Below are 91,746 nucleotides of genomic sequence, written 5' to 3' on the forward strand. Positions count from 1 at the left end.
CTGCCCGGTTGGCAGACCTTATGGCGAGGCTGGTTGCGATTACAGGATATGTGTTGGGCTGCTGATTTGATTACCCAATCACTTTAAAAGATGTTGGTAATGACAAGCCCTATAAGGGTGGGGCTAGAAATACGAAGCCTGCCTTCGCAGCCTATCAAACTTTTAGCCTGCGAAGGCAGGCTTTGTTGGTATAGCAATACCCTTCTAGGGTATTGCGTCAAAATTGGGATGCTCCCGAAAATTGAGCTAGTGCGTTTGACGGTTTCCTAATTTTATTGCAAACTTTCTCAGACGAATTTTGAATTTTCAATTGATATCGGACTCATATTTGATTTCTCAAAAAACTCAGTACACTTTTATTCCTTCTTACCTGTTCCCTGTTCCCTGTTCCCTGTTCCCTTCCTACGCAAATGATTTCACCGAATCAAAGCTGATTACTATATAAATCCTAATTATCAGTGCAATTACCATGAATTCTGAAGATGAAATCAGGCAGTTAGAACCTCAAAAACCTGTTTATTTAGAACTAAATTTTCAAATAGTTTGCGCCATTAGTTTAATTGCAGTACTGGGAGTAAGTAGTGTCACTCCAGCTTTTCCCAGTTTAGCTAAAGCCTTAAAGATTCAACCGCAAAATTTAGGTTTATTAGTCACAGCATTTACATTACCTGCTCTAGTTTTAGGGCCAGTTATTGGTGTACTTGCTGATAGAATTGGCAGAAAAAAAATTATTGTCCCAGCTTTGATTTTATTTGGTATCGCAGGTACAGCTTGCGGTTTAGTGCGTGACTTTAATTTATTGCTATTTTTGCGATTATTACAAGGAATTGGTGCTGCGCCATTGCTGTCTTTGAGTACCACCTTAATCGGTGATTTATACACAGGGGCAAGACGTATGACGGCAATGGGTTACAATGCCAGTGTGAGCAGTATAGGTACAGCTAGTTATCCCACAATTGGCGGAGCATTAGCAACATTAGGTTGGTTTTATCCGTTTCTGTTGCCAATTGTAGCCATTCCTATTGGATTAATTGTATTTTTGGGGCTAAAGAATCCAGAACCAAAAGGCGATCGCAATCTCCAAGAATATTTAACAAATGCTGCTAAAATTCTCAAAAATCGCCGATTATTTGGATTATTTATCGCTAGTGCAGCAAACTTCGTTCTGCTTTACGGAGCCTACGTTACTTACTTTCCCCAATTAATTAACGATACTTTTAAAGCTCCAGCATCTGTCATTGGCATTCTACTTTCTAGTGTTTCTGTCGCTATTATCATCTCATCTTCTCAATTAGGCAGATTAGCGAGAATATATCCCGCAACAAATTTAATTCAAATATCGTTTATTTTATATGCCCTAGCTCTTGCTATTGTTCCCTTCATGCCCAGTATTTGGTTTTTATTAATTCCCACCACAATTTTTGGTATCGGTTTAGGGCTAGGTTTTCCTAGTATCCAAACACTATTAGCAGATTTAGCCCCAAAAGAATATCTCGCGACAATACTATCAGTAAATGGCACATTTTTTGGCTTAGGGCAAACATTAGGGCCTGTTTTAATGGGTATTGCTTTTAGTATTGGTGGGATAAATAGCGTATTTTATACAGGCGTTGGATTTGCAATTTTGATATTTTTTGTCTTTAGATATCTCACATGTACTAGAGGTTAAAAGATATTGGTCATTTGTCATTAGTCATTTGTCATTTGTCTAAGGGAACTCCAAAAAATAAATTATGCCAAATTGTAGGGGCGGGGTTACCCCGCCCCTATGAGTTGCGGATTTGGTAAGTAATGATTGGAATATTTTTTATTTGGAAGTCCCTAGCCCCTAGCCCCTAACCCCCACTCCGCTTATGATGGTGTGAGTTTTTGGGCACCTGATGTGACAGACAATCACCACCAGCAACACAAGATAATTACTGTATTCGCGATCGCTCTTTCCGTAACAGCTTGTAGTTTGACTGCGGGTATTACCCCACAATTAAAAACTCACCAGCTACCAACTAAAGTTAATTCCGTTCCAGTTTCCCAAGAAAACTTAACTAGTCAAATTAATAGCCAATCCCAAGCACCAAATAAAGTAAAAAACCTAAATTTTACAGTTCCGCCAACCTTTCAGGGAAAAACTGTTTATCATGTCCAACCTCAAAATAATGAGAAAGTTATTGCTTTGAGCATTGATGATGGCCCCTGGCCAAAGACAACAATCCAAATGCTAGATATTCTCAAACAAAATGATGTGAAAGCCACATTTTTTTGGGTAGGACAAGCTATACAAGCTAATCCTGAAATTGCTAAACGAGTCGTAGCTGAAGGACACGCTATTGGTAATCATACTTGGCATCATTGGTATCGCCGTATGGATTTAGCCACAGCTAAAAGTGAAATTGAACGCACCAATGAATTGATATATAAAACTACAGGAGTCAAAACAAGTTTGTTTCGTCCTCCTGGAGGCGTTTTAAATAATGGATTAGCAGCTTATGCCAAAAGCCAAAATTATGCAGTAATTATGTGGTCGCAAACTTCTGCTGATACCGATCCGCGCGCTAAATCTCAAGTATTCGTCAAGAATGTCTTAAGAGATGCCAAACCAGGATCTATAGTATTGATGCACGATGGCGGAGGCGATCGCACAAGAACTGTGCAAGCCTTACCAGAAATCATTACCAGACTCAAACAGCAAGGCTATAGATTTGTCACAGTTCCCGAACTCTTACAAATTCAACAGTCAATAGTCAACAGTCAATAGTCAACCGTCAACTGTCAACTATCCCTTATTCACTCATTGCTGAGGCGCAAGCTTGCGCTTCTTGCCAAATTTTCTGCAAGAAGAACTCGGTGCGATCGCTCATGGTGGTAACGAATACGCCTACAGCCTCCTCCGAACCATTGGATAGCCAAGAACCCTGTAAGGTGACTTCTAAATATTCGCTATCACAGGTAGACAGTGCCATAATCTCACTGTCATTGCGTTTTACCTCAGATTTGAGCCTTTCTACTCCTGGTAAATCAACAGGAAGCAAAAAGGAAGCTGTACTGGGTTCAACACAAAGAGATTGACCGACTCGTAAGGCTAAAATCACTCGCTGTGTTACCCATTCTTCCAGCGAGAGACTCAAGCACTCTAAATAAAAGCTCCTTTCGGTGTAAGTTAATTTCAGCATTCCTTCTGCTCTCCTGTTATTCCAGGTTTGCTTGCAAATTGATCCAGAACTGTTTGTAGACAAAAATCGTTGGCGGGATAATCGGCTGGAGTTGGCTACGCAGTCGCATACCAGCCTCTGTTATCCGGCGATTTCTGTTGCGGTAGTTATTCCCTATATAAGAAGCACCAGGCGATCGCAAACTTACATGCTCTAGTGTTAGATTTTGGTTACTATCGCCATATTGGCAACTGTTATTGTCTGGCCGCAACATTTCTCGCCTATTGGGAGAAACTTTACCCTTACGTCCACCAGCTGCAATTTTTAAACCAATGTGTTTTAGCGCGTCTAATATCAATCCGCCTGCTACCGCCAAATTCAATTGTTTTGATGGCTTGATATTGACCGGAAACAGTGGTAAGTAATTTTCACGAATTACCACTACATATTGCTCTAACACTTGCATTGCGATCGTCACAGCTTGACTCCTTATGAAAAAACCCCCGCTTCTTGTTTCTTGGAAGCGGGGGTAGGAAATTGACCTTAAAGTTTTCTGGTCTATATCGGTACAGTATGACTCTTGCGCCTGTACCTCCCGCTTCTTATGTCTAGTTGTGGTTTTGCACTCAGCCCATCAATGCTGATATCTCTCAAATCATAATTACCGTCTGTGAATTGCTCATACTTGTAGCCACCATTACCCATAAAAAAATACTCCACTCCCAACAGTGCTGATTCCCGACTGGATCGGCAGTTGGTAGCACCTAAAGAAGTAGAGATGGGGAAAATGGATTTCACAGAAAATTTCACCTATTGAACATTCCTTTAAACATACTACACTTGTATTACTATCCTGTCCATACCTTAAAGGAGAAAAAGTCATGCATACAATCGCTCGCACCCCAACCACCGATATGGAAGTTACCAGCATCCGTCTAGAACGCGAACTCAAAGAGAAACTCAAAGATATTGCTGGAAATCAGGGATATCAAGCCTTAATTCGAGATATTCTCTGGAATTATGTGCAGCAAAAATCCGGTGAGTGGAAACCGCGATTTTCCCGTACTGATATCCGAGCGAGCATAGCAGCCACGGCGCAACAAGAAGAACGTTGTGTACTCACAGGTCAAGTCATTCAACCACAACAGCCGATGCTTTTAGGACTAACAAGAAATGGCGATATGGTTCCTCTAAGCATCGACAGTTTGGCTGGCTAGTTTTTCTACATCTGAATGCAGCCTAGTTATTACTGATTCGGAAAACTAAGCTGCATTCAGCATTGAATTTTATCTAAACTATAAATAAATCTTATATCAAACTTGTGAGACATCTATTAAGTAATCAGGAAATTGATCGGAAAAAGTTAGGTTTAAAAGCTCGCCCTTAGTGGGCGAAAAAATCCTTGTTTCGCAAGGTAGGTAGAAACTCCAACGCCAGTTCTCTCAAGTCGCGGTCGCGACGGAGACTGTTTCCCCCATGTGGGTGGCTGTCTTTAATTTTGAATTTTGAATTTTGAATTTTGAATTGATTTATCGAGGGCGATCGCGATCGTTAAGCGATGAGAAAAATAGTTATTTTACCCCCTGGGGGTTTGACATCACTTGACATATCGAAATCATCAGCATATTAAGTAAATGATTATTCAGCATAGGAGTGAAGCAACAATACCCATCTATACTTGGCTTTTAAAATCAAGTAGGTATCTACATTGTTTGTCAAGCTCTGCCTAAATCGGATTTTAGCCTTAAACAGACCCATAGAGGGTTAGTTTACTGAGAACAGGAATTGTGAAAAAAATATAATGATTCCCCCGCCAGTTCTCCGTGTTAACACGGGGGACACTGCCAGACTTTTGGCTTCAATTCCAGAGAAATTACGGTTTATGTATAGTTACAGACAGGATATTCTATGTCCAAGTTAGTAAATTAACCGAACCTGAGCGAGTTAAACACAATCTGGCAAAGGTGTTCTAGTATATCCTTAGATATCTGATTACTTGTGTAAAAAATCGTTTAATATACCAAATACTTAGTCATCTGCCATAGAAAGGGGCTATAACAGGTGAGAGAAGTCTTCATTAAAGATTTGCAATTCATCAGGGTGCACCAAACATAAAAAAAGGTGAATAACTAAGTAAGCCAACGAGGTTGGGTGCAAAAAAATGGGGTCGTTATCCAAGAGCGTACCAGGAATGAAAAAGCGTTTATCATCGCCACCACAGTGCCCAGATGACGTAGATCGACTACAATCATACCCAGTCAAGCTGATGCAGCATCCGGAAGAAACAGCCCACCAGTTGTTAAAACAGATTAATCAACTCATCGCTACCAAACCAGCGACGATGTTAATGCTGCAAGAACTGGCGAAACTCCTGGGAACTACCTTTGGGGTAGATTGCTGCTTAGTGACAGTGATGAGCGAGCCATCTACTGAATCTACTAGTGCTTATTGGTGTCATGAAGAATATCTAGGGTTACCGCAGTCAGAGGAAATATTCTCTACAGAACAGTTGCTCATGGAACTGAATGTAGTTCAATGTGCGCCTGAACCTTTAAATATTGAGGACATTTCCACTATCCAAAAAAGCCTGGAAAATGGTTGTCAATCTTTACCATTGCCAATTAAAGCAGTTTTGGCAATTCCTACCCGCTTTCGCGGTAAAAATAATGGGGTAATTAGCTTAATTAAATTTCATCCCCATAATTGGACTCAATCAGAACAAGAACTGCTCAAAAGCATTGAGTCATCTTGCGCGATCGCCGTGGCGCAAGTCGCACAATCACAGTTGATCGCCGATCAACAGCAGTATTTGCAAAAAAACGATCAATATCAAAACCTGATCAAGCAATTAACTGTACTTAGCCGCAGCAATTTAGAGTTAAATCAAATGCTGCAATTAGCGATCGCTTCAGCAGCAGAATCGCTACAGGCAGATCGGGCCCTGTTTATTATGTTGAAGTATACAGATCCCCTGTTCCGCAATCGCACGAAAAAACAAATTCCTAACGCTAAAGCCACCATAGTCAGACAGTGGACTAAGGATATTCAAAATCTTTCTAGCAGTACATCAGATATTTTAAATGACCAATCATTTGTGATTGCTGAGTGTGGCTTATGCCAACACATCTTCGCTGACTCCGTAAAACCGATAGTCATAAATGACTATGCACAACAAAAAGATATTGTAGCAGCCGCGCCACAGTTTGCATTTGAGCAATATCCAGCAATGCTGTTAATGCCATTAGAAAGTCAAGGTAGAATCTTAGGATTTCTGGTATTACAGCAAGCAGCAGCGCGTACTTGGCAAGCAGCAGAATTAAATCTGGTAGAAATGGTTTGTGCTCAAGTCAGCAATGCGATTATTCAGTCACAGACATTGCGACAAGTCCAAAATTTAGTCGATGAGCGCACAGCCAAACTCCAAAGCAGCCTGGAACTACAAGCGAAATTGCACGAACGCACAAGGCAATATGTAGAGCAATTGCGAGAACTCAACGAACTCAAAGATGAATTTTTGAGCAATATGAGCGATCGCTTGCGCTATCCATTGACAAACATGATGATGTCAATTAAAAATCTACGCTTGCCAGGAATCACCGCCGATCGACAAAATCGCTATCTCGATATTTTAGAGCAGGAATGTAGCAAAGAAATCAACTTAATTAATGACTTGCTCACACTCCAAAAACTAGAGTCAAAACAAGCAACTCCACTATTTAAAAATATTGATTTAAATACGAGAGTTCAAGATTTAGCAGCTTCCTTCGAGACAAAACTAGCAGAGAAATCACTCAACATTACTCTCGATTTACCAAAAGATTCCTTAAAACTGCAAACGGAAATCGAAAGTTTTGACCGCATTCTCCAAGAGTTGTTGACTAATGCTTGTAAATACTCAGAGCATGACACCATTGTCGAATTACAAGCCAATCACCAAGTTAACCAACTGGTAGATCAAGTTATTATTAAAGTGACTAATACAGGACGGGGAATTTCGTCTGAAGAAGCGACTTATATATTTGACAAATTCCGTCGTGGTAAAGGACGCTGGACTCCTGGGACTGGTTTAGGTTTAGCTTTAGCCAAATCCCTTGTGCAGCATTTAAATGGGACAATTGCCGTTGAGAGTACACAAATTGCAGATTCCGATCTGAGCAAAATTTGTTTTACCTTGACCCTACCCCAGTTCGCTGACGAAAGTAAACTATATTCTGAAAGTGATTGAACAACCTAAAACTCAAGCGGACATGAATTTAGACACCGCTAGTGACGAAACCAGCCTAGAACCCAATTTGACCCTTGATACAGGTGTTGCGCCATCTGTAGATATCCAAATTGAAAAAATCGCCGATAGACAACGACAAATCACCGCCAAAATCCACATACCCCATCCAGTAGAGCAAATCTGGAAAGTGTTGACCGATTACGAAGCTTTAGCCGATTTCATTCCTAATTTGGCTAAAAGTTGTCTGTTAAATCATCCTGATGGTGGTATTCGTCTCGAACAAGTAGGTTCCCAACGCTTACTCAACTTTAACTTTTGTGCCCGTGTAGTGCTTGATTTGCAAGAATCATTCCTGCAAGAAATCAAATTCTGCATGGTAGAAGGAGATTTTAAAGGCTTTTCTGGTAGTTGGTGCTTAGAGCCTTATACCAACGGTGAGATTACAGGTACAAATCTCTGCTACACAATTCAAGTTTGGCCTAAGCTCACTATGCCTATCGCAATTATCGAAAATCGCCTCAGCAAAGATCTGCGGTTAAATCTTGTAGCTATTTACCAACGTGTCCAGCAAATAGCTAGTCAGTAGCCGATCGGGACTTACAAAAAATAAATTACCCATATGTCGTAGTGTGAGCATCTTGCTCACTGGTGTTCAAAAGCGAGCAAGATGCTCGCACTACAAATTTATTGGGTATTTAAAAAATTGGATGTCCCCTCAATCAAGGTGAATGCTAAAAACCTATCCTAAGTACACATCAAAAACTTAGGATAGGTTTCAAATTTTAGATATTAGACCACAAGTAAAACTACTTATTGCAGTTCACTTTTATTTTTAATACCCCCAGGGGAATTCGAATCCCCGTTACCTCCGTGAAAGGGAGGTGTCCTAGGCCTCTAGACGATGGGGGCGCGTCGGACTCAAGCCTTTTATAAATTAACTAATTTTCCAGAGGTTGTCAACAGTCTCTACAAAAAAAATTTTTAGTCATTGGTCATTAGTCATTAGTCATTGGTCATTAGTCATTGGTCATTAGTCCCCTTTGTCCTCCTTGTCCTCCTTGTCCCCCTTGCCCCCTGCCCCCTGCCCCATGCACTATGCCCCATGCCCTACCGTCCTTTTTGCCAACCAAATGAAAATATAGTATTATAAGAAACTAAGTATGGAAAAAAATTTGATTTTAATCACGAAAAAGGGTGTGATGTTGTACCCTTTAGAGGTAATATTTACTCTTCTTTACAAAAGATTTTGATATTTATCGCTCAAAATCTACAACATGGAAGCATCTTTTGAAATCACCTTACAGATGGTGACTGCTGTTTTTGCAGGTATTAGCGCCCAAGTCCTGGCGGCCTATCTCCGGGTACCCAGCATTGTATTATTGCTGTTGTTGGGCATTTTGCTGGGGTCTGATGGTGTAGGTCTATTGCACCCGCATTTGCTGGGTACGGGTTTGGAAGTGATTGTCGCTCTCGCAACGGCAATAATTTTGTTTGAGGGTGGGCTAAACCTAGATTTGCGTGAGTTGGGTAGGGTTTCTGTCAGTTTACAATTGCTCGTTACTTTAGGAACTCTGGTGACGCTGCTAGGTGGAAGTATGGCGGCTCACTGGTTGGGAGAGTTTCCCTGGAATATTGCGTTTCTCTACGCCTCGATAATTGTGGTTACAGGCCCCACAGTCATTAATCCCCTGCTGAAACAAATCAATGTCGATCGCCAAGTAGCTACCCTATTAGAAGGCGAAGGGGTATTAATTGACCCAGTGGGGGCAATTTTGGCTTTCGTGGTCTTGGATACGATTTTAAACGGCGATGCAGACCCGTTAAATGCCATCATCGGTTTGCTGATGCGTCTGGCTGTAGGTGGAACTATTGGCGCAGCTGGTGGTTATTTAATGAGTTTGATTTTCAAACGAGCTAATTTTCTGTCGTTTGAACTGAAAAATTTGGTGGTACTGGCTATACTTTGGGGTCTGTTTACCTTAGCGCAGACTATTCGCAGTGAGTCGGGCGTAATGACAACGGTTGTGGCTGGGGCTGTATTTGCTAACTCTTCGGTACCAGAGGAACGACTTTTACGCCATTTTAAAGGTCAATTAACGATTCTTAGCGTTTCTGTACTGTTTATCTTACTTGCAGCCGATTTATCTATCGCCAGCGTGTTTGCTTTAGGTTGGGGTAGTTTACTCACGGTTTTGGTGCTGATGTTTGTCGTTAGACCGATTAACATCCTGTTATGTACCTGGAATAGTGACTTAAATTGGCGACAGAAATTATTTTTAAGCTGGGTTGCGCCTAGAGGAATTGTGGCGGCTTCTGTGGCGTCTTTGTTTGCCATTTCCTTGACGCAACGCGGTATTAATGGGGGTGATGCGATTAAAGCCCTGGTTTTCTTGACAATTATCATGACTGTTGTTTGCCAAGGACTGACAGCCGGACAGATTGCTAAGTGGCTGCAAATTACCTCAAAACAGGCGACTGGGGCGGTAATTGTCGGTTGCAATCCTTTGAGTCTGTTAATTGCCCGATTCTTTCAAGAACGGGGCGAAAATGTAGTGATGATTGATACAGATCCAGATTGCTTTGCTCAAGCTGAAGCCCAGAATTTGCGCGTAATTGCTAGTAGTGCCTTAGATACCGATGTGTTAGAAGAGGCGGGATTAGCATCGATGGGCACTTTTTTGGCGATGACTAGTAATGGTGAGGTAAATTTTGTTTTGGCGCAACGGGCGGCTGAGGAATTTAATCCGCCGCGCGTATTAGCGGTTTATCCGCGCGATCCACAAGCTAATAATTCGGCAACGAGTAAAGTTAATCAAGCTTTTGTCTCAGACTTGGCGATTAAAACTTGGAATGAGTATTTGAATGATGGGCGGGTAAAGTTGGGAACAACGACGCTGAGTGAGTTGGAATTTACAAGTCAGCAGGATCATATCCAAGAAAAGATTCGGACTGGGATTTTAGTACCTTTGTTGTTGGAAAGGGAACAACGTTTACAGGTAATGCCTGTTAATCAAGAATGGGAAGTAGGCGATCGCATTATCTACCTATTACATGACCCCAGACCAAATCTTCTTAAACGTTTATCTGGTGGAAGTAAGTCTACTCGTCTACCACTGGAAACTTTACCTGAGGTAGAAGAGGTTCCTTTAGCAAAGCTGGCTCAACTTTCCACTAGTGAAGCTGCTGGAAGTTGATTGAAGTTGCCGTACATTTCTTTCTCTTGCCACAGTAAAGCAGATAAATGCACGATCGCCAGCAATAAAGCAATGGGGGAAATAATATAGCTGTTTAAAGCGTAAAGGTGCTGGACTGTGATGGTATTAATTGCGTCGCCGCCTACCAGGATATTCCGTAATTGTCCGCCGATGACAGGGATGGCTTCGATGCTTCCTAACTCAATCATGAACCGCCAGTATCCTTCTTGAGTCCAGTCGAGAAGCATGGCTGTCCAATCAAGAGCGATCGCGCTGAGGGTAAAGAAAATTCCGCTAATCCAAGCAGTTAACCAACTATTGCGGAATTGCCTACCTAAAAACATGACTACAAGTTGAATTAAGGCGATCGCAATTACACTATTACCAGCAAATTCATGTGCTTTATGAAATAACCATCCATAAGCTACGGTAGTATCGATTGTTTTCAATGACCGATAAGCACCACCTGCTGTTGGTTCGTAATAAAAAGACAGTAAAACTTCCGTAGTGAGGTCAATCAAGCACAAGGTCAAAATTACGACTGATAATATGGTCGCTAGTCGCCGCAAAATCCTATCGAACTGGGTACTTTGCATGGCTGACACCTCTTTACATGATGTAAATATGTATTAATATTACGATTTTAACTAAGAAATATTAAAAAATCTAATTGAATTAGAATCTATGATACCTATGCTTGTGATAGATAAAGTCCTATATTGGCAAAAATCATGAGCCAAAAATCATGAATTATTAATTAGGGAACTCCAGAAAATAAATTATCCCAAATTGTAGGGGTGGGGTAACCCCCATAGGTGTCAACTTAACGCGAAACCCTCTTGGTGAAAAGGTTTCGCCCTCACCCCCAGCCCCTCTCCCCTGGGGAGAGGGGAGCTAGAGATCCAATTCCCCCTCTCCTTGGGGAGAAGGGGTTAGGGGATGAGGGCGAGAGGGTTTTGCACAACGCCTGCCCTATATAGCTTTCACCTTAAGTTGACACCAATGGGTAACCCCGCCCCTACGAGTTGCGGGCTTGGTAAGTTAATGATTGGGATATTTTTTTATTTGGAAGTCCCTTAAGCCAAATATTGTGACCAAATTTTTAAGGGCTCTGGCGAACCGTACCAAATACCAGGGCTTCTAGGCGAATGGTTAACGCCTTCAATCACAAGATTTTCTGCACCCTCAAGATGCGCAGCTACAATAGGTGTGATGCCATCTCCCCAAGTGTTGCCTTGACCGCAGGTCAATTGATAACTACTGTAAGCTAACCAACTACCGCGTCGTCTTTGACCAAAAATGGTTTTACCTGCGACACATACGTAACGAATATTTTGATAAAACGCTCCGGGGTAATTGTTGGTAACAAAGTCTAAATTCCAGCGCGTCCAGCGTTCTTGGCTAATATGGGGTGTACCCAAGGTAATTAAAGTGGCGACTAAAGGGTAAGCTTGCCAAACAGAAGATGAAAGTGGATTACGTCCGTAAGGTTGCTCGCCTAAATAAATTCGCGATATCCAACCACCTGCAGAATGACCAATTAAGTTGATTTGCGAACAGTTGTATTGCTGTAATATCTGTTTAACGGTGAAATCAAGTTGCTGGACAATAGGCGTTACAGGCCTACCGCCAATTAAGGCAAACCAGTCACGACGACGCAAGGGAACTGTGACTGCGGGAAAACCCAACTGTTGTAAAGATTGTTCCAGTTGGCGATAAGCGATGTCTAACGACAAGCCGCTTTGCGTCTACGCGCTTTCTAAATATCCAGGTAAAATAACTGTGGGTAGAGGCATTTGCTTGATTTAAAGATTTGACAAGAATCTAGAGAATTTATGAGAATTTGACGCGATCGCTTTTTAGTTGCTCAGTCAGCAATGCCCACTTTGAATTACAATATTACTTTATTACAAAAATAAAACTTAAAAAAATGGCAATTTAGCCGTTTTGTGCTCAACAGACAAAGCTATGATTTTTAGAGGAAAGCATCCGTAACCGAATAGAGTACAACCGGATAAATAATTTAGAGCCTGAAAAATAATTTATTGATAGTCAACTGCAATTGAGCTGAGTGAACGGTAACTGCTATGTCTTACGTCTCCCTACTGAGAAATCTACCAGAAGTATTATCCCAACCAACTGGGATAGCCGCGATCGCATCTGTGGGAATTCACGGTGCTATTGCCTTGATTGTGCCTTTAGTACCTGTAGACTCCAATAAAACCAAAGAAGTCGCATCATCCAAACCCATTGGCATGATGGAATTAAGCCAAGCCGATCAAAAACGGCTACCAGAAATTCCGGGAACATCGACAACTCTTCCTCCATCTCCAGTTCAGCTACAACAATCGCAAATTCCCCAGCTGAATTTTGGCGGACAAACTAATTTATCGGCTTTACCACCAGCACCACCTGCGCCGAATCCGAGTCAGATGATGTTGGAACCTATCCCCTCATCACCTACTAATTACCCTATTTCCCCCCTGCCGAAACAGCAGTCTTTACGCACATACTCGAAAAAAGATTTGGGATTGGATACCTCAGATCTGAATACTAGAAACAAATTCTCTTCTTCAATTGCGCGTTATAGCAGCAAGGATATAGCCCTGGGACAATCCCAGCCTTTAGTAAGAAGTGGCTTGCCAGTTTTCCCCGCAGGAAAATTACCTGCTGGTTTACCAACTTCTCCTGCACCATTACCGATTAATTCCATGCCTGGTACACCAGGAGATACAATTAATACGGCACAAAATACACCAACAGGCGATAATACAGCTTCAGGTTCTCAAAACGGACAGCTATTAGCTGGAATTAATACCACTACACCAAGTGGAAATAATTTAGCTACAGCGACAACAGGTGTAGGATCTAATACATCTACATCAGGAACAGAAAAGGCGATCGCCCAGATAAAATCTTACGAAGACCTGAGAAAAACAGTTCAACAACAGTACCCCACTGCTGTAGAAAAAAGTGTGATTCGTGACAGCATTACTACAGATAAACCTGATGTACAAGGTTTGGTTTTAGGGCGATTAGTAGTAGGGCCGGAAGGCGTATTAGATATTAAATTTGAAGACTCTTCCAATCGTGCATTGCAAGTCAAAGCACAAGAGTATTTTAAGGCGAATCCACCACAGCGCGATCGCCAAATCGCTCATTACCCATTTAGTTTAGAGTTCAAAAATAGTAATAATACCGCCAGTGGAAATACTCAACAGCCAGCATCGGCGGACACTATTAAACCCTTATCAACTCCCGCACTCAACAATAATCAGCCTGTACCTGCAACAGGAATCAGCCCCAAACCAGTATTAAATCTGCCTGTCAACAATAATCAGCCTGCACCGGCAACGGGAAGTAGCCCCAAACCAGTATTAAATCTGCCAGTCAATAACAATCAACCTGCACCGGCAACGGGAACAAGCCCCAAACCAGTGTTAAATCTGCCAGTCAATAATAATCAGCCTGCACCTGCACCAGAAACAACTGGCAAACCTCAATCCAATTCATTAATTAATAGAATTAAGCCTGTAGCTGCACCAACAGTAACAGCTTCGCCATTCCCCAATTTAGTAAATACAATTAAGCCTGTAGCTACACCAGCCGCTACAGTTAAACCATCACCTGCACCTGAGAACAACACCAGCCAGCCAGCTCCCACTGTGGAACCTGGTAAAAAACTCATCCAGCAGTTGCGCCAACTCAGAGAAGAACGAGAAACTTCTAGTAAATAGGGGCTAGGGACTGTTTTCAAACTCCTTGTATCCTCAAAAAAATGCGATCGCTAACGATCGCCTCGATTTTGTTGTAGTTATAGTTTGAAAACACGCCCTAGTCGAGGGGAGCCGTATTGTAGCAAGTGGCGTGGACAAGGAGGACAAGGGAAAGACGCAACTAACACATGACCAATAACTATTGACCATTGACCATTGACCATTGACTTTTGACCATTGACTTTTGACGAAGTTGACAACATAGCCGTTAATATAGTAAACAGTCTGGTTGCTAATGTGATTGAGTGAATTATCCCGCATCATCCCCAGAACTTGACCTTGGGTCAATTTTTCCGTTTAATCTGGATCAATTTCAATTAGACGCGATCGCCTCTCTCAATGACGGTCGGTCTGTAGTTGTTTGTGCGCCCACAGGTTCGGGCAAAACTTTAGTAGGTGAATACGCGATTTATCGTGCTTTGGCGCGAGGAAAGCGGGTATTTTACACTACGCCTTTAAAAGCGCTGTCAAATCAAAAATTACGCGACTTTCGCGAAAAATTTGGTTTTGAACAGGTAGGACTCCTCACCGGAGATGCTTCCATTAACAGGGATGCGCCAATTCTGGTGATGACCACAGAAATTTTTCGCAATATGCTCTATGGCACGCCCATAGGGCAAGTTGGCATTTCTTTGGTAAATGTAGAAGCTGTGGTACTAGATGAGTGCCACTACATGAACGATCGCCAACGGGGTACAGTTTGGGAAGAATCGATCATCTATTGTCCCCGGGAAGTGCAATTAGTCGCCCTTTCCGCTACCGTTGCTAACAGCGATCAACTCACCGATTGGCTAAATCGCGTCCACGGCCCCACTGACCTGATTTACTCCGATTTTCGTCCCGTACCCCTAGAATTTCATTTTTGTAACCCGAAAGGACTGTTTCCCCTCCTCAACGAGACTAAAACTAAAATTAGTCCCCGCCTTGCTAATCGGGGAAAAAGAAAACAGGGAGACAGAGGGAAAGGCGGTAGGCCAGAGGCTCCCAGTCTTACTTATACTTTGAACCACCTACAGCAACGGGATATGTTACCCGCCATTTACTTTATTTTCAGCCGCCGGGGTTGTGATAAAGCTGTGGCTGAAGTAGGCGATATCTGGCTGGTGAATAATGATGAATCTCAAATATTGCGCCGCCAAATCGATGAATTTTTAACCCGCAATCCCGAAGCCGGGCGTTCTGGACAAATTGCGCCCCTATATCGGGGAATAGCAGCTCACCACGCCGGCATATTACCAGCTTGGAAAGTCCTAGTAGAAGAATTATTTCAGCAGGGGCTAATTAAAGTAGTATTTGCCACCGAGACTCTAGCGGCGGGAATTAATATGCCCGCCCGCACTACTGTGATCTCTACCCTTTCCAAACGTACCGACACCGGACACCGCCTACTCAACGCTTCCGAATTCCTGCAAATGGCTGGACGGGCTGGGCGGCGAGGTATGGATTTGCAAGGTCATGTGGTCACTGTCCAAACTCCTTTTGAAGGGGCGAAAGAAGCGGCATATTTAGCCACATCTAAACCAGACCCCTTAGTAAGCCAGTTTACTCCTAGTTACGGGATGGTACTTAACCTCCTGCAAACTCATACCTTAGAGGAAACTAGAGAGCTAATAGAACGCAGTTTTGGCCAGTATATGGCGACGCTGCATTTAAAACCCAATTATGAAGAAATTGATGAACTACAAGCCGAATTAGCCCAACTTGAGGAGCAAATCGCCGCCGTTGATGAAAATGAACTAGCGGTGTATGAAAAATTACGCCAACGCCTGAAAGTAGAAAAGCAAATTTTAAAAACTCTGCAACAACAAGCCCAGGAAGACCGCCAAGAGCAATTAGGAATGATGCTAGGGTTTGCGGTTTCCGGGACATTGCTGAGTTTAAAAGGCAAAAATATTACAGTTTCTTCGCCAATTGCCGCCGTATTGGTGGGTAAAAGTTCGGGTTCTGAGCAATCTACCTGCTTAGTATGCTTAGGCAAGGATAATCGCTGGTATGTTGCGGCGACAGAGGATATTGTTGATTTATATGCAGAATTGCCAAGAATTGAGATTCCAGGCGAGATTTTGCCACCACCAGAGCTAATTTTTAAACCAGGACAAATTCAGGTAGGCGATCGCCAAACAGCAATTATTGCCCAACAAATCCCCGAACCAGGTGAGTCTTTATATTTACCGCCAGAGGTAGCAGAACAACTGAGTCGGGTAACGGCTGTTCAAGAACAATTAGAAGCCCATCCGATTTATAAATCGGGCAATGTCGGCGCTCTGTTCAAACGTAAGGCGCGTTATGTAGAACTAGAAGCCGAATTACAATTGTTACAAGAACATGTAGAGCAACAATCCCAACATCACTGGGAAGAATTTCTCAATTTAATTGAAATTTTGCAGCACTTTGGCTGTTTAGATAACTTAGTCCCCACAGCTTTAGGGCAAGTTGCTGCGGCTATTCGCGGAGAAAATGAATTATGGCTGGGTTTGGTACTCGCTAGCGGTGAATTTAACCAATTAGATCCGCACCATTTAGCTGCTGCTGTAGCGGCTTTGGTAACAGAAACTCCTCGTCCAGATAGTAAAGTTCGTTTTGATTTGAGCAATCAAGTTGTGGATGCTTTGGCAAAACTGCGGGGAATTCGTCGCCAGATGTTCCAAATGCAACGGCGGTATAATGTGGCACTGCCTATTTGGTTAGAATTTGAGTTAATTGCTTTGGTAGAACAATGGGCGTTAGGCATTGAGTGGACGGAACTATGTGAAAATACCACATTAGATGAGGGTGATGTGGTAAGAATTTTACGCCGGACTTTGGATTTATTATCTCAAATTCCTCACGTGCCTAATTTACCAGAGTCACTGCTACGTAATGCTTACCGTGCCATCCAGTTAATCGATCGCTTCCCTGTAAATGAAGTTGTAGAATGAAAAACTCCACCCACAAGGGGATGGAGTTTTTGGGCATGGGGCATGGGGGATGGGGCATAGGGAAGAAATTACCGTATCCCGCCACAAGCCCAAAGCGGCGGCGCAGCTGTCCCTCTCTACCGACGGATAGGAGTTTCCCGACGCTTTCAAGAAATGGGCTAAACGTTTGTCTTTCTCTGTTGTTGGGGAATAACAATTGCAAATTCTGTATGTCCGGGAGTGGAATAACATTCAATTTGTCCTTGGTGTCTATCCACAATAATTTGATAGCTAATAGACAAGCCTAAACCTGTACCTTTACCAATCTCTTTAGTGGTAAAGAAAGGGTCAAATAAACGATTGGCAACTGTTTCACTCATTCCCGGGCCATTGTCGATAATCCGAATCACAATTGAAGATTGAGAATTGGAGATATCAGCTTGTTCTCCAGTCTCAATACTTGTATCTCCTTGTCTAAATTCAGTGCAGATAGTAATCTGGTTAGGATTGACTAAGATTTCCTCAGGCGATCGCTTTTGACTGTACTCTTCCAAAGCATCTATAGCATTCACAATAATATTCATAAATACTTGGTTGAGTTGTCCTGCATAGCATTCTACTAAAGGTAACTGACCGTATTCTTTGATAACTTCAATTGCTGGGGAACCTGTTTTCGGTTTCAGGCGATGTTGCAAAATCATCAAAGTACTATCTAAACCATCATGAATATTTACTTCTTTGACTTCCGCTTCATCTAAGCGTGAAAAAGTCCGCAGAGACAAAACAATTTCTCGAATCCGGTTAGCACCTACTTTCATAGAAGCTAACAGCTTCGGTAAATCATCAAAAATAAAATCTATATCTACTGCTTCAATTTCTGCTTGCAATGTCGAGTTGGGATGAGGGTAATGTTGCTGATAACATTGCAGTAAATAAAGTAAATCTTCTACATATTCAGTAGCGGGGTTGATATTACCGTAAATGAAGTTAACCGGATTATTAATTTCATGCGCAACACCAGCTACAAGCTGACCCAAACTAGACATTTTCTCGCTTTGAATTAGCTGTCTTTGGGTTTGCTGCAATTTTTTTAAAGTTTGTTCTAGTTTTTCCTTTTCTTGAAGTAAAGCAATAGTACGTTGCTGTACTCGTGTTTCTAAATACTGATTTGCTTGCGCTAATCGACTTAAAGCTTCTTGTAGAGATATTTCTGTTTGTTTGCGCTCGCTAATATCAATAATGAATCCAAGTAATTGAATTACTTTACCTTGAGAACGGACAACATTAACAATATCTTTAACCCAAATCCAGTTACCATCAGCAGTTAATAATCGATACTCAATTATGTAATCATCTTCGGTTTTTGATTTGAGTTGATGGTATTCAAGCACTAAAGACCTATCTTCTGGATGAATGTGGAAATACCAGAATTCTGGTTGATACCAATCTTCTAATTTATAACCAAATAAATCTATTGCTTGTGGCCCGACATAAGTAAACTGGTGATTATTTGGCTCGGCTTCCCAAGGTACTAATTTTACACCTTCTACCAGTCGCTTTAATCGTTGCTGGGTTTGCTCTAAATCTTTTTCTGTATGCTTGTGTAAGGTAATATCATTGGCAATTACAGCATATTGGCTAGTAATACCTTCTGAATTATGAATAGGTAGACCATCTACTAATAAGCAATACTCTTTTTGCTGCTTTGATAAATAGGAAATTTCAAATTTAAAGTTTTCTCCTTTTAATAATTGTTCGCGAATATAAGCTGGTTGAATATTAAGTTGGGAATTATTAGTCAGGACGGTAAAAAGTTTTTTTCCGATTAATAAATCAGTGCTAATAGCTGCAAAGTTAGCAAATGCTTCATTTACCCATTGAATGCGTCCAGATCTATCAGTTAATGCCATTAATAAATCAGCGCGATTTGCTAAAGCATTAAACATGGTGAAAGGTAAATCAACCGAGTTAACTACCATGCTCATAACTCCTGTAGCCAGAATTAAAGAGCATCGCATCTCTCCGCTACATAAGCTAAAACTGCCATTTGACTAGGACAGGAATTACCATTACAAAGAATTAAGAGCGTAGGTAGTCCCATATTATTTATTTAGTAATAAATATTACTAAAAATCTTAGCTTTACAAACTACAGTTGCCGTCAGGGAAAATACACAAACCTCTAATTTTAATCGATGGTAGCTGAAATTGAATCTAGTGGTCTGTCCCATTAATTTATCTGATTTCCTAGATCCCCAACTTTTTCAAAAAGTCGGGGATCTGATCGCGAGTAGATTTGATATTTGCGAGGGAACATCCCAGCAAAAACCGCCCTCACCCTATAAGGGTGGGGCTAGAAATACGAAGCCTGCCTTCGCAGGCTAAAAGTTTGATAGCCTGCGAAGGCAGGCTTTGTTGGTATAGCAATACCCTTGAGGGTATTGCGTCAAAATTGGGATGCTCCCATTAGCGATCGCGTTAAATTTTAAGTTAGCTGTCCATCTGTTGGTTCGGCTTCTACTGTTACCTTTTGCCCAATTTTTGGTTCAGTTCCTGCCAGTAGGCGTTCAATATTACTGCGGTGACGAAAAATTACATACAATCCGCCAAAAAAGGCATAGAGGATGCAAGGTAAAGGTTGATGGAAAATTAGCATGAAAATTGTCACCGCGATCGCAGCTGTAATTGAACTTAGGGAGACAATCCGCGATATCGCCACAACAACAGCAAATACACCTGCTGATGCTAAACCTACCTGCCAACTTATCGCCAATACAGTCCCTAAGCCAGTAGCGACAGATTTACCACCACTAAAACCTAAAAAAATTGATTTGCTGTGTCCGAGAACTGCTGCTAACCCCGCTAAAGTTGCTAAACACGGTTGCCATAAATTAGCATCTACCGTAGGGGGGATAAAATTGTAAAGTGGAGCCAATTTAAATAACTGGTAAGCTAGAGCGATCGCAGTTACGCCCTTCAAGCAATCTATTAATAACACAACAGCCCCAGGCCCTTTACCCAAAGTCCTTAAGACATTAGTTGCGCCAGTTGAACCAGAACCAACTTCGCGAATATCAATACCCTTTAACTGCTTCACCGCAATGTAGCCAGTAGGGAAAGAACCCAATAGATAGGCTACAACCAAAACAACAGCGCACAAACTTAACCAAACAGCCATAACAATTCAAAATTCAAAATTCAAAATTCAAAAAATTTCCAAGTCAGTAGGGGCGGGTTCTGTAAAATTCTCACTGGGAAAACAGATATGTCGATTAAACTCGCCCCTACAACAGTCTCAAATTTCTGAACCAATGACAAATGACAATTGTACAGACGCGATTTATCGCGTCTCCCCGATTTATCGCGTCTCTGACAATTAACTAATTAAAAATCATCATCATAATTTCTCATTGTTTTGGGGTCTGGGGCAAAGGCTAACCATAAAGGAAATTGCAGTAATGCTAGGCTGATTTGGTCTTCGGAATCATCGATGACGATTAACGGGAGTTGATTGGCTTTGACTAATCGGTCGGCTTTTTGCGCTAAAGCTTCTGGTGCTTCAAATAACACTACTCCTCTATCGGGGCCGAAGTCTGGACGACCTATACCCAGGCAATCTTGCAAACCGCGCCGCCATTCACCTAAGCGTTCTGGTGTATTAGCTAATACCAAAGCGCGGACGCGATCGCCATACAATTTGTAGAGGATGGAAATTACCGCCGAAGAAATCAAAATATTCTGTAAGCGGCTACCCATTGTCCGTAAAGCACCTCTTCCCCCTTGGCTGAAGAACCAGTTAGAAACTCGTTCTGCATGGACTGGTTCAAAAGTCCGGCGTAATTGCCAAGCAGGGCCATAATAATCTGGTTTGTTGCGATATTGATCGATCAGGCGGCGAATTTGCTTAGTAGTGTCTTGAAACTGCTGCTGCGCGAATTGGGGGGTACCAGATTGTACTGGTTCTGGGGGTTTTTCTTCTTTAATTGATACTACAGGTTTTTCTCGTGCAATTGCCGACGGTACGAGTTGCAACTGTTCGGCGGCGGCGGCTAAATCTTGTAAACTGCCTGTGAGATAATCTTTAAAACCCTGTACCCGAATCGCCAAATCTTGAGATGTTCCCGCAAAAGTCGTGCGCATTTCATTGCGGATGCGTTCTTGACGCCGTTCTAACTGTTCTACAGCAATTTGCAGGGTTTGTTTGCGTTGTTCTAATTGTGCTAGGGAATCTTGCACCAGCTTTCCTAACGCCAATTGAGTTTCGCCCACCTGCGTCTGAAGAGTTTTGTAACTAACTTGCAGATTGGCTATTTCGGCTTCTAGGGCTTCTTTGGTACTTTGTAACTCTGCAACCTGTTGTGCTGCTTGTGCGTATAGGGAATTAACTTCTGATTCTGATTTTATTTCTGACTCCAGCGCTACAGTTTCGGCTTCTAACTGGGTTACCAAATCAGCAGTTGCATCGGCTGCGGGTTCAACTGTAGAAACATCTTCAGCATCAGCTATCGGCGATGCAATAGTTGCGTCATTTGGCTGTGTCTCGACTAATAAAGCCTGTGCAGGTGTTTCTTCCTCTGATTCAACAGATGAGTTATCTGCCGCTGCTTCTGTTGGCTTATCTTCTTGTATTTGTGCCAACCACTCATCAATTGATTCTGGGGTTTGAGATTCCTCTGGGTTCATAACCAATACTGTAATTCCTATGACGCGAATAAATAGCTTTGTTGAAATATACAATTGACCTGTACAAAAAGTCCTGAGTAGTTGGTGCTGGTGACGGATATTACACCAAAAACAAGACTAAATTCGGGGACAACGTTGTTCTAAGCAGGATTTTAGGGTATTAGGGTCAAATAAAATTGGTAAAAAGTGAATACTTTTGATTTCTTTAAAATAAAACAATATCGGTATGGGATTCCAAAATATCCGCCAGTTTTGCCATTCCTGATAGGGAAACCGCCGAAGTAATTCTTCGCCCCTGTAAAGATCTAAATCAGTAGCGGTAAATCTTAACCGCAATGTCGCCGCCTGAAACATCAAAAACAAACCAAACAAGCCAATAATACCGCCTAGCAGAGGTTGAACTAACAGTAGGGGAATTGACCCAATTACCAAAACTACGGGGATATTGTAGCTAGGTTTGAGTTCTACTGTAGATGTGGTGTTAGGTGCAAATGAACTAGTCATAGTGCCAAATTCTATAGTCAAACATAATTTCCTATTTTAGGATTTTGCGGGTTACCAAATGCGCGATCGCCAAACTGTTGACCGTTGTACAGACGCGATTAATCGCGTCTCTAACAATTAATCGCGTCTCTAACAATTAACCTACATCCCTTTAATGAATGCACTACCCATACCCTGAAACATTAACCAGGAAAGGAAGAAGTTACTCACAAATATAATTAGTAAAGCTGTAACCACAGCCGTTGTGGTAGATTGTCCCACGCCTTTGGCTCCTCCGGTTGTCGTTAAGCCCCAGCTGCAACCAATCACCGCAATTAAAATCCCAAAGCAAAACGCCTTAATCAGGGCGCTGCAAATATCCCAGAGTCCCAATAAATTCCGGGCTGAATCGAGAAATGTTGTATCAGCAATGTTGTACAAGTTTCCAGCAATTACCAATCCTCCCAACATCCCCGTGACTAGAGATAGCAGCGTTAAAATGGGCAGCATCAAGCAGCAAGCCAAAACGCGGGGAATTACTAGGTAATCAATTGGGTCAGTTTTTAAAATCAACAGCGCGTCAATTTGCTCTGTGACTCGCATCGTACCAATTTCTGCTGCAAAGGCTGAACCTACTCGCCCTGCCAAAATTACGGCTGTTAATACAGGCGAGAGTTCTCTGGTTAAGGCTACCGCCAGCACCCCGCCAACCAAATTACCCGCCCCAAAGTTAACAAATTCTCGCGCTACCTGGATGGTAAACACTGCACCGACAAAAATAGCGGTTAATAAGGCAATAAACAGAGAATCTGGCCCTACTGCTGCCATTTGCTCTTTCGTATTGCGCCAATGAATTTTGACTCTTAGGAGGTGAACTATTACTTGTCCACCCAAAAAAATCGCCGCCAGTAGTCTCTGACTCCACGCGCCTAAACTGGATTTGGATGTAGTCTCACTCAATGTTTTGTAGCTAACTCGGTAACTGCCTTAAGAATAGCGAAAGTCAATGGGCAATAGTCAATAGTCAATAGTCAATAGTCAATAGTCATTGGGCATTAGGCATTGGGCATTGGGCATTGGGCATTGAGTTTTGATTAATTATCTCTTTTGCTCCCCCTTGTCCCCCTTGTCCCCCTGCTCCCTGCCCCCTTGCCCTATAATTTGGGTGAAACATTAACTTACTTTAAACGGAGTCTCAGAAAGTTAAGACTGACGATCGCAGGCTTTATATTACTTCATGGGGAATGCTGTTAGCTGAAAACCTGATTTAGCAAGGATTTTTTGGATCATACTGCTGAGTTTTACAGGCTGGATTTGCGATCGCAGGTAACAGACTTATTTAATGAAAACTTAAGATTTTTGACATCTTCACTCCGATGGAGCGATCGCAATTATTGTAGAGAATGACAATATTGCTTTTTGCTTGTTGTAACCTGTTACTGCGGAGTGTCGTTTATATGACTACTTTTACTAACTTTCTCCGTTCTTTACTGCTAACTGCGATTTTTAGCTTTCTCGTGCCGATGTTTTTAGTTGGTGGTTTCTTGCTCCTCCTTCCTGTTATCGGTTACGTTCCTGGGTTCGATGCCCTCACAGATGCGATCGCTAGCCAAATTTTATATTTTCTGGGTATTTTTGGTACCGATAGTCCTTTACGCGGCTTAATTGTCATTAGTTTGACATTTAGCTTTGTTGGTGCTTTGTTTGATGTTTACGCTTATTATCGGTGTCAAATTTTACGGATTGATTCCTAAGTTAGGGTTAAGCGATTTTTTTAAGTATTATTGGCTACTAAGTTCTCAAAAACTATTATTCTCTTCTATATACCCAGATTCAGAGGATTTTGCTGTCTCTCACAGCTAACTAATGGCTGCATCTTAACCATGCCTCAAAGCTAGATTTGCTAGGCAATTATTGTTGTATCTATGTATCTACTATTCACTTCTTCTCTAGAGAATTACTTAATACTTAGCCCTTCAGGCAGACATTGATCCAACCAAAACGCACAATCTAGTATTGCTTTTAACAATTGGTTGACTTAATAATTTACACTTTTTCCTAACAAAAAATAGAATATCAAAAAAGCATCTGTGTAAATATAAAAACTTTCTTAAATTTTTTATTGAAAGCGGCGGGAAACTTCATCCCCATGCCCGATGCCCCATTCCCCATGCCCAAAAACTCCATCCCCTTGTGGGTGGAGTTTTTTATATTGGTTTTATCTAAGCTAAACAAGTCGTCAGACCGCTCAAGATCTTAAGATTGAGTTGATTACGAGATTTGATGACAGCTTATGATTTGGCCCTTTAAGCCCAAGTTTAGTAAACAAATTGCGCGGATTGAAATTACTGGTGCAATCTCTGGGGGAACGCGCAAACGTGTTCTAGAAGCATTAAAAACAGTAGAGGAAAAAAAGTTTCCGGCTTTACTGCTACGAATTGACAGTCCTGGCGGGACAGTGGGAGATTCTCAAGAAATTTACAGCGCCTTGAAACGCCTGCGGGAGAAAATGAAAATTGTTGCCAGTTTTGGCAATATTTCGGCTTCTGGCGGCGTTTATATTGGTATGGGAGCCGAACATATCATAGCTAACCCCGGTACCATTACGGGGAGTATTGGTGTAATACTGCGCGGCAATAACCTAGAGCGCCTGCTAGATAAAATTGGTGTTTCCTTTAAGGTAATTAAATCCGGCCCTTACAAAGATATTTTGGCATTTGACCGCGAATTAACACCAGAAGAACAAACTATTCTGCAAGAATTAATTGATGTCAGTTATCAACAGTTTGTGCAAACCGTCGCGGAAGCCCGTTCTTTAGCGGTAGAAACTGTGAAAAGTTTCGCTGATGGGCGAATTTTCACCGGACAGCAAGCTTTAGAGTTAGGTGTGGTAGATCGCTTGGGAACAGAAGAAGATGCGCGACGCTGGACAGCAGAACTAGTCGGACTCGATCCCGAAAAAACCCAATGCTTTACTTTGGAGGAACGTAAACCTTTGTTAAGTCGATTGCTACCAGGAAGTCGTCAAGCTTCCGCAGGAATTGGCGCTGGTATTGACTGGCTAGAGTTTGAGATGTCTACAAGTGGTTTACCCCTGTGGTTATATCGACCGTAAATAGTTATTAGTCACAGTTAAATCAACAGTGATAAAAACTATAAAGTGAGAAAAGATAGCTGTTGATAATTTAAGGAGGATTGGGCGTGGATTGGCAAATGCGGGCTATTCGTGGAGCAACAACCGTTTCGGAAAACACAATTGAGGCGATGAGAGAAGCGGTTACAGAGTTACTAGATGAATTAGAAAGCCGGAATAATCTCCAGCCAAAGGATATTATTAGCGTGACATTCTCAGTCACCAAAGATTTGGATGCGATTTTTCCAGCTGCGATCGCCAGAACTCGTCCAGATTGGGATGGGGTGGCGATGCTAGATGTGCAGCAAATGCATGTCGAAGGTAGCTTACAGCGCTGTATCCGCTTTTTAATCCACGTTTACCTGCCAATCTCCGCACCAATTTACCATATTTATTTGCGTCATGCGGCTAACCTGCGTCCTGACTGGAGTTTACCCCAGTCATTAGCAGGATCGCCCCAAGTAGTAGTAACCACAAGTGGCGATCGCGAATAACTTCCCACTTAGTTAGCGCAGTTAAGCATGGCGTTACACAGGTTTACCAGCTTGTAGACGCCAAAGGCGTCTTCTCGCCAGGTGAAATAACAAGGAGGACAAGGGAGACAAGCAGGACAAATGACTACTGACAATTGTACAGACGCGATTTATCGCGTCTCTGACAAATGACTAATTCCAATTGCCAACTACAGTAAAGGCAGACCAATAATAAGGATGGGATAGTGACAAATTGTCAGGTGCATTGATTTCTGCTGGTAGGGAGACAAGATTATTTTCTCCCAAACGTAACTTACCATCCTCTATGCGCACTTCGCCTTTAAGCATGGCTAATTGGGCTTCTCTGAGTGCCAAAGACCTTAAAGATTTAGCCTTTAACTGATCATAAAATTTAGTCATCAGCGCTAGAGAACCTTCATCGCTGACGTACCACAGACTACCTAGTGCAGTTTTGACTCCAGCTTGGACTGCTAACCCTGCAAATCCTAATTCGGCTTCATCGTTTCCTAAAGCAGTTGTACAAGCACTCAATACCAACATTTCTACTTTCGGTTCAGCACTCCATTTTAATTCCTGAGATAAGCCTCGGAGTTGATTTAAGCGAATTTTCTCATTCCACAACTGAATATAAGACTTACTCAGTTCTCCTGCATTAAATTGTCCGTGGGTTGCTAGGTGAATAATGCCAAAACGCTGTTTGCTACTGACAGACTTGAGGTTTTCAATGGTAGAAGCTGTGTTTAATAATGACTGAGACTGTCCTTGCCAAATTTTATTAGTTAATGTGCTAATTTCTACCCCTGCAAATGGCAATGGTACTTGCTCTTCTGTACTTTCTGATACTCCTACTGCTAAAACTTGGGATTGGGCGATCGGTGCAAACCGGGTATCTGTGAGGCTGAAGCTAGGTATTAGGGCTACACTGTATTTTTCAATGATGAACTGTTTACCATCATGTAAAGCTGCAATGGGAAGCGATCGCAAACCGCTATCCATTGAGAAAATTACAGTATTGATTTTGTTAGCTTGTAAAGTAGTTTCAAAAGGTGCAACTATCCATTGATAAAGTTGTTGGGAACTTTTGAGATAATTATTCTTTTCATTTCTAAAGTTAGTAATTTTTTGACGAAAATCTTGAGCAGTTTTTTGCACAAGATTATGTTTCGCTTCGGGGATATTCTTACGGATTGGTTCTAGATTGGCGCTGGCACTATTTAAACATTTAGAATTACTAGCAGAACTTTGCGGTGCGCCACTAGGCAGGATAAGAATTAAATCCAGTTTGTCTTGTAAAGAAGTTACATACAATATAGCCGCATTTTGTCCAGTTTGCTGACATAAATTTCTTAAAGTATCTGCAATCTCTTTAGTTGAAGCAATATCTCCATAGAAAGATGTACCAAATCTTTCACCAATTTCTACTGCTTGTAATTCTTCAAATTGTTCAACAGCTTGCTCGACTGGTGCGGATTCAAAACTTTTATCAAATACATCGCGGTCAACTTCAATTCCATCCCCATCTGTATTATTTGGTATTTCTTGAGGATCGGGGCCAGTGACATCTGAATTATTGATAATTTCCTGATTGTCAGGTAGGGTAGTATCTGATTGATTCAAGGATTGGGCATTAACCGATTTAAAGATAATTAATACTAAAACCACTGATAAGAAAATGCCCAAGAATGAACGAGGTATTTTCATCATAATATTTTCCTATTGTGTCAGAGATTTAATTTAAAAAGAAATGCCATAACCAATACCAAAAATAAAGCGAGCGCCATCACCTGCATTTCCTGTAATATCGCTCACTGCTGGTGTTATGACTAAAGGAGTGTTTTTAAATGGTGTAATCGATAATCCTAGAGTTAAATCTTGTCCAGTCCATTCGGCGATCGCGTTTACAGGTTGCGCTACTCTTAAGGCTACACTACCAAACACGCCGATAGAATCAACTTTATTATTAATATCAGATTCCGAGCGAAATTGACCGCCACCAATACCAACAGATACATAAAGACGACTCAAAGGTTTAGTATCGCTATCTTGGAGGCGAAACATTTTAGTAACTACACCATAAGCGCTTGTACCGCCGTCAGTTTCACCAAAAGTCAACACATTTTTCACGCCAAAAGCTACAGCAAAATCCTCTGGAAGCCGACGATGTAATTTAAAACTGATAGTACCATCTTGAAGATTATCGAGGTCAACAATACCTAAACTGACATCTAAACCTACAGACTTTTGCGCATCACCGAAACCTATACCAAATCCAATCACACCATCAGCTGTATCAGTAAAGCGAGTTCGCGATTGTAACCCCAAGCCTACAGCCGCACTTCCCCAAGATTTACCATAAGCTGATGGCGTTTGAATCGTGACCCCAGGAGATGTTACTGCACCAGTTCTTTTTTTTCTAAATGCGGCGGGGATTCTTTGCGGTTGAAATGGTTTTTGTTCTGGGGAAGTAGGTTCTATCTGTAAAGGTTGTTGTCCAACTGGCTGTGATGTTGATTCGTTCGTAATTCCCGTTGCTTGAGTTAGATAAAATGGCTCTATCTCTTCAGGGGAAGGTATGGTGAAAGTTATAGATTCTTTACCAAATTCTTCGGGATTCGGCAGTGCCGAAAAATTTTGTAATTTTTCAATCTTACTAGGGACAAATTCATCCTGATAGATAATTTCTGTCGTGTAATTATTACTATTTGTGGTTATAAGCGGGTATTCTCCTAGAAAGTAAAGCATATTTATCCTAAGCTCATTAATAATTGGTCTTGGTGATATTCTTACTATCTAACCAACAAATAGATCGGATTTCGTCCCTTGTAACAATTTGATAGTTTTAATCTAGCATTAGTCTTAATTATTACTCTGTTAACAACCGTATTTATATTGAAGCTGTTTCTAAAAAATATTCACATGATTGTATATTGCAATACAAAAAAATCTTATTTAAAACCATAACTAAGTGAATGAAGCAAATTAAGGTAATAATTTAACTTAGCCACTGAATGTTTTATAATTAGTTATACTGTCAAGCTAAATTAGCCTAATCCTGACAATTAGCCTTATATAATCATGAATTCAATCAATCTCTGGACTTCTGCAGAACACGCTTTGAGATATCTAGCAAAAGCAGATTCTATACCTCACCGTACTGAAGGGGAAGCAGTCTTATTAGAACATGTCCCCAAGACTGTAAAGCGAATTCTGGATTTAGGAACTGGTGACGGGCGCTTACTAGGATTACTGAAAATTGAGCGTCCGCAAGCGCAGAGTATTGCCATTGATTTTTCTGCAACTATGTTAGAAGCGGTTAGAACACGTTTCGCTGACGATTCAACTGTACAAGTAATAGCCCATAACTTAGATCAACCTTTACCAGAATTAGGTTCTTTTGATGCAGTGGTTTCCAGCTTTGCGATCCACCACCTCAGCGACGATCGCAAACTTTCCCTGTACAGAGAAATTTTTCAGATATTAGAACCTGGCGGAATTTTTTGCAATTTAGAACATGTGGCTTCACCCACACCAGCATTACATGAACATTTTTTACAACAGCTAGGTATCGCACCCGAAAACGACGACCCATCAAATAAACTTTTAGATGTAGAAACACAGCTAAATTGGTTACGCAAAATTGGCTTTACCGATGTGGATTGTTACTGGAAGTGGCTAGAACTGGCGTTATTAATTGGGGTGAAACCTGACTCAATTTAATATTTGAGTGTAGGATGTGAAATGAAGATAACGATTAAAAAGCGATCGCTATGGTCGTAACTCCAGCAAAGTGGACAATAGAAGAGTACCACCGCATGATTGCAGCCGGTATATTAGACAATCGGCTTGTGGAATTGTTGCAGGGAAAGATTATCGAGATGTCACCAGAAGGAGAACCCCACGCCTATTTTAGTAGCGAAGCCGGGGAATATCTCACGCGATTATTAGGCGATCGCGCGACAATTCGTCCAGCAAAACCAATTACCCTGGTGAATAACTCGGAACCAGAACCAGATATTGCGATCGTCCAACGTTTAGGGCGTGAATATCTTAATCATCATCCTTATGCGGAAAATATTTTCTGGCTGATTGAATACTCTGATTCCAGCTTAGAAAAAGATTTAGAGATAAAAACTAAAATTTATGCTGAAGCGGAAATTCCAGAGTATTGGGTAGTGAATTTAAGAAAAAGGCAGCTTGTAGTATTTAGAGATCCCCAAGATGGGGAATATGCTTCTAAATCTACACTTACAGGGGGTACTATTTACCCAGTAGCATTTCCAGATATAGCTGTTGCAGTAGATTTAATTGTTAGTTCTTAGAACAAAAATACTGATAATTTTAAATAAGTATCAGCCCAATTTGCCATAATACCTTGTATGGTATTTCTACATCCGCTTTCAGATTTTATTAACTGCAATTCTCCTATTAGCAACCCATCGCCTAACTATTACTATGAAGGGTATTGTCCGCAAACTGGGAATTTACTCAGATTACCCCGTACAGCTTTAGTAGAAGCGATCGCTCAAAGTTTAATGCAACAACTAGCCAAAGATGACCTTTATTCCCAAGAAGGTAAGATGTATGGGGTATTGCTGGTTGAACTACCTACAGGCGAACAGCGCATCATCAAAGCTTTCTCTGGTTTACTGAATGGTTGTAGTGTAGCCGCAGGTTGGGTTCCGCCAATTCCAGGGCGCGAAGAAGTTGCTGAACAAGAAGCTCAAACTTTGGTGGAATTGGCAGATATCAAACAAGAATTGATTAATTTACAGCAAATTCCCCAAAGACAAGAATACGAAAAGCGATCGCAGGAATTTACACAACAATTACAAGCAATGCGCGATCGCCATCGTCAGCGCAAACATCAACGCCAAGCAGAACGCCAGCACATCTGCAATACAGTCACAGGTGAAGCACTGACTATTGCTTTAGAAAAACTTGATGCAGAAAGCCGTCAGGAGGGAATTGCAGAACGCCACCTGAAACGCCAGCAAAATCAAGTATTACAGCCGCTTCAGCAGGTAATCAGCGCTGCAGATCAACGGATGCTGGAATTAAAACAGCAGCGCAAACAGCGATCGCGCCAACTCCAAACGCAAATGCACGCAGCTTATACCCTAATTAATTTTTATGGACAATCGCGATCGCTACAACAATTAATACCATCAGGATTACCCACAGGTACAGGGGATTGTTGCGCCCCTAAACTATTACAATATGCAGCGATGCATCATCTCAAACCCTTAGCAATGGCGGAATTTTGGTGGGGTTCTCCATCAATAACTGGAGATAAAATCCCCGGTGAATTTTACGGTGCTTGTGCAGAACGCTGTCAGCCATTAATGGGATTTTTACTTTCAGGTTTAAAAGAAGTTAACTCTGCAAATCTCTTATCTATTAATATAGAAAAGGACGAAACACTCTCAATTATTTACGAAGATGAATGGTTAATTGCTATTAATAAACCCGCAGGATTATTATCAGTTCCCGGACGTTATTTAGATACTCAAGATAGTGTTCTCAGTCGGTTACGCAATATATTACCAGATGGGATGTCACTCAATGCCGTGCATAGACTGGATCGAGACACTTCTGGTATTTTACTTTTGGCACGCGATCGCCTAACTTATCGCCAACTCAGCCAACAATTTCAGCAACAGCAAGTTAACAAAATTTATGAAGCTTTACTTTCTGGTATTCTCACTGCTGAGAAAGGTGTAATTGAACTTCCATTATGGGGAAATCCTGATAATCGCCCCTATCAACAAGTTGATTGGCAATATGGTAAACCCAGCATTACCCATTTTCAAGTAATAGTGAGAGAAGGAAACTATACCCGCGTTGAATTTAAACCCCTAACAGGACGCACCCATCAAATTAGAGTTCATGCTGCTGATATTCAAGGACTAGCTACACCAATTTTAGGAGATAAGTTATATGAGAATAATAGCCAAGTAAATCGCTTACATCTCCATGCTAGAGAAATTAACTTTCAGCATCCCCAGTTAGAAGAAACTGTTTATCTACAAATAAAAACGCCATTTTAAATTAATACAATTATGCAATAAATAATATACAGTATATTTCAGTTAAGCGCTTTGGGGCATGGCAATGCCAGTGCCCCTACAATCAACGATCATCTATACTTCGCCAACTGGCAATATATAGCTGTAGCCAGGTAGATTAGGACATCAACCTAATACCAATTCAAATAATGTTTCCGACAGATAAATTCTTTGTAGGGGCACGGCATCCACAATCTGTTGGCATATCAAATATTTTACTGGTGCCGTGCCCCTACTACCCATCTGTCGCGTTCTTTTTTCAAAATGGTATAAGATTGCAATAAAAGGCTTTTAAGTCTGTCAACAGTCAACTGTCAACAGCTATACTTTATCATTTGTATATGATAATTATGGGTGTCACCTTTGGTTGATTGGGATTGCTGAGATTTAATCTATAATGTACTCTTAAAAATTTGTCATTTCTACCACCTCGGACAGTAACTATATAATTAGCATTTCGCGAAGAGTCTTTGGCAACTTTTTCAATTACTTTATCTTGAATCAATTGAGCTTGTTTTAATTTTTGCGGCTGTGCATTAAAGGTTGCCAAACAAAAAACACCTGTGGCATTAGGAAATTTATATACTTGTAAAAAATATTTTTGCCGATTAACATCAAAAGCAGATGTTAAATATATAGTGCCGCGCTTTTGAGGGGGAATTTTTCTAAAAACTTCTGGTGTTCTTACATGATACTGGCAATTATTATCAATAATTGGTTCGCCAGCATTAATAGGTTTTGATATAATTGATATACTAGCTATGAATAAACTTAAACCTGTTAAGCTCAATCCAATAGATTTTAAGTAAGGGAACATATATTTTACTCCTGATTCCATCTCTGGTGACGGAGTAAAATTTTAGCTAGTTCCTTTAACAATTCAAAATTCAAAATTCAAAATTCTCTCTTGGAAAGTTCTGATCGGAGGAAACCTCCGCTCAGACTTTCCGCAAAATTAAAGACATTTTCATTCGGAGATTTAAGCCCTAACTAAAAATCTGCTCATTGTAGATGAAGGGATCTTAAAGCCTTGAATGTACGATCAGGTTTTGCATAAGTACTTAAGAGGCGATCGCACTATTCAAAACCTACATTTTTGCTCTTTGCTTTAATCGATTCGACAACGCCCTTCACCATCACAAAGTTGCTGTTGACGCTGGGAAATAATATCTTGTAACTTCGGTCTTCCTGTCAACGCCAGTCGCCAATCTGCCCAAATTCCATAGAGAAAATCTGCGATCGCGCCTACTATCGGTAACTTAGTAACACTATATACCCAACCTATCCCCAGAACCTCATAAACCCGGCGAAACACCTCCACATTCTTTACTACCGTTCCATCAGCTAAAACTGCATGGATGCGTCCCATCGCTGTTTCATAGTCAATATTGCCATGTGCTGTTGGGTTATAGTCATTGTCTGCAATATCCACAAAATTCACTAATCCTCGTCCAGCATCGCGTTTTTGCAGAAAATTCACCTCACGCAGACACAAAGGACATTCACCGTCATACAACAGTTCGATTTTCCATGTGGGTGCAGTCTTGGCAATAGAGGATTGAGAATTGAGTGAAGACATAGAGGCGCTTTTATTAAGATTCTTATACTTATATATATATTGTAGAGAAATTCATCGCCGAAAGAATCGCCGCTTACTGAAAGCCAATGTTGCCAATAGTCCGGGTAAAGCTTGGCATATATATATTGATATCTACCGAGACTGCTACACCCATTACTAAAGTCAGCAGTAACCTCGACAAGCCTAACTAAAGACTGCACTAGCTCGTAATTAGCGACTAAACAAACACGCTTTGCAGAAGAAAAAACTGAACCATAGAGAAAAAGTTATAGTATTTTTGCAAAAACCTTTAGATATAAATTTTTCTATGCCTATTGAAGTAAATACTTATTCACAATTGTTTACAAAGTCGAGTAGAATGACCTTATTCACAGATAAGTATTTTTTCTTATTGACATGATAGCGGATCGATTTCCCTGGCTTACCGCGATTGTTCTACTGCCACTGGTTGCTTCCCTGCTTATCCCTGCGCTGCCTGATAAAGATGGCAAACGCGTGCGGTGGTATGCCCTTGGCGTAGGTATCGCAGACTTTGTTTTAATGTGCTATGCCTTTTGGAAGCATTACGATGCCAGCAGTGCTAGTTTTCAACTCGTGGAAAATTATGCCTGGCTGCCCCAGTTAGGTCTTAACTGGGCTGTATCGGTCGATGGGCTATCAGTCCCATTGGTACTGCTAGCAGGATTTGTCACCACACTCTCCATGTTTTCTGCGTGGCAAGTCGATCGCAGACCAAAACTATTCTACTTTTTAATGTTGGTTCTGTATTCAGCACAGATTGGGGTATTCGTTGCTCAAGACTTGCTGCTGTTCTTCATCATGTGGGAAGTCGAGCTGATTCCCGTCTACCTCCTCGTCTGTATTTGGGGCGGACAAAAGCGCCGCTACGCAGCAACTAAATTTTTGTTATATACCGCAGCCGCTTCTATATTTATTCTCGTCGCCGCATTGGCAATGGCGCTCTCCGGTGGCGGTACCATGACTTTTGATATGGCTGCTTTGGGAATGAAAGATTTCCCCCTGGGTCTAGAACTGTTGCTCTATGCAGGATTATTAATAGCCTTTGGTGTTAAGCTGGCTATTTTCCCGCTCCACACTTGGTTACCTGATGCTCACGGTGAAGCTTCTGCGCCCGTATCAATGATTTTGGCTGGCGTACTTCTAAAAATGGGTGGATACGGTCTAATTCGCTTAAATTTAGAACTTTTACCCGACGCTCACGTATACTTTGCCCCTGTTTTAGCTATCTTAGGTGTTGTTAACATTATCTACGGCGCGCTGAACTCCTTTGCCCAAACCAACATGAAGCGCCGCTTGGCTTATTCCTCAATTTCCCACATGGGCTTTGTATTGTTGGGAATTGCTTCTTTCACCGATTTGGGAATCAATGGCGCAATGTTGCAGATGATTTCCCACGGTTTGATTGCTTCAGTCCTGTTCTTCTTAGCAGGTGTGACTTACGACCGTACTCATACAATGGCAATGGAAAGTATGGGCGGTATCGGTCAAGCAATGCCTAAAGTATTTGCTCTGTTTACCATCGGTGCAATGGCTTCTCTGGCTCTCCCTGGAATGAGCGGCTTTGTCGGCGAGCTTTCGGTATTCGTTGGTGTAACTACTAGCGATATTTACAGTTCGACTTTCTGCACAGTGACAGTTTTCCTCGCGGCTGTGGGCGTAATTCTCACGCCAATCTATCTCCTTTCCATGTTGCGCCAGGTATTTTATGGCACTGGTCAAGCGCCTACCTGCGACCTGACAGATGGCGGATTTAAGAATGACGAAGCAGAAGAAGCTGTATGTTTTGGTACAGATTGCGTTCTACCTACCCAAGCAGTGTATAGAGATGCTAGCCCTCGTGAAGTGTTTATTGCTGCCTGCTTTATCGTGTTAATTATCGGCATTGGCTTTTATCCCAAGGTAGCGATGCAGATGTACGATGTGAAGACTGTGGCAATCAATGCTCAGGTACGCGAATCTTACACTGTCATTTCCCAAGCCAATCCCCGGATTTACGCTAGTGGATTTTTAGCTCCCCAGATTACAGAACCGGAAATCTCACCAGTTTTGGCAACTATGAAGTAAGCTTTTCGACCTCTATTATCTGTTGAAAATGTAGCGATCGCTCTTTGTGGGGCGATCGCTTTTTTTTGCTTATATATCTGTATAAAACATCTATCTATAGATATAAATCCTGAAAAATGCTTTGTTATACCAATTCTCCAAAATGCAGCAACAGATGCCAGATCAAAAACCCTTGCTATATATGGCTTTCTTAATTTTGAATTTTGAATTTTGAATTTTGAATTGGTATTACCTCTACTTTTCCCATGAAGGATTGACGGGAATGAATTTAAATATGATATGATTTGTCCTGTGCAAATGTTATGATTTGTAACGTAACTCTAATTTACTCTCTAGTAGATTATTTGCTGGCTTAGGCTAAAACAGCTTAATTTAGAGGTATAAAGCCAATTAAATCAAGTAAAATTTTTGCATAAAAGATTTTTGCTTAATAAAGTTAACATTTCGTTAACTAATGGTTCATATATATTTAAATTCAGAATTTTTCGGAATTACTGAGATAAATATATGAAATACTGAGCATTAATTTTACTTGAGTTAAGAGGAATAATACTAAGCTAATGCGCGTCTAAATTGCATAACTACTAATAAGGGCTGTCAACAGTCAACAGTCAACAGTCAACAGCCAACAGTCAACAGCCCTCACTATGGATTGTGCAACTTAAAAGCAGAATACCTTATCATCCTGAATAGAAGGTAGTCAGTCTTCTTAGTTTCTAGCCATTTTATGGTTTGGGACTAATGCTAAAAAACAACAATTTGAGGATTAATTATGGCTGTAATCTCAAATGTCAGTCTGAAGATAGACAAGATGAGTAATCTACTAAGATAGGATTTTTGCACAGTCGAAAAATCGGAAAATTGTTAGAGAAAAATACAGTGGAGTTAACGATCATTTAAGTAAAATTACTCAAAATCCACTGTCATCTTGAGCCAAAAAGAATGTAACGAGTAGCCATAGAAGGTTTAATCGTAATGCTAAACAACACCGAACTTCAGGTAAATCAGGGTGCTAATCTCAAATTAAAACTGGGAGAAGAACAAGACGAACTTTTCTCCAGGACAGCAGTTTGCCGAAATCGCACCATTGGTAAACCACTAAAGTTAAGCATAGTGGTAAGTAAGTCGGTGCAATGAAATATAACTAGTAAAGGCTGTCATTTGTCCTTTGTCATTAGTCATTGGTAAGAGTTTGAAGGCTATTTACATAAAGTACATAGTTTAGTGCAATTACCGACTTACTTATAAATCTGAATTCAGAGGAAATATTCTGCTTGTTCAAGTCAACAATTCTAGAAGAAAGAATGCAAGCGTTATGGCGCGATATTGCAAATGTGACTAGTTGACTAGTTTTGAGTTTCTCCTGAATGAAAGATTAAGCCACCTAAATAATTTACTCAAATGAATGGTGTTGTTTAATAACAATGCCACACAGTAATAGAAGTCAGCTTTTTTATAAAAAGCTGGTTTTGTGATGCCTTTAATCTCAAACATTAAAGAGTATTATTTCCTGCTGGCTTGCATTAGGGTAAAGCGGAATTTTTACCAGAATTCCACAATTTTTTAATTTCCAGAGAGGTCAAAAGACATGAGTAATGTTCAAGCATCGTTTGCAGCTACAGAAACTGCATTTCACGTCCAAGGTTACGAAAAAATAGATTTTAGTCTTGTCTATGTAAACGGTGCATTTGATATTAACAATCGAGAACTTGCTGATAGCTATGCAAAATTTGGTCGCTGTTTAACTGTAATTGATGCCAATGTTTATGAACTTTACGGCGAGCAAATCAGGTCATATTTTAAGCACTATGAAATTGACTTGACAGTATTTCCTATCATCATTACTGAACCAGCTAAAACCCTTGCTAGTTTTGAGAAGATTGTTGACGCTTTTTCCGACTTTGGCTTAGTTCGTAAAGAACCAGTTTTAGTGGTTGGTGGCGGTTTAATTACTGATGTGGCTGGGTTTGCTTGCGCTGCTTACCGTCGCAAGAGTAACTATATTCGCATTCCTACTACATTGATTGGGTTAATTGATGCAGGTGTAGCGATTAAGGTAGCGGTGAATCATCGCAAGTTAAAAAATCGCTTGGGAGCCTATCATGCACCTTTGAAAGTTATCCTTGATTTCTCATTTTTGCAAACCTTACCAACGGCTCAAGTTCGTAATGGGATGGCGGAGTTAGTCAAAATTGCTGTAGTAGCTAACTCAGAAGTTTTTGAACTGCTATATGAATATGGCGAGGAATTGCTTAACACTCACTTTGGACATGTGAATGGTACAGCAGAAATCAAAGAGATTGCTCATAAAGTCAACTATGAAGCAATCAAAACTATGTTGGAATTAGAGACGCCAAACTTGCATGAAATCGACCTCGATCGCGTTATTGCTTACGGTCATACTTGGAGTCCTACCCTAGAATTAGCGCCGCGTGTACCTCTATATCACGGTCACGCCGTCAATATAGATATGGCTTTATCTGCAACCATTGCTGCACAACGAGGTTATATTCCCACAACAGAACGCGATCGCATCCTCGACTTGATGAGTCGTATAGGCCTATCACTCGATCACCCACTATTAGATGGGGATTTACTCTGGTATGCCACCCAATCTATTACCCTGACACGAGATGGTAAACAACGCGCCGCCATGCCTCGTCCCATTGGTGAGTGCTTCTTTGCTAACGATTTGACTCGTGAAGAACTAGATACAGCTTTAGCTGAACACAAACGTCTTTGTGCTAAATACCCTCGTGGTGGAGCAGGTGTGGACGCATACATTGAACCCCAAGAAGTTCAATTAGTAGGAGTGTAAAAAGATGACGAGTATTACAGAACTCCCTCCAGCTAGACCAATCACACCACACAGCATCTTAGTAGCGCAACTTCAGCAAACCCTGAAATTAGCACAACAGCAAAACGTTCCCGCAGAGATATTAGATTCTCTACAGCAAGCAGTGCAATTAGCAGCAGGTTTAGATCCCTACTTGGATGATTACACTACGCCAGAATCAAGTGCATTAACAGCATTGGCGCAAAGAACCAGTCAAGAAGACTGGAGTAAACGCTTTAGTGATGGGGAAACAGTGCGCCAACTAGAACAGGAAATGCTCTCTGGACATCTTGAAGGACAGACATTAAAAATGTTTGTACACATGACTAAGGCCAAGCGCATTCTGGAAGTGGGAATGTTTACAGGGTATTCAGCCTTAGCAATGGCAGAAGCTTTACCAAGCGATGGACAACTCATAGCTTGTGAAGTAGATGCTTATGTGGCTCAATTTGCGCAAGCTTGCTTTGATACATCTCCCGACGGTGACAAAATCGTCGTTGAAGTAGCACCTGCGCTAGAGACACTCCACAAGCTAGCAGCAAGTAAAGAAACATTTGATTTAATCTTCATCGATGCCGATAAAAAGGAGTATGTAGAGTACTTTCAGATCATCTTGGATCGTGACTTACTAGCTCCCGACGGCTTAATCTGCGTCGATAATACTTTGCTACAAGGACAAGTTTATCTACCACCAGAACAACGCACCACCAACGGGGAAGCGATCGCTCAATTTAACGCTGTTGTCGCCGCCGATTCTCGTGTAGAGCAAGTTCTGTTACCCATCCGCGATGGTGTAACTCTGATTAGACGGGTAGCGTAATTCAGGGATAAGGGGGATGATCCTCCCCCCTCTTGTACAGACGCGATTAATCGCGTCTCTACCCCCACTCCCTCATCTGTTTATACTTTCAACGACTTATGGCACAATCAATTTCGTTATCTTTGCCTCAATCGACAACGCCATCAACGGGTGTGAGGGTAAAGATAGTGGCTTTATTCAAGACTCTGGGTACTCTGACATTATTACTATTAGCCTTGCCATTCAATGCTTTGATAGTGTTGATCGCTTTGCTGTGGGGAATTGCGCGATCGCCTTTTAGCAAAAAAGCTGTCGTCGCTGCTAATCCTCAAACTATCTTGGTAAGTGGAGCCAAGATGACCAAAGCCTTGCAACTGGCGCGTAGTTTTCATGCCGCCGGACATAGAGTTATTTTGATTGAAGGTCACAAATACTGGTTATCTGGCCATAGATTTTCCCAAGCTGTAAGTCGTTTTTATACAGTCCCCGCACCGCAATCAGACCCAGAAGGATATATTCAGGCGCTAGTGGAAATCGTCAAGAAAGAAAAAGTTGACATTTACGTACCTGTATGCAGTCCGATAGCTAGTTACTACGATTCTTTAGCAAAGCCTGCATTATCAGAATACTGCGAAGTTTTCCACTTTGATGCAGATATTACCAAGATGTTAGATGATAAATTTGCCTTTACCGATCAAGCGCGATCGCTTGGTTTATCTGTTCCCAAGTCTTTTAAAATTACCGATCCGCAACAAGTTATCAATTTCGATTTTAGTCAAGAAACCCGTAAATATATCCTTAAAAGTATTGCTTACGACTCCGTTCGCCGCTTAGATTTAACTAAACTACCCTGCGACACCCCAGAAGAAACAGCCGCCTTTGTCAATAGTTTACCCATCAGTCCAGAAAATCCTTGGATTATGCAAGAGTTTATTCCTGGGAAAGAGTTCTGTACCCATAGTACAGTCCGGGATGGAGAATTAAGATTGCATTGCTGTTGTCACTCTTCTGCATTTCAAATTAACTATGAAAACGCCGAAAATCCCCAAATTCGTGCATGGGTGCAACATTTCGTCAAAAATTTGCGCCTAACTGGACAAGTTTCTTTCGACTTTATCCAAGCTGAAGACGGTACCGTTTACGCCATTGAATGCAATCCTCGTACCCATTCAGCAATCACCATGTTTTACAATCATCCTGGTGTGGCAGAGGCCTATTTTGGTAAAATCCCCCTACCCGCACCTCACGAACCCCTAGCAAATAGCAAGCCTACATACTGGATATATCACGAAATTTGGCGATTAACTGGTGTCCGTTCCGGGAAACAATTGCAAACCCGCTTGAATATCCTATTCAGGGGAACTGATGCAATTTTCCGCCTTGATGACCCTGTACCATTTTTAACCTTGCATCACTGGCAGATTCCCTTACTTCTGCTTCAGAATCTCCAAAAACTCAAAGGCTGGGTAAAAATAGACTTCAACATTGGCAAACTGGTGGAATTAGGTGGCGATTAAAAATAAAAAACTCCACCCACGAATCGGAGTCAGTAGGGGCGGGTTTATTAAGATCATCGTCTAAAAATGAGGATATCTGTAAACCCGCCCCTACAACTGACTTTTGACACGCGAAGCGCAATAAAAAATTATACATATTTACAAAATAGAATCATGTCAAAACTTCGTATACTTCATTTAGTTGGCTCTGCCGAAAATGAATTTTACTGCGATTTGTCACGCCTTTATGCTCAAGATTGTCTCACAGCAACAGCAGAGCGATCGCGCTATGATTTTCAAATTGCATATATCACACCCGATGGAAAATGGCGATTTCCTGCTTCTTTGAGTTTAGAAGATATTGCGATCGCCAAACCGATGACTTTGTTTGCAGCCATACAGTTTATAACAGCGCAAAACATTGACCTAGTGTTACCACAAATGTTTTGTATTCCGGGAATGACTCACTACCGTGCTTTATTTGACCTGCTGAAGATTCCTTACATCGGTAATACTCCAGATATTATGGCGATCGCATCTCACAAAGCTAGAGCCAAAGCAATTGTCGCCGCCGCCGGGGTAAAAGTACCGCATGGACAACTCCTCCGCCCAGGAGACGTACCCACAATTCCACCTCCAGCCGTCGTCAAACCTGCAAGTTCCGACAACTCTTTAGGAATAGCCTTAGTTAAAAATGTGACTGAATATGACGCAGCCTTGAAGACAGCATTTGCATACGCAGATGAAGTCATTGTAGAAGCATTCATCGAACTCGGCCGAGAAGTCAGATGTGGCATCATCGTTAAAGATGGGGAACTAGTAGGTTTACCCTTGGAAGAGTATCAGGTAGACCCAATCTCCAAACCCATCCGTAACTATGCTGATAAGCTGCAAAAAAAGGACGATGGTAACTTGCATTTAATGGCTAAAGACCATACAAAGGCGTGGATTGTAGACCCTAAAGACCCCATCACCCAAACAGTTCAGGAAGTAGCAAAGCAATGTCATCAGGCTTTAGGTTGTCGCCACTACAGCTTATTTGATTTCCGAATCGATCCAAAAGGACAACCTTGGTTTTTAGAGGCTGGATTGTATTGTTCTTTTGCTCCTAAAAGTGTGATTTCCTGTATGGCGAAAGCAGCCGGAATTTCTTTAAATGAGTTATTAATAACGGCTATCAATCAAACCTTGGGAAATAAATTGAGGCAGAGCCTCATAAATTTAAGCTCCCACGCAGAGCATGGGAGCTAGATGGAATTGGGGTTTCACGTTAAGTTGACACAAATAGGGTCACCCCGCCCCTACAATTGGGTATAATTTATTTGTTGGAGTTTCCTAAGTCCAATAAATAATTAAATCAAGCTACTGGCGAATTTTTGTAAATCAACATTGGGATTATACACAGTAGCTAGAAGATCGTTCGTTCCTTTGTCATAGATCAGCACGCTTTGATTTTGACCTAATGCCAGCCGCACATTACTAGGATCGGCAACATCAAACTTTGTCATCCCAAATTGGTAGTTGTAAATTTGATCGTATCCTAGTCCTACATCCAGAACTACGACATCGCGACCACCATTTAATCGCACAATATCCCATCCAGAACCGGAATTAATCACATCATTGCCGGAACCAGTGTTAATGGTGTCGTTACCATCACCAGCCCAGATTTTATCATTGCCACCATTACCATTAATCAGATCGTCACCCGAACCACCATAAATTAAATCATTACCAGAACCACCATTAATAATGTCATTTCCAGAACCGCCTAATAGTGTATCTCTGCCGCCATTGCCATTAATGGTGTCTCTACCGCTACCACCATCTAAGTAATCCTTGCCGGAACTGCCATTGATATTGTCATTTCCACCCAGTGCATAAAAGAAGTCATTTCCACCATTGCTATTAAAAACGTCGGCATATTGAGTGCCTCGAAGATTATCGCTTCCGGTTGAACCATTAAAAACAGCCATTTTTTATTTTCCTGATATTAATTAAGTGCTGATTTAATGTGCAAAATCAAGTAAAAATTTGCACATCACTTTTAGTTATGAATAAACAATAGATTATTTGCGTATTAGGCACATTACTTTGTGAGTTTATTTAGTATATATTTATTGAACTTAAAAGATAATTTTTTTACTTTCTTGAGCATGAAATATATGTTAAGTCCTTATATATCAATTGTTTAGAGACACGATACTCCTAATTATGGAGTAAAAAATAATACTATTTTCTGTATAAATTTATCCTGTATAAGCAATAAATTTATTATTAATAGAATAAGTAGGATTACAAGTGTTAAAAATCCATTTTTTAGCTGAATAATAACAGCATATTTAAATTTAAATGCTTGGAATATCGAGTCAGGGTAATTACTGGCTCTCTAGAAGGCTATTTTCTGGTTAAACATACATTTATTACTGATTATCCGCCAGCTACTACTGAATACTGAGCCTCGTAAGTTGAATCAGTTTGCAAACTAAATTTATATGAGTAACTGCTCTCATATATATTTAGAAATATTACATTAATACAGGCGATCGCGATATTTTCACCAGTAGCGACTTCTTTAACTCTGTGAAATGCGATCGCCTGATTCTACTTGAAAAAGTCACAAAGAATAAAAAAATTAAATATCTTAATATAAATCATCATTTCATAAAATTCTTTTACCTAAAGCCACCTCTCTATCTGGCTGAATTAAAACGACTTCCCCCTCATCAAGCACTACTCCTAATACCAAAACCTCAGACATAAAATCTGCAATTTGGCGAGGGGGGAAGTTAGTAACGGCTAAGATTAATTTATTGACTAAATCCTCTGGCTGATAAAGCTTAGTAATTTGGGCACTAGATTTTTTAACGCCCAAATCACCAAAATCTATCCACAGTTTATAGGCGGGTTTTCTTGCGTTAGGAAAGTCTGCTACTTCGATAACCTTCCCAACGCGAATCTCGACTTTTTCAAAGTCATCATAGGTAATTTGTGGCATTTATTTACCTATTAACTTTACTAAACCAATCCCACCGAAATAAAGCCCTAAAACTGCTCCTGCTAAAAGGCTTTGGGTTAAGGGGTCAGTAGAAGGTGTAAGCACAGCACCGAGAACTACCGCACCCATAATTACGTATCGCCAACCAGAATACATTTGTTTGGAAGATACAATTTCCAATGCCCCAAGTAATAATTGAATGACCGGAATTTGAAATGCTAAACCCGTACTAAATAACAGCAGTAAAACAAATTCAAAATACCTTTCAATTGACCAAAGTTGCTCTACTACATCCGCACCATAGCTAATAAAAAACTTTAAAGCGGCGGGAATCAGTAGAAAATATGCAAATACTAACCCTGCCACAAATAGCACGCTCGAACCGAAAACCACAGGCCCTAATAAACGGCGTTCGCGGCGAGTTAATCCGGGAAGGACGAACTGAATAATTTGATAAAGGATAAAGGGTGTAGACAGCAATAAACCACTGTAAGCGGCAACTTTCAAAGAGACAAAGAAATATTCGCCAGGGGCAAGTTGGAGAAATTTTACCCCCTGGGCGGGCACTTCTAATAGCTGAACAATCGGTCTGACGTTAAAGAAACAGCCAAAAACAGCGACTGCAACGGCAATTAATGCATAAAAAATCCGTTGCCGCAACTCCTCTAGGTGGTCAAAAAACGACATTTCTACCTCATCTGGCAACTCATCTAGAGGATCGTCCTCAGAGTTGCCAAATTCTTCCACTTCGATATCCGGAGAAGTTGTAGCAGTTGCATCTGAGTATTCATCAGATGAATTGGACTGCGCTTGGGTATCTAAATTTTGTGGCGTCATGATTCAGCAATTAGGCAACATTTGCTAACTATTTTACTGGGCATTGGGCATGGGGCATTGGGCATTGGGCATTGGGCATTGGGCATGGGGCATTGGGCATGGGGCATTGGGCAAAAGTTAGGTTTGAAGGTGCAACTTCCGGCATCAAAGCTGCAATGTTGAGGTTTAAAGACGCAACTTTTGACATCAGAACCGCAATGTTGAGGTTTAAAGGCGCAACTTCCGACATCAAAGGCGCAACTTCCGACATCAAAGGCGCAACTTCCGACATCAAAGCCGCAACTTCCAGCATCAAAGGCGCAATGTTCAAGCTCAAAGCTGCAACTTCCGACATCAAAGGCGCAATGTTCAAGCTCAAAGCTGCAACTTCCGACATCAAAGGCGCAATGTTCAAGCTCAAAGCCGCAACTTCCAACATCAAAGCCGTAACTCCCCGATTAAAAGTTTAACGCCCCATGCCCCATGCCCCATGCCCCATGCCCCGTACTCAATGCCCCATGCCCAATCATTACTGATTCGGCAATTTTGGATGTTCGTTGGAGTATTTACCGACTAATTCGGAAATTTCTGGGTTATACAGTCGTAAATAATTCCAATAGTTGCCTAAAACTTGACGGACGTAATTTCTGGTTTCATCAAAGGGGATGTTCTCGACAAACTCATCTGGATCTTGTGTGGGTAGAGTTTGCAGCCATTTGGAAACGTTGCCGGGGCCTGCATTGTAACTAGCGATCGCTAACAGGGAGTTATTGTTATATTGCTGATGGGTATGATCCAAATACCAAGTACCCAGCATAATATTGTTGTCAGGATCTTCTAGCTTAATTGTTTTGCTATCAACTTTGATTTGTGGGGCGATCCATTTAGCTGTGCTGGGTAATACCTGCATCAAGCCCATAGCATCGGCAATGGATTTGGCTTTAGCTTCAAACCGCGACTCTTGACGAATCAAAGCAGTGACTAGCAAGGGATTGAGCTGGCGTTCTTTTGACCATTTTTCAATTTCTTGCAAGTAAGGAAAGGGATAACGGGCTTGCCAGTAAATGCTTTGTTTGCTGAGAGTTTGATATTCGGCTTGTTCTTCTGGTTTCTCTCTGTCTTCTAATTTAGAAATTGTATCAATGCCAATTTTATTTTCTCCCCTAGCTAGCTGCATTAAACCCTCGGTAAATTGTTCGGCTACCGTAGGTTGGGCTTTATTGATAAATTCTGTCTCCCATTGCAACCAAGCGTCTCTATCTTGACCTAAAAGATACAATTCTTTAAAGGTATCTGAACCAGCCGTAGGTACGGGACGTTGTGGGGGAACTACTTCGGGGTTCATTTGCCGGACGGTATTAAAATTACCCACATTCAGCCCCAAAATTGCCGCAGATCGCCATGCATAGTAGGAGTAAGGAAACTGGCTAATTACATATTCATAAGCGGTTTTCGCTTCTTGTTGTTTTCCTAGCTGGCTAGCCCATTTTCCCACCCAAAAACCTGCTCTAGGAGCCAAAATACTGGAGGGGTTGTTATTGGGAATTGGTTCTGCCCATTGCCATGCACCAACATAATCTTTAGCTTTGGCTTTTTCTTGGGCGACTTTCCAGCGATATTCTGCGGCTTCATCAGAATCAGGGTATTTGCTAATCAGTAATTGCCATGTTTGGGCTGCTGATTTATTATCCTTGAGTCCTTGGTAAATTTTGGCTTTTTCTACTAGTGCTTTCGGCGCTGCTTGGGGAAATTTAGCGATCGCTTGATCGAGATAAGGTAAGGCGTCTTTACGAGTTTTCGCCATTTCCGCTAAACGTAGCAAGCCTGTTCCAGTTTCTTCAGCTTCAGGAAATTCTTGCAATAGTTGTTTATAACTAGCGATCGCTTTTTCCCTGTCTTTACCTGTTACTTGCAAACCCCGTCCAGTACGGTAGAGACTGAGGGCTGTCTTGGTTGCTTTACTATATGCGTTGGCAGCTTTGTCAAATTGGTTGTTGAGCCAATAAGCTGTGGCAATTATTTCCCAATCTTCTGGTTGGAGATTTGGCTGCTTCACTAGCGCATCTAATACGCCAACTATTCCCGGTTGATCGGCAGCGTATTTCGCCAACATTAACTGCAATTTTGGCTGATTGGGATTATCTTCTAGGCGTTTTTTGATAATTTCCCAGGTGAGGGGATGGGTAGGAAATTGAGCGATCGCAATATCCTGTTGCTTTGGTTGGGCAATCAAATAAATCGCTTTGACTGCGGCGGCGGTTTTACCATACTGTCTTACCACTTTCTGGCGCAAATCCGAAGCTTTTCCTGCTTCACCTAGCATATCTTGCGCCTGGGCTTGTTTGAGCAGAATGTAAGGTGCGAGAATCGGATAATCTTTCTCTAGTCCATCTAACAAAACTAAAGCTTTTTTTGCCTGTGTTCTGTCAATATAATCGCTAGCTAAAAGGTAACGAGCGCGTTCTCTATCTGGAGAACGGGAATTTTGGGCGATTTCCGCTAATTTTGCGGCTCTTTCTGGCAGAGATTGCGATACTAAAGGATATACAGCCGACTTAGCTTTACTAGCCTCCGAAATCTGTTCAGATTGATTGCTGTCTTGTTTGAGCCATTGTCCTATAGACTTTCCAAGCTGTGGTGCTGAAACCATTGCCCCAGCTAAAAAGGCACATAGTCCTGCACCAGCGATAATAGGAACTGGATTTTTTTTAAGTTGCTTCAGCATGAATACTCGCTGAAAATTTCAGATGAATTTCTTGAAACTTTAGCATTACTAGCGGTCAGTGGTGCCACTTTTTCTTTTTTATCTGAGATGAGGGGATCGGAGATTATGAAAGGTTCAAGTACCCCGATCGTATTCCTGTTTGATATTGCTGCATTCCCGCATGGGTAAATATTCCTCAAGGATGAGGTAATTTTCTCAGCCAGCACCTATGTTTGAGAACTCAACAAGAGTAACAATAGAGATTTCTTAATATAATTTCTTAATATAATTTATAGATAAGTTTTGTCAGCGATCGCTCATCTCTCCTCTTTCTAGTATAAATATCACAGTTGTACCAATTCAATATCATCTAGCCCACGAAGGTGGGCTTTGTAATTATAGCCCCACCCTTATAGGGTGAGGGCGTTAATGTGCTATTAGTGATGTTGGATTGTGGCTGCTTCGATTGATTTCCCGCATAAATTCGGCGTCTACAGACTGATTGAGATTTTAAGTAAGTCTGCGGGAATAAACCAAACTATATTGCGCAATGTAAACATGCCTGAAACCCTTACCAATTACCAATGACAAATGACAAATGACAGATCTCGCATAAACCCGCCCCTACAGTTGTTTTTTGAATCTTTCTAATACCCCATCCCTTTATTTACCACTTACTCTAATTCCCATTCCAGCTTTAAAGTTTCTAGCTTGGGATTTTTTACGCTTAAGCTGTGACATTCATCCAAAAATCCTTTTACCTGTTCTTCGTTGAGAGTCAAACCACCCTCTTGCAGGTTATGAATATAAGTGATGATATCAGCAGTGGTGAGAGATGAGCTAATTTCTTCTAGTAAAATAGCGTTTCTGACTTCTCTACAGACTAATTCAATATCTGATGAAGTAAACCTGACACTTTTTTCGGCTAAAATCTCAAAATTAATTATCTGCTCAAAGTCAATCTTTGCAAGATAATGTTGAAATATCTCGATTCTTTCCCATTTATCTGGAGGAAATATCGGAATCTTCCAATCTAATCTTCCCGAACGCTTTAAAGCACTATCAATACCACTTAAATAATTAGTAGCTGCAATCACAATTACATTACTATTGCGGAGATTATTCAATTCAATCAACAATTGATTAATAGTTGCTTTTTGGTCTGTATGGGCGTTATCTTCATTCCGATTAAAGCCAATACTATCTAACTCATCGATAAATAACACCGAGGGAGATTTCTTTTTAGCCTGAGCAAAGATATCACGGATATTTTTCTGACTCTGACCTATCCATACACTAATAATATCTGCTGGTGAAAATTTAAAAAAATATCTTCCCGATTCGTTAGCAAATGCATTCGCCAGTAGGGTTTTACCGCATCCAGGTAAGCCATAAAATAAAATTCCACTAATAGCATCTTGATAGCCTTTAGATTGAAGTTTGAGCAGTTTACTTAATTTCTCTTTCTCCTCTTTCAATCCTTTAACTTGACTAAAATCTAGCTTAATCTCTGGGGCACGATTAGTCAGAGAATAGGTTTGTCCTAAACTTTGTTTTTTGATTCCATACTCAAACGATGGATAATTAATAGCATCAAATGAAACGGGTACTAGTTGATGATTTTCATAATCTGGAGCCATGACGACAATCTGAAAATTATCGCTATAATACCCAGCTAGTTTAAATTCTAAGACTTCTTTCGCCTTCTTAATTTGGTAATAGTTACGAGCAATTTCAAAACCAGGAACGACTAACCAAACAGTCTCTAATTGATTCGGCCATACTTTTGATTTTTGGAAAATTCGCTTAATTGAATCTAAAAATAAATTATTATCTTGAAATTCTTGATACTTAAGAGTTTCTATCTCCACAATTACTTTATTTTCCACATACACTTGAATAATTTCGCTTTGATATTCTTCCTCGTAATCTGACATTTCATCATCAGTTGTTTCCTGATCTCTAGAAGTCAATTCTACTTCACAGCGAATCTGAGACAGTTCATAACCTAAATTTTCTAAAGTCTTAATGGCAAAATATTTCAGGTAAATATATTCTGTACTTTCTTGTTGCCACTTCAAAGTATAAAAATGTTCAGCTTTCATCCTCATTAATAACTGAGATTCAGCAAATATTTGTGCCTTTTGCAACTCTAAGAAGTAATTTAATAACGATGCTTCATCTTCCTCCATTTGATAATATGGCAGTTCTAAAAGTAAGCGGAAATGAGCATAAATTTCTTCTTTATGCTTAATCGCAGCTTCATTAGGATATTTACATCTTAAGGTGAAGGTAAAAGGAATTTTACTAGCTACTCTGTCTACCAGATATCCTAGAGCATCTTCTTGCTGCTGTGCTTGAATATCGGATGCTGATGGACAATGAAAGACAATAAAGAACTGTTCAGAATTATATTTATTAGCATATAGAGATATCTGCTCAAACTGCTCGTCAAATTTTTCACAATCTAGTAAATCTAAAGCAGTATTGCCCAAGATAACGCTGGTCATTGTGGAAAGATAAAAATGATAAATATTCGCATCAGACAGCGAATATTCCTTTTCGTCGTCGCTATCATCGGCAGTAATATTGGTAGTAAATTTTTGATTAGAAGCTTTAGGAATAAACCCGCTACCTTTATACTGATATTTTCTAATTAACTCATAATTTAAAATTTTGACAACAATATCAGAAAAGAAATCTTCTTTTTGTGGTATGAGAAAAATTCCCACTGGTTGATTTGAGTCTAAACATACCTGAAAGCGTTCGTATTCTTGCTCAGAAACAAAATCAAACAAGTAATAGAAAAAATCATGTTTAACGGGAATGGTATCGCTTAATTTCGCTAAAATTGCCGCCGAATCAGCCGATTTATTCTCTGGAGTGACACCTTTAATCGAAATCGCTAGTTTAGTATCTAAAGGGGTGTTTAAATCAAATATTGGCTCAGTATTAAGTTCCAAATCATCGAGAGCATGATTAAAATTATCTACAAAAGCTTGACTGCGGCGCTGATAGCCAAATTGCTCCATAATAGTTTTAACTCGCAGACTTTTTTTAGTTCTTCCAGTTCGCTGCAGTTCATTTTTAATCGCGCGTAAGTAGGCTGTATATGACATTATGTGCTTTTTACTCTGTCTAACTTAAGTGAGTCTCCCCACAGGGAGCAATAATATAATTCCCCAAGCTATATGTATAGTTAACTTAAGTGCGTAAGCGTTATGTAAAGGCTGAAGGCTGAAGGCTGAAGTGAAGATTGGTTAGGAAAACTTTACTTCTTGTTACAAAATTCTCCTGCTTCAGCCTCTCTACTAGTACCTAGCCCCTAGCCCCTAGCAGTTGTGTTGGAAATTAGCAGGCGACATAGAAACCGCAGATGGTATTTTACAGAAAACATGGCTGGATATTTATTTATGATGCCTGCCATTTTGGTTTTGGGTATTTTTGTCGTACTTCCAATTCTTTACGCTGTCTTTCTTTCTCTACATAAGGTTCAGCTTCTCGGCGGGATTGAATATCAGTTCATCGGTTTTCGCAATTTCACGCGCTTAGTTGAAGATGAACGGGTGTGGATTGCGTTGAAAAATACAGCCGAATACGTTGCAATTGTTGTACCCGCCCAAACTATTCTCGCTTTAATTCTCGCTGTTACGCTAAATTCTGGGATTCGCGGGCAAAATTGGTGGCGCATTCTCTACTTTTTACCCACAGTCACCTCTTCAGCAGTGCTGACGCTGATTTTCATGTGGATTTATAACACCGATGGGCTACTTAATGATGTTCTTGGTGCTGTAGGTTTACCTAGATATAACTGGTTAGGCGATCCAGCCGTTGCTCTCAAAGGGATTATGATCATGAATATTTGGTCAACAGCGCCGTTTTACATGGTAATTTACCTAGCGGCGTTGCAGGATATCCCCCAGTCACTTTATGAAGCTGCTGAACTCGATGGGGCAAATGGCTGGCAAAAGTTGATTCATGTGACTATCCCCATACTCCAGCCTGTAACTTTCTTTGTGGTGGCGATGGGAGTAATTGGGACTTTTCAATTATTTGACCAATCTTATATTTTTTCTGCTGGTACTGGCGGCCCTAATAATGCGACTTTGACGGTAGTGTTACTAATTTACCAAGCTGTATTTCGGAATTTACAGATGGGTTATGCAGCTGCGATCGCTTTTTTATTAGCCGCCATCATTATTGCGATCGCTTTAATTCAACGGCGAATTTTTGGAGGTGACAAGCTGTGACTCCTATCTCTCGCTTTTCTTGGCTAAAACTGCTGCTGTACGCCTTACTCACAGTCTATGCCATCATCACTATCATTCCCTTTGTTTGGGCACTCTCAGCTTCATTTAAGCCCCTATCAGAAATTGTCAGTGGCGAGCCTAATTTAATACCACGAAATTTCACTTTTGACAACTATAAGCAAATATTCTTACAAGAGCCATTATTTTGGCGTTGGCTATTTAACAGCGTATTTATTGCCTTCAGTGTAACTATTTTAAATTTACTGCTCAACTCAATGGCAGGCTACGCTTTAGCTAGATTGAGCTTTGCTGGCAAACGCTTTTGGTTTTTACTGATTTTGGCAGTTTTAGCCGTTCCTGCCCAGATTACCCTCATACCCACCTTTTTGATTTTAAAAGCGATCGGCTGGCTCAATACTTACCAAGGCGCGATCGTACCTAGTATGGTTAATGCCACATTCATTTTTATGATGCGGCAGTTTTTCGTTAATTTTCCTAAAGAATTAGAAGAAGCCGCCCAACTAGATGGTTTAAACAGCTTAGGCATTTTTCGGCATATTGTCTTACCCTTAGCCAAACCCGCCCTAGCAGCCCAAGCAGTTTTTGTCTTCATGGGTAGCTGGAATAATTTTTTGCTCCCTGTAGTCATTTTATTTGACCCAGAAATGTTTACTCTGCCTTTAGGGCTAAACAGCTTTAAAGGTCAATACATCAGCTATTGGAACTACATCATGGCTGCTTCAATGGTATTCACCCTCCCAGCTTTAGCAATCTACGCCTTTTTCAACCGCTACTTTATTCAAAGTGTCACATTTACTGGAGGTAAAGGGTAACAGTCAACAGTCAACAGTCAACAGTCAACCATCAACCATCAACCGTCTTTCCCAACCTCTACGATCCCCACTGTAACTAGAACAGTATTTTGAGCGACAAATTGCACTCTTAACGTGATATTGGTATTACAGCGACTTAATCTCTATATATCAGTTAACAAAACATTATGGGTTTTGCAGACCTATCAATCGCAGAGATAGCAGCAGACTACAGTATGACTGTGGACAAAGGTTTTTCTCTGTATAACCACCTCTTAATTGCCGATAAACACCAAAAAACCCGTTTGGCGTTGGCGGCTGCAAAGGCAATTATTTCGCAATTATTGTCTGAGAAATACCCAAAAGGTACTAGCACCTGTTAGGTGTTAGCAAAGCCACCTCCAGGGCTATCTTGGGCTTGGATTCATGGCAAAAAACAATTAACAACATAGAGATTGAGTAACGCTAACTAGCTGTGTTGAGTGTCAAAATCTTTAAGGGGAAACATGTTTAGAAGATTAATTGGCGTGGTTGTGGCTACTGTTTTACTAACGTTTCAGCTGATTGTCGGTAGCGCAACAGCCCTAGAATTGGATGAGGCTATCAGAACAGTGCCATTAAACGATAAGGGTGATACCATTACTCTCAGCTTAAAGCAAGTCAAAGAAGGTAAAGCTTTATTTCAGTACGCTTGCGCTCAATGTCACGTTGGTGGTGTCACCAAGACTAACCAAAACGTAGGGTTGGAACCAGAAGCACTAGCACTGGCTACACCAAACCGTAACAATATTGAAGGTTTGGTTGACTACATGAAGAATCCTACTACCTATGATGGTGAAGAGGAAATTTCTGAATTACACCCCAGCACCAAGAGTGCAGATATTTTCACCGAAATGAGAAATTTGACCGATGAAGACTTAACAGCGATCGCAGGTCATATTCTCCTACAACCCAAAGTTGTTGGCACCAGATGGGGAGGTGGCAAAATTTACTACTAAAGCCAGTAATTAGTACTGAGTACTGAGGTCTGAGATCTGGGTGCTGAGTAATGGGACTGGGGATTTGGGACGATCCACTCTCATATCCCCACTTCTGGAACAATCAGCAATCAGAACTGGGAACTCAGTACACTTTGCCCGATTAACTCTATTTCAGCTAGCTGCTAATGCTATATCGATTATTTGCGCGTTATCTATTTCTAGTTTTGCTGATTGTCTTATTGGTCGATCGCAGCAGTACTTTACCTGCTCAAGCTGCCAATATCGATGCTTATATTGGGCGTTATTTACACGTTACTGAGCCAATTGCACTAGAACTGGATGAACAAGGAAATACTCGTCTGTTTTCCCCATTAGAATTATCTGCTGGGAAAAAACTGTTTGAAACCAACTGTATTAACTGTCATGTTGGTGGCGCGACTTTACCCGATCCTCAAGTATCTCTGGCGCTAGAAACCCTCAAAGGTGCTAATCCAAGACGCGATCGCCTTAACTCTCTGGTTGACTTTATGCGTCAGCCCATGACATACGATGGTACTCAAGAAACCTATTGGTGTCGAAAGTTGACCCCTGATTTTCTCTCCCAACAGCAAGTGGAACGTTTAGCCGCTTTTGTTCTTACCGCCGCAAAAAAAGCTCCTGGTTGGGGTCAAGAAGATTTTTAGACTTCTACAGCTAAATTTCTCTTGGCAAAAAATATTTATTTTTGAGATTATACTATAAATTTACTTTTACTAGCTGAAGTATACAGATTATTTTAGGTTAAATTTATTTAAGTATGTTTACCGGATTGGCTAAATTTCTACTAGAGAAATAGAGTTCATTATTAAAAAAAATTCATCTATGACAGATTGTCATATTTGGCGTATTTTTTATTTAAAATGGGGAAGGGAAAATTAAAACCATTTGTTAGGAGAACGCCATGAAATTAATTGCGTCTAGCCTGCGGCGCTTGAGCCTAGCTGTATTGACAATTCTTTTAGTTGTTAGCAGCTTTGCTGTTTTTACTCCCAGCGCATCTGCTGAGACTTATCAAGTCAAACTAGGTAGTGATAAAGGACTACTACAATTTCAACCCAAGAGTATAACCATTAAAGCAGGTGATACAATTGAATGGGTGAATAACAAGCTGGCTCCTCATAACGTAGTGTTTGACGCTGCTAAAATCCCTACGAAAAGTGCTGATTTAGCTAAATCTTTATCTCAAACTAAGCTGTTGTTGAATCCAGGCCAAAAAGTAACCACCACCTTCCCCGCAGACGCGCCTGCTGGTGAATACTCCTTCTTCTGCACACCCCACCGTGGCGCAGGTATGACTGGTAAAGTCATTGTTCAATAGCTAGATACAGCTAGATAATAGATGATTTCCTTGCTTGGCTGGCAAATTAGCCCCTAGCAATCCATCATCAACCTAGAGTGATGACAATTTATAGATAATGAGCGGTGTCGAGTCTCATCCCTGCCTAAAATGCTAACCATTGCATAGGCTTGTTCACAGAGGGGGTAACTCGCCACCGCTAATTTTTATGGGATTTCCGGAAAAATAAGGGGAATCGTATTGAATTTTTTCAATGCAAAATTACAAATAAATTGAAGATTTCTGCGCTTAATAATGTTTATGCATTACAGAAATCAGCGCTTCATAGGGTAGAGTACACATAGCATTTGGTAATCTCTCAGGCTTCTAGCAGCCATAGAAAACTTACTGGAGAAGGTTTTGCAGTTGCCGAATGGTTGTTGCGAGGAGAATATCTTGAGAATACTTGTGAGAATACTTTTATTTATACTGCTGTTGGCGATCGCCTTTTTTAGATTCACATTCATTTTGCCAGCATTCGCTGTTGAAGCATCAGAAGGAGCCAAAATCTTTGAGGCTAATTGTTCTTCTTGCCATATAGGCGGCGGTAACATCCTCATTAGCCATAAAACCCTAAAAAAGGAGGCATTATCGAGTAATCTCGAAAATTATAACCAAGAAGGTATTCAAGCAATTATTCACCAGGTACAAAACGGCAAAAATGCCATGCCTGCCTTTAAAAACAAACTCAGCAATGAGGAAATTCTCCAAGTAGCCGCCTACGTCTTTCAAAAAGCGGAAACAGGGTGGTAATTAGGTATTGGGTATTGGGCATTGGGCGTTGGGCATTGGGCATTGGGCATTGGGCATTGGGCATTGAAAGAATTTTGGATATTTGATGAAGCTCTCAGTACAAGTTTTGGATTTTAGATTTTAGATTGGAATCTATGCATCGCAAATCTGTCTTGAAAATAGGAGCGCTTAGGCTAGGGGTTAGGGCGTGTTTTCAAACCCCGAAAGTAGGTTGTTTGAGGTGAACGCAACCCAACGAAGTAACGTAAATGTTGGGTTTTGTTCCTCAAACGCCACTCGCCTCAAGCCGGGAAACCCGCCCACGGCGGTGGCTCCCCAACCTACATTGAAGTCTAGCCCCTAGCCTCTAACCCCTACTTCCCCAATTCTTGCGATCGCTCTGTGGCGGCTTTGACTGCTTGAATTAAGGCGGAGCGAAAGGCGGCTTTTTCTAGTTGGGTAATACCGGCAATGGTTGTACCTCCGGGGCTGGTAACTCTGTCTTTGAGTTCTGCAGGGTGCATTTTGCTTTCATGGAGGAGTGTGGCTGTACCTAAGACGGTTTGTAGGGCGAGTTGGTTTGCGATCGCTCTTGGTAAACCTGCGGCTACTCCTCCATCTGCTAATGCTTCTACCATCAAGGCTACATAAGCCGGGCCGCTTCCCGAAAGTCCTGTAACTGCGTCCATTAAGCCTTCGGCTACTTCTACAACTTCCCCGACTGCGGTAAAAATTTGCTGGGCTATTTGCTGGTGTTTCACCGTCGTGTATGCGCCTAAGCAAATGGCTGTCATTCCTGCGCCGACGGTAGCAGGTGTATTTGGCATGGCGCGAATTACTGGTAATTGGGGAAATGCCGCTTCTAGCTGATTTAAAGTCACGCCCGCTAAAATCGAAATGACTAGGGGTGAGTTTTCTTTGACAGTTATCTCGATTATTTCTGCTAATTCTTGAGCGATCGCACTGAATACCTGAGGCTTTACTGCTAACAATACAACTTCCCGACTTTGCGCCAAAACTAGGCGGTTATCAGCAGTCACGTTCACATCGTATTGCTGCTTGAAAAAATTTTGTCTTGCTGGCTGGGGTTCGCTGACAATAACTTCCGATGGTTGATAAACTCCACGCGCAATAAGGCGGGATAATAGCGCTTCTCCCATTACCCCACCACCTATTAAGCCAAATTTAGTAGTCATTAATTAGTCATTAGTCAATTGTCAAGAGTCAATGGTCAAGGGTTAAGGGTCAATTGTCAATCGTTAAGATTGATTACCTCTGAATTGCGACTTAGGGAAAATCGAACGATGATTGCTGATTTAACTGTCACGGAGCCGAAATTTTGACTATTGACTTTGGACTATTGACTAATCCCAATTTACTGTGCTGCCATCCGGTTAGCTTCAGTTCCCCATGCTGGTGTTGTATTTGTGGTACGAGGACGCGCTGGGGGTTGTGGTACTTCATGAATAACTCCGCCGTGAGTGCTAACTTGCACACAGCTGGGTGTAAATAAAAATATGCTTTCGCCAATTCGCTCTTGATGCCCATCTAATGCGTAAGTACCACCTGCAACAAAATCTACTGCCCGTTGAGCTTGATCCGGGTCCATAATTGTTAAATTTAATACCACTGACTTGCGCTCACGCAAAGCTTGAATTGCCTGGGGCATTTCTTCAAAAGTGCGTGGTTCAAGTACTAATACTTCAGAAATTCCGTTAATTGCTCCTGGCATACCGATGACATTCCCCATTGACTTTGAACCTGTTGCTACATCATTACCCATTGTAGGCATGGGTTCCCGCCAACGTCGATTCTGGGGAGTCGGTTCTGGCGGTGCTGGTTGCACATTCTCTTCTTGATAGAGATTTTGGTAGCTTTCGGTTTCTGGCTCTTCTTCGTAGTATTCGTATTCTACAGGCTCATTGAGTCCGACAAAATCTCTGAGTTTAGTAAATATGCTCATCTTCTACGCTCCTGGTGCAAATTAACTTTAATGGTTTACCTGGCGATAAATCAGTGTAGCCGAATTTTATTGCTACAAAGGGGTTTATTCAGAATTTTATTACTAGCTGTAGCTTCTATTACTGGTTTAAGTGAGGAACAGATGCTGTTGAAGTCATCTGCACGCTCCCTATCCTTGATAATGAGTCAAGATTATATACTAATGTATTTCCAAATTAAAGTTACCTTAAGCTGATTTTTATTCAGTAAGGCTTTTGTCAAAATATATATTTTGTTACACGCTGCAATATTAAAATTGATAACTTGTGTCAATAGCAGGATAAAGCTGATGATACAAGGGATACAAGCTATTAATTAGCCTTCTCAGGGCGATCCCCGAACAAGATAGTTCCTAACCTTACCATCGTTGCACCTGCTGCTACGGCAATTTCGTAGTCACCTGACATGCCCATCGATAGGTGCTGCATGGGGATCTGCGGATAGTTATTTTCTCTAATGGTTTTCGCTAGGCTAAAAGTACTATTAAATACATCTAACGTTTCCGCTTCATCTAAGCCTAAGGGCGGAATTGTCATCAAACCTTGAATTTGTAAATTTTTATATTGAGCGATCGCAGGTAAATCAGTTAACAATTGGGGTACAGTCCAGCCTGATTTGTTGGGATCGGGGAGAATCTTGACTTGCAAGCAAATTTGAGGACTCACACCCAACTGTGACGCTAAATTATTTAAGCGCTGTGCCAGTTGCAAATTATCGACGGAGTGAATCCATTGAAATAGTTCTAGAGCTTTTTTGGCTTTATTGCTTTGTAAATGTCCAATAAAGTGCCAAGTAATATCTGACAAGTCTTGTAACTCAGCTTGTTTGCTAGCGGCTTCTTGAATTCGGCTTTCACCAAAATCACGAATTCCTGCGGCATAGGCGGCGCGGATCTTATCCGCAGGAACCGTTTTACTAACAGCAATCAAGCGAACTGAATCGGGGAGGGAGGAGCGAATTTGAGTAATACGTTCGCTAATCGAACTAGTCATTGGAATGTGCGTTGGAAAACACTCTGAAGCTGATCGTACTCCTGTAACTGCCCCGTGCGACGCAAAGTCCGCAAGCGATTTTCCAACATCATTCTGGCTTCAGTGCGGCCTATAGGCTGAAATTTTATACCTTTGATGTCATTTGCTACTAAAAAAAATAAGCGTTGGGCATAAAGTGTAGTAAACAGATCCTGGGTCTCATCCACCATACAGATTCTGTAAAGTAAGCCCCAAGTCGGATGATTAATGTAAGTTTCTGCGTTTTCTGGATTCATTTAATAATCAAGGTAAGCGTCAATTGTTCTTTTCGCAGTTTTTGTACCAACATTCAGATGATGATAACTTGCTGGCGTCAGGATATTTGTCCTAAATTATGCGAAATTCAATAAGTTTTGCTGTTGAATGGCAACTGTGAAGACCTTGATCTAGTTACTCATAGAGAGATGATGCTACTAGTGGCGATTTGGTCTAGTGGAATTTGCACTTCAGGTGCTATTCAGCAATCGGCTCTGCCATCTTATTTGGAGTTAAGAACAGCAAGGTAATGCGCCGTCAGACTGGTTTTTGCATAAGCCTCTCTCTATGCTGCCATAATTTCTGTCTATTGGCGCATTATGGTCAAAAGTACAATCAGCTATTCTGCTTTTAAGTTGCACAATCCATGGTGAGGGCTGTTGACCGTTGACCGTTGACTGTTAACAGCCCTTATTAGTAGTTATGCAATTTAGATGAGCATTAGCTTATTCGTTAATTCAGCATGTCTATGTTGAGTGCCATTATTTGTGCTTGAGCTTTGTGCAGAGATTCATTTCATTCTGGCTTACGATCGCTCTTCGCGGCAAGACCTATGGGAATTTCTTATGAGGAGTAGGGGGGAAGGGAAGGGAGACAAGGGAGACAAGGGAGACAAGGAGAGAAGTCTGAGCGCCGGCTTCCGGCGCTCAGAACTTCGGAGGACAAGGGAGAGGTTATTTTCTCGCCCTCCTGTGCTGATACAGTGCTGGGATAATTTATGTTTGGCTGGCGGCTAAATATCTGTGCCGATCGCTAAACGCACGCCCCAAAATAAAGTTAATGTGGCAATAGCTAGCCAATCCCACCTTTTTAAGCGTAAATCATGCCAAGGGACTCTATGCTCGTTGGGACTGGTAAAACCGCGCACCATCATTGCACTAGCCATTTGCGCGGCTCGCAGGAGGAGATTTTCTAACAAGCGCTCGGCGACAATCATCCAAACTTTGACTGCGCCTTTAATTCCTAGCTTTTTCCAATTAATCGCTCTAGTCATGACGGAGCGGATGAGGTTCTGGACTTCTTCTAAAACGAGAGGGATAAAGCGTAAGGATAAAGTTAAGGTGAGAGCAACTTCTGTTACGGGTAACTTTAGCCGTCGTAGGGGTTGCATTAAGCTTTCCATCCCGGCGGTGATTTCTTCGGGTGCGGTTGTGAGCAGATAAAGGTTAGTGCTGTAAATTACTGTAAACAAAATTGTACTTAACCGCACAGCCAAATCTAAGGAACGGCGGTTAACTTTCACAGGCCCTTGGCTAAATATGACGTATTTATATTCTTTATTCCCAAATACTGCTTTTTCATCTACCTTGGCGTTATTCGTGGTAGTTGATTGCGGGCTGAGAACTTGTTCGTTAACTGGTAAGCGTTGTTGATAGTTGATCCCCAACCCATCTGGACTGATGGCTGCTATGGTAAAAACAAAAAAGGCTAGGACTAATAACCAACCCATTTGCTGTTGCCATACACGGCGGGGAATTCTGGCGATGAGGGTAACTATAATTAATAGGGTTACCAAGAGTATGCGCCATTCATTCCGCGCAAAAGTATAACTTGTAAGAAAACTCATCAACCAAGCAAACTTGACTCTGGGGTCAATTTTATGCAGCCAAGTTTGCGGTTCTTCTAGGTAAAGTCCTAATGGTAGCGATCGCAGTAAATCCATAGATGGGGTAAAACTTAAAAGATAAAAGAAAAAGGTAACACTTATTGTCGTTTACCTTTTTACTTTTTACTTTTTACTTGATTACACGCGGGTAGCCCGGTTAACACTACCGCTTTCTACATCACGGACTTTCTTACTGCGCCACAGTAAACGAATGGGAGTCCCTTTAAAGCCTAGTTGTTGACGAAATTGGCGTTCAATGTAGCGGCGATAGTTGTCGTTAAAGCGTTTCGCCTCATTGACAAATAAAGCGATCGTTGGCGGTTGGGTACTAACTTGCGTCCCATAGTAAATTTTACCTTGTCGCCCGCCCCTTGAAGTTGGTGGAGAATGCCAACTCACCGCGTCTTCGAGAACTTCGTTAATTACGGCAGTACTGACACGGCGTTTGTGGGATTCAGCCGCTTCAACTACCAATTCTAAGATTTTTTCTACTCGCTGTCCGGTTAAGGCGCTGACATAGATGGTGTCTGCCCATTCGGTAAAATGTAGCCGTGATTGCAGATCTTTTTCGTAGTCATAGATAGTGTATGAGTCTTTTTCGACTGCATCCCATTTATTAACTACGACTATACAAGCTCGTCCTTCTTCAATTATTCGTCCTGCTAATTTTTGGTCTTGTTCGGTAACGCCATCTAAAGCGTCTATGACCATTAAAACCACATCAGCGCGGCGAATGGCTTTAAAAGCACGGTTAATACTAAAGAATTCTGTACCGTAGTCGATGCTTTTCTTTTTGCGAATTCCCGCAGTGTCAATTAAGCGATAGGTTTGTCCATCCCGTTCAACTACTGTATCAATCGCGTCACGGGTTGTGCCGGAAATGGGGCTAACAATTGCCCTTTCTTCTCCGACGAAAGCGTTTAATAAACTGGATTTACCTACATTTGGTCTGCCGATAATGGCTACCTTGATTTCGTTAGTTTCCGGTACTTCTGTAACGTGGGGAATGTGCTTAATTAACTCATCAAGTAATTCGCCTGTACCGCTACCGTGAATTGCGGAAATGGGGTATGGTTCACCTAATCCTAATTCCCAAAATTCCGCCGCTTGAATTAAGCCTTGATCGGGGGATTCACATTTATTAACAGCTAATAGCACAGGTACGGGTTGTTGACGTAACCATGTGGCGATTTCTTCATCAGCAGGTGAGGGGCCGAGTTGTCCATCAACTACAAAAATTGCTGCACTCGCTTCGCTGAGTGCTGTCATGGCTTGTTGACGAATCAGGGGTAGGAATTCGGTGTCATCGTTAAATACTAAGCCGCCTGTATCGACAACCACAAATTCGCGATCGCTCCAGTAAGATGGCAAATAAGTGCGATCGCGTGTCACTCCCGGTTCATCGTGGACGATCGCCGTTTGTTCCCCGGCGAGACGATTAACCAGGGTGGATTTGCCCACATTTGGGCGTCCGATAATAGCAACAATTGGCAGTCCCATAAACTCAGGATAACGTAGAGAATTAATATATCATGTCTCTACATTTTAACTACTTTAAGTCTGGTTTTACTTTAACAAGGCTATAGGGCAGTAGGCAAATTTTACCTACCATGTAGTGTAGTCCGCCTGAGAATAAATTCTCAGGCTCATAGCGGAAGTTAGCTGAAGCTAACTATGTTGCAAATATTATGAATGAGATTTATATAGTTCATGGATTGATATAGGTAGGTTTTGGTCTATCATCTTCTTGATTATGCTGTTCTAAAGATGCAATGACTGTTCCATTTAGATGGTGTTCTTTTTGATTTTTTACATAAAGAACGGCTTGTTCAAGTTGTTTACTTCCGAGAGAGAAAACCCCATACCCACGTTGCCAGCCAAAGGCATCTTGTGAAGGCGATGTATGATTGAGATGATGAGCGCTACTACCTTTAATCGTTTGGACAAAATCAGCAATAGAAAGTCTAGGTGGAATGGAAGCGACTAAATGAATATGGTTGTCTATGCCACCAATTGCATGGATAATGCTATCAAGTGCATCGGCTTTACCAATTATGTAATTATAAAGTTGCGTTTCCCGATTTGGTGTAATTAATGACTGACCATCTTTTGTTGCCCAAACTAGATGATAATAAAGTCGCCACAAAGCCATGATTTGATGTTTTATTGAGAATATCTAACCTCTATAATTCCCCAAATTATCTCTCAATCTTCTAGTCGGCTTCAGCCGAGTTTAGCTATGAGCCTGAGAATTCATTCTCAGGCGGATCGGGTCAAAAGATTACATTTCTTATATTAATCCTAGAAAACTCTGGATATCTGTGGATTGTCGAGAGTTTTGCTATTATCATTCTCCAGAGAAACTTTGGTGCATGGTAATGGTGCGGATAAACAAGCAAGTATTAATTTGGTTGTGTGCGGGAATTATTATTTTAGGTTTGATGGGATGCGATCGCTTATTTCCCCCCTCTGGCGATTTGGTGGAGCGTGTCAGCGATGGTGATACCCTAACAGTAAAGGATTCTCAAGGTCAAAAGTTTAGCGTGCGCTTTGCTTGTATGGATGCGCCGGAAGTACCACACACCAATAAGGAAAAGCAAAGTCAACGTACTAGCGATCGCAATCAATTTACCTGGGGTGCGAAAGCTCAGGAACGCTTACAGCAGTTGGTGAAGCAAGGAGGCGATCGCGTTAGTTTAACTATTACCGATAGCGATCGCTATGGTAGAAAAGTCGCAGAAGTGCGTTTAAAAGATGGTACTTTTGTTCAGCAAGTTTTAATCAAAGAAGGACTTGCAAAAGTTTATCGTCCTTATTTAAATAAATGTCCGAGTAAAGATTTAGTCCAACAAGCTGAAGCCGAAGCGCAACAACAAAAGCGGGGAATTTGGGGTGATGCTCAATTTGTGAATCCTTGGGAATATCGGAGGTTAAAGTAATACTAAAACCCTAAAAAATAAGGAGTTATGCAAAACATAACTCCTTATTTATCATTAATAATTCTTCAGCTAATTTGCTCGCTCAATTGGGAGAGATTTGACTACACATTTGCAAAATGTGTCTGTCATTAGCACTAATAGACTTTAGCTGATGATAATCTTGCAAGGCGACAGAATAAGGATAAGAAGTGAAAGCATCCTCATTAATGTTAGGTGTAGTACTAGTTGTAGCGACTGGATGGTAATTATTACCATCTGGGGATGCATTCACCGTCATTGCTAATTCGCCTGAGCGGTCAATTGTGCCTTGAAAACAACTAAACTCAGAGCTAGGCATATATAATGCACCTCTGACTGTAGCTTGGCGCTTTTCAAAGATGATATAACCTTGTCCTAGCTGATTTGGTTTTGGTGATTGACCATACAGATAAAGGCCATCTTCTGTGGGTAAATTACTTACTGGTAAATTTCTGACTCCGGAAGCAGATTGTTCTGCTTTAGTCGCCAGGGCTGTAGTTTCGGGTGCTGCTTTTAAAGCCTCTGCTGAACCTTGCGCGGATGGTTGCTGCAAATTCTCGCTCATCCAATAATCTTTATTTGTCTGCGCTTTGACTTCTCTGGGTTTTGGTAAAAGATAGTTTCCAGAGAGATTTTGAGAATCAATTGTGATTGGATGACTTAGTACCGATTTAATTTGTTCGCCAAACACACCAAGGGTAATTATCAAAGCTGCTGCTGGAATCACCGCTTGGCGAGAGGAACAGAACTTAGAAATATTGTTAAGCACCCGACTTCTCCTCTTACAAAACTACCTACTCTCTCAACACCTGACTTAAACTTAACTAAGTATTTATGCAGCTAGGCTCGGCCAAAGGTTTGATTTATATTGTCCAGGAAACAAAAGACCGAAAACTGAAAAATTTTATATATTTTGCCATCGCCATCTTAAATTACCGTCTTTTTGCTTTTTCCTGCTTCACCCTGTAGCCTCACCCAATCGGGTGATGTAAATCTCAGCCGCAAGATTTGTTTACTTTTGTAAATTTCAACAATTCATCACATCTGGCTCGAACCATCTGACCTTTATCCTATAACTTTTGTGTCGGTATAGGTAACTACAATAGCTCAGTTTGCTATTACGGAAAAGTCCTGAAGATTTTGAAAAATTTTTTTAATCAATAAAAGCCTGTCTGGGTAAGGTTTTCTGGCTTTTGCCGATTATTTCAGGGGACTGAGAAAGATTTTAATCATCAAGTTATTAGCCACATCATTCTTTGGGGTGAGAAAACCCCACCCCTAGAAGTTGGGAGAATTGATTTTTTGGGATTCCTTAACTGAACTGTATACTTTTGACAAAATCTAAAATCTTGTTTTTCAGCATCTCAGCTTCTTGTTCTACTGTTCCTGGCTTGTCACCGTTAAAAAAGCTGCGCTGATTACTAACTATGTATAAAAAGTCAGTATTAATAAAGGTTAATAAACCTCGGTACGCATCTAATCTTTTTGCGTTGCCATTATATTCTTGTTTAGAAATTGTTGACCCTTGGGGCATATCCACCAATACATAGTAAGCTCCATTTAGGGTATTTTCTAAATATTCGCCATACCTGACTTCAGCATTGGGTACATGGGCAAAAATAGCCTGGGGTACATAGCGATCGACTAAAATCGATTGCAGATATTCTTCTAGTCCCAAAGAGTCGATTTCTTCTTCATGTTCGGGGGGAATGGGATAATAATCGATTCTGACTAAACTACCAATATCATCAGTAAAGCCAACTACTCCTTCTTGGGTTTGAATTCTACCACCTTCTTCGGCGCTCACAGGAATGGGAACGGAAAAGTTTGCTAAAGGCGATCTATATACTGTGTCACCATAGTCTTGGACTAAGATAATTTCTACGTCATCATCTCCAAAGTTGCCATTTTCTGCTTCTTCAATTGCTGCAATGATTTCTTGAACTATTTCTTGTGCTTCTTCATCTTCTATATCTAAAGCCTTTTGTAAATGTTGCAGAAATGGCTCTTTATCGCTAGCGATGGTTAAATCTTCATCTAACAGGACGATCGCGCCTGCTGCATAAGCGTCTAATACTACCTCATCATTAAGGGCAGCACTAGCGGTATTAAATAAAGCACCAAGTCCATCAGCTTGAGCAATATCGATCAACCGATAAACTATTTCTGTAATTTCTTCTTCTGAATATTCGTCAAATACCTCAAAGTCCCACAGTACGGTAGCTAAGGCTTCTGCGTCTACTTCTTCGATGGAAGAATCAGCGATCGCGCTAATAACTGCGATCGCTGCTACTCCTTCCTCTGGACTCAAAAATTCTTCTGTCGTCTGTTTTGAGTCAAAAATGCGATCGTACTTGCTCATACTTGCTACCTCCTAAAAAATGGCTGGTTGAGCATAGCCCAACCGATGCTGATAGAGAATCGTGCAAGTCTCAGTTTAGCAATGTAGCGAATCTGTGCCGCAAAAGATTCGTGAATTGGGCATTGGGCATTGGGCATTGGGCATTGGGCATGGGCCAACAGTCAAGAGTTATTATTTCATTAGACAATGGCTATTGGCTAAGTAACTGGCTAAAAACAAAGCAAACTATATTGCGAAACGTAAATAGTGTTACATCTATACCAATGACAAATGACTAATGACAAATGACAAATGACTAATAAAGAAAATATTTAGCAATACTTTCATAAAACTTCATATCAGTCCAGTAACCTAAATGTCCTGAAGCACCCCAGGAAGTTTTATATGTCATTTCTTCATTAATGAGATTTTCGTAGTAATCTAGGTTACCGCTTATGGGGTCTTGTAGGTGATAATAATTTACCCAGGAAATATGCTCTAGTTGACAAACTACGGGATTTTTACCTAAATAATTGCTAGTGCTTTTTGTGACTAATTCTGGTTTGATGCGGAAGGAATTGAGGTGTTGGATAATTCTGCGGCGAATATATTGCTGTTCTTGAGCGACATTCCGAAAGAAAAAGGCGATTTTATCTAACGGGGAACCAAAGGTGACTAATCCTTTGAGTTTGTCAATATCCATACTTTTACCCAAGTCGCCAGCAAGGGTGGATTCTATACAAAGCTGGTTTAATGTATCGTAGGCTATACAACTACCTAGTGAATGTCCCACGATAATTACTTGGTCATAATTGGCTTGTGGGTCTTTAATAATTTGTTGCAGTAAAGTTAAGCATTCTGTAATTACCTGTTGGCGGATTTTTTGGTAAGGTGATTTGGGGTCGGTTTTGGTGTAGATGGCGACATCACCAACAAAATTAATTAATAAGGGAACGATTAACTTTTTACTGAGTTTCCAGGCTGATTGCAGATAACGTCCTTTAAGAAAGGGGCCTGCAATTAATAAAGCAACTAAAATTAATAGTCTTAATAATGGGTAAATAAAGTTAAATATTCGTAAAAATATAGTAAGCGATCGCAAGCGGAATTTAAACCAGCCTTGGCGATGTCGATTTTCCAGCAAATTATCTAATAAATTTTGATTTTCTGGGCGGTTATAAAATTCGATTGTACCGTCCAGTGTCTGCTCTGCCCATTGCAATATTTCCGGCACAGAAATTTTATTTTCCGTATCCGGTGCCCAATAATATTCATGAACATCTATTAATCCTGGTTCTGTAGCATCCTGCGGGCTTAATCTCACAAAGCTTTCTATCCACCGCCCACCATTAGCAAATTCACGCTTGGCGATATGATGTTCTAAATCTGTTGGTAATTTTTCTTGTTCAAAATATTTAATGAAATTTTGGGCGAAATAGTCTAAAGTTTCATAGGGATTTTGTTGCCCAATTCCGTGGATGAGTAAAAAAGCTGTGCGCCCTTGGGGAAATCTGATATTAGTGGATGTTTGGCTCATCTAAATTTTACCATTTTTCTTGTAAATTATGGGGATTTTTCGCAGATTGTAATATTGACGAAAGTGGAATTCTTGCCCTTTTGGCGAGAAAGACAACTGCTATTTATACTGTCACGAGCTAGCAGCCAAATTCCTAAAATCTATGTAAATAAGTTTATATTTACTTAGCTGTTTGTCAGCATCGCTAGAGTTTTCAGCATATTATTTATACTTCAGCAATCAGCTATTCTGCATTGACTGTTGACGGTTGACGGTTGACTGTTGACTGTCATGATTAGTAGTTATGCAATTTAGACACGCATTAGCTTAGTAATAGTTAACACTTTTTATGCTAGATACTTTAGATTTAAGCTTAAACTTAGACAAAGCAACCTATAAATCTGAGATTGATAGGTTAATGCATCAACTGCGAACGCTACAAACCGCCTGTTGGGAAAAGAAGTTACCTGTAATTGTGGTTTTGGAAGGTTGGGCTGCTTCTGGGAAAGGTGGCTTAGTTAAACAAATGGTATCTTATATTGACCCCAGAGGATTTAAAGTACATCCTATCTGGGCGGCAACACCAGAGGAACGCCAATATCCTTTTTTGTGGCGATTTTGGGATAAATTACCCGCAAAAGGGGTAATTAGTATTTTTTACCACAGTTGGTATACTCATGTTTTAGAAGATCGTTTATTTGAGCGAGTATCTAGCGCCCAAATTCCTCTATTAATGGGACAAATTAATTCATTTGAGCGCCAGTTGGTAGATGATGGAGTTGCGATCGCAAAATTTTGGTTGCATTTAAGTCGCAAAGAATTGAAAAGTCGCCTCAAAGAATATGCTAAAGATCCCCTCACAGCTTGGCGGGTGCGTAAAGAAGACTGGCAGCAAGAAAAGCATTACGATCGCTATAGGGCTTATGCTGAAGATATGCTAGCCCAAACGAGTACTGGTAGCGCCCCTTGGACTTTAGTTGAAGGTGATTCACAACGCTGGGCTAGGGTAAAGGTATTAACCCATTTAGCCGCAACTCTAACTGCGGCTTTAGATAGACAGAAAATTCAACTTCCTACCCCCATTCTCCCACCCCAAGCTCATTTAGAACCCACAGAACCAGATTATTTAGCCCAGGTTGATTTAAGTCAAAGTCTCTCAGAAATAGATTATGACGAGCAATTAGCCAACGAACAAATTCAACTGCGTCAATTACAATTAAGCATCCACAAACATCACATACCCGTGTTAGTTTTATTTGAAGGTTGGGATGCAGCAGGGAAAGGTGGGGCAATTAAACGATTAACAGATATTCTCGATCCCCGGAGTTACTTTGTATTTCCCTTTGCTGCGCCTTCAGATGAAGAAAAAGCCCATCATTATTTATGGCGATTTTGGCGCAGATTACCCACTACAGGAACAATTGGCATTTTTGATCGTTCTTGGTACGGGCGGGTATTAGTGGAACGTGTGGAAGGCTTTGCAGCAGAGGTGGAATGGCGCAGGGCTTATCAAGAAATTAATGAATTTGAAGCGCAATTAACTACTGCTGGTTATGTATTAGTTAAATTTTGGCTGCATATTAGTCCAGAAGAACAACTCAACCGCTTTACTGAACGCCAAAATGATTTATTTAAACAGTACAAACTCACCGATGAAGATTGGCGAAATCGGGAAAAATGGCCTTATTACGAAGTTGCTGTGAATCAGATGATTCAACGTACCACTACGCCCAATGCGCCTTGGACAATTGTTGCGGCTAATGATAAATATTTCGCTAGAGTTAAGGTAATTGAAACTGTAGTTGATGCTATTCAAGCAGAAATTAAGCGGCGTAAAAAAGGCAATCGGTTATTGTTTTAAATTATGCCAAATTGTAGGGGCGGGGTAACCCCGCCCCTACGAGTTGTGGGTTTGGTAAGTTATAGCAGATTACCCGTTGGTGAAGTACAGATTATATCGTTGATTGTAGAGGCACTGGCACTGCCATGCCCCGAAGCGCGTACCTCATTTACGTGAAATCTGCTGTAACGATCGCAATATTTTTTTATTTGCAAGTTCCTAATACCAATTTAAATACTATTGGCGCTACATGAATATATTCTAGAGGGCATGGCATTGCCATGCCCCTACCATTTGTCGCATTTTTCCCAATTAGTATAAATATTTATCTTCCTTGTCCCTCTTTGTCCCCCTTGTCCCTTTTGTTTGCATATCAAATCGGATTCCTATATCTATAGAATGAGGCTGATACTAGCTTGAGATAGATGCTTGGCTCAAAAAAATAATTAGATAATACCCATGTTTGCAGTCAAAAACTTGGTGCAAAGCTTTTATTTCTCAGACTACAAACTTGGAATATCTAGGACTTTAAATATCATGGTACAGACTCCCCCATCTCAATTTTCTCCAGAACAATATAAGGTTGATGCGCCGAATCAAGAAGTAGAAAATATTATCAAATCGCCAGCATCAGAAACAGATATTAATTTAGAATTTCTCTACACTAGAGATATTGAATTTCGCCAGGAAACTATTTACTTTATTGTGGTGGATCGCTTTTATGATGGCGATCCCGATAATAGTGAAGGGATTAATTCCGAACTTTACGATCCTACAGGAAAAGACTGGGGTAAGTACTGGGGTGGCGATTTACAAGGCGTAATTGATAAATTAGATTATTTAAAAAATATGGGAGTAACGGCTATTTGGCTAACTCCTTTGTTTGAGCAAGTTGAAGAGTTATTTGTGGGTAATGCGGCGATTCATGGTTATTGGACAAAAGATTTTAAGCGCATCAATCCCCGGTTTATTGCTGAGGGCGAAAATCCTTCTTTAAACGCTACTCAAGATACAAAAGATACTACTTTCGATCGCTTGATTGCAGAAATGCACAAGCGCAATATGAAATTAATTCTTGATATTGTTTGCAACCATAGTACCCCAGATACTAGTGGTAGCAAAGGTGAATTATATGATGATGGGGTAAAAATTGCTGACTTCCATAATGATGTGAATAATTGGTATCATCACTACGGTGTAGTGCAAAATTGGGAAGATGAATGGCAAGTCCAGAATTGTGAATTGGCTGGGTTAGCAACTTTCAATGAAAATAATAGCGAATATCGTCAGTATATTAAATCGGCAATTAAACAATGGCTAGACAGGGGTGTAGATGCGCTACGGGTAGATACTGTCAAGCATATGCCGATTTGGTTCTGGCAAGAATTTACTGGTGATATGTATAATCATAAACCAGATGTGTTTATTTTTGGTGAATGGATCTATAGCAATCCTAGTGACGATCGCTCTGTAGAATTTGCCAATCATTCGGGGATGACAATTTTAGACTTTGGCTTGTGTGTGGCGATTAGAGCTGCATTGGCTCAAGGTTCAGAAAATGGCTTTCATACAATTCAATATATCTTTGACCAAGATCATCGCTATAATGGCGCGACAGAGTTAGTTACTTTTATCGATAACCACGATATGTCTCGCTTTCAATCGCTGAATCCCGATCCGGCGATGTTAAAAGTAGCGATCGCTTTAATTATGACTTGTCGCGGTATTCCTTGCATCTATTACGGCACTGAACAATATCTTCACGATGATACCGATGGCGGTAACGATCCATACAATCGCCCGATGATGGATAATTGGGATATTGAGACGAAAATTTATCGTTATGTGAGATTATTATCTGGTTTACGACGATTAAACCCAGCCGTATCTATGGGTAGTCACTGGCAAAAATATTTAACTGAGGATGTTTATTGCTACCTGCGCCGTTATCGCGATTCTTTATGTTTTGTGGCGTTAAATCGCGGGGGAGAAGTCACTTTAGCGGAAGTAGAAACAGAACTACCAGATGGCGAACATACTTGTATCATCACTCGGCAAAAGTATGAAGTTAAAGACGGCAAAATTCACAACCTCACACTTGCAGAACGGGGAGTGATTGTTTTTAGTCATGTAGGCGAAAGAATTAAAGGGCAGACAATTGTGCGCGTACAATTAAACGGCGTACAAACTCAACCAGGTGAAACCGTTGTTGTAACTGGCGACTGTCCAGAGTTGGGTAACTGGGATATTAGCAAGGCTTACCCTTTGGAGTATATTAACACAAATACCTGGTTTGGCGAAATTCCTTTTAACGAGACTGCAGGTAAGTTAATTAGTTATAAATATGCCATTTGGCGCGAAGGGCGATCGCCTTTACGAGAAAATAGCGTACCCCGGCGCTGGGTAGTTGCCAAAGAAGGTACTGTGAAGTGGCGCGATATGTGGGCTTAGTTTCTCACGTTCTTTGAAGCTCCGCCTAAAAATTTGCTAAATTAAGGCGGAGCTTCACAGTTAGTAATCAAGAAGTATACCATTTCGCCAAAATTCAGCAACAAATCCAAACTCAAAAACTCTTACTAAAGATAGCTTTCTTAATTTTGAATTTTGAATTTTGAATTTTGAATTTTGAATTTTGAATTGGTATTATTCCCCTAGACGTTAAATCGGAATAACATTACATCGCCTTCTTTGACAATATATTCTTTACCTTCACTTCTGACTAAGCCTTTTTCCTTGGCAGCATTCATCGAACCAGATGTGACTAAATCCTCATAGGCGACAGTTTCCGCGCGAATAAATCCCCGTTCAAAATCGGAGTGAATTACACCTGCGGCTTGGGGTGCAGACATTCCGGCGTGAATTGTCCAAGCGCGGGTTTCTTTGGGGCCGCTAGTGAAATATGTCCGCAAACCTAATAAAGTATAAGTAGCCCGGATTAAAGATTTTAAACCGCCTTCTTCTACACCTAAAGATGCGAGAAAATCAGCTTTATCTGCTTCTGGTAATTCTACAAGTTCGGCTTCTACTTGAGCGGAAACTATGACAACTTGAGCATTTTCTTGAGAGGCGATTTCTCGCACTTTCTCTACAAAATCATTGCCTGTGGCTAAGTCATCTTCAGAAACATTGGCGGCGTAAATTATGGGTTTATTTGTCAGCAGTCCTAAACCTTTAATTATCTCCGCTTCTTCATCTGTTAAACTGATTTGTCTGACAGATTTACCTTCATTTAAAGCCGCAGATAACTTTTCTAACACTGTGACTTCAAATTGTGCTTCTTTACTAGTCCTGGCTAATTTGCGGGTACGGTCAATGCGGCGTTCAATTTGTCCTAAATCTGCTAAACCTAGTTCTAAATTAATGATTTCCACATCTCTGGCTGGGTCAACAGAACCAGCAACGTGAATAATATCATCATTTTCAAAACACCGCACTACATGGACAATGGCATCAACTTCCCGGATGTGGGACAGAAATTTATTTCCTAATCCCTCACCCTCACTCGCACCTTTAACTAAACCGGCAATATCGACAAATTCAACCCGCGCGGGAACGATTTGTTCGGAATTGGATATGTTCGAGAGAACATTTAAACGCTCATCCGGTACTGCGACAACGCCGACATTCGGTTCAATGGTGCAAAATGGGAAGTTAGCAGCTTCGGCTTTGGCGTTAGCCACCAAAGCATTAAATAACGTAGATTTTCCGACGTTGGGTAGTCCGACAATTCCGGCTCGTAACATTGTAGATTTTCGATGTTGGCTTACATTACCAAGGATAATTTAAACCGGTTCGGGAATTGTTTGGGGTATTGTTCCGGGAACTGTTTGGGGAATGGGTGCGGGAACAGTTTGGGGTATGGGTTCGGGAACTGGTTCGGGTACAGGTTGGGGAATATTTGGCGATGGTGCAGGTTCTGGGCTAGGTAAGGGATTGGGGACGGGATTGGGTATTTGTGGTTCGGGGATAAAAATGGCTTTTGGGTAGATCATAGAAAGTCTAAATTAATTTAGGCGACTTTCTCACGCTAGATGAAAAGTTAAGCTGATGACATCTTCCTAAATGGGCATTGGGCATGGGGCATTGGGCATAGGGCATTGGTTGGTGAGTTAGGGGTAAGACTCCTCGCTGATACCGAAATTCCGCCGTCACCCTCCAAGGGTGCGGCTAATTGAACAAAGCCTGCTTTTGCAGGCTCAATTTCTCTAGCCTGCAAAAGCAGGCTTTGTAGCTTGAGCCAGTGGCTTATAGCCTGCAGGCGGTGTGTCGGGTAAGCGAGAGAAATTTTTTATGGAATGGATTTGGTTTAATGTAGTTCGGGGTAAGACTCCTCGCTGATACCGAAATTCCGCCGTCACCCTCCAAGGGTGCGGCTAATTGAACAAAGCCTGCTTTTGCAGGCTCAATTTCTCTAGCCTGCGGAGGCAGGCTTTGTAACGTTAGCCCCAGGCTTATAGCCTGCGGGCGATGTGTCGGGTAAGCGAGAGAAATTTTTTATGGAATGGATTTGGTTTAATGTTCTCAAACTGGGGTTTGAGTTCTCAATCTGGAGTTTGAGTTCTCAATCTGGGGTTTGAGAACTCATTTGAGTGTATTCCGCAGGCAAAAGTTGATATTGAGTTCTCAATCTGGGGTTTGAGAACTCATTTGAGTGTATTCCGCAGGCAAAAGTTAATATTGAGTTCTCAATCTGGGATTTGAGAACTCATTTGAGTGTATTCCGCAGACAAAAGTTAATATTGAGTTCTCAATCTGGGGGTTACTGATTGTTTTAAGTAATTTCCTAGATGTTTATCAATTTTATATGTTTCAAAAATGACAATTAATTTGCAGAATTTTCTCAGGCTGATCGTAGGGAAGTTTTTTAAGCTAAAGAAGCTGAAATTATCCAATTTCAGAACTAATAACCAAATAATCGCATTAAAAGGTGCATTTCATGGCTAGACAAAAAAGAAGTTCCCAAGTACTCAAAAATGCAGCGCGTCGCGCAGCTGGTATAAGTTCAATCGATCAAAATGTAGATGTTGGTAGTGGATTAACTTTATCAGCTTACTCTAGCCTGATTGAAACCATGCGCAGTAAAGAAACTGCCTATAACACTGCGCTTTCTAACTTAGATAGGTTATACCGAGACATGTTAGAAACAGAGCAGCATTTGGCAGATATGAGCGAACATATACTGATGGGTATTGGTGTTAAATATGGCAAAAGCAGTGCAGAGTATGGTATGGCAGGAGGGGTTCCTAAAAACAAACGCCGCAAGGGGTTGCGCGGTGAGTCTCCAATTGTTAGTAATGAGCCAAGTGAATGATTGCTGATGTTACAGCAGTTTTCACCCATTTGAACCACATCTATCGTAGGGAACACCGACAATCTTTTGGTACATACAATAATTTTACTGATGCCGTGCCCCTACAGCGTGGTCTATTTACAGGAAGATGCTGTAACAACAAAGGCAGAGGGTAGGCTTGATGAAATAATTTTCATCGCCACATTATAAAAGGACAAGGGGGACAAGGAGGACAAGGGAGAAATAACTCTTTCAACTAGCAGAAGGGAAGAGGGCATGGCAGTGCCATGCCCCTACAATCTTTCGTATTCTTTGTTTAAATTACTATTATTATTCCCCCTGCTCCCTGCCCCCTGCCCCATGCCCCATGCCCCATGCCCTTTGCTACCTATGCCTCGTCTGGGCGATCGCTTGTCGCCATGCATGTAATAATGTTAACCGTTGCTCTTGATTCATGGTTGGCTCAAAGCGTTTCTCTACCTGCCATTGCTGGGTAATTTCTGCTTCGCTTTGCCAGTAACCAACCGCTAAACCGGCTAAATAAGCAGCGCCTAAAGCCGTGGTTTCGGTAATTCTGGGACGAACTACAGGCACGCCTAAAATATCAGCTTGAAATTGCATTAATAAATCGTTACGGGATGCACCGCCATCTACCCGCAGTTCCGAAAGTTCCAGTTGGGAATCTTGACGCATGGCTTCAATCACATCAGCCGTTTGATAGGCAATACTTTCTAAAGCTGCGCGGGCAATATGGGCGCTGGTGGAACCGCGAGTTAAACCGACAATTGTGCCCCTGGCGTAACTATCCCAATAAGGTGCGCCTAAACCGACAAAAGCCGGGACAAAATACACGCCACCGTTATCAGGTACATTGCTAGCAAGGGTTTCTACATCTGCACTGTGCTTAATAATTCCCAGTCCATCACGCAGCCATTGCACAACCGCCCCAGCTACAAATACGCTACCTTCTAAAGCATAATTGGTGCGTCCGTTAATTGACCAGGCAATTGTAGTGAGCAGTTTGTGTTGAGATAGCATTGGTTGATTACCGATATTTAAGAGTAAAAAACAACCAGTGCCATAAGTATTTTTTGCCATGCCACATTCTAAGGATGCTTGCCCAAAGGTAGCTGCTTGCTGGTCTCCGGCAATTCCCGCAATGGGAATGCGACTGCCAAACAGACCTTCAGATGTATATCCATATACCTGTGATGAACTCTGCACTTGGGGAAGCAGGGAACGGGGAATATCGAGAATAGTTAGTAATTCATCGTCCCATTGTTGAGTGTGAATATTGAATAGTAAAGTTCGGCTAGCATTCGTCACATCTGTAACGTGCAATTCCCCTTGAGTTAGCTTCCAAATCAACCAGCTATCAACGGTGCCAAAGGCTAATTCACCACGTTCAGCTTTTTCTCTCGCTTCTGGGACATTATCCAGCAACCACTTAATTTTAGTCCCGCTAAAGTACGCATCGATGACTAATCCGGTTTTCTGCTGAAATATTGTCTCATAACCAGCAGCTTTTAGGCGATCGCATTCTGCCGCCGTGCGTCTATCTTGCCAAACAATAGCATGATAAATCGGCTTCCCTGTTTGGCGCTCCCAAACTAGCGTCGTTTCTCGCTGATTAGTAATCCCAATCGCTGCAATATCACTCGCCTTAATCCCAATCCGTGCTAAAGCTTCATTTGCCACCCCAACCTGCGAAGACCAAATTTCCTCTGGATTATGCTCTACCCAGCCAGGTTGGGGAAAGATTTGCGGAAATTCCTTCTGCGCGATCGTCAGGATATCGCCATTGCGGTTAAATATAATCGAGCGCGAGCTAGTTGTACCTTGGTCAAAAGCCAGAATATATTTAGTCATGAATCAATTCAAAATTCAAAATTCAAAATTCAAAATTAAAGACAGCCACCCACAAGAGATGGGTTTGTTACCGTTCGGCTGACGCTCACGGCGAAGCCTACCTTGGGAAACAAGGATTTTTTCGCCCACTAGGGGCGAGGTTTTAAACCTAACTTTTTCCTATAAAATAATGCGACAGATTGTAGGGGCATGGCACTGCCATGACCTCTAGAATATATTGATGTGTCGCCAACATAATTTGAATTGCTTAAGACTTAGGGACTTACAAAAAATAAATTACCAATATTCCGTAGTGCGAACATAGGGAATAAGGCAGAGCATGAGTTAACAATGCCCAATGCCCAATGCCCAATGCCCAATAGCTATTCATCCCACCAAGGAGTGAACTTTCCCGCCGACTTCTTGTTATTTAAGTTACATGAGTTAACCATAATAGTTAGCCGAAAAGAGCTAAAATCTCAATTGGGTTGTACGAAAATTTGGCGCTTGCATCAACTTTTATACCACTCTCAACAAGCTACGGTATTGACAACTGTTGAAGAAGGCAGAAGGCAGACGGCAGAGGGCAGAAGGCTCAAGTCAAAAGGGGATTTAAACTCCTCATGACTTGGCAGCCCTGAACTCTTGTTCAGTGGGGGTTTAAAACCCTTACTCCCTTTCGGTCGTGGCAGAGAGTAGGAAACAGAATTCCCTTCTGCCTTCTGCCTCCGTCCCTCTGCCTTTCTTGATAATTCAAATATTCATCGCCAGACAGAGTGTTGACTTATGTGTACTGAATTTGGGCGGGAAATCTGCGGCAATCTCGACACCGCAGAATCACGGGAATGGCTAGTTACTAACGGTATTGGTGGTTATGCTTCGGGAACGGTAGCAGGTTTATTAACCCGTCGCTATCACGGCTTACTAGTAGCAGCATTACAACCGCCTTTAGGTCGCACTTTACTGCTGGCTAAACTAGATGAAACTGCCCTATACGATAATCGCCCTTATTCTCTATATATTAATCGCTGGGCAGATGGTAGCCTTAACCCTCATGGCTATCAACATATTGAACGTTTTTCCCAGGAAGGGACAATTCCCGTCTGGCGTTTTGCTGTCGCTGATGCTTTGTTAGAAAAACGGGTATGGATGCAGCAAGGGGCGAATACAACCTATGTGCAATATGTCCTGCGTCGCGCTACCCAACCGCTTAAATTAACGCTGAAAGCCTTGGTTAACTACCGCGATTATCACAGCGATACTCACAGCAACGGCTGGCAGATGTTGATTGAGCCAGTAGAGCAAGGAATTTGTGTGACTGCTTATCCTGGTGCTGTACCGTTGTATTTGCTGAGTAACCAGGGTAATGCTTCGCCAGTTCACAATTGGTATTATAACTTTGACCTAGCAGTAGAACGATATCGGGGATTGAGCGACAAAGAAGATCATCTCCACGCTGCAACCTTTGAAGTTACCCTCAATGCTGGAGAATCGCTGACCTTTGTAGCTAGCACTCACAAGCAAGCAGATTTAAATGGAGAAGTAGCGCTGAAACAGCGTCAAGCCCAAGAACAGAAGTTAATCGATTTGTGGAAATCTCAACGACCTTTAAATGCGCCTAATTCTCCTGTTTGGATTAATCGTTTAGTCTTAGCTGCTGACCAGTTTATCGTCAATCGTTCCCTACCAGAAAACTCCTATGGCAAGACTATCATTGCTGGTTATCCCTGGTTTAGTGACTGGGGACGGGATACGATGATTAGTTTACCAGGTTTAACCCTATCTACTGGTCGCCCAGAGGTAGCGCGGGCAATTCTGCGGACTTTTGCCAGGTATGTAGACCAAGGAATGTTACCCAATCGCTTCCCTGATGCAGGTGAAACACCAGAATACAACACAGTTGATGCAACTCTGTGGTATTTTGAAGCGATTCGCGCTTACTTTCACGCCACCCAGGATGATGATTTACTCATGGAATTATTCCCCGTCTTGGCAGAAATTATTGATTGGCATTGTCGCGGTACGCGCTACAACATTCACCTAGATGCTAGCGATGGTTTACTTTACGCCGGGGAAACAGGGGTACAACTCACTTGGATGGATGCCAAAGTGGGAGATTGGGTAGTCACGCCGCGAATTGGTAAACCTGTAGAAGTCAATGCTTTGTGGTATAATGCTCTACGCACAATGGCAAAGTTTGCCCGCCAATTGGGTAAACCACATCAAGAATATGAAGCGATCGCCAATCGGGCAGAAATTAGATTTGCTCGCTTTTGGAATCAGGAGCAAGGCTACTGTTACGATGTCCTAGATAGTCCCGATGGTGATGATGCATCTCTACGCCCTAACCAGATTTTTGCTGTATCCTTAAGCGAAAGCCCCCTTACCCCAGCCCAACAAAAAGCAGTAGTGGATATTTGCGGGCGGATGTTACTCACCTCTTACGGATTGCGATCGCTATCTCCCCATCATCCCCAATATCATGGCATTTACGGAGGCGATCGCTATCAGCGTGATGGAGCTTATCATCAAGGAACAGTGTGGGGATGGTTATTAGGTGCGTTTGTCTTCGCCCATTTACGTGTCTATCAAAATCCAGGTATTGCGCGTCAGTTCCTAGAACCAATGGCAAATCACCTGAACGCCCAAGGTGTTGGTAGTCTCAGCGAAATTTTTGATGGGGATGTACCAATAACACCCAGAGGTTGTATTGCTCAAGCATGGACAGTAGCAGAAGTATTACGTGCTTGGTTAGCCGTCGAGAAATTCTAATACCAATTCAAAATTCAAAATTCAAAATTCAAAATTAAGATTATCTCGTTTCCAGCCGGAGGCTGGAAATGCGTATTCGTGGGCTGCTGCCTCTTATCTGATAAATTGAGGCAACAGCCCCACGATTTTCGCTCCCACGCAGAGCATGGGAGCTAGATGGAATTCAAAATTCATAATAATTCTCCCCCTGCCCCCTGCCCCCTGCCCCCCTGCTGCCTATATGTGTCATCTATCACCATGAGTTTTTCCTGAGAATTTTCCCGCCCAATTTTTCAGCAGAAATTCAGCATTATTGAGGAAGAAAACGCAATACTTCAGATAGTACAGTCATCAGGCATTAACTAGGGTTTATTATGACCAATCTCACCCAAGAAGAAATTAGACTAGAAGCTGCAAGAAATCAGAAAAGCAAATGGCGCAAGTGGGGGCCATATTTAAGCGATCGCCAATGGGGAACAGTGCGGGAAGACTACAGCCCTAACGGTACAGCTTGGGACTATTTTACCCACGATCAAGCCCGTTCTCGCGCCTATCGTTGGGGTGAAGATGGCATTGCCGGCATTTCCGATGAACGCCAGCGCCTCTGTTTTGCAGTTAGCCTTTGGAATGGTGAAGACTCTATTCTGAAAGAAAGATTTTTCGGGCTAACTGGTAATGAAGGTAATCACGGCGAAGACGTTAAAGAATATTACTTTTATCTTGACAATACACCCACTCATTCCTACATGAAAATGCTTTATAAATATCCCCAAAAAGCATTTCCCTACGCTCAATTACTGGCGGAAAATAAAAACCGCAGCCGCCATGAACCAGAATTTGAATTATTAGATACAGGCATATTTGATGATAATCGCTACTTTGATGTCTTTGTAGAATATGCGAAAAATTCTGCTGAAGATATTTTGATTCAGATTCAAGTTGCTAATCGGGGTGACGCAGCCAAGACATTACATTTATTACCTACATTATGGTTTAGGAATACTTGGTCTTGGAATGGGACAAATGATAAACCGCAAATTCAAAAAGTTGATTTTCATAATAACTTGAATATTCTCGAAGCGGTGCATTCATCTTTAGGTAAAAGGTGGCTTTACTGTGACGGAGAAGTAGAGTTTTTATTTACCGAAAATGAAACCGATAACGCCAAGTTATTTGATACACCTAACGCTTCAGCCTATGTTAAAGACGGCATTAATGAATATATTGTCCAGGGAAATAAAGCCGCAGTAAATCCCGATAAAATTGGTACAAAAGCGGCTGCTTACTATGTATTAAATATTGGTGCTGGTGAAACTAAAACTGTACGCTTGCGTTTGAGTCACAAAGCTGATTTAGCTGCACCCTTTGGCACAAATTTTGATGAAATCTTGACTACCCGCCAGCAAGAAGCAGATGAATTTTATCAAAACTTAACGCCCTTTACTCTGAGTGAAGATATGCGCAATGTCCAGCGCCAAGCATTTGCGGGGATGTTATGGACTAAACAATTTTATTATTACGATGTCGAGAAATGGTTGCAAGGCGATCCTGGCACAATTCCCCCACCAAAAGAACGGAAATCTGGCAGAAATCGCGAATGGTTTCACCTAAATAACGAAGACATTCTTTCTATGCCCGATAAATGGGAATATCCCTGGTATGCAGCTTGGGATTTAGCATTTCACTGCATACCTTTGGCAATGATTGACCCAGATTTTGCTAAATATCAATTAGATATTTTAACGCGGGAATGGTATATGCATCCTAATGGGCAAATTCCTGCTTATGAATGGGCATTTAGTGATGTGAATCCCCCCGTACATGCTTGGGCAACTTGGCGGGTTTACAAGATTGAACAGAAAATGTATGGACGAACAGATAGGCAATTTTTAGAAAGGGTATTTCAGAAGTTATTACTAAACTTTACCTGGTGGGTAAATCGCAAAGATACTGAAGGTAATAATGTATTTCAAGGAGGATTTTTAGGCTTAGATAATATTGGTGTATTTGACCGCAGTGCAACTTTACCCACAGGCGGACATATTAACCAATCTGATGGTACAAGTTGGATGGGGATGTATTGCTTAAATATGCTCACCATCTCTCTAGAATTAGCCAAAGATAATCCGGTTTATGAAGATATTGCCACTAAATTTTTTGAGCATTTTTTATATATTGCTGATGCCATGAATCATATTGGTGGAGAGGAAAATAGCTTATGGCATGAGGAAGATGGATTTTTCTATGATGTATTAAATTCACCCCATCAACAAATTAGTTTAAAAGTCAGGTCAATGGTAGGGTTAATTCCTCTATTTGCTGTTGACACTATTGAACCAGAGATATTAAATTTACTACCTAACTTTAAGCGCAGGTTGGAATGGTTTATTAAAAATCGTCCTGATTTGCGGCGAAATGTCGCTTGCATGGAAACTGAAGGAATGGAAGCGCGGAGATTATTAGCGATTGTTTCTAGTAATAAGTTACGCCAAATTTTGCAACAAATGTTAGATGAAACTGAATTTTTCAGCGATTACGGTATTCGCGCCCTCTCGCGATTTCATGCCGAACATCCCTACATTTTTAATGTCAATGGCTGTCAATTCCGTGTAGATTATGAGCCTGCGGAATCTAGCAGCAGTTTATTTGGTGGTAATTCCAATTGGCGCGGCCCGGTATGGTATCCGGTGAATTTTCTATTAATTGAATCGCTGCAAAAATTTCATCATTATTTAGGCGATGATTTTAAAATTGAATGTCCTACAGGTTCAGGTAAAATGCTAACTCTGTGGGAAGTAGCATCAGAATTATCGCAAAGATTAATCAATATTTTCTTGCAAAATTCTGCTGGTAAACGTCCTGTATATGGGGGAGTGGAGAAGTTACAAACCGATCCGCACTGGCAAAATTTAATTTTATTTTATGAATATTTTCATGGTGATAATGGTGCGGGAATCGGTGCGAGTCATCAAACTGGGTGGACTGGTTTAGTAGCGAAACTAATCCAGCAGTTTGCTGAGTATGAAGCACAAGATCCGGAATCAGAAATTCAACAGGCGAAACAGGCGATCGCAAATTTTTAAATTTACAGCATATTTCAGGTAAATCAGGTACGCGATCGCGGGGCATGGCAGTGCCAGTGCCCCTACAATCAACAATTATCTGTACCTCACCAACTGGCAATTCACTGTCAATTTTGCGACAGACTACTAGGTGATGCTAATACCTTGAGGCTGCTAAGACGCAAATCTTCACAGCCAGTAATAAAACCACCTGTGGCTTGGATGTGTTGCAAATATTTAATCGCAGCTTTGGTAATTAACTCTCCTGGCATTAACACGGGTATACCTGGAGGATAGGGACAAACGATTTCTGCACAGATGCGATCGCGCGTTTGTTCTAGTGGTAAAGTTTCTGTAGGGGTGAAAAAAGCCTCGCGGGGAGAAATTTGCACAGAATTACCCAGCTTAAAAATATTATCCCAGAAAATTGACTTGGTTTTTGCAACTGGCGGTAAATTTATTTGCGCCAAGGTAGTCAAACCTTGAATTAAATTTTCAATATCGGCTGTGGTATTGCCGAGGCTAATAATCAAAGTGAGATGTTGCAGTGATGCAAATTCTGGCGTTACACCCAGTTCTGCATCTAAAATTTCCTCTGCGGCAAAGCCGGTTAAACCTAAGCCGGAAACGGTGACGGTAAGGCGAGTTCGATCCAAGGCAATAAAGCCAGGTGTTGGTTGCTGGGGTTTATCTACAACCGATAATCCGGGAATTCGGCTAATTTTAGTTCTCGCTAACTCCGCTAATTCCAATGTGCGGCACATTAGCTGTTTACCTTGCATTGCCATTTGCTGACGCGCTGCATCCAGGGAAGCTAAGAGGATATAACTGGGGCTGGTAGATTGGACTAATTGCAAAGCTTTATTTACGCGATCGCAATTTATTCTGTTACCTTGCAGGTGTAACATCGAAGCTTGCGTCATTGCACCCAAGGTTTTGTGGATGGATTGGACAGTTAAATCTGCACCTGCGGCTAATGCTGGGGTAGGTAAATTGGGATGAAAAGCAAAGTGCGCGCCGTGAGCTTCATCCACGAGTAAGGGAATATGATATTCATGGGTTATTTGGGCGATCGCTTGTATATCTCCGCAAACACCGTAATATGTGGGGTAAACTACTAACACTGCTTTTGCATCCGGATGCTGTTGTAATGCCGCTTGCACAGCTTGGGGTGTAATACTGTGAGCAATATCTAAAACTGCGTCATATTCAGGATTGAGAAAAATTGGCACAGCACCAGAGAGAATTAAACCTGCGATCGCAGATGAATGCACATTGCGCGGCAAAATAATTTTATCCCCTGTATTACAGGTTGCAAGAATCGCCGCTTCAATACCGCAGGTAGAACCATTCACCAAAAACCATGTTTGTTTAGCACCAAAGGCTTGTGCTGCTAGTTGCTGCGCTTGCAGAATCGCCCCTTGGGGTGCAAACAGATTATCTAAATTGCTTAACTCTGTTAAATCAGCGCCAAACACCGCTTTACCCAATAAATCAGCCAAAGGTTGCCCAATTCCCTCTCCCCGCTTATGTCCGGGGGTATAAAAAGGCGCGTGGGGTTTTGCTGCACAGGCTTTTAAAGCGGCGATTAATGGCGTTTGATTTTGGTTCAGCATGACAGCGATTTTTATTAGTGTAAGCTAATCTGCTTTTAAGTTGCACAATCCATTGTCAGGGTTGTTGACTGTTGACTGTTGACTGTTGACAGCCCTTATTAGTAGTTATGCAATTTAGATGCACATTAGTGTATGACAACTTCAGGGCCAGAAAACTCGAAGTCGGAAATTTTGGCAAAATTTCCCTTAATTGCCGAAAAATACTAGCGCGATCGCACTGGAATTTATCTCCTGTTTCTCACACAGTTGCGTACAAATGTACTATAATAATAAATATAGCGCCCACAAAGCCCGGTTAAGTTGAGAATGGCTCTGTGGAAGGTTTCTGGAAGGAAGATAGAATTAACGATGAGTAATATGATGAAGCACTACATTCTCAACCTCAACCCCACTGCAAAGCATGAATGGGATCGGTGTATTTTACGCGATCCTCTGACAGCAAAACGCCCAGATATAGCCAAGATAATCGCTGATGCGGTTGGTGCAGATACAGGAAGTTATTTAGTGAGTGTGAATATCGAAGTGACTGTACTAGAACAAGCTGCGGTACCACAAGCCGAACAACTTTCCCTTTCATTTCCAGAGATGACACCACCATCTCAATTACGGGAAGTGGCGTAGGAACAGAGATGATAAGGGGCTAGAGGCTAGGGAAGACAAGGAAGACAATTGTAGAGACGCGATTCATCGCGTCTTTGCCCAATGCCCAATGCCCCATGCCCATTTACCTAATATTATTTAATTATGCAACTGAGTTATTATCCGGATGCAATAGTTCAAGCTGCTCATCGAGTTAATGAACTAGATTCGCAATTGATGGCAGTGCAACAGCAAATTAACCGCTTTGAAGGTAACGCAGATCGTAGCGCTGCTTTTGATATGGATTTAAAGAATGATGCACAACGCAAAGCGCGGCGCTTTGAAGTTCTGCTGGTAAATCAGGAATATCAAAAAGCCATAGATACCCAACTGAGATTAACCGCAGAAAAAACAAATGCGATCGCTCATTTGGAATATCTGCGTAACCAGTTTAGTGTAGCGAAGTTAGAAGCCAGATTAGCGATCGCCCAACAACTCACTGATTTTGAATCTCGCGAATTAGTAGGATTGTAAATCATTGTCTAACGCTTAGGGAACTCCAGAAAATAAATTATCCCAAATTGTAGGGGCGGGGTAACCCCGCCCCTACAATTTGCGGGCTTGGTAATACCAATTTCAATAATCTTTGCGACACATCAAAATATTCTAGAGGGCATGGCATTGCCAGTGCCCCTACAATCTGTCGCATTCTTTTTTCCAATTGGTATAAGTTAATGATTGGGATATTTTTTTATCAGAAAAATGGGTTTAAAACCTCGTCCTTGTAGGACGACTTTTGTGGTAGGATTTGGTACAAACAGATATCCAGGCTCAATACTTACGCCCTGAAACAGGTGGGATGAGAGCAAACTCGGATACGGCTGAAGGGCAATGGCAGTGTGCCACCCTGGAGGCAAACAAGTTTTTTGAACTTGTGTACTCTACAGCTAAAAGTCGCCATAGGGCATTGGGAGACTTTAAACGGACGCGGAGACTGGGTAAGACTTGCTTGCAAGCACTGGTCGGTGAAACGTCAAGGAATCCTCACACTTTTAGGGTGAGGAGGTATGTCAACTGGAAATCCCTTAAACACAGAGATACCCGACTTTTCTCGAAAGTCGGGTATCTTTTTAGAATTACTCAATAACCGCTTCGTGTCTAATGCGCACTTGGCGGTTCATTTCAAGTAAATTTCTTGCATTTTCGCCAAAATATCTAGATTTAACCAATATTAAACTCGATAATCAAAGCTTAGAAGTTCAAATTTGGAGTTCTGAGAATCAACCATCCTGTAATAAACAAGAAGTTTCCGGCTTTTTCCATGATGGTTGCAGATATTTACACGAAACTCCGAGTTCCGAACACCAATGTTCAAGAGATTTACTCAAAACGCCGAGTTCCGAACACCAACGTTCAAGAGATTTACTCAAAACGCCGAGTTCTGAACACCAACGTTCAAGAGATTTACTCAAAACGCCGAGTTCCGAACACCAATGTTCAAGATATTTAGGCGAAACGATGGAATAGAGAAGTATCAATCAACCCCATCATCAGCATCTCACTGAAAAATAAGATTTCCCATGCCCTGTACCCTATGCTCATTTCCGTTAAAATTTAACTACTTCCGTCCAGCTTCAAACAGTGATTTAAGTAAGTAGGTAAAAATAAACTAAATTATATGACAAAAAGTAAATAGACTTGAAACCCTTACCAATGACCAATGACCAATGACAAATGACAAATGACCAATAACATTTTATGCTTGACCTGACAAAACTAGCGCGACAAATGCAAGGTTTAAGTCAGCATCTTTCTTCAGAAGCTGCTGCAAGTCGTCAACGTTTAGAATTAGCTCAACAATACCTACACAAAGCTTATAGCGAACAACAAGATTTAATCGCTCGTCAGGAGAAATGGCGCGATCGCATTCTCTTTGCTAATGCTACACCCATAGAGCCACTAGAAACTTGTATTGAGATTCCAGTACCGCCGAAAATTCATACTGTAATTGCTACTGATGGTTCGCAAATTGCGCCTAACCACCATGAAATTGCTTACTGTTATCTGTTAAATATTGGCAGAGTCGTTTTACATTACGGACAAAATCGCCATCCACTCTTGGATAGTCTGCCAGAAGTATTTTACCGTCCCGAAGATTTATATATGTCTCGGCAGTGGGGAATTAGAACTGAAGAATGGATGGGTTATCGCCGTACTGCTAGCGAAGCCACAGTCTTAGCCGAACTAGCTTGTGCGGTAAAAGGAGAAGTACCTACCCTGGCGATGGTGGATGGTTCCTTAATTTACTGGTTTTTAGAACAATTACCCCTTGATGCCCGCGATCGCATTTTACCCCCCATTATCGCCGCTTGGCAGCAAATGCGTGACGCCCAAATTCCCTTGATGGGATATCTCAGCGCTTCTCGTAACGTCGAAGGGATGAACTTTTTACGCTTGTTAGCTTGTCCCCATCCCGTACCCGACTGTATAAGTTATTGCCCCAATCAATTAGAAAAGGTTCCTTGTAAAGTCTTTGAACCCTTGCGCGATACTTCTCTGTGGACAACTCAACTCAAACCAGGACAGCGCGGCCCCTTGTGGCGCAGCAATGCCAGAATTTTGGAGTTGTACGAAGACCAAAACATATATTTTTGCTACGTTCATGTCGGTACCGAAATTGCCCGGATAGAAGTACCTGCCTGGGTAGCAGAAAATACCGCTATGTTTGACCAAGCCTTAGGACTGATGCTGGCACAGGTGCAAAAAGGCTATGGTTATCCAGTAGCGATCGCTGAAGCTCATAATCAAGCGGTGGTACGTGGTGGCGATAAAACGCGCTTTTTTGCGTTACTGGAGAAGCAAATGATTAAAGCTGGTTTGAGAAATGTGGGTACTTCTTATAAAGAAGCGAGAAAGCGGGGAAGTATTGCATGAAAGGTCATTTGTCATTGGTCATTAGTCATTTGTAATACCAATTTAAATCATATGGTTATAGTTTGAAAACACGCCCTAACCCCCCTTAAAAAGGCTACGGTGTACACACAAGTCTTATAACCTAGCCCGATAACGTTTTGATCCCCCCTAACCCCCCTTCAAAAAGGGGGGAAGAGAATCAAATTCCCCCTTTTTAAGGGGCAGCCCTGCGTTGCGGGGGTTCCCCCCGTTGTAGCAAGTGGCGTGGATTTAGGGGGATCTAGCTACATTTTGCACTTAGCACAGAGATCTGTGTACACCGTAGAGGAGAAGGGGAGAGGGGATAAGGGCGAGGGTTTTTGTACAACACTCGCCGTATATAGCTTTTAGCTGAAGTTGACACCAATGAAGTCTAAAGCCCCTGGGAGGGGGTTGGGGGATCTGAGTGCGTAAGTTCTGGCATTGCCCTAAAAATTTATAAACGAAACACCCAAAGCTATCAGCAAACACAAGTGCTGAGATAGCAGTTTCAGCAGTAGTTAACTTTGCACAGGTAAATTCCGTTTGAGTTGCAATCCTATCAACAATCCGACAATGACAAAGGCTGTCATGTAAGCCAAACTAATAAACCGCACTGAAAAAGGTGGTGCGACTCCTTCAACATCTATAAGTTTTTCTAGCTGAAATGGCTTAAATTGACGTTCAGCATTGGGTTGAGGCGCAATTTCTACTTGTAGTTTATGGGGTGCGCCATCAAAAAACCCTTGTTCCCATGAAAATTGTCCTGTGGAATCGGTTACAGTTTTGTAAGCAAAATTCACAAAACCATCTTCAACCATGACGGTTGTAATATTTAAAAGTAAGTCAGGAATTGGTTGATTAGTTTTTTCATCAGTTACTTTTAATTGCAAAGCCGCAGTTTCACCAACGCTGGTGTTAGTAGATCCTAATAATTGCAGTTGCAAACCTTGTTGACGAACAATTCCCGAATTATCAACTTGTAGCGCAGTTGTAGAACCATGTTCGTGATGCCCTTGATGCTCGTGATGCTCTTGATGCTCGTGACTGTGTGAGTGTCCTGCACCTTGGGATTGGGCAACTTCTGCACTGATGTTAACAAATAATAGAGCTGCGATCGCCACCACAGTCAACCCACTTAATAATAATCGCACTCGCGCTGGTGCAATTTCTCCCGGTGCGATCGCTTGTCTTCCACCAATTACCCAACCGCCACCTAGCCCAACTAGTAATAAAATCACAGCGAGAATCGCAAAATTCCGATATTTTACTGAATTCTCAGCTACTGGTAATGTCAGGGTTTGCTGAATTGGTGTAAAAGCATTGGCAACAACGGGGGTAACATTCACCTTAAGTTGGTAATTCCCCCGAATTGGTAACATCTGCTGAACTTCTAGCTCGCCTTTAGGGGCGATAGTTTCCAAATCTAGAAGCTTGGTTCCCTCGACTATGGGAAAATCTGTAGTAAACCAAGGATTATGGGGTGGGTTAAAAATTTCCAGGTTAAATTTAGCGTTCTCTAAAGCTTTACCTGTAGCGTCTTCGGCTCGCAGAACTAATTTTACTGGCGATTGGGGCGTACTAGATGCCGCTTCAAAGGGTAAAACTTTGCTTGCTGGTGCTGGGTTCACCAGTCGCACTCCTGGCGCGGGGGATGCGGAGAAGCCGATAAAACTATAAAAAACTACACTCACCATACAAATAGCACTGATGAGTGTATAAAGCTTAAATTTCGACATTTTCACTGTGAATTTCTACAGTAATAGTGGAGTGTATCAAACCTTGTGAACCCAGCTTATACCAATTCAAAATTCAAAATTCAAAATTAGCAAAGCCAGATACTAAAGGGGCTTCTGAGTTTGGATTTATTGCTGAATTTTAAAGAATTGGTATTACAAGTTTTCAATTACTCATTTTTGCTGTAAATTGTGGAGAATCTTGTGCGCTGGATTTCACGCAGATTCTTCCCCCAATCCTAGCGAGGATATGGGGGTGCTTAAACAGTTGCTAACTGTTTAGTGACAAGGTACCAACAGGGTATGGTGACGGGGGTTATGTACGCGATCGTGAATTGCCGGATAGGTTGTAAAATAAACAGTCCACAGTGTCAACGCACATAGGGAAACGAAAAGTGTTGCTTGTACAGGCGTTGATAAAGTCAAGTTAGCCGTTTTTTGCAACACTGAAGGATGAGTTTGAGTTGTCATCTTATACCTCGCATAAATTTAGAACAGTGAACGCATCGGCGGGTGTTCCGGCTGGGCTAGCTTTAGCAACTGTTTTCTTGATGAACCGCGAATTCATACCCAAGTTTCCCCTTTACCTTTAGCGGCTGTTCTCCACTAAAACCGATTATTACGCAAATAACACAATATCTTAGTTTTTGTTGGCGTGCCAGTATGTATATTTATGCAAAAATTTGCGATTGACAACAGCAGGCTATATTATTGGCTACTTATCGTTCCTGCGTAATTAGAAATTTCTTTGTGATGGCTGCTGTATTATTTGATTCTTTCTAATGAGCGATCGCCAGAATGTAAATTTTTTTATTAAATCGAATACTCAGTATTTTTATTCAATTTATGACATTGGGCATGGGGCATTGGGCATTGGGCATTGGGCATTGGGCATTGGTCATTTGTCATTTGTCATTTGTCATTTGTCATTTGTGGTTTGGGATATAATTTGCCCAATATCCAGGTTTTAGAGGATATTGCCCTAGCTAACAATCATACTCTAATTTAATTTAGATAAATTTTGATGATTTGCTAGGAAATAGCATTAATTAAAATTAAATAATAGATGATATTTATACCTATTTTCTAAAATTATCCTAATTCCGAGGTTTGAAGACCCATGCGTTTATACGTAGCAGGTTTTCAGTTGGGGTTTAAATCCTCGAATGAAAATGTCTTTAATTTTGAATTTTGAATTTTTAACTCTTGTCTTAATTACGAATTACGTAGGCGCAAGCCTTCCCGCAGGGTATTACGAATTACGAATTAATATTATGTCTAGATGCAGGCGATCGCTCATCTTCATCATGGGCTAATTTGGTCGCGATCGCACTTCTCAGCACTTCGCTAAAACACAGTTCTTAACACTGATTGTTTTTTTGTGATTTTTGTGGCAATATTTTTTACATTAAGCAAAATACTATAATACGATAGATTTATCGTAGTTTGCAAAGCAGCCTAGAAGAGGAGAATCTAAATGAGACTCATATCCAGTCGGGCAAATTTGGCGAAACTAAATGTTTTTGATGAGAAATATTGTCTATTTGTCCCATTGTTCCTAAACCATTCAGTGATGATGGGAGGTTAAGCCAATGTCTCCTCGTCAAGCGAAAAAATCTCCCCCAGTTCATAGCCGGATTTCAGTTCCGCAAAAGTATCACAGACAACCTGTGATTTCGCGGTTAGTGTCGCGCTATGGTTTAACAGTCAACATTACAGCCGCATCATTAGTATCAGATGATGACAGCGATGGCTGGTTTGACTTAGAACTATCGGGAAATCCCCAGCATTTAACCAATAGCTTATCTTACCTGCAAGAATTGGGTGTAAATTTAGTGCAAATAGCGATCGCTAACCAAATTCAAATGAATAACCGGGATTTGGAAGAAAATCCGATGAAGTGGGAATTGGGCGAGGGAGAGAAAAATCTAGTTCCTAATCATGAAACCACATTTTTGCGATCGCGATCGCGAAAAATCACAGGGCTGTCAGAAGAATATCAAAAATGGTTATCTCATGGTCAAACTAATCGCTTACGTCTACAGCTTTGCATTTTGCAAAATTACCACCAGAAACCTATAATTTCTCAACTAGTTTCTCGTTATGGATTAACAGTCAACATCATCGGTGCGCGCCTTCACCCCAATATGCAAGATGATGGCTGGTTTGAGCTAGATTTATGGGGTAAAACCAAGCAAATCCGCTCTAGTCTAATTTATCTCACAAAATTAGGATTACCAATTTGGCCTGATTGGGCTAGTGGCTAGGGACTACAAAGAGTTTAATAAAAATTTTTGAAATACTGATTTATAGTAATATGACCGCATTTAATCAAGTTCAATTGAAAACCAAGAGTAAATTTTCTGTTTTTAGTTCTGCGATCGCATCAATTCATGACAAAAACCAGATTACTCAAATTCGTGTATGTGTATATATTCCGAAATCCTACCTAAATGAGCCAGTAATTTCCCGGTTAATTTCTGATTACGGCTTAATTGTTAACATTACTGGTGCAATGCTAGAAGCAAACACAGATAGCGCTGGACGTTTTGACTTAGAAATTCGCGGAAGCGTGGCTCAAATCAATCATGGTATAGCTTATCTTGAATCTCTCAATCTTAAAATAATCGGCAAACCCCATGTTAATGGTGATAGTTGGTCTTACTAATTAATAGTCAATAGTCAATAGTCAACAGTCAACAGTCAATAGTCAATAGTCAATAGTCAACAGTCAACAGTCAACAGTCAACAGTCAACAGTCAACAGTCAACAGTCAACAGTCAACAGTCAACAGTCAACAGTCAACAGTCAACAGTCAACAGTCAACAG

The 91,746-nt window shown here is 41.4% G+C and carries 78 protein-coding genes and 1 tRNA gene; 42 read left to right on the forward strand and 37 right to left on the reverse strand.

Annotated elements, in window-relative coordinates:
- The first annotated feature begins 469 nt into the window (after positions 1 to 469).
- Together H6G08_RS18985 and H6G08_RS18990 are read left to right on the forward strand one after the other, a co-directional pair.
- Positions 470 to 1,669: an MFS transporter gene (locus H6G08_RS18985; RefSeq protein WP_190545719.1), complete on the forward strand. Its 1,200-nt coding sequence runs from the start codon at positions 470 to 472 to the stop codon at positions 1,667 to 1,669.
- Positions 1,670 to 1,882: 213 nt separating this feature from the next.
- Positions 1,883 to 2,752 carry a polysaccharide deacetylase family protein gene (locus H6G08_RS18990; protein ID WP_313942115.1) on the forward strand — a complete coding sequence of 290 codons (870 nt, stop codon included), beginning with the start codon at positions 1,883 to 1,885 and terminating at the stop codon, positions 2,750 to 2,752.
- Between the two features lie 25 nt (positions 2,753 to 2,777).
- Here the strand turns inward: H6G08_RS18990 and H6G08_RS18995 are convergent, their stop codons facing one another.
- The 3 genes from H6G08_RS18995 to H6G08_RS19005 form a co-directional block, all read right to left on the reverse strand.
- Positions 2,778 to 3,167, reverse strand: a complete 390-nt coding sequence (locus H6G08_RS18995; RefSeq protein ID WP_190545722.1) for an alr0857 family protein — start codon at positions 3,165 to 3,167, stop codon at positions 2,778 to 2,780.
- A gap of 16 nt (positions 3,168 to 3,183) precedes the next feature.
- Entirely contained in the window at positions 3,184 to 3,624 is a 441-nt protein-coding gene (locus H6G08_RS19000) for an HNH endonuclease (protein ID WP_190545724.1), read from the reverse strand.
- Positions 3,625 to 3,704: 80 nt separating this feature from the next.
- On the reverse strand, positions 3,705 to 3,944 hold the full coding sequence (locus H6G08_RS19005) for a hypothetical protein (RefSeq protein WP_199322662.1): 240 nt from the start codon (positions 3,942 to 3,944) through the stop codon (positions 3,705 to 3,707).
- An 83-nt stretch (positions 3,945 to 4,027) separates the two neighbouring features.
- Here H6G08_RS19005 and H6G08_RS19010 point away from each other — a divergent pair, with 83 nt between their 5' ends.
- The 3 genes from H6G08_RS19010 (at position 4,028) to H6G08_RS19020 (ending at position 7,957) form a co-directional block, all read left to right on the forward strand.
- A complete protein-coding gene (locus tag H6G08_RS19010) occupies positions 4,028 to 4,363 on the forward strand; it encodes a ribbon-helix-helix domain-containing protein (RefSeq protein ID WP_096606695.1) in 336 nt (111 codons plus the stop codon).
- Between the two features lie 974 nt (positions 4,364 to 5,337).
- Positions 5,338 to 7,371: a sensor histidine kinase gene (locus H6G08_RS19015; RefSeq protein WP_190545727.1), complete on the forward strand. Its 2,034-nt coding sequence runs from the start codon at positions 5,338 to 5,340 to the stop codon at positions 7,369 to 7,371.
- A gap of 22 nt (positions 7,372 to 7,393) precedes the next feature.
- Positions 7,394 to 7,957 carry an SRPBCC family protein gene (locus tag H6G08_RS19020; protein WP_190545728.1) on the forward strand — a complete coding sequence of 188 codons (564 nt, stop codon included), beginning with the start codon at positions 7,394 to 7,396 and terminating at the stop codon, positions 7,955 to 7,957.
- Positions 7,958 to 8,207: 250 nt separating this feature from the next.
- On the opposite strand, the gene H6G08_RS19025 is transcribed toward H6G08_RS19020, so the two are convergent.
- Positions 8,208 to 8,280 (reverse strand) — tRNA-Glu (locus tag H6G08_RS19025).
- A 365-nt stretch (positions 8,281 to 8,645) separates the two neighbouring features.
- Between H6G08_RS19025 and H6G08_RS19030 the strand changes: the two genes are divergently transcribed.
- A complete protein-coding gene (locus H6G08_RS19030) occupies positions 8,646 to 10,565 on the forward strand; it encodes a cation:proton antiporter (RefSeq protein ID WP_190545730.1) in 1,920 nt (639 codons plus the stop codon).
- Here H6G08_RS19030 and H6G08_RS19035 read toward each other — a convergent pair.
- Positions 10,532 to 11,161, reverse strand: a complete 630-nt coding sequence (locus H6G08_RS19035; protein WP_190545732.1) for a cytochrome b N-terminal domain-containing protein — start codon at positions 11,159 to 11,161, stop codon at positions 10,532 to 10,534. The two genes, H6G08_RS19030 and H6G08_RS19035, sit on opposite strands and share 34 nt — an antisense overlap.
- A gap of 480 nt (positions 11,162 to 11,641) precedes the next feature.
- Positions 11,642 to 12,301 carry an esterase/lipase family protein gene (locus H6G08_RS19040; RefSeq protein WP_242046203.1) on the reverse strand — a complete coding sequence of 220 codons (660 nt, stop codon included), beginning with the start codon at positions 12,299 to 12,301 and terminating at the stop codon, positions 11,642 to 11,644.
- 351 nt (positions 12,302 to 12,652) lie between these two features.
- Between H6G08_RS19040 and H6G08_RS19045 the strand changes: the two genes are divergently transcribed.
- Positions 12,653 to 14,302, forward strand: coding sequence for a hypothetical protein (locus tag H6G08_RS19045; protein WP_190545734.1), 1,650 nt, complete (start codon positions 12,653 to 12,655; stop codon positions 14,300 to 14,302).
- Between the two features lie 284 nt (positions 14,303 to 14,586).
- Positions 14,587 to 17,259, forward strand: a complete 2,673-nt coding sequence (locus tag H6G08_RS19050) for a DEAD/DEAH box helicase (protein ID WP_190545736.1) — start codon at positions 14,587 to 14,589, stop codon at positions 17,257 to 17,259.
- A 158-nt stretch (positions 17,260 to 17,417) separates the two neighbouring features.
- Here the strand turns inward: H6G08_RS19050 and H6G08_RS19055 are convergent, their stop codons facing one another.
- The 5 genes from H6G08_RS19055 to H6G08_RS19075 all read right to left on the reverse strand — a co-directional run bounded on the left by H6G08_RS19055 (position 17,418) and on the right by H6G08_RS19075 (position 23,363).
- The gene (locus H6G08_RS19055; protein ID WP_190545738.1) at positions 17,418 to 19,217 is read right to left on the reverse strand and encodes a PAS domain-containing sensor histidine kinase; all 1,800 of its coding nucleotides are present in this window, start codon (positions 19,215 to 19,217) and stop codon (positions 17,418 to 17,420) included.
- Positions 19,218 to 19,722: 505 nt separating this feature from the next.
- Positions 19,723 to 20,415: a glycerol-3-phosphate 1-O-acyltransferase PlsY gene (gene plsY, locus H6G08_RS19060; RefSeq protein WP_190545740.1), complete on the reverse strand. Its 693-nt coding sequence runs from the start codon at positions 20,413 to 20,415 to the stop codon at positions 19,723 to 19,725.
- A 206-nt stretch (positions 20,416 to 20,621) separates the two neighbouring features.
- On the reverse strand, positions 20,622 to 21,920 hold the full coding sequence (locus H6G08_RS19065; RefSeq protein WP_190545838.1) for a DUF3086 domain-containing protein: 1,299 nt from the start codon (positions 21,918 to 21,920) through the stop codon (positions 20,622 to 20,624).
- Positions 21,921 to 22,037: 117 nt separating this feature from the next.
- Complete coding sequence (locus H6G08_RS19070) at positions 22,038 to 22,424, reverse strand: DUF3119 family protein (protein ID WP_096645463.1); 387 nt, start codon at positions 22,422 to 22,424, stop codon at positions 22,038 to 22,040.
- Positions 22,425 to 22,565: 141 nt separating this feature from the next.
- A complete protein-coding gene (locus H6G08_RS19075) occupies positions 22,566 to 23,363 on the reverse strand; it encodes an MlaE family lipid ABC transporter permease subunit (RefSeq protein WP_190545742.1) in 798 nt (265 codons plus the stop codon).
- A 497-nt stretch (positions 23,364 to 23,860) separates the two neighbouring features.
- Between H6G08_RS19075 and H6G08_RS19080 the strand changes: the two genes are divergently transcribed.
- The 3 genes from H6G08_RS19080 to aroH all read left to right on the forward strand — a co-directional run bounded on the left by H6G08_RS19080 (position 23,861) and on the right by aroH (position 26,030).
- Positions 23,861 to 24,157 carry a hypothetical protein gene (locus H6G08_RS19080; protein WP_096645465.1) on the forward strand — a complete coding sequence of 99 codons (297 nt, stop codon included), beginning with the start codon at positions 23,861 to 23,863 and terminating at the stop codon, positions 24,155 to 24,157.
- Positions 24,158 to 24,696: 539 nt separating this feature from the next.
- On the forward strand, positions 24,697 to 25,518 hold the full coding sequence (sppA, locus tag H6G08_RS19085; RefSeq protein WP_096645466.1) for a signal peptide peptidase SppA: 822 nt from the start codon (positions 24,697 to 24,699) through the stop codon (positions 25,516 to 25,518).
- 86 nt (positions 25,519 to 25,604) lie between these two features.
- Positions 25,605 to 26,030, forward strand: a complete 426-nt coding sequence (aroH, locus tag H6G08_RS19090; RefSeq protein ID WP_313942124.1) for a chorismate mutase — start codon at positions 25,605 to 25,607, stop codon at positions 26,028 to 26,030.
- A gap of 171 nt (positions 26,031 to 26,201) precedes the next feature.
- Here aroH and H6G08_RS19095 read toward each other — a convergent pair whose 3' ends face one another.
- The gene (locus H6G08_RS19095) at positions 26,202 to 27,734 is read right to left on the reverse strand and encodes a CHAT domain-containing protein (protein ID WP_242046204.1); all 1,533 of its coding nucleotides are present in this window, start codon (positions 27,732 to 27,734) and stop codon (positions 26,202 to 26,204) included.
- Between the two features lie 30 nt (positions 27,735 to 27,764).
- Entirely contained in the window at positions 27,765 to 28,772 is a 1,008-nt protein-coding gene (locus H6G08_RS19100; RefSeq protein ID WP_190545743.1) for a hypothetical protein, read from the reverse strand.
- Positions 28,773 to 29,105: 333 nt separating this feature from the next.
- Here H6G08_RS19100 and H6G08_RS19105 point away from each other — a divergent pair, with 333 nt between their 5' ends.
- From H6G08_RS19105 to H6G08_RS19115, 3 genes are read left to right on the forward strand one after another with little or no spacing between them, the layout of a single operon-like run.
- On the forward strand, positions 29,106 to 29,747 hold the full coding sequence (locus tag H6G08_RS19105) for a class I SAM-dependent methyltransferase (protein ID WP_190545745.1): 642 nt from the start codon (positions 29,106 to 29,108) through the stop codon (positions 29,745 to 29,747).
- A gap of 50 nt (positions 29,748 to 29,797) precedes the next feature.
- Positions 29,798 to 30,349, forward strand: a complete 552-nt coding sequence (locus H6G08_RS19110) for a Uma2 family endonuclease (protein WP_190545747.1) — start codon at positions 29,798 to 29,800, stop codon at positions 30,347 to 30,349.
- 57 nt (positions 30,350 to 30,406) lie between these two features.
- A complete protein-coding gene (locus H6G08_RS19115) occupies positions 30,407 to 32,077 on the forward strand; it encodes an RluA family pseudouridine synthase (RefSeq protein WP_190545749.1) in 1,671 nt (556 codons plus the stop codon).
- Positions 32,078 to 32,426: 349 nt separating this feature from the next.
- Here the strand turns inward: H6G08_RS19115 and H6G08_RS19120 are convergent, their stop codons facing one another.
- Together H6G08_RS19120 and H6G08_RS19125 are read right to left on the reverse strand one after the other, a co-directional pair.
- Positions 32,427 to 32,933, reverse strand: a complete 507-nt coding sequence (locus H6G08_RS19120; RefSeq protein ID WP_242046205.1) for a hypothetical protein — start codon at positions 32,931 to 32,933, stop codon at positions 32,427 to 32,429.
- A gap of 270 nt (positions 32,934 to 33,203) precedes the next feature.
- A complete protein-coding gene (locus tag H6G08_RS19125) occupies positions 33,204 to 33,674 on the reverse strand; it encodes a thiol-disulfide oxidoreductase DCC family protein (RefSeq protein WP_190545751.1) in 471 nt (156 codons plus the stop codon).
- 396 nt (positions 33,675 to 34,070) lie between these two features.
- Between H6G08_RS19125 and H6G08_RS19130 the strand changes: the two genes are divergently transcribed.
- The 6 genes from H6G08_RS19130 to H6G08_RS19155 all read left to right on the forward strand — a co-directional run bounded on the left by H6G08_RS19130 (position 34,071) and on the right by H6G08_RS19155 (position 42,141).
- Positions 34,071 to 35,759, forward strand: coding sequence for an NAD(P)H-quinone oxidoreductase subunit 4 (locus tag H6G08_RS19130; protein ID WP_190545753.1), 1,689 nt, complete (start codon positions 34,071 to 34,073; stop codon positions 35,757 to 35,759).
- A gap of 975 nt (positions 35,760 to 36,734) precedes the next feature.
- On the forward strand, positions 36,735 to 36,896 hold the full coding sequence (locus tag H6G08_RS19135) for a hypothetical protein (protein ID WP_190545755.1): 162 nt from the start codon (positions 36,735 to 36,737) through the stop codon (positions 36,894 to 36,896).
- Between the two features lie 451 nt (positions 36,897 to 37,347).
- Positions 37,348 to 38,577, forward strand: coding sequence for a sedoheptulose 7-phosphate cyclase (locus H6G08_RS19140; RefSeq protein WP_190545757.1), 1,230 nt, complete (start codon positions 37,348 to 37,350; stop codon positions 38,575 to 38,577).
- A gap of 4 nt (positions 38,578 to 38,581) precedes the next feature.
- Positions 38,582 to 39,415: an O-methyltransferase gene (locus tag H6G08_RS19145; protein WP_190545758.1), complete on the forward strand. Its 834-nt coding sequence runs from the start codon at positions 38,582 to 38,584 to the stop codon at positions 39,413 to 39,415.
- Between the two features lie 98 nt (positions 39,416 to 39,513).
- Positions 39,514 to 40,911: an ATP-grasp domain-containing protein gene (locus tag H6G08_RS19150; RefSeq protein ID WP_190545760.1), complete on the forward strand. Its 1,398-nt coding sequence runs from the start codon at positions 39,514 to 39,516 to the stop codon at positions 40,909 to 40,911.
- 153 nt (positions 40,912 to 41,064) lie between these two features.
- Positions 41,065 to 42,141 carry a D-alanine--D-alanine ligase family protein gene (locus tag H6G08_RS19155; RefSeq protein WP_190545762.1) on the forward strand — a complete coding sequence of 359 codons (1,077 nt, stop codon included), beginning with the start codon at positions 41,065 to 41,067 and terminating at the stop codon, positions 42,139 to 42,141.
- 101 nt (positions 42,142 to 42,242) lie between these two features.
- On the opposite strand, the gene H6G08_RS19160 is transcribed toward H6G08_RS19155, so the two are convergent.
- The 3 genes from H6G08_RS19160 to tatC all read right to left on the reverse strand — a co-directional run bounded on the left by H6G08_RS19160 (position 42,243) and on the right by tatC (position 44,725).
- Positions 42,243 to 42,866, reverse strand: coding sequence for a calcium-binding protein (locus H6G08_RS19160; RefSeq protein WP_190545764.1), 624 nt, complete (start codon positions 42,864 to 42,866; stop codon positions 42,243 to 42,245).
- Positions 42,867 to 43,552: 686 nt separating this feature from the next.
- Positions 43,553 to 43,888: a tRNA-binding protein gene (locus H6G08_RS19165; protein ID WP_190545766.1), complete on the reverse strand. Its 336-nt coding sequence runs from the start codon at positions 43,886 to 43,888 to the stop codon at positions 43,553 to 43,555.
- Positions 43,889 to 44,725 (reverse strand): twin-arginine translocase subunit TatC, encoded by an 837-nt coding sequence (gene tatC / locus H6G08_RS19170; RefSeq protein ID WP_190545768.1) that lies wholly within the window; start codon positions 44,723 to 44,725, stop codon positions 43,889 to 43,891.
- Between the two features lie 98 nt (positions 44,726 to 44,823).
- Between tatC and H6G08_RS19175 the strand changes: the two genes are divergently transcribed.
- Complete coding sequence (locus tag H6G08_RS19175; RefSeq protein WP_190545770.1) at positions 44,824 to 45,174, forward strand: ribosomal eL19 family protein; 351 nt, start codon at positions 44,824 to 44,826, stop codon at positions 45,172 to 45,174.
- A gap of 59 nt (positions 45,175 to 45,233) precedes the next feature.
- On the opposite strand, the gene H6G08_RS19180 is transcribed toward H6G08_RS19175, so the two are convergent.
- The gene (locus H6G08_RS19180; RefSeq protein WP_190545772.1) at positions 45,234 to 47,429 is read right to left on the reverse strand and encodes a lytic transglycosylase domain-containing protein; all 2,196 of its coding nucleotides are present in this window, start codon (positions 47,427 to 47,429) and stop codon (positions 45,234 to 45,236) included.
- Between the two features lie 653 nt (positions 47,430 to 48,082).
- Positions 48,083 to 50,527 carry an ATP-binding protein gene (locus tag H6G08_RS19185; RefSeq protein WP_190545774.1) on the reverse strand — a complete coding sequence of 815 codons (2,445 nt, stop codon included), beginning with the start codon at positions 50,525 to 50,527 and terminating at the stop codon, positions 48,083 to 48,085.
- 276 nt (positions 50,528 to 50,803) lie between these two features.
- Between H6G08_RS19185 and H6G08_RS19190 the strand changes: the two genes are divergently transcribed.
- The 8 genes from H6G08_RS19190 (at position 50,804) to petJ (ending at position 55,578) form a co-directional block, all read left to right on the forward strand.
- On the forward strand, positions 50,804 to 51,658 hold the full coding sequence (locus H6G08_RS19190) for a carbohydrate ABC transporter permease (RefSeq protein WP_190545776.1): 855 nt from the start codon (positions 50,804 to 50,806) through the stop codon (positions 51,656 to 51,658).
- A complete protein-coding gene (locus tag H6G08_RS19195) occupies positions 51,655 to 52,491 on the forward strand; it encodes a carbohydrate ABC transporter permease (RefSeq protein ID WP_190545778.1) in 837 nt (278 codons plus the stop codon). The genes H6G08_RS19190 and H6G08_RS19195 overlap by 4 nt, the downstream gene beginning before the upstream one ends.
- A 167-nt stretch (positions 52,492 to 52,658) precedes the next feature.
- Complete coding sequence (locus H6G08_RS19200; RefSeq protein ID WP_190545780.1) at positions 52,659 to 52,853, forward strand: hypothetical protein; 195 nt, start codon at positions 52,659 to 52,661, stop codon at positions 52,851 to 52,853.
- Positions 52,854 to 52,976: 123 nt separating this feature from the next.
- Positions 52,977 to 53,468 (forward strand): photosystem II cytochrome c-550, encoded by a 492-nt coding sequence (gene psbV, locus H6G08_RS19205; protein WP_190545782.1) that lies wholly within the window; start codon positions 52,977 to 52,979, stop codon positions 53,466 to 53,468.
- A gap of 167 nt (positions 53,469 to 53,635) precedes the next feature.
- Positions 53,636 to 54,133, forward strand: coding sequence for a photosystem II cytochrome PsbV2 (psbV2, locus tag H6G08_RS19210; RefSeq protein WP_190545784.1), 498 nt, complete (start codon positions 53,636 to 53,638; stop codon positions 54,131 to 54,133).
- Positions 54,134 to 54,390: 257 nt separating this feature from the next.
- Positions 54,391 to 54,807 (forward strand): plastocyanin, encoded by a 417-nt coding sequence (petE, locus tag H6G08_RS19215; protein WP_190545786.1) that lies wholly within the window; start codon positions 54,391 to 54,393, stop codon positions 54,805 to 54,807.
- Positions 54,808 to 55,133: 326 nt separating this feature from the next.
- The gene (locus tag H6G08_RS37575; RefSeq protein ID WP_242046207.1) at positions 55,134 to 55,280 is read left to right on the forward strand and encodes a hypothetical protein; all 147 of its coding nucleotides are present in this window, start codon (positions 55,134 to 55,136) and stop codon (positions 55,278 to 55,280) included.
- The gene (petJ, locus tag H6G08_RS19220; protein WP_190545787.1) at positions 55,234 to 55,578 is read left to right on the forward strand and encodes a cytochrome c6 PetJ; all 345 of its coding nucleotides are present in this window, start codon (positions 55,234 to 55,236) and stop codon (positions 55,576 to 55,578) included. Before H6G08_RS37575 ends, petJ begins: the two co-directional genes overlap by 47 nt.
- Positions 55,579 to 55,931: 353 nt before the next feature.
- Here petJ and proC read toward each other — a convergent pair whose 3' ends face one another.
- From proC to tnpA, 7 genes are all read right to left on the reverse strand, one after another.
- On the reverse strand, positions 55,932 to 56,753 hold the full coding sequence (gene proC, locus H6G08_RS19225; RefSeq protein ID WP_190545789.1) for a pyrroline-5-carboxylate reductase: 822 nt from the start codon (positions 56,751 to 56,753) through the stop codon (positions 55,932 to 55,934).
- Between the two features lie 179 nt (positions 56,754 to 56,932).
- Positions 56,933 to 57,520 carry a cell division protein SepF gene (locus H6G08_RS19230; RefSeq protein ID WP_190545792.1) on the reverse strand — a complete coding sequence of 196 codons (588 nt, stop codon included), beginning with the start codon at positions 57,518 to 57,520 and terminating at the stop codon, positions 56,933 to 56,935.
- A gap of 349 nt (positions 57,521 to 57,869) precedes the next feature.
- Positions 57,870 to 58,550, reverse strand: coding sequence for a YggS family pyridoxal phosphate-dependent enzyme (locus H6G08_RS19235; RefSeq protein ID WP_190545794.1), 681 nt, complete (start codon positions 58,548 to 58,550; stop codon positions 57,870 to 57,872).
- The gene (gene pipX / locus H6G08_RS19240; protein WP_096645455.1) at positions 58,547 to 58,825 is read right to left on the reverse strand and encodes a transcriptional coactivator PipX; all 279 of its coding nucleotides are present in this window, start codon (positions 58,823 to 58,825) and stop codon (positions 58,547 to 58,549) included. Before pipX ends, H6G08_RS19235 begins: the two co-directional genes overlap by 4 nt.
- A gap of 752 nt (positions 58,826 to 59,577) precedes the next feature.
- Positions 59,578 to 60,507 carry an energy-coupling factor transporter transmembrane component T family protein gene (locus tag H6G08_RS19245; RefSeq protein WP_190545796.1) on the reverse strand — a complete coding sequence of 310 codons (930 nt, stop codon included), beginning with the start codon at positions 60,505 to 60,507 and terminating at the stop codon, positions 59,578 to 59,580.
- Positions 60,508 to 60,588: 81 nt separating this feature from the next.
- Positions 60,589 to 61,950 (reverse strand): ribosome biogenesis GTPase Der, encoded by a 1,362-nt coding sequence (gene der, locus H6G08_RS19250; protein WP_190545798.1) that lies wholly within the window; start codon positions 61,948 to 61,950, stop codon positions 60,589 to 60,591.
- Between the two features lie 208 nt (positions 61,951 to 62,158).
- A complete protein-coding gene (gene tnpA, locus H6G08_RS19255; protein ID WP_190545800.1) occupies positions 62,159 to 62,602 on the reverse strand; it encodes an IS200/IS605 family transposase in 444 nt (147 codons plus the stop codon).
- Positions 62,603 to 62,828: 226 nt separating this feature from the next.
- Between tnpA and H6G08_RS19260 the strand changes: the two genes are divergently transcribed.
- On the forward strand, positions 62,829 to 63,389 hold the full coding sequence (locus H6G08_RS19260; protein WP_190545802.1) for a thermonuclease family protein: 561 nt from the start codon (positions 62,829 to 62,831) through the stop codon (positions 63,387 to 63,389).
- Between the two features lie 82 nt (positions 63,390 to 63,471).
- Here H6G08_RS19260 and H6G08_RS19265 read toward each other — a convergent pair whose 3' ends face one another.
- The 4 genes from H6G08_RS19265 to H6G08_RS19275 all read right to left on the reverse strand — a co-directional run bounded on the left by H6G08_RS19265 (position 63,472) and on the right by H6G08_RS19275 (position 67,285).
- Positions 63,472 to 64,176, reverse strand: a complete 705-nt coding sequence (locus H6G08_RS19265; RefSeq protein WP_190545804.1) for a hypothetical protein — start codon at positions 64,174 to 64,176, stop codon at positions 63,472 to 63,474.
- Between the two features lie 543 nt (positions 64,177 to 64,719).
- The gene (locus H6G08_RS19270) at positions 64,720 to 65,769 is read right to left on the reverse strand and encodes a tellurite resistance TerB family protein (protein WP_190545806.1); all 1,050 of its coding nucleotides are present in this window, start codon (positions 65,767 to 65,769) and stop codon (positions 64,720 to 64,722) included.
- Positions 65,770 to 65,774: 5 nt separating this feature from the next.
- A complete protein-coding gene (locus tag H6G08_RS38225) occupies positions 65,775 to 65,906 on the reverse strand; it encodes a hypothetical protein (RefSeq protein ID WP_277877841.1) in 132 nt (43 codons plus the stop codon).
- Between the two features lie 158 nt (positions 65,907 to 66,064).
- Positions 66,065 to 67,285: an alpha/beta hydrolase family protein gene (locus tag H6G08_RS19275; protein ID WP_190545808.1), complete on the reverse strand. Its 1,221-nt coding sequence runs from the start codon at positions 67,283 to 67,285 to the stop codon at positions 66,065 to 66,067.
- 328 nt (positions 67,286 to 67,613) lie between these two features.
- On the opposite strand from H6G08_RS19275, the gene pap reads away from it, so the two are divergent.
- Together pap and H6G08_RS19285 are read left to right on the forward strand one after the other, a co-directional pair.
- A complete protein-coding gene (gene pap, locus H6G08_RS19280; protein WP_190545810.1) occupies positions 67,614 to 69,125 on the forward strand; it encodes a polyphosphate:AMP phosphotransferase in 1,512 nt (503 codons plus the stop codon).
- A 516-nt stretch (positions 69,126 to 69,641) separates the two neighbouring features.
- Complete coding sequence (locus H6G08_RS19285) at positions 69,642 to 71,555, forward strand: alpha-amylase family glycosyl hydrolase (protein ID WP_190545812.1); 1,914 nt, start codon at positions 69,642 to 69,644, stop codon at positions 71,553 to 71,555.
- Between the two features lie 200 nt (positions 71,556 to 71,755).
- Here the strand turns inward: H6G08_RS19285 and ychF are convergent, their stop codons facing one another.
- The gene (gene ychF / locus H6G08_RS19290; RefSeq protein WP_190545814.1) at positions 71,756 to 72,847 is read right to left on the reverse strand and encodes a redox-regulated ATPase YchF; all 1,092 of its coding nucleotides are present in this window, start codon (positions 72,845 to 72,847) and stop codon (positions 71,756 to 71,758) included.
- Positions 72,848 to 72,886: 39 nt separating this feature from the next.
- The gene (locus H6G08_RS19295) at positions 72,887 to 73,096 is read right to left on the reverse strand and encodes a hypothetical protein (protein ID WP_190545815.1); all 210 of its coding nucleotides are present in this window, start codon (positions 73,094 to 73,096) and stop codon (positions 72,887 to 72,889) included.
- Positions 73,097 to 74,040: 944 nt separating this feature from the next.
- Here H6G08_RS19295 and H6G08_RS19300 point away from each other — a divergent pair.
- Positions 74,041 to 74,415: a hypothetical protein gene (locus H6G08_RS19300; protein WP_190545817.1), complete on the forward strand. Its 375-nt coding sequence runs from the start codon at positions 74,041 to 74,043 to the stop codon at positions 74,413 to 74,415.
- Between the two features lie 363 nt (positions 74,416 to 74,778).
- Here the strand turns inward: H6G08_RS19300 and glpK are convergent, their stop codons facing one another.
- Entirely contained in the window at positions 74,779 to 76,263 is a 1,485-nt protein-coding gene (glpK, locus tag H6G08_RS19305) for a glycerol kinase GlpK (RefSeq protein ID WP_190545819.1), read from the reverse strand.
- Positions 76,264 to 76,614: 351 nt separating this feature from the next.
- Between glpK and H6G08_RS19310 the strand changes: the two genes are divergently transcribed.
- The 3 genes from H6G08_RS19310 to H6G08_RS19320 all read left to right on the forward strand — a co-directional run bounded on the left by H6G08_RS19310 (position 76,615) and on the right by H6G08_RS19320 (position 82,076).
- Positions 76,615 to 76,869 (forward strand): hypothetical protein, encoded by a 255-nt coding sequence (locus tag H6G08_RS19310; RefSeq protein WP_190545821.1) that lies wholly within the window; start codon positions 76,615 to 76,617, stop codon positions 76,867 to 76,869.
- A gap of 159 nt (positions 76,870 to 77,028) precedes the next feature.
- The gene (glgX, locus tag H6G08_RS19315; RefSeq protein ID WP_190545823.1) at positions 77,029 to 79,014 is read left to right on the forward strand and encodes a glycogen debranching enzyme GlgX; all 1,986 of its coding nucleotides are present in this window, start codon (positions 77,029 to 77,031) and stop codon (positions 79,012 to 79,014) included.
- Positions 79,015 to 79,367: 353 nt separating this feature from the next.
- Complete coding sequence (locus tag H6G08_RS19320) at positions 79,368 to 82,076, forward strand: MGH1-like glycoside hydrolase domain-containing protein (RefSeq protein ID WP_190545825.1); 2,709 nt, start codon at positions 79,368 to 79,370, stop codon at positions 82,074 to 82,076.
- Between the two features lie 107 nt (positions 82,077 to 82,183).
- Here H6G08_RS19320 and H6G08_RS19325 read toward each other — a convergent pair whose 3' ends face one another.
- Positions 82,184 to 83,671, reverse strand: a complete 1,488-nt coding sequence (locus H6G08_RS19325) for an aminotransferase class I/II-fold pyridoxal phosphate-dependent enzyme (RefSeq protein WP_190545827.1) — start codon at positions 83,669 to 83,671, stop codon at positions 82,184 to 82,186.
- Positions 83,672 to 84,028: 357 nt separating this feature from the next.
- On the opposite strand from H6G08_RS19325, the gene H6G08_RS19330 reads away from it, so the two are divergent.
- The 4 genes from H6G08_RS19330 to H6G08_RS19345 all read left to right on the forward strand — a co-directional run bounded on the left by H6G08_RS19330 (position 84,029) and on the right by H6G08_RS19345 (position 87,184).
- Positions 84,029 to 84,292, forward strand: a complete 264-nt coding sequence (locus H6G08_RS19330; RefSeq protein ID WP_096647830.1) for a hypothetical protein — start codon at positions 84,029 to 84,031, stop codon at positions 84,290 to 84,292.
- A gap of 120 nt (positions 84,293 to 84,412) precedes the next feature.
- The gene (locus H6G08_RS19335) at positions 84,413 to 84,784 is read left to right on the forward strand and encodes a hypothetical protein (protein WP_190545846.1); all 372 of its coding nucleotides are present in this window, start codon (positions 84,413 to 84,415) and stop codon (positions 84,782 to 84,784) included.
- Positions 84,785 to 85,411: 627 nt separating this feature from the next.
- Positions 85,412 to 85,777 (forward strand): hypothetical protein, encoded by a 366-nt coding sequence (locus tag H6G08_RS19340; RefSeq protein ID WP_190545829.1) that lies wholly within the window; start codon positions 85,412 to 85,414, stop codon positions 85,775 to 85,777.
- Positions 85,778 to 86,008: 231 nt separating this feature from the next.
- Positions 86,009 to 87,184: a DNA double-strand break repair nuclease NurA gene (locus tag H6G08_RS19345; protein ID WP_190545831.1), complete on the forward strand. Its 1,176-nt coding sequence runs from the start codon at positions 86,009 to 86,011 to the stop codon at positions 87,182 to 87,184.
- Between the two features lie 518 nt (positions 87,185 to 87,702).
- Here the strand turns inward: H6G08_RS19345 and H6G08_RS19350 are convergent.
- Positions 87,703 to 88,920: a hypothetical protein gene (locus H6G08_RS19350; protein ID WP_190545848.1), complete on the reverse strand. Its 1,218-nt coding sequence runs from the start codon at positions 88,918 to 88,920 to the stop codon at positions 87,703 to 87,705.
- Positions 88,921 to 89,196: 276 nt separating this feature from the next.
- Entirely contained in the window at positions 89,197 to 89,388 is a 192-nt protein-coding gene (locus tag H6G08_RS19355) for a CbtB domain-containing protein (protein WP_190545833.1), read from the reverse strand.
- Positions 89,389 to 90,509: 1,121 nt separating this feature from the next.
- Here H6G08_RS19355 and H6G08_RS19360 point away from each other — a divergent pair.
- Both H6G08_RS19360 and H6G08_RS19365 read left to right on the forward strand, forming a co-directional pair.
- The gene (locus H6G08_RS19360; protein WP_190545835.1) at positions 90,510 to 91,184 is read left to right on the forward strand and encodes an NIL domain-containing protein; all 675 of its coding nucleotides are present in this window, start codon (positions 90,510 to 90,512) and stop codon (positions 91,182 to 91,184) included.
- Positions 91,185 to 91,234: 50 nt separating this feature from the next.
- Positions 91,235 to 91,585 carry an NIL domain-containing protein gene (locus tag H6G08_RS19365; RefSeq protein WP_190545837.1) on the forward strand — a complete coding sequence of 117 codons (351 nt, stop codon included), beginning with the start codon at positions 91,235 to 91,237 and terminating at the stop codon, positions 91,583 to 91,585.
- The last annotated feature ends 161 nt before the right edge of the window (positions 91,586 to 91,746 follow it).

The sequence above is a fragment of the Calothrix anomala FACHB-343 genome (genome assembly GCF_014696435.1).
Taxonomy (GTDB): Bacteria; Cyanobacteriota; Cyanobacteriia; order Cyanobacteriales; family Nostocaceae; genus Aulosira; species Aulosira anomala_A.

Excerpts from the sequence above, each read along its gene's own strand:
- H6G08_RS18985 (WP_190545719.1), top strand. The coding sequence starts at position 470 with ATGAATTCTGAAGATGAAATCAGGCAGTTAGAACCTCAAAAACCTGTT.
- H6G08_RS18995 (WP_190545722.1), bottom strand. The coding sequence starts at position 3,167 with ATGCTGAAATTAACTTACACCGAAAGGAGCTTTTATTTAGAGTGCTTG.
- H6G08_RS19010 (WP_096606695.1), top strand. The coding sequence starts at position 4,028 with ATGCATACAATCGCTCGCACCCCAACCACCGATATGGAAGTTACCAGC.
- H6G08_RS19015 (WP_190545727.1), top strand. The coding sequence starts at position 5,338 with ATGAAAAAGCGTTTATCATCGCCACCACAGTGCCCAGATGACGTAGAT.
- H6G08_RS19020 (WP_190545728.1), top strand. The coding sequence starts at position 7,394 with ATGAATTTAGACACCGCTAGTGACGAAACCAGCCTAGAACCCAATTTG.
- H6G08_RS19030 (WP_190545730.1), top strand. The coding sequence starts at position 8,646 with ATGGAAGCATCTTTTGAAATCACCTTACAGATGGTGACTGCTGTTTTT.
- H6G08_RS19035 (WP_190545732.1), bottom strand. The coding sequence starts at position 11,161 with ATGCAAAGTACCCAGTTCGATAGGATTTTGCGGCGACTAGCGACCATA.
- H6G08_RS19045 (WP_190545734.1), top strand. The coding sequence starts at position 12,653 with ATGTCTTACGTCTCCCTACTGAGAAATCTACCAGAAGTATTATCCCAA.
- H6G08_RS19055 (WP_190545738.1), bottom strand. The coding sequence starts at position 19,217 with ATGGTAGTTAACTCGGTTGATTTACCTTTCACCATGTTTAATGCTTTA.
- plsY (WP_190545740.1), bottom strand. The coding sequence starts at position 20,415 with ATGGCTGTTTGGTTAAGTTTGTGCGCTGTTGTTTTGGTTGTAGCCTAT.
- H6G08_RS19065 (WP_190545838.1), bottom strand. The coding sequence starts at position 21,920 with ATGAACCCAGAGGAATCTCAAACCCCAGAATCAATTGATGAGTGGTTG.
- H6G08_RS19070 (WP_096645463.1), bottom strand. The coding sequence starts at position 22,424 with ATGACTAGTTCATTTGCACCTAACACCACATCTACAGTAGAACTCAAA.
- H6G08_RS19080 (WP_096645465.1), top strand. The coding sequence starts at position 23,861 with ATGACTACTTTTACTAACTTTCTCCGTTCTTTACTGCTAACTGCGATT.
- sppA (WP_096645466.1), top strand. The coding sequence starts at position 24,697 with ATGATTTGGCCCTTTAAGCCCAAGTTTAGTAAACAAATTGCGCGGATT.
- H6G08_RS19095 (WP_242046204.1), bottom strand. The coding sequence starts at position 27,734 with ATGATGAAAATACCTCGTTCATTCTTGGGCATTTTCTTATCAGTGGTT.
- H6G08_RS19100 (WP_190545743.1), bottom strand. The coding sequence starts at position 28,772 with ATGCTTTACTTTCTAGGAGAATACCCGCTTATAACCACAAATAGTAAT.
- H6G08_RS19105 (WP_190545745.1), top strand. The coding sequence starts at position 29,106 with ATGAATTCAATCAATCTCTGGACTTCTGCAGAACACGCTTTGAGATAT.
- H6G08_RS19110 (WP_190545747.1), top strand. The coding sequence starts at position 29,798 with ATGGTCGTAACTCCAGCAAAGTGGACAATAGAAGAGTACCACCGCATG.
- H6G08_RS19115 (WP_190545749.1), top strand. The coding sequence starts at position 30,407 with ATGGTATTTCTACATCCGCTTTCAGATTTTATTAACTGCAATTCTCCT.
- H6G08_RS19120 (WP_242046205.1), bottom strand. The coding sequence starts at position 32,933 with ATGGAATCAGGAGTAAAATATATGTTCCCTTACTTAAAATCTATTGGA.
- H6G08_RS19125 (WP_190545751.1), bottom strand. The coding sequence starts at position 33,674 with ATGTCTTCACTCAATTCTCAATCCTCTATTGCCAAGACTGCACCCACA.
- H6G08_RS19130 (WP_190545753.1), top strand. The coding sequence starts at position 34,071 with ATGATAGCGGATCGATTTCCCTGGCTTACCGCGATTGTTCTACTGCCA.
- H6G08_RS19135 (WP_190545755.1), top strand. The coding sequence starts at position 36,735 with ATGCTAAACAACACCGAACTTCAGGTAAATCAGGGTGCTAATCTCAAA.
- H6G08_RS19140 (WP_190545757.1), top strand. The coding sequence starts at position 37,348 with ATGAGTAATGTTCAAGCATCGTTTGCAGCTACAGAAACTGCATTTCAC.
- H6G08_RS19145 (WP_190545758.1), top strand. The coding sequence starts at position 38,582 with ATGACGAGTATTACAGAACTCCCTCCAGCTAGACCAATCACACCACAC.
- H6G08_RS19150 (WP_190545760.1), top strand. The coding sequence starts at position 39,514 with ATGGCACAATCAATTTCGTTATCTTTGCCTCAATCGACAACGCCATCA.
- H6G08_RS19155 (WP_190545762.1), top strand. The coding sequence starts at position 41,065 with ATGTCAAAACTTCGTATACTTCATTTAGTTGGCTCTGCCGAAAATGAA.
- H6G08_RS19160 (WP_190545764.1), bottom strand. The coding sequence starts at position 42,866 with ATGGCTGTTTTTAATGGTTCAACCGGAAGCGATAATCTTCGAGGCACT.
- H6G08_RS19165 (WP_190545766.1), bottom strand. The coding sequence starts at position 43,888 with ATGCCACAAATTACCTATGATGACTTTGAAAAAGTCGAGATTCGCGTT.
- tatC (WP_190545768.1), bottom strand. The coding sequence starts at position 44,725 with ATGACGCCACAAAATTTAGATACCCAAGCGCAGTCCAATTCATCTGAT.
- H6G08_RS19175 (WP_190545770.1), top strand. The coding sequence starts at position 44,824 with ATGGGGCATTGGGCAAAAGTTAGGTTTGAAGGTGCAACTTCCGGCATC.
- H6G08_RS19180 (WP_190545772.1), bottom strand. The coding sequence starts at position 47,429 with ATGCTGAAGCAACTTAAAAAAAATCCAGTTCCTATTATCGCTGGTGCA.
- H6G08_RS19185 (WP_190545774.1), bottom strand. The coding sequence starts at position 50,527 with ATGTCATATACAGCCTACTTACGCGCGATTAAAAATGAACTGCAGCGA.
- H6G08_RS19190 (WP_190545776.1), top strand. The coding sequence starts at position 50,804 with ATGGCTGGATATTTATTTATGATGCCTGCCATTTTGGTTTTGGGTATT.
- H6G08_RS19200 (WP_190545780.1), top strand. The coding sequence starts at position 52,659 with ATGGGTTTTGCAGACCTATCAATCGCAGAGATAGCAGCAGACTACAGT.
- psbV (WP_190545782.1), top strand. The coding sequence starts at position 52,977 with ATGTTTAGAAGATTAATTGGCGTGGTTGTGGCTACTGTTTTACTAACG.
- psbV2 (WP_190545784.1), top strand. The coding sequence starts at position 53,636 with ATGCTATATCGATTATTTGCGCGTTATCTATTTCTAGTTTTGCTGATT.
- petE (WP_190545786.1), top strand. The coding sequence starts at position 54,391 with ATGAAATTAATTGCGTCTAGCCTGCGGCGCTTGAGCCTAGCTGTATTG.
- proC (WP_190545789.1), bottom strand. The coding sequence starts at position 56,753 with ATGACTACTAAATTTGGCTTAATAGGTGGTGGGGTAATGGGAGAAGCG.
- H6G08_RS19230 (WP_190545792.1), bottom strand. The coding sequence starts at position 57,520 with ATGAGCATATTTACTAAACTCAGAGATTTTGTCGGACTCAATGAGCCT.
- H6G08_RS19235 (WP_190545794.1), bottom strand. The coding sequence starts at position 58,550 with ATGACTAGTTCGATTAGCGAACGTATTACTCAAATTCGCTCCTCCCTC.
- pipX (WP_096645455.1), bottom strand. The coding sequence starts at position 58,825 with ATGAATCCAGAAAACGCAGAAACTTACATTAATCATCCGACTTGGGGC.
- H6G08_RS19245 (WP_190545796.1), bottom strand. The coding sequence starts at position 60,507 with ATGGATTTACTGCGATCGCTACCATTAGGACTTTACCTAGAAGAACCG.
- der (WP_190545798.1), bottom strand. The coding sequence starts at position 61,950 with ATGGGACTGCCAATTGTTGCTATTATCGGACGCCCAAATGTGGGCAAA.
- tnpA (WP_190545800.1), bottom strand. The coding sequence starts at position 62,602 with ATGGCTTTGTGGCGACTTTATTATCATCTAGTTTGGGCAACAAAAGAT.
- H6G08_RS19260 (WP_190545802.1), top strand. The coding sequence starts at position 62,829 with ATGGTGCGGATAAACAAGCAAGTATTAATTTGGTTGTGTGCGGGAATT.
- H6G08_RS19270 (WP_190545806.1), bottom strand. The coding sequence starts at position 65,769 with ATGAGCAAGTACGATCGCATTTTTGACTCAAAACAGACGACAGAAGAA.
- H6G08_RS38225 (WP_277877841.1), bottom strand. The coding sequence starts at position 65,906 with ATGCCCAATGCCCAATGCCCAATTCACGAATCTTTTGCGGCACAGATT.
- H6G08_RS19275 (WP_190545808.1), bottom strand. The coding sequence starts at position 67,285 with ATGAGCCAAACATCCACTAATATCAGATTTCCCCAAGGGCGCACAGCT.
- pap (WP_190545810.1), top strand. The coding sequence starts at position 67,614 with ATGCTAGATACTTTAGATTTAAGCTTAAACTTAGACAAAGCAACCTAT.
- H6G08_RS19285 (WP_190545812.1), top strand. The coding sequence starts at position 69,642 with ATGGTACAGACTCCCCCATCTCAATTTTCTCCAGAACAATATAAGGTT.
- ychF (WP_190545814.1), bottom strand. The coding sequence starts at position 72,847 with ATGTTACGAGCCGGAATTGTCGGACTACCCAACGTCGGAAAATCTACG.
- H6G08_RS19295 (WP_190545815.1), bottom strand. The coding sequence starts at position 73,096 with ATGATCTACCCAAAAGCCATTTTTATCCCCGAACCACAAATACCCAAT.
- H6G08_RS19300 (WP_190545817.1), top strand. The coding sequence starts at position 74,041 with ATGGCTAGACAAAAAAGAAGTTCCCAAGTACTCAAAAATGCAGCGCGT.
- glpK (WP_190545819.1), bottom strand. The coding sequence starts at position 76,263 with ATGACTAAATATATTCTGGCTTTTGACCAAGGTACAACTAGCTCGCGC.
- H6G08_RS19310 (WP_190545821.1), top strand. The coding sequence starts at position 76,615 with ATGCCCAATAGCTATTCATCCCACCAAGGAGTGAACTTTCCCGCCGAC.
- glgX (WP_190545823.1), top strand. The coding sequence starts at position 77,029 with ATGTGTACTGAATTTGGGCGGGAAATCTGCGGCAATCTCGACACCGCA.
- H6G08_RS19320 (WP_190545825.1), top strand. The coding sequence starts at position 79,368 with ATGACCAATCTCACCCAAGAAGAAATTAGACTAGAAGCTGCAAGAAAT.
- H6G08_RS19325 (WP_190545827.1), bottom strand. The coding sequence starts at position 83,671 with ATGCTGAACCAAAATCAAACGCCATTAATCGCCGCTTTAAAAGCCTGT.
- H6G08_RS19330 (WP_096647830.1), top strand. The coding sequence starts at position 84,029 with ATGATGAAGCACTACATTCTCAACCTCAACCCCACTGCAAAGCATGAA.
- H6G08_RS19340 (WP_190545829.1), top strand. The coding sequence starts at position 85,412 with ATGCGCACTTGGCGGTTCATTTCAAGTAAATTTCTTGCATTTTCGCCA.
- H6G08_RS19345 (WP_190545831.1), top strand. The coding sequence starts at position 86,009 with ATGCTTGACCTGACAAAACTAGCGCGACAAATGCAAGGTTTAAGTCAG.
- H6G08_RS19350 (WP_190545848.1), bottom strand. The coding sequence starts at position 88,920 with ATGTCGAAATTTAAGCTTTATACACTCATCAGTGCTATTTGTATGGTG.
- H6G08_RS19355 (WP_190545833.1), bottom strand. The coding sequence starts at position 89,388 with ATGACAACTCAAACTCATCCTTCAGTGTTGCAAAAAACGGCTAACTTG.
- H6G08_RS19360 (WP_190545835.1), top strand. The coding sequence starts at position 90,510 with ATGTCTCCTCGTCAAGCGAAAAAATCTCCCCCAGTTCATAGCCGGATT.
- H6G08_RS19365 (WP_190545837.1), top strand. The coding sequence starts at position 91,235 with ATGACCGCATTTAATCAAGTTCAATTGAAAACCAAGAGTAAATTTTCT.